The sequence below is a fragment of the Paenibacillus tundrae genome (genome assembly GCF_030812775.1).
GTDB lineage: Bacteria > Bacillota > Bacilli > Paenibacillales > Paenibacillaceae > Paenibacillus > Paenibacillus tundrae_A.
On sequence record NZ_JAUSTI010000009.1, the window covers coordinates 1 to 115,343 of the forward strand.

At 44.5% G+C, this 115,343-nt stretch carries 104 protein-coding genes, 15 tRNA genes, 1 rRNA gene, 1 riboswitch and 1 other annotated feature (1 of these 122 running past the window's edge); of the genes, 89 read left to right on the forward strand and 31 right to left on the reverse strand.

Going from position 1 to position 115,343, the window contains the following annotated elements; genetic code table 11:
* From J2T19_RS16660 to J2T19_RS16740, 17 genes are all read left to right on the forward strand, one after another.
* Positions 1–85: ribosomal RNA gene (locus tag J2T19_RS16660) — 23S ribosomal RNA — on the forward strand; the annotation flags it as partial.
* Positions 86–156: 71 nt separating this feature from the next.
* A tRNA-Asn gene (locus J2T19_RS16665) sits at positions 157–232 on the forward strand.
* A 3-nt stretch (positions 233–235) separates the two neighbouring features.
* Positions 236–327, forward strand: a tRNA-Ser gene (locus J2T19_RS16670).
* Positions 328–344: 17 nt separating this feature from the next.
* Positions 345–416 (forward strand) — tRNA-Glu (locus tag J2T19_RS16675).
* Between the two features lie 67 nt (positions 417–483).
* Positions 484–559 (forward strand) — tRNA-Val (locus J2T19_RS16680).
* A gap of 16 nt (positions 560–575) precedes the next feature.
* A tRNA-Met gene (locus J2T19_RS16685) sits at positions 576–649 on the forward strand.
* A gap of 25 nt (positions 650–674) precedes the next feature.
* Positions 675–752, forward strand: a tRNA-Asp gene (locus J2T19_RS16690).
* A 91-nt stretch (positions 753–843) separates the two neighbouring features.
* Positions 844–919 (forward strand) — tRNA-Phe (locus J2T19_RS16695).
* Positions 920–934: 15 nt separating this feature from the next.
* Positions 935–1,010 (forward strand) — tRNA-Thr (locus J2T19_RS16700).
* Positions 1,011–1,015: 5 nt separating this feature from the next.
* Positions 1,016–1,101: transfer RNA gene (locus tag J2T19_RS16705), tRNA-Tyr, on the forward strand.
* 6 nt (positions 1,102–1,107) lie between these two features.
* Positions 1,108–1,181, forward strand: a tRNA-Trp gene (locus tag J2T19_RS16710).
* Positions 1,182–1,208: 27 nt separating this feature from the next.
* A tRNA-His gene (locus J2T19_RS16715) sits at positions 1,209–1,281 on the forward strand.
* A gap of 15 nt (positions 1,282–1,296) precedes the next feature.
* Positions 1,297–1,371: transfer RNA gene (locus tag J2T19_RS16720), tRNA-Gln, on the forward strand.
* 4 nt (positions 1,372–1,375) lie between these two features.
* Positions 1,376–1,450: transfer RNA gene (locus J2T19_RS16725), tRNA-Gly, on the forward strand.
* Between the two features lie 9 nt (positions 1,451–1,459).
* Positions 1,460–1,533: transfer RNA gene (locus J2T19_RS16730), tRNA-Cys, on the forward strand.
* 32 nt (positions 1,534–1,565) lie between these two features.
* A tRNA-Leu gene (locus tag J2T19_RS16735) sits at positions 1,566–1,644 on the forward strand.
* Positions 1,645–2,077: 433 nt separating this feature from the next.
* Entirely contained in the window at positions 2,078–3,010 is a 933-nt protein-coding gene (locus J2T19_RS16740; protein WP_307217688.1) for a class I SAM-dependent methyltransferase, read from the forward strand.
* A gap of 251 nt (positions 3,011–3,261) precedes the next feature.
* On the opposite strand, the gene J2T19_RS16745 is transcribed toward J2T19_RS16740, so the two are convergent.
* Positions 3,262–5,670, reverse strand: coding sequence for a helix-turn-helix domain-containing protein (locus tag J2T19_RS16745; RefSeq protein WP_307217690.1), 2,409 nt, complete (start codon positions 5,668–5,670; stop codon positions 3,262–3,264).
* A 443-nt stretch (positions 5,671–6,113) separates the two neighbouring features.
* Here J2T19_RS16745 and J2T19_RS16750 point away from each other — a divergent pair, with 443 nt between their 5' ends.
* The 12 genes from J2T19_RS16750 to J2T19_RS16805 all read left to right on the forward strand — a co-directional run bounded on the left by J2T19_RS16750 (position 6,114) and on the right by J2T19_RS16805 (position 17,063).
* A complete protein-coding gene (locus tag J2T19_RS16750) occupies positions 6,114–6,422 on the forward strand; it encodes a LiaF transmembrane domain-containing protein (protein WP_056698194.1) in 309 nt (102 codons plus the stop codon).
* A 34-nt stretch (positions 6,423–6,456) separates the two neighbouring features.
* Positions 6,457–7,131: a PspA/IM30 family protein gene (locus J2T19_RS16755; RefSeq protein ID WP_307217693.1), complete on the forward strand. Its 675-nt coding sequence runs from the start codon at positions 6,457–6,459 to the stop codon at positions 7,129–7,131.
* 5 nt (positions 7,132–7,136) lie between these two features.
* Positions 7,137–7,361 (forward strand): PspC domain-containing protein, encoded by a 225-nt coding sequence (locus J2T19_RS16760; protein WP_056698202.1) that lies wholly within the window; start codon positions 7,137–7,139, stop codon positions 7,359–7,361.
* Between the two features lie 17 nt (positions 7,362–7,378).
* The gene (locus tag J2T19_RS16765) at positions 7,379–7,876 is read left to right on the forward strand and encodes a PspC domain-containing protein (protein ID WP_307217695.1); all 498 of its coding nucleotides are present in this window, start codon (positions 7,379–7,381) and stop codon (positions 7,874–7,876) included.
* 1 nt (position 7,877) lies between these two features.
* Positions 7,878–8,585, forward strand: coding sequence for a PspA/IM30 family protein (locus tag J2T19_RS16770; protein ID WP_145053471.1), 708 nt, complete (start codon positions 7,878–7,880; stop codon positions 8,583–8,585).
* Between the two features lie 150 nt (positions 8,586–8,735).
* Complete coding sequence (gene liaF / locus J2T19_RS16775) at positions 8,736–9,383, forward strand: cell wall-active antibiotics response protein LiaF (protein ID WP_307217698.1); 648 nt, start codon at positions 8,736–8,738, stop codon at positions 9,381–9,383.
* 31 nt (positions 9,384–9,414) lie between these two features.
* On the forward strand, positions 9,415–10,515 hold the full coding sequence (locus J2T19_RS16780; protein WP_307217700.1) for a sensor histidine kinase: 1,101 nt from the start codon (positions 9,415–9,417) through the stop codon (positions 10,513–10,515).
* Entirely contained in the window at positions 10,472–11,143 is a 672-nt protein-coding gene (locus J2T19_RS16785) for a response regulator transcription factor (RefSeq protein WP_128103528.1), read from the forward strand. The genes J2T19_RS16780 and J2T19_RS16785 overlap by 44 nt, the downstream gene beginning before the upstream one ends.
* A gap of 237 nt (positions 11,144–11,380) precedes the next feature.
* The gene (locus tag J2T19_RS16790) at positions 11,381–12,151 is read left to right on the forward strand and encodes a YwmB family TATA-box binding protein (RefSeq protein WP_307217703.1); all 771 of its coding nucleotides are present in this window, start codon (positions 11,381–11,383) and stop codon (positions 12,149–12,151) included.
* Positions 12,152–12,456: 305 nt separating this feature from the next.
* On the forward strand, positions 12,457–14,007 hold the full coding sequence (gene zwf / locus J2T19_RS16795) for a glucose-6-phosphate dehydrogenase (RefSeq protein WP_307217704.1): 1,551 nt from the start codon (positions 12,457–12,459) through the stop codon (positions 14,005–14,007).
* 725 nt (positions 14,008–14,732) lie between these two features.
* Complete coding sequence (locus J2T19_RS16800; RefSeq protein WP_053783291.1) at positions 14,733–15,131, forward strand: DoxX family protein; 399 nt, start codon at positions 14,733–14,735, stop codon at positions 15,129–15,131.
* Between the two features lie 348 nt (positions 15,132–15,479).
* A complete protein-coding gene (locus tag J2T19_RS16805; protein WP_307218067.1) occupies positions 15,480–17,063 on the forward strand; it encodes a peptide chain release factor 3 in 1,584 nt (527 codons plus the stop codon).
* A gap of 367 nt (positions 17,064–17,430) precedes the next feature.
* On the opposite strand, the gene sspI is transcribed toward J2T19_RS16805, so the two are convergent.
* Positions 17,431–17,664: a small acid-soluble spore protein SspI gene (gene sspI, locus J2T19_RS16810; protein WP_056698227.1), complete on the reverse strand. Its 234-nt coding sequence runs from the start codon at positions 17,662–17,664 to the stop codon at positions 17,431–17,433.
* A gap of 188 nt (positions 17,665–17,852) precedes the next feature.
* Here sspI and J2T19_RS16815 point away from each other — a divergent pair, with 188 nt between their 5' ends.
* Together J2T19_RS16815 and J2T19_RS16820 are read left to right on the forward strand one after the other, a co-directional pair.
* The gene (locus J2T19_RS16815; protein WP_056698232.1) at positions 17,853–18,515 is read left to right on the forward strand and encodes a potassium channel family protein; all 663 of its coding nucleotides are present in this window, start codon (positions 17,853–17,855) and stop codon (positions 18,513–18,515) included.
* Positions 18,516–18,536: 21 nt separating this feature from the next.
* The gene (locus tag J2T19_RS16820) at positions 18,537–19,325 is read left to right on the forward strand and encodes a TrmH family RNA methyltransferase (protein ID WP_307217710.1); all 789 of its coding nucleotides are present in this window, start codon (positions 18,537–18,539) and stop codon (positions 19,323–19,325) included.
* Positions 19,326–19,446: 121 nt separating this feature from the next.
* Here the strand turns inward: J2T19_RS16820 and J2T19_RS16825 are convergent, their stop codons facing one another.
* The gene (locus J2T19_RS16825; protein WP_307217712.1) at positions 19,447–20,925 is read right to left on the reverse strand and encodes an Lsa family ABC-F type ribosomal protection protein; all 1,479 of its coding nucleotides are present in this window, start codon (positions 20,923–20,925) and stop codon (positions 19,447–19,449) included.
* A gap of 655 nt (positions 20,926–21,580) precedes the next feature.
* On the opposite strand from J2T19_RS16825, the gene J2T19_RS16830 reads away from it, so the two are divergent.
* From J2T19_RS16830 to J2T19_RS16870, 9 genes are all read left to right on the forward strand, one after another.
* Positions 21,581–22,552: a hypothetical protein gene (locus tag J2T19_RS16830; RefSeq protein ID WP_307217714.1), complete on the forward strand. Its 972-nt coding sequence runs from the start codon at positions 21,581–21,583 to the stop codon at positions 22,550–22,552.
* 460 nt (positions 22,553–23,012) lie between these two features.
* Entirely contained in the window at positions 23,013–23,594 is a 582-nt protein-coding gene (locus J2T19_RS16835) for a sigma-70 family RNA polymerase sigma factor (protein ID WP_307217716.1), read from the forward strand.
* A complete protein-coding gene (locus tag J2T19_RS16840) occupies positions 23,591–24,334 on the forward strand; it encodes a DUF3600 domain-containing protein (protein ID WP_307217718.1) in 744 nt (247 codons plus the stop codon). Before J2T19_RS16835 ends, J2T19_RS16840 begins: the two co-directional genes overlap by 4 nt.
* A gap of 552 nt (positions 24,335–24,886) precedes the next feature.
* Positions 24,887–25,171, forward strand: coding sequence for a hypothetical protein (locus tag J2T19_RS16845; protein ID WP_307217719.1), 285 nt, complete (start codon positions 24,887–24,889; stop codon positions 25,169–25,171).
* A 55-nt stretch (positions 25,172–25,226) separates the two neighbouring features.
* Positions 25,227–25,508 (forward strand): DUF7660 family protein, encoded by a 282-nt coding sequence (locus J2T19_RS16850; RefSeq protein WP_307217720.1) that lies wholly within the window; start codon positions 25,227–25,229, stop codon positions 25,506–25,508.
* A 36-nt stretch (positions 25,509–25,544) separates the two neighbouring features.
* On the forward strand, positions 25,545–26,399 hold the full coding sequence (locus J2T19_RS16855) for an SMI1/KNR4 family protein (RefSeq protein ID WP_307217721.1): 855 nt from the start codon (positions 25,545–25,547) through the stop codon (positions 26,397–26,399).
* A gap of 37 nt (positions 26,400–26,436) precedes the next feature.
* Positions 26,437–26,832 carry a DUF6258 family protein gene (locus tag J2T19_RS16860; protein ID WP_307217722.1) on the forward strand — a complete coding sequence of 132 codons (396 nt, stop codon included), beginning with the start codon at positions 26,437–26,439 and terminating at the stop codon, positions 26,830–26,832.
* Between the two features lie 69 nt (positions 26,833–26,901).
* The gene (locus tag J2T19_RS16865; protein WP_307217723.1) at positions 26,902–27,390 is read left to right on the forward strand and encodes a hypothetical protein; all 489 of its coding nucleotides are present in this window, start codon (positions 26,902–26,904) and stop codon (positions 27,388–27,390) included.
* Positions 27,383–28,198 (forward strand): hypothetical protein, encoded by an 816-nt coding sequence (locus J2T19_RS16870; RefSeq protein WP_307217724.1) that lies wholly within the window; start codon positions 27,383–27,385, stop codon positions 28,196–28,198. The genes J2T19_RS16865 and J2T19_RS16870 overlap by 8 nt, the downstream gene beginning before the upstream one ends.
* An 88-nt stretch (positions 28,199–28,286) precedes the next feature.
* Here J2T19_RS16870 and J2T19_RS16875 read toward each other — a convergent pair whose 3' ends face one another.
* On the reverse strand, positions 28,287–28,607 hold the full coding sequence (locus tag J2T19_RS16875) for a winged helix-turn-helix transcriptional regulator (RefSeq protein ID WP_056702287.1): 321 nt from the start codon (positions 28,605–28,607) through the stop codon (positions 28,287–28,289).
* Positions 28,608–29,021: 414 nt separating this feature from the next.
* On the opposite strand from J2T19_RS16875, the gene zwf (J2T19_RS16880) reads away from it, so the two are divergent.
* The 3 genes from zwf (J2T19_RS16880) (at position 29,022) to yunB (ending at position 32,941) form a co-directional block, all read left to right on the forward strand.
* Positions 29,022–30,476, forward strand: a complete 1,455-nt coding sequence (gene zwf, locus J2T19_RS16880; RefSeq protein ID WP_307217726.1) for a glucose-6-phosphate dehydrogenase — start codon at positions 29,022–29,024, stop codon at positions 30,474–30,476.
* A gap of 464 nt (positions 30,477–30,940) precedes the next feature.
* Positions 30,941–31,834 (forward strand): phosphogluconate dehydrogenase (NAD(+)-dependent, decarboxylating), encoded by an 894-nt coding sequence (gene gnd / locus J2T19_RS16885; RefSeq protein WP_307217728.1) that lies wholly within the window; start codon positions 30,941–30,943, stop codon positions 31,832–31,834.
* Between the two features lie 216 nt (positions 31,835–32,050).
* On the forward strand, positions 32,051–32,941 hold the full coding sequence (gene yunB / locus J2T19_RS16890) for a sporulation protein YunB (RefSeq protein ID WP_370874894.1): 891 nt from the start codon (positions 32,051–32,053) through the stop codon (positions 32,939–32,941).
* Between the two features lie 82 nt (positions 32,942–33,023).
* Here the strand turns inward: yunB and J2T19_RS16895 are convergent, their stop codons facing one another.
* Positions 33,024–34,100: a M23 family metallopeptidase gene (locus J2T19_RS16895; protein ID WP_307217730.1), complete on the reverse strand. Its 1,077-nt coding sequence runs from the start codon at positions 34,098–34,100 to the stop codon at positions 33,024–33,026.
* Positions 34,101–34,315: 215 nt separating this feature from the next.
* On the opposite strand from J2T19_RS16895, the gene lipA reads away from it, so the two are divergent.
* Complete coding sequence (gene lipA / locus J2T19_RS16900) at positions 34,316–35,215, forward strand: lipoyl synthase (RefSeq protein WP_056702296.1); 900 nt, start codon at positions 34,316–34,318, stop codon at positions 35,213–35,215.
* Between the two features lie 13 nt (positions 35,216–35,228).
* The gene (locus J2T19_RS16905) at positions 35,229–35,648 is read left to right on the forward strand and encodes a YutD family protein (RefSeq protein ID WP_307217733.1); all 420 of its coding nucleotides are present in this window, start codon (positions 35,229–35,231) and stop codon (positions 35,646–35,648) included.
* 65 nt (positions 35,649–35,713) lie between these two features.
* Here the strand turns inward: J2T19_RS16905 and J2T19_RS16910 are convergent, their stop codons facing one another.
* Both J2T19_RS16910 and spoVV read right to left on the reverse strand, forming a co-directional pair.
* Positions 35,714–36,517, reverse strand: a complete 804-nt coding sequence (locus J2T19_RS16910) for an NAD kinase (protein ID WP_307217735.1) — start codon at positions 36,515–36,517, stop codon at positions 35,714–35,716.
* 104 nt (positions 36,518–36,621) lie between these two features.
* Positions 36,622–37,896 (reverse strand): dipicolinic acid transporter SpoVV, encoded by a 1,275-nt coding sequence (spoVV, locus tag J2T19_RS16915; RefSeq protein WP_307217737.1) that lies wholly within the window; start codon positions 37,894–37,896, stop codon positions 36,622–36,624.
* A gap of 583 nt (positions 37,897–38,479) precedes the next feature.
* On the opposite strand from spoVV, the gene J2T19_RS16920 reads away from it, so the two are divergent.
* The gene (locus J2T19_RS16920) at positions 38,480–38,857 is read left to right on the forward strand and encodes a globin domain-containing protein (RefSeq protein WP_128103471.1); all 378 of its coding nucleotides are present in this window, start codon (positions 38,480–38,482) and stop codon (positions 38,855–38,857) included.
* Between the two features lie 36 nt (positions 38,858–38,893).
* Complete coding sequence (locus tag J2T19_RS16925) at positions 38,894–39,625, forward strand: DUF2225 domain-containing protein (RefSeq protein ID WP_307217740.1); 732 nt, start codon at positions 38,894–38,896, stop codon at positions 39,623–39,625.
* Positions 39,626–39,649: 24 nt separating this feature from the next.
* Here the strand turns inward: J2T19_RS16925 and J2T19_RS16930 are convergent, their stop codons facing one another.
* Together J2T19_RS16930 and J2T19_RS16935 are read right to left on the reverse strand one after the other, a co-directional pair.
* Positions 39,650–39,883, reverse strand: coding sequence for a hypothetical protein (locus tag J2T19_RS16930; protein WP_307217742.1), 234 nt, complete (start codon positions 39,881–39,883; stop codon positions 39,650–39,652).
* The gene (locus tag J2T19_RS16935) at positions 39,880–40,062 is read right to left on the reverse strand and encodes a YycC family protein (RefSeq protein ID WP_307217744.1); all 183 of its coding nucleotides are present in this window, start codon (positions 40,060–40,062) and stop codon (positions 39,880–39,882) included. The genes J2T19_RS16930 and J2T19_RS16935 overlap by 4 nt, the downstream gene beginning before the upstream one ends.
* A gap of 179 nt (positions 40,063–40,241) precedes the next feature.
* Here J2T19_RS16935 and J2T19_RS16940 point away from each other — a divergent pair, with 179 nt between their 5' ends.
* Positions 40,242–42,038: a M3 family oligoendopeptidase gene (locus tag J2T19_RS16940; RefSeq protein ID WP_307217746.1), complete on the forward strand. Its 1,797-nt coding sequence runs from the start codon at positions 40,242–40,244 to the stop codon at positions 42,036–42,038.
* A 361-nt stretch (positions 42,039–42,399) separates the two neighbouring features.
* Positions 42,400–42,813 (forward strand): O-methyltransferase, encoded by a 414-nt coding sequence (locus J2T19_RS16945; protein WP_307217748.1) that lies wholly within the window; start codon positions 42,400–42,402, stop codon positions 42,811–42,813.
* Positions 42,814–42,889: 76 nt separating this feature from the next.
* Here the strand turns inward: J2T19_RS16945 and J2T19_RS16950 are convergent, their stop codons facing one another.
* Both J2T19_RS16950 and J2T19_RS16955 read right to left on the reverse strand, forming a co-directional pair.
* Positions 42,890–43,123 carry an alpha/beta-type small acid-soluble spore protein gene (locus J2T19_RS16950; protein WP_079348951.1) on the reverse strand — a complete coding sequence of 78 codons (234 nt, stop codon included), beginning with the start codon at positions 43,121–43,123 and terminating at the stop codon, positions 42,890–42,892.
* A 216-nt stretch (positions 43,124–43,339) separates the two neighbouring features.
* Positions 43,340–44,314 carry an aldose 1-epimerase gene (locus J2T19_RS16955; protein WP_307218071.1) on the reverse strand — a complete coding sequence of 325 codons (975 nt, stop codon included), beginning with the start codon at positions 44,312–44,314 and terminating at the stop codon, positions 43,340–43,342.
* Between the two features lie 291 nt (positions 44,315–44,605).
* Positions 44,606–44,883, forward strand: a binding site (T-box leader).
* An 89-nt stretch (positions 44,884–44,972) separates the two neighbouring features.
* Here J2T19_RS16955 and trpS point away from each other — a divergent pair.
* On the forward strand, positions 44,973–45,965 hold the full coding sequence (trpS, locus tag J2T19_RS16960) for a tryptophan--tRNA ligase (RefSeq protein ID WP_307217751.1): 993 nt from the start codon (positions 44,973–44,975) through the stop codon (positions 45,963–45,965).
* A gap of 119 nt (positions 45,966–46,084) precedes the next feature.
* On the opposite strand, the gene J2T19_RS16965 is transcribed toward trpS, so the two are convergent.
* Positions 46,085–46,282 (reverse strand): hypothetical protein, encoded by a 198-nt coding sequence (locus tag J2T19_RS16965; protein ID WP_307217753.1) that lies wholly within the window; start codon positions 46,280–46,282, stop codon positions 46,085–46,087.
* Between the two features lie 118 nt (positions 46,283–46,400).
* Between J2T19_RS16965 and J2T19_RS16970 the strand changes: the two genes are divergently transcribed.
* Positions 46,401–46,622 carry an alpha/beta-type small acid-soluble spore protein gene (locus J2T19_RS16970; RefSeq protein ID WP_056702318.1) on the forward strand — a complete coding sequence of 74 codons (222 nt, stop codon included), beginning with the start codon at positions 46,401–46,403 and terminating at the stop codon, positions 46,620–46,622.
* A 107-nt stretch (positions 46,623–46,729) separates the two neighbouring features.
* On the opposite strand, the gene J2T19_RS16975 is transcribed toward J2T19_RS16970, so the two are convergent.
* On the reverse strand, positions 46,730–47,710 hold the full coding sequence (locus J2T19_RS16975) for a metal-dependent hydrolase (protein ID WP_307217757.1): 981 nt from the start codon (positions 47,708–47,710) through the stop codon (positions 46,730–46,732).
* 679 nt (positions 47,711–48,389) lie between these two features.
* On the opposite strand from J2T19_RS16975, the gene J2T19_RS16980 reads away from it, so the two are divergent.
* Positions 48,390–49,004: an SCO family protein gene (locus J2T19_RS16980; RefSeq protein ID WP_307217759.1), complete on the forward strand. Its 615-nt coding sequence runs from the start codon at positions 48,390–48,392 to the stop codon at positions 49,002–49,004.
* A gap of 109 nt (positions 49,005–49,113) precedes the next feature.
* On the opposite strand, the gene J2T19_RS16985 is transcribed toward J2T19_RS16980, so the two are convergent.
* Both J2T19_RS16985 and J2T19_RS16990 read right to left on the reverse strand, forming a co-directional pair.
* Positions 49,114–49,461: a toprim domain-containing protein gene (locus J2T19_RS16985; RefSeq protein WP_056702325.1), complete on the reverse strand. Its 348-nt coding sequence runs from the start codon at positions 49,459–49,461 to the stop codon at positions 49,114–49,116.
* Between the two features lie 168 nt (positions 49,462–49,629).
* Positions 49,630–50,811, reverse strand: a complete 1,182-nt coding sequence (locus J2T19_RS16990; RefSeq protein ID WP_307217762.1) for an MFS transporter — start codon at positions 50,809–50,811, stop codon at positions 49,630–49,632.
* A gap of 214 nt (positions 50,812–51,025) precedes the next feature.
* Here J2T19_RS16990 and J2T19_RS16995 point away from each other — a divergent pair, with 214 nt between their 5' ends.
* The 8 genes from J2T19_RS16995 (at position 51,026) to J2T19_RS17030 (ending at position 60,757) form a co-directional block, all read left to right on the forward strand.
* Entirely contained in the window at positions 51,026–51,481 is a 456-nt protein-coding gene (locus J2T19_RS16995) for an ATPase (RefSeq protein WP_307217764.1), read from the forward strand.
* Positions 51,482–51,575: 94 nt separating this feature from the next.
* A complete protein-coding gene (locus J2T19_RS17000; protein ID WP_307217766.1) occupies positions 51,576–52,721 on the forward strand; it encodes a transglutaminase domain-containing protein in 1,146 nt (381 codons plus the stop codon).
* Between the two features lie 107 nt (positions 52,722–52,828).
* The gene (locus tag J2T19_RS17005; protein ID WP_307217768.1) at positions 52,829–54,853 is read left to right on the forward strand and encodes a peptidoglycan D,D-transpeptidase FtsI family protein; all 2,025 of its coding nucleotides are present in this window, start codon (positions 52,829–52,831) and stop codon (positions 54,851–54,853) included.
* A gap of 291 nt (positions 54,854–55,144) precedes the next feature.
* Positions 55,145–57,115, forward strand: coding sequence for a peptidoglycan D,D-transpeptidase FtsI family protein (locus J2T19_RS17010; RefSeq protein WP_307217770.1), 1,971 nt, complete (start codon positions 55,145–55,147; stop codon positions 57,113–57,115).
* A 224-nt stretch (positions 57,116–57,339) separates the two neighbouring features.
* Positions 57,340–57,513 (forward strand): hypothetical protein, encoded by a 174-nt coding sequence (locus J2T19_RS17015; protein ID WP_307217773.1) that lies wholly within the window; start codon positions 57,340–57,342, stop codon positions 57,511–57,513.
* Positions 57,514–57,820: 307 nt separating this feature from the next.
* The gene (locus J2T19_RS17020) at positions 57,821–58,570 is read left to right on the forward strand and encodes a Cof-type HAD-IIB family hydrolase (protein WP_307217775.1); all 750 of its coding nucleotides are present in this window, start codon (positions 57,821–57,823) and stop codon (positions 58,568–58,570) included.
* 3 nt (positions 58,571–58,573) lie between these two features.
* Entirely contained in the window at positions 58,574–59,065 is a 492-nt protein-coding gene (locus tag J2T19_RS17025) for a DUF456 domain-containing protein (protein ID WP_488262288.1), read from the forward strand.
* 63 nt (positions 59,066–59,128) lie between these two features.
* Positions 59,129–60,757, forward strand: a complete 1,629-nt coding sequence (locus J2T19_RS17030; RefSeq protein ID WP_307218073.1) for a putative polysaccharide biosynthesis protein — start codon at positions 59,129–59,131, stop codon at positions 60,755–60,757.
* A gap of 198 nt (positions 60,758–60,955) precedes the next feature.
* Here the strand turns inward: J2T19_RS17030 and J2T19_RS17035 are convergent, their stop codons facing one another.
* Positions 60,956–62,227: a DUF2515 family protein gene (locus J2T19_RS17035; RefSeq protein ID WP_307217777.1), complete on the reverse strand. Its 1,272-nt coding sequence runs from the start codon at positions 62,225–62,227 to the stop codon at positions 60,956–60,958.
* 127 nt (positions 62,228–62,354) lie between these two features.
* Between J2T19_RS17035 and J2T19_RS17040 the strand changes: the two genes are divergently transcribed.
* The 6 genes from J2T19_RS17040 to J2T19_RS17065 all read left to right on the forward strand — a co-directional run bounded on the left by J2T19_RS17040 (position 62,355) and on the right by J2T19_RS17065 (position 67,935).
* The gene (locus J2T19_RS17040; protein WP_145049633.1) at positions 62,355–62,699 is read left to right on the forward strand and encodes a thioredoxin family protein; all 345 of its coding nucleotides are present in this window, start codon (positions 62,355–62,357) and stop codon (positions 62,697–62,699) included.
* 363 nt (positions 62,700–63,062) lie between these two features.
* A complete protein-coding gene (locus J2T19_RS17045; protein ID WP_370874896.1) occupies positions 63,063–63,950 on the forward strand; it encodes a COX15/CtaA family protein in 888 nt (295 codons plus the stop codon).
* Between the two features lie 218 nt (positions 63,951–64,168).
* Positions 64,169–64,909 (forward strand): Cthe_2314 family HEPN domain-containing protein, encoded by a 741-nt coding sequence (locus tag J2T19_RS17050; protein ID WP_307217783.1) that lies wholly within the window; start codon positions 64,169–64,171, stop codon positions 64,907–64,909.
* Positions 64,910–65,049: 140 nt separating this feature from the next.
* Positions 65,050–65,192: riboswitch (SAM riboswitch) on the forward strand.
* 125 nt (positions 65,193–65,317) lie between these two features.
* The gene (locus J2T19_RS17055) at positions 65,318–66,355 is read left to right on the forward strand and encodes a methionine ABC transporter ATP-binding protein (RefSeq protein WP_307217785.1); all 1,038 of its coding nucleotides are present in this window, start codon (positions 65,318–65,320) and stop codon (positions 66,353–66,355) included.
* A 1-nt stretch (position 66,356) separates the two neighbouring features.
* Positions 66,357–67,016: a methionine ABC transporter permease gene (locus J2T19_RS17060; protein ID WP_307217787.1), complete on the forward strand. Its 660-nt coding sequence runs from the start codon at positions 66,357–66,359 to the stop codon at positions 67,014–67,016.
* Positions 67,017–67,098: 82 nt separating this feature from the next.
* Complete coding sequence (locus tag J2T19_RS17065; RefSeq protein WP_056702353.1) at positions 67,099–67,935, forward strand: MetQ/NlpA family ABC transporter substrate-binding protein; 837 nt, start codon at positions 67,099–67,101, stop codon at positions 67,933–67,935.
* Between the two features lie 157 nt (positions 67,936–68,092).
* Here the strand turns inward: J2T19_RS17065 and J2T19_RS17070 are convergent, their stop codons facing one another.
* A complete protein-coding gene (locus J2T19_RS17070) occupies positions 68,093–69,085 on the reverse strand; it encodes a DUF2167 domain-containing protein (RefSeq protein ID WP_307217790.1) in 993 nt (330 codons plus the stop codon).
* Between the two features lie 325 nt (positions 69,086–69,410).
* On the opposite strand from J2T19_RS17070, the gene J2T19_RS17075 reads away from it, so the two are divergent.
* The gene (locus J2T19_RS17075) at positions 69,411–70,175 is read left to right on the forward strand and encodes an SDR family oxidoreductase (protein WP_307217792.1); all 765 of its coding nucleotides are present in this window, start codon (positions 69,411–69,413) and stop codon (positions 70,173–70,175) included.
* Between the two features lie 130 nt (positions 70,176–70,305).
* Here J2T19_RS17075 and J2T19_RS17080 read toward each other — a convergent pair whose 3' ends face one another.
* The gene (locus J2T19_RS17080; RefSeq protein ID WP_053783253.1) at positions 70,306–70,551 is read right to left on the reverse strand and encodes a NifU family protein; all 246 of its coding nucleotides are present in this window, start codon (positions 70,549–70,551) and stop codon (positions 70,306–70,308) included.
* 80 nt (positions 70,552–70,631) lie between these two features.
* Here J2T19_RS17080 and J2T19_RS17085 point away from each other — a divergent pair, with 80 nt between their 5' ends.
* Positions 70,632–70,886, forward strand: a complete 255-nt coding sequence (locus J2T19_RS17085; protein ID WP_056702359.1) for a YuzB family protein — start codon at positions 70,632–70,634, stop codon at positions 70,884–70,886.
* Here the strand turns inward: J2T19_RS17085 and J2T19_RS17090 are convergent.
* Entirely contained in the window at positions 70,883–71,944 is a 1,062-nt protein-coding gene (locus tag J2T19_RS17090; protein WP_307217796.1) for an NAD(P)/FAD-dependent oxidoreductase, read from the reverse strand. The genes J2T19_RS17085 and J2T19_RS17090 overlap by 4 nt on opposite strands.
* Positions 71,945–72,242: 298 nt before the next feature.
* Entirely contained in the window at positions 72,243–73,349 is a 1,107-nt protein-coding gene (mqnE, locus tag J2T19_RS17095) for an aminofutalosine synthase MqnE (protein WP_056702363.1), read from the reverse strand.
* Positions 73,350–73,909: 560 nt separating this feature from the next.
* On the opposite strand from mqnE, the gene J2T19_RS17100 reads away from it, so the two are divergent.
* Positions 73,910–74,266 carry a HesB/IscA family protein gene (locus tag J2T19_RS17100; protein WP_056702365.1) on the forward strand — a complete coding sequence of 119 codons (357 nt, stop codon included), beginning with the start codon at positions 73,910–73,912 and terminating at the stop codon, positions 74,264–74,266.
* Positions 74,267–74,376: 110 nt separating this feature from the next.
* Here J2T19_RS17100 and J2T19_RS17105 read toward each other — a convergent pair whose 3' ends face one another.
* The gene (locus tag J2T19_RS17105; protein ID WP_307217799.1) at positions 74,377–74,694 is read right to left on the reverse strand and encodes a hypothetical protein; all 318 of its coding nucleotides are present in this window, start codon (positions 74,692–74,694) and stop codon (positions 74,377–74,379) included.
* A 255-nt stretch (positions 74,695–74,949) separates the two neighbouring features.
* Between J2T19_RS17105 and J2T19_RS17110 the strand changes: the two genes are divergently transcribed.
* Positions 74,950–75,591, forward strand: coding sequence for an NAD(P)-dependent oxidoreductase (locus tag J2T19_RS17110; protein WP_307217801.1), 642 nt, complete (start codon positions 74,950–74,952; stop codon positions 75,589–75,591).
* 61 nt (positions 75,592–75,652) lie between these two features.
* Here J2T19_RS17110 and J2T19_RS17115 read toward each other — a convergent pair whose 3' ends face one another.
* Complete coding sequence (locus tag J2T19_RS17115) at positions 75,653–76,297, reverse strand: hypothetical protein (RefSeq protein WP_307217804.1); 645 nt, start codon at positions 76,295–76,297, stop codon at positions 75,653–75,655.
* A gap of 97 nt (positions 76,298–76,394) precedes the next feature.
* Here J2T19_RS17115 and J2T19_RS17120 point away from each other — a divergent pair, with 97 nt between their 5' ends.
* Positions 76,395–76,658 (forward strand): hypothetical protein, encoded by a 264-nt coding sequence (locus tag J2T19_RS17120; RefSeq protein WP_307217806.1) that lies wholly within the window; start codon positions 76,395–76,397, stop codon positions 76,656–76,658.
* Here J2T19_RS17120 and J2T19_RS17125 read toward each other — a convergent pair.
* Both J2T19_RS17125 and J2T19_RS17130 read right to left on the reverse strand, forming a co-directional pair.
* Positions 76,648–77,628 carry a glycoside hydrolase family 53 protein gene (locus tag J2T19_RS17125; protein WP_307218075.1) on the reverse strand — a complete coding sequence of 327 codons (981 nt, stop codon included), beginning with the start codon at positions 77,626–77,628 and terminating at the stop codon, positions 76,648–76,650. The two genes, J2T19_RS17120 and J2T19_RS17125, sit on opposite strands and share 11 nt — an antisense overlap.
* A 500-nt stretch (positions 77,629–78,128) precedes the next feature.
* Positions 78,129–78,356: a hypothetical protein gene (locus J2T19_RS17130; RefSeq protein ID WP_145049648.1), complete on the reverse strand. Its 228-nt coding sequence runs from the start codon at positions 78,354–78,356 to the stop codon at positions 78,129–78,131.
* 248 nt (positions 78,357–78,604) lie between these two features.
* On the opposite strand from J2T19_RS17130, the gene ppk1 reads away from it, so the two are divergent.
* The gene (gene ppk1, locus J2T19_RS17135; protein WP_307217810.1) at positions 78,605–80,686 is read left to right on the forward strand and encodes a polyphosphate kinase 1; all 2,082 of its coding nucleotides are present in this window, start codon (positions 78,605–78,607) and stop codon (positions 80,684–80,686) included.
* On the opposite strand, the gene J2T19_RS17140 is transcribed toward ppk1, so the two are convergent.
* Positions 80,646–82,172 carry a Ppx/GppA phosphatase family protein gene (locus J2T19_RS17140; RefSeq protein WP_307217812.1) on the reverse strand — a complete coding sequence of 509 codons (1,527 nt, stop codon included), beginning with the start codon at positions 82,170–82,172 and terminating at the stop codon, positions 80,646–80,648. The genes ppk1 and J2T19_RS17140 overlap by 41 nt on opposite strands.
* A 77-nt stretch (positions 82,173–82,249) precedes the next feature.
* Positions 82,250–82,504, reverse strand: a complete 255-nt coding sequence (locus J2T19_RS17145) for a hypothetical protein (RefSeq protein WP_307217814.1) — start codon at positions 82,502–82,504, stop codon at positions 82,250–82,252.
* A 237-nt stretch (positions 82,505–82,741) separates the two neighbouring features.
* Here J2T19_RS17145 and J2T19_RS17150 point away from each other — a divergent pair, with 237 nt between their 5' ends.
* Positions 82,742–83,401: a YheC/YheD family protein gene (locus J2T19_RS17150; protein ID WP_307217816.1), complete on the forward strand. Its 660-nt coding sequence runs from the start codon at positions 82,742–82,744 to the stop codon at positions 83,399–83,401.
* A gap of 473 nt (positions 83,402–83,874) precedes the next feature.
* On the forward strand, positions 83,875–84,018 hold the full coding sequence (locus J2T19_RS17155) for a sporulation histidine kinase inhibitor Sda (protein ID WP_024632651.1): 144 nt from the start codon (positions 83,875–83,877) through the stop codon (positions 84,016–84,018).
* A 22-nt stretch (positions 84,019–84,040) separates the two neighbouring features.
* Here J2T19_RS17155 and J2T19_RS17160 read toward each other — a convergent pair whose 3' ends face one another.
* Together J2T19_RS17160 and J2T19_RS17165 are read right to left on the reverse strand one after the other, a co-directional pair.
* Entirely contained in the window at positions 84,041–84,292 is a 252-nt protein-coding gene (locus tag J2T19_RS17160) for a hypothetical protein (protein WP_307217819.1), read from the reverse strand.
* Between the two features lie 151 nt (positions 84,293–84,443).
* Positions 84,444–85,445, reverse strand: coding sequence for an NAD(P)/FAD-dependent oxidoreductase (locus J2T19_RS17165; RefSeq protein WP_307217821.1), 1,002 nt, complete (start codon positions 85,443–85,445; stop codon positions 84,444–84,446).
* A 565-nt stretch (positions 85,446–86,010) separates the two neighbouring features.
* On the opposite strand from J2T19_RS17165, the gene J2T19_RS17170 reads away from it, so the two are divergent.
* Both J2T19_RS17170 and J2T19_RS17175 read left to right on the forward strand, forming a co-directional pair.
* Positions 86,011–87,204 carry an NAD(P)/FAD-dependent oxidoreductase gene (locus tag J2T19_RS17170; RefSeq protein WP_307217823.1) on the forward strand — a complete coding sequence of 398 codons (1,194 nt, stop codon included), beginning with the start codon at positions 86,011–86,013 and terminating at the stop codon, positions 87,202–87,204.
* Entirely contained in the window at positions 87,201–87,449 is a 249-nt protein-coding gene (locus J2T19_RS17175) for a hypothetical protein (RefSeq protein ID WP_307217825.1), read from the forward strand. Before J2T19_RS17170 ends, J2T19_RS17175 begins: the two co-directional genes overlap by 4 nt.
* 88 nt (positions 87,450–87,537) lie before the next feature.
* Here J2T19_RS17175 and hemQ read toward each other — a convergent pair whose 3' ends face one another.
* The gene (hemQ, locus tag J2T19_RS17180; RefSeq protein WP_145049660.1) at positions 87,538–88,284 is read right to left on the reverse strand and encodes a hydrogen peroxide-dependent heme synthase; all 747 of its coding nucleotides are present in this window, start codon (positions 88,282–88,284) and stop codon (positions 87,538–87,540) included.
* A 266-nt stretch (positions 88,285–88,550) separates the two neighbouring features.
* On the opposite strand from hemQ, the gene J2T19_RS17185 reads away from it, so the two are divergent.
* Together J2T19_RS17185 and J2T19_RS17190 are read left to right on the forward strand one after the other, a co-directional pair.
* Positions 88,551–88,844 carry a YuiB family protein gene (locus tag J2T19_RS17185; RefSeq protein ID WP_128103429.1) on the forward strand — a complete coding sequence of 98 codons (294 nt, stop codon included), beginning with the start codon at positions 88,551–88,553 and terminating at the stop codon, positions 88,842–88,844.
* 413 nt (positions 88,845–89,257) lie between these two features.
* Positions 89,258–90,793: a replication initiation and membrane attachment family protein gene (locus J2T19_RS17190; protein WP_145049662.1), complete on the forward strand. Its 1,536-nt coding sequence runs from the start codon at positions 89,258–89,260 to the stop codon at positions 90,791–90,793.
* A 153-nt stretch (positions 90,794–90,946) separates the two neighbouring features.
* Here J2T19_RS17190 and J2T19_RS17195 read toward each other — a convergent pair whose 3' ends face one another.
* Positions 90,947–93,703, reverse strand: a complete 2,757-nt coding sequence (locus tag J2T19_RS17195) for an endo-beta-N-acetylglucosaminidase (RefSeq protein ID WP_307217831.1) — start codon at positions 93,701–93,703, stop codon at positions 90,947–90,949.
* Between the two features lie 212 nt (positions 93,704–93,915).
* On the opposite strand from J2T19_RS17195, the gene J2T19_RS17200 reads away from it, so the two are divergent.
* The 11 genes from J2T19_RS17200 to dnaI all read left to right on the forward strand — a co-directional run bounded on the left by J2T19_RS17200 (position 93,916) and on the right by dnaI (position 115,143).
* The gene (locus tag J2T19_RS17200; protein WP_370874895.1) at positions 93,916–95,745 is read left to right on the forward strand and encodes a sensor histidine kinase; all 1,830 of its coding nucleotides are present in this window, start codon (positions 93,916–93,918) and stop codon (positions 95,743–95,745) included.
* Between the two features lies 1 nt (position 95,746).
* Positions 95,747–97,276 (forward strand): response regulator transcription factor, encoded by a 1,530-nt coding sequence (locus J2T19_RS17205; protein ID WP_307217833.1) that lies wholly within the window; start codon positions 95,747–95,749, stop codon positions 97,274–97,276.
* Positions 97,277–97,554: 278 nt separating this feature from the next.
* A complete protein-coding gene (locus J2T19_RS17210) occupies positions 97,555–99,027 on the forward strand; it encodes an ABC transporter substrate-binding protein (protein WP_307217835.1) in 1,473 nt (490 codons plus the stop codon).
* 78 nt (positions 99,028–99,105) lie between these two features.
* The gene (locus J2T19_RS17215) at positions 99,106–100,035 is read left to right on the forward strand and encodes an ABC transporter permease (RefSeq protein ID WP_128103424.1); all 930 of its coding nucleotides are present in this window, start codon (positions 99,106–99,108) and stop codon (positions 100,033–100,035) included.
* 24 nt (positions 100,036–100,059) lie between these two features.
* Positions 100,060–100,980, forward strand: coding sequence for a carbohydrate ABC transporter permease (locus tag J2T19_RS17220; RefSeq protein WP_307217837.1), 921 nt, complete (start codon positions 100,060–100,062; stop codon positions 100,978–100,980).
* A 33-nt stretch (positions 100,981–101,013) separates the two neighbouring features.
* On the forward strand, positions 101,014–103,416 hold the full coding sequence (locus J2T19_RS17225) for a glycoside hydrolase family 3 N-terminal domain-containing protein (protein WP_307217839.1): 2,403 nt from the start codon (positions 101,014–101,016) through the stop codon (positions 103,414–103,416).
* Between the two features lie 3 nt (positions 103,417–103,419).
* Complete coding sequence (locus tag J2T19_RS17230) at positions 103,420–106,527, forward strand: alpha-mannosidase (protein WP_307217841.1); 3,108 nt, start codon at positions 103,420–103,422, stop codon at positions 106,525–106,527.
* Positions 106,528–106,609: 82 nt separating this feature from the next.
* Positions 106,610–107,929: a glycoside hydrolase family 125 protein gene (locus J2T19_RS17235; RefSeq protein ID WP_307217843.1), complete on the forward strand. Its 1,320-nt coding sequence runs from the start codon at positions 106,610–106,612 to the stop codon at positions 107,927–107,929.
* Positions 107,930–107,940: 11 nt separating this feature from the next.
* On the forward strand, positions 107,941–111,099 hold the full coding sequence (locus J2T19_RS17240) for a beta-galactosidase (RefSeq protein ID WP_307217845.1): 3,159 nt from the start codon (positions 107,941–107,943) through the stop codon (positions 111,097–111,099).
* A 4-nt stretch (positions 111,100–111,103) separates the two neighbouring features.
* A complete protein-coding gene (locus J2T19_RS17245; RefSeq protein WP_307217847.1) occupies positions 111,104–113,968 on the forward strand; it encodes an alpha-mannosidase in 2,865 nt (954 codons plus the stop codon).
* Between the two features lie 224 nt (positions 113,969–114,192).
* Positions 114,193–115,143 carry a primosomal protein DnaI gene (dnaI, locus tag J2T19_RS17250; protein WP_056702437.1) on the forward strand — a complete coding sequence of 317 codons (951 nt, stop codon included), beginning with the start codon at positions 114,193–114,195 and terminating at the stop codon, positions 115,141–115,143.
* A gap of 102 nt (positions 115,144–115,245) precedes the next feature.
* Here dnaI and J2T19_RS17255 read toward each other — a convergent pair whose 3' ends face one another.
* Positions 115,246–115,343: the 3' portion of a YqzM family protein gene (locus J2T19_RS17255; protein ID WP_095292061.1), read on the reverse strand. It continues 58 nt past the right edge of the window; the window shows 98 of its 156 coding nt (coding positions 59–156); its start codon lies off the right edge, out of view; it ends in the stop codon at positions 115,246–115,248.

Here is a 115,343-nt window from a genome sequence, read left to right on the forward strand (position 1 = left end):
GAAGACGACGAGGTAGATAGGCTGGGGGTGGAAGTGCAGTAATGCATGGAGCTGACCAGTACTAATCGGTCGAGGGCTTATCCAATTAGCAAGTTCTATCGCAGACTTTCGTTTCGAATCTAGTTTTCAGAGAACAACACTCTGAATGAATTATATTCCCTGATAGCTCAGTTGGTAGAGCACTCGACTGTTAATCGAGTTGTCACAGGTTCGAGCCCTGTTCGGGGAGCCATATGGAGAGGTGTCCGAGCTGGCCGAAGGAGCACGATTGGAAATCGTGTAGGCGTCACAAGCGTCTCGAGGGTTCGAATCCCTCTCTCTCCGCCAGATAATTTTTTTAGCAAGGCCCGTTGGTCAAGGGGTTAAGACACCTCCCTTTCACGGAGGTAACAGGGGTTCGAATCCCCTACGGGTCATTCCTTCTTCAAAAAAAGAAGTTGATTTTAATAGCGGTTATATGTTAAGATCATAAATGTGTTATTCGGAGGCTTAGCTCAGCTGGGAGAGCATCTGCCTTACAAGCAGAGGGTCGGGGGTTCGATCCCCTCAGCCTCCACCATATATCTTTATAACGACGCGGGGTGGAGCAGCCCGGTAGCTCGTCGGGCTCATAACCCGAAGGCCGCAGGTTCAAATCCTGCCCCCGCAATTAAACTTTCTGACGAAAGTGATCTGGAACCGTGGTGTAGTTGGCCTAACATGCCTGCCTGTCACGCAGGAGATCGCGGGTTCGAATCCCGTCGGTTCCGCCATATTTCCCACATGAGGAAACTGTTCACTAGATCTGATATAAGGCACCGACGCCCAAGGTAAAGTGTAACGTTTAAGTTTGAACTTTATTATGGCTCGGTAGCTCAGTCGGTAGAGCAGAGGACTGAAAATCCTCGTGTCGGCGGTTCGATTCCGTCCCGAGCCACCATTTATAACTTAATACGCCGGTGTAGCTCAACTGGTAGAGCAACTGACTTGTAATCAGTAGGTTGGGGGTTCAAGTCCTCTCGCCGGCACCACTTATGGAGGATTAGCGAAGTGGCCAAACGCATCAGACTGTAAATCTGCTCCCGTACGGGTTCGGTGGTTCGAATCCATCATCCTCCACCAGTTTTTAGGGGCATAGTTTAAAGGTAGAACAACGGTCTCCAAAACCGTTGGTGTGGGTTCAATTCCTGCTGCCCCTGCCAATTAATCTTTAAAGTATAGTATATATGGCGATCGTGGCGAAGTGGTTAACGCACCGGTTTGTGGATCCGGCATTCGGGGGTTCAATTCCCCTCGATCGCCCCTTTGTTTTGTCTATGGGGATTAGCCAAGCGGTAAGGCAACGGACTTTGACTCCGTCATGCATAGGTTCAAATCCTATATCCCCAGCCATTATGCGGAAGTGGCTCAGCGGTAGAGCATCGCCTTGCCAAGGCGAGGGTCGCGGGTTCGATTCCCGTCTTCCGCTCCAAATGAATATGGCGCCATAGCCAAGTGGTAAGGCACAGCTCTGCAAAAGCTTTATCCCCAGTTCGAATCTGGGTGGCGCCTCCAGTTATTTTCTCAATAAGCAAAAAAGAATATGTGCCGGCGTGGCGGAATGGCAGACGCGCTCGACTCAAAATCGAGTGGGAAACCGTGGAGGTTCGAGTCCTCTCGCCGGTATAACGTATAACCCTATGGATTGCACTTGCAATTCATAGGGTTATTTTTGTAAAGAGAGAATACTTAATGTTCAATAATGTGTAAGTTGAAACTATATCCGTTCAGTCAGTTCTGTTATCTGTATATTGACGTAATTTGTTATTGGATATATTATAGATATATTAAATCCTTAATTAACTTAGGCTCTACATAATTTAACTAATAATGATGTAGGTACAAAGGAGTTATCATTTATGTGCTGCTGCATCTAATTAAAGATATAATGACTCCTTTATATTTATTAAAAAAACATTTGAGCTATAAGTAGAGAAGATGAAGTGAATTCGTAAAGTTTAAATATCATCAAGTTTCTAAGTCGTAGAGTCTCTACGTGATGAATTAAAATCAATGAAGTGAATCCAATAATCTGAATGAAGAAATGGAGTGTGTAGAGATGACAGAAACAGAAGTAACACCAAGCAATGAAGTAGATATCGCTCAAGGATTATTCGATCTTTCTGTGTGGGAAGAGGCATGGAAGAATAGACCGAGGAGTCCCAAATATAAAAAGCAAAGTGCTCCTTTTGATTCAGCAGAAGCTTTTGAAAGATGGGCTAGAGAGTATCACCAGCAATCCTTTACAACAGAGGGGAAGGCGCGTTCTGGGCGCATTATGGGTTGGATTGAGAATCAAGGCGTGGACTTTGAAGGAATGTCCGTTTTAGATATCGGGGCTGCTTCTGGCATTTTCACGATTCCGTTCGCAGAGAAGGGCGCAACCGTAACAGCGGTCGAACCTTCTGAGCTACTCGTTTCCTTGATGAAGGAGAAAATTCCAGCAGCTTTGACATCTAAGATTGAAATCGTATGCGAGCGTTTTGAAGAAATATCTATTGAGCAGAAAGGTTGGAGGAAAAAGTACGATGTTGCCTTTGCCTCAATGTGTCCAGCAATGTCCGATTGGGAAACGATTGAGCAGGCCATTAGTTCTGCCCGTAAGTATGTGTACATCAGTACAATGGCTGGACAACGGGAACATACACTAATTGATGAGCTAAGAAAAGTACTTGAGGTGGAGCCAACATTTAAACCAAGTGATATGGGATTCATTCAACAGTTGCTCTATCTGAAGGGATACTCCTATACAACACTAATCACCAAGGAAGTGAATACCGTTGAACTGCCTGTGGAAGAAGTTGTAGAGAAGCTACCTGAATGGCTGAATACGTATGGTCTACCAACGGACGAACAATCACTTGGCCTAGCTGAGCAATACATTAGGAAGACATATGATAATGGAACAGTGACATTTTTAAGAGGAGGACGGTTTGGTAAAATCCTGATTCAGTTGGAACAGCCAAACATGAAGGTTCTCACAAACAAATAAAATAAAGATCTCATAACAACAATGGGTGTTATTAAAGAAGACCAATTAATTAATGTTAATGAGTGTTATATAAATAAAAAGGAGCAGATCATCTGCTCCTTTTTTGCATTCAATTTCCGACTCTCCCCGTCATTTCCGGTCTCCAATTACGAACAGAGCAGTATACAAGTTATTGTGATGAGATAGATCAGGAGATAGCCGCACCGCGTGTATCTCCTGAGGCGGTGTAATGAATCTGACACCTCGCCAAACTATTTCCCAAATGAACGACCTTCCTGTACATAACCAGCTCGACGTTTACGTTCTCGGTATTGTCCAGGTGTGATACCCTCCCACTTGCGAAAAGAACGGATAAAGTTCTGCGGGTTGTTGTACCGAAGCCTGGCTGCAATATCCTTAACTGTGAGATCGGTCTCTTCTAACCACTTCTTAGCTATCGTAAATCGATGTTTGGTTAGGTATTCACTGAAGGAACAGCCTGTTTCCTTGCGGAATACACCGCTTAGATAATTGGCATTGTAGTGGAGAAGGGCAGCGCACTCCTCTAATGTAAGATCTGTATCATAGCGCTGCTGGATAAGAGCAATTATTTTCTCAGAAATATGAGGGTATTGTGCATACTGCCTTTCCTTAAGAATAGTTACAATCGGCATGATAATACGTTGGGTAAACCAGTGTTCAACTTCAGCTGCAGACTGGAGAGTAAAGAGTTCTCTAAACATGCTGCTCTGTCCAATTGTAATCTGCCCTAGAGGTACGCCAACTTCCTGCATCATTAACAAAATACGTGTAAGCAATCGCATCAGCATCAACTGATACTCTTCTGGTGTTGATTCCATATTAAATACATACTCAAGTAGCTGATGGAGCATAGAAATAGCTTCAGTTTCATCCACGGATTGAATAGCCTGAATTAATTCGTACTCGAATGACTCCGGGTAAACCATCGACCCATGCGAAATGTGGGTCTTAACGGTCTTATATGGAATAATAACGCCTGTCCCTAATTTGAGACGATGCTGGAGAGCCTCAAGAGCCTCAGTATAGGCTTGGTGCACTTCGAATAGAGAAGGATAGGACTGACTGATTCCAATGCTTATCCGTAAACTGAGCAGATCCTGAACTCGTCGTTGCAGTTGCTCTGTTTGAGCATATAGCTGCATCGTAAACTCATCTGAATCTGATTCATAGGTTCCAATGACCGTTACAACGGTCTGCTCGATTACAATCGGAAGCAATTGCAACTCAGGCAAGATCGTTTCCTCTAACATATTTTGAATAGCGAACAGGAGCAATTCCCGGTCTTGTGAGCTATATTTTGCATGATTCACAAGATCTGCTTGTATCGTTATGACGGCGATATGTTGCCAATGTTTGAGCTTAGAGGCATATCCTTGTTCATTCAAGATATGTTGTAGCTTAGTGGGTGGATATTTTCCCAGAAATATATTCATTAAGAAATGGTTGCGTGTCTGCATCACATAATGATTCAACTTGTTCTCAAGCTGAGAACGGGATGCAGATAATTGAGAGACGCCAGCTCTAATTTGTTCGAACTCATCCATGGAAATCTCGGAATCCACTTGCAGTGAGCTTGTAGCTGTTGCTGCTACTTGCTCTTTAATGCCAACTTGGGATAGAAGTCTACGAATGGGAGTATGCATTCGTTTTGAACCTAGCCAGGAAAGCAGCAGGGAAAGAAGTAACATTCCAATGCTGATATACATCGTGTGTAATGCGACTTGAATGTACTCACGATTCAGGATATTCATCGGCGTAACCAGAATATAGCTCCATCCTTTTAGTGGGGATTGGGAGTACACCATGGAATAGTGCTGATCTGACGTACGCAGTTCACCGTAGGAAGAGGATGCCGGAAGCGAAGCAGGAGAGAGTTGCTCACTCAGGCTTACCCCAGTGTCACTATTGATTAAGCCGGTCGCAGCTAAGGGTTTACCCATATAGCTAGGATCTGGATGTGCAATGATACGTTGTTCACGGTTGACAATGATCAGTCCTGAAGCGGATGAATTCGTATCTTTTGCCTCAGAGGGAGTCTGTAGTGAACATGCAGGTATTCCAGCAATAAGAGCTGAGTTAGTTTCATTATTTATCGTTTGGATCGACCTTGCTAGTGCAATATGATAATTACAGCCAGAACTCTTCATCCGCTCTTGGTTGTTAAAGAGAGAGGACGGGACAAGTTGCCAACCTGATGTGAGCGTATTCGACAGTAAGTCTTTCATAGGGAGGGACAGTGGGAAATCCGTATTCAGATAAAGTCCTGCATGATCGATAAGCCAGTCCTGGGTTTGGTTAACCAGTGTAATGTCCATTAATGGTTCCCAGGATCTCATATGTTGGAACTCGGATTGCAGTTTGTTCGCAATAGCTTGCTTTGGGCTTAGATGAGGTGAAGACAGAGATTGTATAGTCACTGGAGAACGAGTCGCTTGATCCAACATATAACTGACTGTCGCAAGTTTGTGCTCTACGTTTGATTGCATTTGTGAAAGTAGCTGTTGATTCGCTTGAATACGATGTGACTCCATCTGATGGGAAGAGTAGAGAAAAGCCGCAATGCCGGTCAAAAGAATCGGTAACGTGCTCAGCAGAATGCCATACACTATCATTTTATGTAAATAAGTTAAGGATCGCACAGGTCATCTCCTGACATAAAGGTAGTCATATCCTCATTTTAGTAAACGCTTACAATTAAAACAATCTAAATTTAGATTATATGGATAAAAAAGTAATATACAACGAGAGTTGCGTTGGATACTTCTCTTCTAGGGCTATGATGTAGAAACGCGAACTCATCATAAACGTAACTTAGGGTAAGGATTGTATCTGCATCTGTATCTGTAGATGGAAGGTCATACGGGGCTCTAATGCGGGTAATAGGGGGATAAGGAGGCTTGTGCGAACCTTGTCAGATCAAGGTCTGATACAGAGATAGCCAAAGGTCGAATATGATCCCCGACCTGAGTCTAGGATGAAAAACCGTCCACGGTCTGTTTTGAAAAGTCGCAAATTCCCCTAGAATAAGGACATAAGGTTAAACAAGAAACAAACGCACACGGAAAGGGCGGTGGAAAACATAATGAGATGGAATAAAGGAAACGGCTGGGCGATTGTACTGATTGCGCTAGGCGCACTCATCCTCTTCGGAAAGTTAACACCTTTGCTAGGATACATGATGGGATATTTAATTCCGATTCTGATGATTGCACTTGGATACTACGGAGTGAAGCGAGGTAACACAACGCTAGGATGGATCGTACTGATCATCGGTATCATCGCATTGATCGGTAAATTATCTTGGTTGCTTGGACCAATTATCGCAATCGGGTTGATTATCTTAGGGGTATCGATGCTGGGGAATAAACGCAGTCGTCATCGCCGTTACTAAGCTTTCACGATTATGAGAAGGAGGACAGAATATAATGAGTGTATTTCGTCGAATGCGGGATATTACCGTAGCTACGTTGAATGAACATTTGGAGCAAAGTCAGGATCCAGTCAAACTGATTGACCAGTTTCTGATCTCGACCCGCCAAGACATCGGTGAAGCAGAGAAGCTTCGTCATCAATATGCAAGTCATACCAGACAGATGAAACAACAAGCTGATCAAGCAGCAGCGATGGTACACAAACGTGAAGAACAAGCTTCAATGGCTCTAAAAGCAGGTGAGGAGCATCTTGCTAAACTTGCTCTCCAAGAAAAAATTCTACATGAAGAAAAAATGGATCAGTACAACGAATTGTACGCCCAAAGTAATGCGGCATTACAGGAACTCGATGAACAGATCGATCAGCTCAAAGTAGAATATCAAAATGTCTACAGTAAGCGCCAATATTACTACGCACGGATGCAAACCATTCAGTTACAACAACGAATGAATCAGAGAAGTCACTATAACAACGGTCAGAATGTCCCACGTATGTTCAATCGACTGGATGATCAAGTCTCTGACCTTGAATACGAAGCACAAAGCTTACGGGATATACGCCGTATGGGTCAGGATGGTTCTGGATCAGCAGGAAGCATGTCTTCCGGAACGCTGGATAAAGAGCTGGAAAGGCTGAAACAGAAATTAAACAATGACAAAAAGGAGTAGTTAAAATGAGTAAATTATACCGCTCAACGCGTAATCGGATGCTGACAGGTTTGATCGGCGGCATCTCCGAGAATCTCGGACTCAGTTCTACGCTGCTACGTCTCATCTTCTTCATCAGTATTTTCGCTACGGGAGGTACATCACTGCTCATCTACTTCATCGCTGCATTGGTGGTGCCGAAGGAAACCTATTACGCTGATCCATACGATCACGTAAGAGGATACAAGTAAACGAAAGGAGTAAGTACATGAGCAAATTATACCGCTCAACGCGTGACCGAATGCTGACCGGTTTGTGTGGCGGGATATCCGAATCCATTGGTATGGATTCCACACTACTTCGGATCATCTTCGTCATCAGTATCTTCGTAACTGGCGGCACGTCGTTGTTAATTTATTTCATTGCAGCACTGGTAGTCCCCAAAGAACCTTATCCACCATATGATCCATACGGATACGGGGCAGGGCCTGGCAGAGGATACAACAACTATGATCATCAGCCACCAAGAGGCCCTTATCAAAATAACCCGAACCAATCAGGTCATGGAAGCTTCGGCCCTGGTCCAGGGTACAACGGAAGACCGCAATCTGATCCACGTTCATATGACAACAATGGCTACGGAGCTGGGGCACATCAAGAAAGTGATCTGGACTCCATGATGAAAGATATTGAGAAAAAAGCATTGAAAAAAGAAGTTGAAGAGCTTCGCCAAAAATTATCTCGTTACGAGAAGGGAGAAAAGTAAAATGGGAGTATTTAAACGGATTAAGGATATGACGAAAGCGTCGGTTAATGATATGTTGGATAAAGTGGAAGACCCAATTGTAATGTTGAATCAGTATCTGCGTGATATGGAGGCTGAGATTCACGAGGCAGAGGTTACTGTTGCTAAACAAATGGCAAACGAGCGCCGCATGAAACAACGTTTGGATGAAGCAGAGCGCACATCTGTACAACGTGAGTCTCAAGCTGAAGCTGCCTTGGCTAATGGTCAGGAAGAAGTAGCTCGCAAATTGCTGGAAGAGAAAATCTACTTTGATCAAAAAATTACGGAATACAGCGATCTTCATGCACAATCGGAAGCTCAAGCTAAAGACCTGTTGCAACAGCTTCATGACATGAAAGATGAGTTCTACAAAATGCGTAACAAACGCAATGAACTGGTATCTCGTGCTCAGATGGCTAAAGCGAAAAAACAAATGTCTCAAATCAACAGCTTGCACAGCATCGAGAGCGGAGGCGCATCACTTGGATTCCACCGCATGGAAGAAAAAATCATGCAAATGGAAGCTGAAGCTGACGTAATCCGTGCACCATATCGCAACACACAATCCACGTACACTAATCCTGTGGATGCCGAAAAACAGTTCAAAGTTGATCAACAACTGCAAGCTTTGAAAAATAAAATGGGCAATGGCTCCAAAAATGATGCAGGCAGCACTTCAAAAGAATAACTGTTCGCTATGCAAACAATATGATATTCTATAAATCGTGAATAGAGAACGGTTTGTAGAGCAAAGGTTAAGCCATACGGGACCTCAGTGCCTGGTATGGCTTTTCCATCGAATAGAGAAGATGACGTTTACAGAGGAGGTGCGGTGGAGATGAATAAAAAAAATCAATGGCTTGCAGTGTTAATCATTGTTGTTGGCGCCTTAATGTTATTGAATCAAAATATGAACTTTCTAACTCTTGCCGCACTGATCCTGCTAACGTATGGAATGATTCAAGTTCAAAAAGGTGTTACACGTAAAGGATATCGTTGTTTGGGAATTGGTGCAGCACTTTTGTTGCTCGATAATTTGATGATTGTATTTTTGATCGTACTTGCCTCACTCGCTTTTTTCTACTCCAAAACAAAGAAGATTCATCTGAATGAAAATGTCATGCGTAGACAAAATTTTATGGCGCGGTTTTATTGGGATCAACAGCCTTGGCGGTTACAAAGTATGAGTTTGTGGCATGCCATGGGGGAAGTAAACGCGGATTTATCGCTATCTATACCCGAAGAGAAACAAACTATTGTATTACTTCAAGGCGTTATGGGTAATGTACGCTTGACTTTGCCTGAAGACTATGGCGTTGAAATTGAAGCATTCGTACTGTTTGGCCGCGTTAATCTGAATGGCGAGCAGGACAGTGGGATGATGAATAAAATAATTTGGAGAACTCCTGGCTATGAGTCCAGTGAACATAAAGCAAAATTCGTAATTTCTTATATTGTTGGCGACCTAAGCATCAGTAATCCGTAGTAATTAAAAAGAGATAAAGGAGGAGACCTGTATGAACACAAAACGACATACCGACATGGTAACCCGAAGTATGCGTGAAGGAATCCTCCTTGTTTTCATTGTGCTCGCAGTTGTCTTGTATGTACTATATACATATGGTTATCTGGCTCCGTTTGCAGGCTGGAGACATCTGATCCAATCAGGTGTGGCATTGTTACTATTGTTAATTGGAATCGGTGCAGCATTTGGCTTTTATCAGAGCTATCGGGTGAAACGCAGACTAGAATTGTTGCGAGAAACGTTGCTGCAGTGGGAAAAAGGATCTCTTTCCCGCACGGTGCCTGATCTAGGCATGGACGACGTTGGGCGTCTAAGCGATCAGCTTGGGCGGATCGGTAAGAAGTGGGAGGATCAGGTCACTTCGCTACAGCGACTATCCACCAACAACGCTCAGCTTGCAGAGCAAGCAAGAGTTACGGCGATTGTGGAAGAACGGCAGCGTCTCGCAAGAGAATTGCATGATGCGGTATCTCAGCAGTTATTTGCAATTTCCATGACAGCAACAGCAGTTGGACGGAAAATGGAAAAGGATTTTGAACGTGCTCAGCGGCAGGTTGCTCTAATCGAAGAGATGGCTTCCGTGGCTCAATCGGAGATGCGTGCTTTATTATTGCATTTACGCCCGGTATATCTGGAAGGCAAACAGCTGGAACAGGGCTTGAAGGATCTGGTCATGGAACTGAAGACGAAAGTGCCTATGGACATTGTGCTGGAAATCGATGAGGATATTGACCTGGTTAAAGGCATCGAAAATCATCTGTTCCGTATTGTCCAAGAAGCGATGTCTAATACATTACGTCATGCGAAGGCAGAGAAAATGGAGATTAGGCTACAGCGCCGGCCAGATGCAGTTAGAGTGTTAATTCGAGATGATGGTCAAGGCTTCGATCTGGATGAACAGAAGCAGGCTTCTTATGGGCTAGCGAACATGCGTGAACGTGTTACAGAGATTGGCGGAGCTATTCAATTTGTAACAGCACCTGGTAAAGGAACACGGATCGAAATTACGATACCTTTGATGAGCGATGAAAGTGAGGAAGGACATGTCAATGGAGGAGACGGAAGTGGACACACAGTCAGAAACGTCAATTAAGGTGCTGCTCGTGGATGACCATGAAATGGTTCGGATTGGTCTCGCCGCAGTTCTTGATACGGAGGATGGCATTGAAGTTGTCGGTGAAGCAGGAAGCGGGGAAGAGGGCATTCGTTTGGCACAGGAATATAAGCCAGATGTTGTTCTGATGGATCTAGTCATGGAAGGTATGGATGGCATTGAAGCTACACGGCAATTGCTGAAAATGTATCCTGAATGTAAGGTTATCGTTCTGACGAGTTACTTGGATGATGAGAAAATGTACCCGGTTATTGAAGCTGGAGCCTTTAGTTACCTGCTCAAAACCTCCCGAGCTAACGAGGTGGCTGATGCCATTCGTGCTGCAGCACGTGGTCAATCCGTACTGGAGTCACAGGTAGCTTCCAAGATGATGAATCGTTTCCGTCAGCCTCAAGCTGCTGCGCCGGCTCATGAGGAACTGACGGATCGTGAAATGGATGTCCTTCGTTTGCTTGCCCAAGGGAAATCAAATCAAGATATTGCGGATGATCTGATTATTGGGATTAAGACGGTTAAATTTCATGTGACCAACCTGCTCGCGAAGTTAGGCGTAGATGACCGCACACAGGCAGCAATATATGCTTATAAAAATGGACTTGCAGAGTAAGGACGTTGAGAATGTGATGACCGACAAATGAGCAACTAGGTCGTTCTACTATATAAGCTATTAGATCTACACGATAAGCTTAGCAAAACATAGAAGCGATTTAAGTGTGAAAGTCCGATTAACCAAAGTAATTGGTTGATGGGGCTTTTTTTGTATGCAATAAAGCGTTTAGTACGAAGAGAAAGCGGGCATGCTGTTGATAGATTCATAGAATAGAGAACGAGCGGGGGAATCAGCATGTTAAAACGGTGGATGATGACAGCTGTACTAGCAGTAGCACTCATTATGTTAATCGGTATTACTCAAGTATACGCAGAGAAAAGTGTATCTGAAGGTGAGAAGTTAGAGCAAATGATGAACACGGCAGGTGCTGCTATAGAACAAGTAGATCGCTTAGTACTTAAATGGCAGGGGCAAGGTACGGGAGATGCACAGGAGATAGCGGGATTACTCGCTGACGGGCTACAGCTCCAGAAACCTGAGTTAGTTCGTCAGACAGGACATGATGTATACCGCAGTGAACTGAAGGCGTCAAACGAAGGCGTGGGTATTCTGGTCAACGTTGTCGTTACAGGCTCAGCAGAATATTATACGATCATCCAGTTATCCGGCAATGAAGAGACGGATAGGAGTGTGTATTTCGCTTTGCATGAACAGGTAGAGCGATTACTTAAAGGTGTCGGTATTAAAGCGACTTGGAACTTTTCAGTACAAGGTACAGGGGAAGAGGCTGCTGTAGGGATAGAAAATCACAACAACGCTCCGGTTCAGGCCGGTACAGCGGTACGACACATTGAAGGAGCATTATCAGATAAGCTGAAACTGAGTGCAGTGGAACGGTATGAAGATGACAGCACAACAAGTGTATCTTATGTTGTTCCTGAGTTATCACTGGCCGTGAACAGTGGTTCGCATCAATTAAATATGCAGCTGGCCGTTCATCAGGATGATGTGTTAGGAACGAACCGTGTTACTTTGGGCTTTCCTGTCATTACGATTGAGTACTAATTGTTGAGTATGATGTATTGAGTGTATTGAGTAGATCGTTTGAATCATGATGATCTTGGTTAAGGAGTATTCATACCATGGATGGAATATTTATCAATGAAGTTTTAATGATAAATTCTAGAAAAAAATTGGACAAAGACTGCCATAAATTAGTGCATCGCCCTAGTTGATATGCTAAAATGGCATCACATCCAAGAAGAAACATGCTGGTAATTGACGTTTGTATATTGTGCATATATAACACCATTACATAGCTCGGGGAGTTCTTTGGAGTGTGTGTTCTTCCCCGGAAGAAAGAGGAGCCTATGGTCGAAAAACTAATGCAAGATGAAGTGCAGACACCTGGCGCAGTATTTTTCATTTTTGGAGCAACGGGCGATTTGGCTCGCCGGAAGTTATTTCCGGCCATTTATAGTCTATACCGTGAAGGCAAGCTAGCCCATGACTTCGCGGTTATTGGCGTAGCACGGCGTCCGAGATCACCAGAACAATTCCGGGAAGACATTCATGAATCCATTCGAGAGTTCTGTCGTTATCCAGCGGGAGAGCCGGAGGAATGGAATGCTTTTGCCCAACATTTCGAATACAAATCACTTGATATTAATAACGTTGAAGGTTTCAAAGAGCTACGTGAGCAGACGGAGGCTTTGGAAGCGAAGTTTAACACGCCGGGTAATCGATTATTTTATCTAGCGCTTGCGCCAGAACTATTCGGTAACGTGTCATACAGTCTAAGAGATGGTGGGATGCTGGAAAGTAAGGGCTGGAATCGGCTTGTGATCGAGAAACCTTTTGGGTATGATCTGCAATCGGCAGAACAGCTGAATGAACAAATTCGGGAAGTGTTTCGTGAAGAGGAAATCTACAGAATCGATCATTATCTAGGTAAGGAAATGGTGCAAAATATTGAGGTCATTCGCTTCGGCAATGCTTTTTTTGAGCCACTTTGGAATAACAAACACATTGCGAATGTCCAGATTACACTTGGTGAGACGGTTGGTGTGGAAGAGCGCGGAGGATATTATGACCACTCTGGTGCGCTGCGTGATATGGGACAGAACCATATGCTGCAGATGTTAACGATGATTGCTATGGAGCCGCCAAGCCGACTATTCCCTGAGGACATTAGGGATGAGAAGGTTAAGGTACTGCGATCACTGCGTGCTTTTGCAACAGACGAAGAGGTAAGCAGTAATGTAGTGCGGGGACAATATACGAAGGGAGAGTATCGAGGGAAGCAGCTTCCAGGGTATCGGGAGGAGGACAAGGTTGATCCAGACTCCACGACGGAAACTTATTTTGCAGCACGCGTGTTTGTTGATAATTTCCGCTGGGCTGGTGTACCGTTCTATATTCGGACAGGTAAGCGTCTTCCAGTGAAAACGACCGAAATCGTGGTTGAATTCAAATCGATGCCAAACAACGTATATCTCGGCAAGAAATATAAGTTAGAACCAAATTTGCTGGTCATTCGTGTAAACCCGATGGAAGGCATATATATCAAAATTAATGCCAAGAAACCGGGCTCGGATTCGGAAATTCAACCGCTTGCAATGGACTTTTGCCAGAGCTGTATGATCGGCATCAACTCACCTGAAGCCTACGAACGACTGCTGCATGACGCGGCAGAAGGAGATTCGACGTATTTTACCCGTTGGGATGAGGTTGCAACAGCGTGGTCATTCGTGGATCGGATCGCAGCTGCATGGGCTGACAATCATGGGGAACTTCATACGTATCCAGCAGGCACCTGGGGGCCTGAAGCAACTGATAAGTTGCTTGAGCAGGATGGTTACCACTGGTGGCCAGTGAATGGTCAGGATGAAGACCGAGTGATTTGGCAAGTGAATAATTAATGAGCTGAAGCTTCATAAACGGAGATTCAGGATGTTCGCTACTGGGCGAATGTCTTGAGTCTTTTTTAGTGTGAAGAGCAAACATGTATGAAGCGGATATATAAGTTCAACTAAACTTTTTACACGAGAATGGAGCGGACAGAAATAACGTGAAGAAGCGAAGCGGTCGCCTAAAAGCTTTCTGCAAGAAAGCTACCTCGGAAGCATAGGCTATCCCCGATTTTCCCTTTGAAGAAAGGAATCCAAAAAATCTGGGGATAACAGCGATCGGAAGGTTATTCTGTCATCGGAATGGCAAGGGTAAACCATCTTTAGTTGAACCTGTATAGATTCTAAATGACGTTATAGTTTGTTAAGGGTAGATGCTTTACTGAGAGAGGTGTGGTATAGCCTAGAAAATAAGAGGCATATGTTGAATGGGGATATACGTATACTGGTGAGGAAGATAAGGGGAGAAAAGAACAAAAAACATCGATATTTAATTACTTAAAATAATATGTTGACAAAAAGTAAGTATATAACTTATACTCAATTCAACAGATAAAGAAATTACGCAAAACAAAAACAAAGATGCGGCTTAACGATTGACGCAAGTCAGATGAGGCGCTCATGAAACTGGAATGAAACGAGCTTAGGGGTTACACCCATTTCATGAATAAAAATTTTGGCATAATATCTTTAATCTAAGAATAACAATTTGTAAATATTGAATGGAGGAAAAAGAAATGTTGGATGTAGGATTGTTGTTAATTCGTTTGGTGATTGGTTTGTCGTTTATGGCGCACGGTGCTCAGAAATTGTTTGGCTGGTTCGGTGGATATGGGATTAAAGGTACTGGTGGTTGGTTTGAATCTATGGGTATGAAGCCTGGTGCGTTGGTTGCATTGCTGGCAGGTTTGGCGGAGTTCGGCGGTGGATTGCTGCTTGCACTTGGTCTGCTTACACCAGTTGGCGGTATTCTCATCGCATTAACAATGGTGATCGCGATTGTGAAGGTTCATGGGGCTAATGGATACTGGTCTACACAGAACGGATTCGAGTATAACCTCGCAATTCTAGTAGTCGGTGTAGCTCTGGCTCTGACAGGTGGCGGACAGTACGCCTTGGATGCTTTGATTTTCTAAATTGAATGAAGAACGAGCGGTAAGTACCTGGATGCTAAATTGGCTGAAGGGTACTTTTTTTGTTGTGTAAAAGTGTAAATCTACGGAACGTAATCGGTTATTTTCACTACAGATTATGGTACAATAGGAGAGTTGGGTTTAGAATCAGTATTACCGTATAAAAGGGAACACAGATCTGGAGAGGATGAACTCCATTGTAATGGTGTAAAATGAATCTAATGTGCCGACGACGTTGCGGCGGAAGTTAATGTACAATCAACCGGCTCTGCCGGATTTGAATAAAGATTGAATAATTGGACCGGCTCAGCCGGATTAAACGTGAATGAACGGATGAAAGGGATAGAAGCTATGAGCAAAGCTGCAGATAACATTCTTCAACAGGAAGTGGACAAACGCCGGACGTTTGCCATTATCTCTCACCCGGATGCGGGTAAAACGACTTTAACCGAGAAGCTACTATTATTCGGGGGCGCCATTCGTCTCGCGGGAACAGTTAAAGCGCGGAAAGCAAGTAAACATGCAACAAGTGACTGGATGGAAATTGAGAAACAACGGGGGATCTCGGTAACTTCTTCCGTGATGCAGTTCGATTATTTGGATCATCGGATTAATATTTTGGATACACCTGGTCACCAGGACTTCAGTGAAGATACGTATCGTACGCTGACGGCTGCGGACAGTGCAGTTATGTTGATTGACGTAGCGAAGGGTGTCGAGGCACAGACGATTAAGTTGTTCCAAGTATGTGCGAAGCGTGGCATTCCGATCTTCACATTCATCAACAAATTGGATCGTGAAGGACAAAGCCCGTTTGACTTAATGGAAGAGCTTGAGAATGTCCTTGGTATTCGCTCTGTACCGATGAACTGGCCAATTGGCACAGGTCGTGATCTATGTGGTGTATATGATCGCATGAAAAACCAAGTTGAATTGTTCCAGGGCGACGATCACTCAACGATCAAAGTGCAAAAAGTGGATGGATACAAAGATCCAATTATCCGCGAGATGGCAGGAGAGTACCTGCATGATCAACTGTGTCAGGAGCTTGAGCTTCTGGATGTAGCGGGTGACCCGTTTGATATGGAAAAGGTACAACGTGGCGAATTGACACCGATCTTCTTCGGTAGTGCGATCAACAATTTCGGCGTGCAGACGTTCCTGGAGAACTTCCTTGAGCTGGCACCGAAACCAGAACCTCGCCATAGTACAGCTGGTGATATTGAGCCGACCAATGAGAAGTTCAGTGGTTACGTGTTCAAAATTCAAGCCAATATGAACCCAGCACACCGCGACCGGATTGCGTTCCTACGGATCGTGTCTGGTAAGTTCCAACGTGGGATGAGCGTGAAGCACAACCGTGTAGGTAAAGAGATCAAATTGTCTCAACCACAGCAATTCCTTGCTCAAGATCGAGATATCGTTGAAGAGGCATATGCTGGAGATATTATTGGTCTGTTCGATCCAGGGATTTTCCGAATTGGCGACTCGCTTAGCCAAGGCAGTGAAGTTGTGTTCGACGAATTGCCAACATTCTCGCCAGAGATTTTCGCCAAAGTAACGGTCAAAAATGCGCTAAAACATAAACAGTATCAAAAAGGGATCGACCAATTGACGGAAGAAGGAACCATTCAGGTCTTCAATACCGTTAGCTTCGACGAGACATTGCTCGGCGTAGTAGGTCAGCTCCAATTTGAAGTATTTGAATACCGGATGAAGGGTGAATATGGGGTAGATGTGCAATTGCAGCGTATGCCGTATCAATTCGCACGTTGGATTGTGGACGAAAACCTTGATCCAAGCAAATTCCGTATTAACTCTACGCTGGTAAAAGATAAAAAAGGCAATTACGTTGTGCTCTTCGAGAATGAATATGCGATGAGAACAGCAATGGACAAAAATCCGACGGCTAAATTCTTGGAAACTGCGCCTTAAGTTAAGTCTTACTGTGTAAATTTACACAAACCACTCCGATGACAGAATAACCTTCCGATCGCTGTTATCCCCAGATTTTTGATCCCCCCTTTTTTAAAGGGAAAATCCGGGGATAAAGGCGAACGCTATGCTTCTTCATGTTATTTCTGTCCTCTCCGTTTTTTGTGTAAATTTGTTTTATATCATGTAGTATAAGCAAGCGCGGTGTGTTAGCGCTTGGCATAAAGATAAAGATCCCTCCGCCAGTTGGTGGAGGGATCTATTGCTATCCACTTACCTTAGGCAGGATGACCTCGCCGAATAAGGGAAAGCTTTCTTTTGCAGACAGAACAAACGTATTGATGGTTACCTTCCCTTATTGCCTCAATTATCGAAGCGGTTGTACGGGAATGGTGTGCAGATGCTCCTGCGCGATTTGAATCAGTTCTTCCTGCTTGGCAGGTTCTGTGTTCTTCCAGATCATTTCGAAAATGGCGCCAAGTCCAGGTAAAGCTGCCTCAGGCCCGTCAACGGAACCTTCAATCATCTCTCGGAGCTGATCATCACTTTTGTCATGAACCTTATGAACAATCGCGTCACGCAGGCTTAATGTAATTGGCATCGCAATTCCCTCCTCGTATATTCGGCTGCTGTTATACTGTTCCCTGGGAAGCGTGAGCGCATTCAAGTTTGTTAGGCTTTGTGGTATACTACGAAGGATTATTTAAGTAAGCGTGGCGTGTATTTTAACTCTTATGAAGGTTCAAAATAATGTGTAGTGCTGAAGTGCAGCGGGAGGGTAAGATCCTAATGGCAAAGAAACAGTATGCTGTGATTGGCATGGGACGATTTGGATCAAGTGTAGCCAATGCATTAAGTGGTATGGGATTCGATGTGCTGGCGATTGATGCAGATGAGCAACGGACGCAGGAAATGTCTAATGTGGTGACCCATGCTGTCTCGGCCGATTCTACAGACGAAGAAGCGCTACGTGCGCTGGGCATACGAAATTTCGATGTTGTCGTGGTGGCAATTGGTGAAGATATTCAGGCAAGTATTCTGACTACGCTCATTCTGAAGGATATGGGTGTGCCGGTTCTTATTGTAAAAGCTCAAAATGAGCTCCACGGTAAAGTATTACAAAAAATTGGTGCGGACAAAGTCATATATCCTGAACGGGATATGGGTCTGCGTGTAGCGCATCATCTAACCTCACCAAACATATTGGATTATATTGAGCTGTCTGAGGATTACAGTATCCTTGAGATGAGAGCCTCTGAGCAAATGATCGGAAAAAACTTGCTTGAGCTAAACATTCGGGCACGGTTCGGTTGTAACGTGATGGCGATTCGTAGTGGTAATTCAATGAACATCTCTCCATATGCCGATGATCGGATTGAGGATGGGGATGTATTGATCATTGTAGGGCATAAGGATCATCTGACGAAGATGGAACTGGCCTATCCGAAGTGATGAGATGGGAAGGATGGAAAGATGGATATTGTATCACCGCAAAATGCACGTGTGAAGGAATGGGCTCAGTTGCTGGAAAAAAAGCATCGTACCCGTCAACATAAATATATCATTGAAGGCATTCATCTGGTTCAGGAAGCGCTTCGGGCTGGCGCTGATCTAGAGTGCATCGTCTATGATGGAGAGCAAGGCGTACCGTACGAACTTGCCGGATTCGAGAACCCTCTTCAGAAGGTTGAATGGGTTAGTGTAACACCTGCAATTATCGCCAAATGTACAGATACGATGACCCCGCAGCCCGTATTTGCGATTATTCGGAAGTCCAAGGAACCGATGCAGAACCTGCTCTCTGAGAAGAGAAATTTGGTCGTTGTATTGGATAACGTACAAGATCCTGGCAATGTGGGAACAATTATTCGAAGCGCAGATGCTGCAGGTGCGGCTGGTGTTGTGCTGGGGACAGGCTGTGCTGACGTCTATAATCCCAAAACAATTCGTTCGACGATGGGATCATTATTCCATTTGCCGATTGTTGAGGGATCCTTGGAGGCGTTGTTGCCCGAAGCCAAAGCGGCTGGTGTGAAGCTTGTAAGTACGTCTTTGCAGGCAGAATACTCCTGTTATAGTTATGATTTTACGCAGGCAGTGTGGCTTGTCATCGGGAATGAAGGTAAAGGCATCTCGGAGTCCACCGCACGGTTAGTGGATGATGCCATTACGATTCCCATGCAAGGACAAGCGGAGTCGCTGAATGCAGCGATGGCTGCTACCGTTCTGTTGTTTGAGGCGATGAGGCAGAGGTTGGTTTAGGAAGTAGTTGTAGTGTGACATTTTATATGCACTTCATGTGTTTTGGATATTAAAGATCAAAAAGCCGCCCAAAGGCGGCTTTTCTTGTGTTTATTTTTCCGTTCAGTTTGCTATCTATAGATCATAGATCAATTACTTTCGTTGCAATATTCGTACAGAACTCACTGTCGTGCTCTACAAAGAGAAGTGTTGGCTCAAACTCCAACAGTAGATCTTCAATTTGCATACGCGATATAACATCCACGAAGTTGAGTGGTTCATCCCAGATGTGCAGGTGAGCTTGCTCACTTAAACTTTTGGCAATAAGCACTTTCTTTTTCTGACCGGCGCTAAAGCTCGAAATATCCTTCTCCAATTGTAGTCTGGAAAAATCGAGTTTTCTCAGAATGGATTTAAACAGGCTCTCATCAATTCCTTGATTAAACGCATACTCAGATAAATTACCGCTAAGATCGGACGTATCCTGCGATACATAAGAGATTTTAAGCTGAGGGTCTTTACGACAAAGACCTGTATACGAAATATTCTCACCACAGATTAATTTAAGCAGGCTTGATTTACCCGATCCATTCTTACCGTATAGAGCAATACGATCTCCTTTTTCAATCGTAAAGCTTACATCGGTACACACCGTAGTAGAGCCGTATGCGATCGTTACATTCTCTAATTCGACCAGTTCATTCTTGTGAAAATCGAGCTGATGAATCTGTAAACGTTCTGCATTCTCAATATTTTTGAGGAGTTTAGACTTCTCTTGAATAGCGGATTGTTGCCTCTGTTCCAGGTTTTTGGAACGTTTCATCATCTTGGCTGCCTTGTGTCCGATATATCCTTTATCTACTTTGGAACCGGAATTCCGGGTGCCATTCTTGCTCTTCTCCACTTCATGCGACCATCCACCTGTCCGTTTGGCTGAGTCGGATAAACGCTTGATATCCTTCATTAGTTTCTCATTACTGGCGAGTTCGAACTGATCTTGTCTTCTTTTGTTCTCCCACCAGGCGGAGAAATTCCCCTTTTGAATCTCGATGTTCGTCTTGTTGATGGACAGGATATGATCTGCACAGTGATCCAGGAAAGATCGATCGTGAGATACCAAGATAAACCCACTTTTATTGCGAAGATACTCACTCACGATTTTCCGCGCATGCAGATCCAGATGATTAGTAGGCTCATCAATGAGCAAGAACTGATTATCCTTCAGGAACAAGGCCGCAAGCATGACTTTGGTCTGTTCCCCCTGAGATAGGGAATCGAAAGGCCGATACAGAACATCTTCCGATACTTTCAAAAGGTTAAGTTCACGCGCGAGCTGCCAATATAGATACTCAGGATAAATGTCCTCGACGACATCGAGGGTCATCATGCTCTTATCCTTTAATTGGAAAGGGAAGTATTCAAAGCTAACATTCGCAGAGATGGTACCACTGTACTCGTATTTACCAAGCAACAATTGCAGAAAGGTTGTTTTGCCTCTCCCGTTCCTGCCGGTAAATCCTAATTTCCAATCGGTGTCTAGCTGAAAGCTTACATGTTCAAATATATTATCGTAACTGCCATCATAGGCGAAGGTTAGGTTGGTCACGTTAATTAACGACATAAAGATCATCCTTTTTATGTGAAATATAAAAGTTAGTCCGGCAGAGTAGCTACCATGACATGGATTGCTTCACTTTTACATTTGAACATAATCAGAATTTCAGATGGTCTCTGAAATGAATGACTTTATCTAAGACGTGTTTAGGTTAGTCAAAATTTCCGGATATCCTAGAGATAAAAACACAAAAAAGCCCCATTCTCCGGTGCCTTTTTAGCGTAACATCAGCCTAAATATACGTTGAGGATACATGACGACTAAAGTTTAGTGCCAAGGTCTCTCTATATATAGGAGGATAAAGTGCCGGATTCTGATTAGTAATGTTGTGAACCATGCCAGTGTTGATGTTCGTTGACAGGTTCACATAAACATCTACGATTTCTAATTCAGTCATCACCGGAACCCCCTTTAAAAGCTCAATAATTTAATACAGAAAACGTAACATGGAATATAACTACGGGTCAAGGTATGGCTGCCTAACCGACTTTCATCAAAAGTGTCAGAAGGTAAGTCTTTTGCGTTGGCTTTCTTTGTGGGATGGCGATCATTCTGGTGAAAAACTAGTTGTGGATTATAATGGATTTATTTTACACTTAAGTGGTTAGCTAGCTCGTCGAAGAAAATTAAGATTATATAATTTGAAAGGGGAAAATACGCGATGATATTGACAAACGATGATATTGAGAAACTCTTGCCTTGGTTTGGTTATGGGAAATTTCATGAGGCAGAAATCGTGTTTTTTGGAAATGAAGAAGGGCTTGGTGGATATCCAATTGAAGCAGTTCCAGCAAGATGCAAAGTGTATGGAAATGATAAAAACACATGGATAGATAAGGATTGGAGAAACGGTTATTGGGATGAAACAAGCCACGAAGGTTATTTAAAACTTGGGGAAAAAGTGAATGAATTATTAAAAGAGAAAGGATCACCTCCTGTTAATCCCAAACTCCAATCTCCCTTTTTAGATTTTCAAGCAAGAATGATACTATACTTTGAAAATAACAATCAGGATTGGTTTAACAACATGAGTAGCCTTAATCAAGAACAGCAAAGAAAGATTCGAAATTTGACGAAGCATCTATTCTCAGATCAAACGACTTTAAAGGCTGGACTTGTAGATTGGAGACCTCTCCCCCGATCTAACGAAAGTTGCTGGCCACATGTAGGAATTGAAGAGAAAAAGTATTTATCTGCATTCAAGTTAAATCAATTTTATTTAAAACAAGTTAATGAAGTTCGAAACGGCAAAATTCAGGTTCAAGACCTTGATCAATACGCAATGATGTTGTGGAAACGCACTGAATTAATTGAGAAGGTAGTTAGCAAGTTTCCTTTCTCAATACTAATTGGTGTAGGAGATATCCCTTCTAAAAAGAGAGTGTTAGAATACATATTTGCAACATATGACTTGAAGTTTATAAGAAAAACGTTGAGTAATGGAAAGCCTTATGAAATAGCAGAATTAATTCTTCCTGATAAAAAAGTAACCATGATCCTGACTCCCTTTTTTAATCATCGTTCTAATTGTTTGCAGTTAGAAGGTTTGAAGATATTATGTGAAGATATTTTATATCCAATGATTATGAATTCTAGGGGACTTAGAAATGAGCATAGAAGCATTCACGCGTGAGATGGATATGGAGGATCAGTTAAAGGTCGCGTATTATGAGCGTTGGCACGCGTAGTTCACTCGACATTGCCTTATGATTCATATCGCACCTATCATCCTAATTATTCGCTACATTATAAGGAGAAAACAATATTTACATCTATTGAAAAGGCGTTAAGTGAATTGATGAAGTGACGAATGAACCGAAATGATAAATGAATTAAATAGAACATGATATGAACCTCATGAGATAGGGATCATGATAAACGAAAACTGTAAAATGAAAAATCAAATTTGCAAAGAAAGAAATGCAAGCTTATCCAACACAAATGTTGGGGTAATCCATCTTTGCTGTTACAGGGTAGGCTTTTTCCTATGTCTCATTAGCTAACGAAGCAACATGAATATGAATTCTAAAATAAATCGAACGATATGAGCTCGTTATGCCAATATATAGTGAATAGAGGAAAGGAGCTGGCTGATGAGAGAGGAACACGAATACATAGAACTTGTAGCGTTAACACGGGCTGGTGATGATGAAGCCTATGGAGAGTTGTATGAAAGAACTGTAACAGATGTGTACCGGACTGTCCGGTTTCTAATTAATCATGTCTCTGATACGGAAGATTTGGTGCAGGATATTTATATTCAGGCGTATCGGTCATTGGATCGATATGATGCGGAGCGTGCTTTTCGTCCGTGGCTTATGGGCATAACGATGCGTCAGGTGAAAAATTATCGGCGGCGGAGGTTGACCCAATTTCGGTTTAATCAACGGATTGAGAAATCAGACACTGGCATGGAGATTGATTTCTCTGTTGATCTGATCAGTAAATTGGCACATCAACCTCTACTTGAACAAGTACGCCGGTTGCCGTACAAATTGCAGCAGGTGGTTACCCTGCACTATTTAAACGAATACACCCAAGAAGAAATTGCCTGGATTCTAGATATTCCGCTTGGTACGGTTAAATCTCGAATTCATGCTGCACTGACTAAGCTACGCCAGAAGAAGAGTATGATCTATTCATTTGAAAATAGGAAAGGTGGAGGATTGGCATGAAACTGGAGGATGAATTACGTTCGGCCTATCGCCAGGAGACAAGACATTGGTCTAACCCACCAGAAGGGAAAGAGAATATGCTCAAAGCTATCCGAAGTAAGTCCAAGGGAAACGGGCGTCCACGTAAGTGGATAGCCGCAGCCGTAATCGCAGCAGTTCTAATTATCCCTACAGGCGCATATGCAGGCTACACCTATCTTGCAGATGATATCTATGGTTCTGAACAAAACATAACCGTGTTGGGAGGTACAGCGGCCGATTATAATCGTTTGGAAGCCAAGCTGCAGGAAGCCAAGGCGTATTTTAGTGATGATGAGTTCACGCAGTATATGAGTCTACTAAAACAGTTGGGTCAGATGGCTCTAACACACGCTGATCCACAAGGAGACTTGCATCCGGAGCAATGGAGCACAGTGGATCAGGAGAAGTACAACCAACTGGCGGCAAGTTTGGAGCCATTCTTCGAGCGTTTAGAAGGTGCGAGTGAAGAGAAGGAATTAATGGATCGTGAACAATTCCGTATTGAAACATACAAGGCTGCCGAGGAGAGACTTTCGCAAGAAGAGTTCATTGAATTTCAAGCCTTGTTCGAGAGCATGGAGAAGTATGAAGCCATCGTTGTGGACGAGAATGGCAGCATTCATGAGGAGCGATTATCAGCAGAACAGAAGCAGGATTTAGATCAGGTTAGGAAGCAATTTTATTCGTATTTAGACCAGATCGGTTATAGTGTGCGATAGAAAGAGGCAGCGTGAGAAATAGGTTGAGAATCAATTTTATTAGGCTTATCCACTGGCTGGCGTCATGGTTGTTATTAAGTAATATGAGCGTAGAAGTATAGGAGTTATATACAGACTGACTGGAGCCGGGCTGGTTATGCCTTCTGCTCCAGTTTTTTAGGTTGAGGTTTCTATTTTACACTTTGCTTTTAATTAACAAATAAACCCTTTAGACTTCTTGCATCTTAAAGTGAGCGTGATTTACATATATGCAACCTTGAATTGTTGGCACTCGTATTACAGTGGAATGAGTTCTTTGAGGACGAACTCAGATGTTTCTGTGGCATGAATTGGGATGCATTTTGGGATGCGACAACGGGGCTTGGTGGAGATGCCTCATAATTAATTCTAGTAGGTTGGGAATATGTGGGACATTGTATCCCTCAAGATGTCGCAATCATGAGAGAGTTACTTCAGCAATTGAATGTTAAACACCCAACATGGGGGTGTGATGTGGAGTATGGATCATTTATAAAAGATGACATAGGCAATGGTTGAAAGGGTGTAATCGTAATGAGCAATGATCATGTAAATTGGAATAAACCATTCGAAACAGTAAATGATTTTGCGAGTTTTCTTAAAGTAATTGAGAACTGGTGCAAATTAGGTGATGATTGGGAGCAATATAATCCCTACGGTATGATCGCTATCTTATCTACTTGTCTAGAACATATCGGTCTTAACTTTCTAGATGATGAAATAGATGGTTTGCATGAGCATTTATGTGATGAGCAGATTCAATTACTGATCAGGATCGGTAGAAGCTTAGAAAAGGCTCAGTCAGAAACGGAAGCTTAAACCTAAGAAAGCGTCTAGATACAATACATAGCATCAGAAAGTAGTGGTGATCAGAATGAGTAGTCCAGAAGCAAATGATATGTCTAATATCTATGAGAATCTGAAGAAGATTGAAAATCGAGAAGAGTTAGTTCGATTTATTTCCTCTTTAGTAGATGATCTGAAGAACAATTCGGAGGATTGGGCGAACATTTCACTGGAGGATTATTTAAACGGAATGGCATCATGGATTGAGGATATGGAGGGGCTGTACCCAGAATCCGAGAGAGAACAATTGGAACACTTGGACTGGAAGCTAGTTGCTATGATCTTATATTCAGGAAGTCGGTATGAGTGAACATGATAGTAATATTGAAATGAGGAGGTAACTTGAATGGACAGTTCTAAACTGGTCGTTGAAAAAGAAACTGAACTGCTTGTCCTCCATAGAGCTATATTAGAAGCTAAATTTAACCTCAGTCCCTCTGATATCGATATACAGGCAAGTCCGTATACTGCGGAACTGGCTCAGCGTGTATTGAAAACGATTGTAGAGCTACAGTCTGCTTCAGATATGAATAAGATCGAACGTTGGTCAAACTGGTTAGAGCACAAGAAAGAGTGGATTTGGGAACGTTGCTTATCTTACATGTTAAAAATCCAACCATCTCATTGGATAAGGATGGATTATTCGAAGAAATGCAATTATGTCAAATGGTTGTTTAGTCCTTATGATCCTAATGAAGAAGATGTAGAACGATTTATAAGTGAAGTTGAGAAATATAGGCAAGCGATTGATAAAGGACATCTGATTTTTCTTAGAAGTTTCGGCTACACTACCGATGTGATATTAGATGAGCTGGAGCAAAAGCTAGGTAGGAAGCTACCTCCAGGCTACAGGACTTATCTAAGAAATCATAATGGAGGTAAAGTGCTTGTTCAGTACTGTACGTTTGCAGTAGAGGAATTAAATGAGGTTATTCCATTAGATGTTATATTTGGTGTTCATGTAGAGAAACGATATGATCTTGCGTATTGGAATACGTTTAAGGATGAATTTCCGACCGGGCACATTCTCATTGGAGAAGCTGCTGCAGGAGGCAAGATTTTGATGGATGATCTGGAGAGAATTTATTATTGGAAGGACATGGACTATGATGATCCTACCCGTAATCAGGGGCTATATAAAGTTGCAGATAACTTCGAAGCATTTCAACGAACTTGGAAAAGAATGATCAAAACAATTTGAGCAACTAAGCACATGAAAATGAGGGAAGTGTAGCTTTATGCATCCTAAAGCGTTTATTCAAACCATTTATCTTGGTGATCGCGGTTGTAAGCAAATCATTATGGATGGCTGGAACTCCGAAGTGAAAATACAAGTGACCACAATATCTAGAGTTAGAACGACTACATGGGATTATTATTCGGATGAAGACATTATAAATGGATACATTGTGTTCTATAATGTTGAATCCATCCGGATGGAGCCGAGTGGCTATATGCCTAACGATAGCATTACTGAGTTGAAGGTAGAAGAGCTGAACGATGGCATGTTTTTGTTCACTTTCTCAGCGTATTCAGCAAAGGGTCAAGATTCAATTGAAGTGATAACAAGTATAGTAGCTAGCGGAATTCATTTGGAAGACCCAATGAAACCAGGTGTGAAGATCTTAAAATGAGAATGAAACGAGTTACATTGTCGAGAATTCAAAGCAAATATTGAGATAAGTATGTTAGGAGACAACACCATGATCGCAGATTATCTATACATAGCATGTGAGAGTGAATATTATACCAAACCTGATTGGCAGGACTGGGCAGATCGACAGATTCTAGCGAAAAGTCAGGTGGAATACTGGATTTATGACGTGTCTTTAGCTAAGGATATCGTCGAACTTGGGACAGCTGTGTGTGAAAAAAGAATGGAAGAGCGTTATTACGCAGAAAATAACTTCTCACCTAGTGATACTACCGTTGGTTATTATTACCTTCAATTTATTGAAAATAGATTAAGTCTACGTGATATCATCAATAAATTAAGTTATGAAGATGACCCAGCGAACACATCTTCTATACATTATGGTGTGAGTTTCTATGACATATGGAAAGAAGTTTATGCAGACGAAAAACAGTTAGAGAATCCTACATTGATTCAAAAAATAACTAGACTGTGCGAACCTTATAAGCACATTGCATTGAAACAACTAGAACAATTGGAGCTGTATTCATATGAATGAAATACTTAAATATCTAACCAAAGATAAAGATTCGATAGAATATCTGACATTCTTTGTTTTACTGGAGAAAATAAAATACATCCCGCCGATTCTAGACTATTGTGGTGATGATTTTGTGGAATACATGATAGAACTTCTACCACGAATTGATGATAAATATGACCGAGCTTCATTAATTGAGACGATAGTTCAATCGTATTATTGGGATGAGAACAGTGTTAGATATTCTGATGAAATCTTCAATGAATACATCCGATGTATACGTGATCATGCTACTAATTTAGACGATATTATATCCTGCTTAAATGGATTTGTTCATGCTGGGGTGCGTAAACAAGAGATCGTAATTCAATTAATAAAACATGTGGATAAAGAAAAGACCATCACAATCCTTTCCCGATTTGAACTGGATGATGTGACCGGATCGCCAGGCAATGAATCAAAACTACTCACAGAGGCCAAAGAAATATCAAATATAAGATGGCGTTCTGGGATCATTGCACAATTTCTGTTATTGGTGCATCCACAAGTTCGAAAATATGCTGGCATCAGCCAAATTACGTTCTTGTATGATACTTACCATGGCGTTTACGCGGATTGCTGGCCTAGAGGATTGCTTCCTAATCAAAAAGACCTCTTGCTGAAATCAAAGGTGCTGTCAGCAAGAGAAATAAGCGTTCTGGAAACATTGGAAGAGTTGATTAACTCGCAAGAGAAGGATTTGGATTCACCTGAAGTGAAGCAATTGTACGATGCATTTTTTACAGGTAAAGATCCATTGGACGTTATATTTACGTTACCGAAGTGACTGGTATAGATGTATTCTTTCTGAAGAAGGAATAGGAGCGAAATGCCGAACAACGAATTGAACCTCGCTGATTCTGCCTTGCTCCTTCTTAAAGCCACTTATCAGCCCATCGTTCCACGGCACTTAATGCCCTCCCGAGCTCTGTCCCTTTGCGGGACAACATATATTCTGTCCGAACCGGACGTTCTGTAACCACATGACGAACCACTAGTCCTTCTTCCTCAAGTTCCTTCATTCGTTCATTCAACACACGTTTGCTCAAGTCTGGGATATAAGCGTGAATTTCACTGAAACGTTTGGGTTCTTCCATTAACGCATGAATAATGAGGGCTACCCATTTGCGGCCAATGATCTGATAAGATTGTTCCACTTTTTCGCACATTTGCTTGGCATTCTTATCCTCGCTCATAATTGTACTCCTTTAGTTTGGTTATGCTTATTATAGCATTAGTATACTTATTGTAACCTTGGTGTCTAGTTGCTTTATGTATAAAAGGTCACATGCCAATTGTTATTAATGTTACCACATAAAGCGTTATCATCAAAGAAAAACCCTGTAAACACTGGTGTTCACAGGTTCGACATGATTATTGACGAATTGTGACGACAGGTGTAATATGGGTAACGTTAATTCAAATGGTTACAATTTATAACCTACAAATGAGTTGTGGAGAGAAGGAATGTTCCATGTTAAATTCAGGCCGGATATGTAAACGGAGGCAAGGCGGGTAGCACGCCCACTTATTCCGTCTTTTGTCATGCTTGGATTTGAACATTTTGCAACATCATATACTATACTGCACAGAGCACAGGAGGCACTCCAATGGATGCAATGACATTTGTCCTGTTTGGGGCAACAGGCGATTTAGCAAAACGCAAGATTTACCCTGCATTATATAATTTGTATATGGATCAGAAGATGCCAAAATCCTTTTCCGTTATCGGTCTGGGTCGGCGTGAATTGTCAGATGCAGACTTTCAGGCGAATGTCGAAAAGTCATTGCATGAATTTTCACGTCAAACTCCGGAGGAAGCTTCCCAGGTACGTGATTTCATTGGGGCTTTCCGCTATTGTTCTCTAAACAATACGAAGCTTGAAGATTACACCAAACTGCTTGAATTGGTTCAGCAGCGTGAACAAGAGCTCAGCATTCCTGAGAATCGCATGTTCTACATGTCGGTAGCACCAGAATTCTTCGAGCCGATTGCACTGAACATCCAAGAAAGTGGACTCGGGAACACTAAAGGCTGGAAGAAACTGATTATCGAAAAACCATTTGGACATGACTTGCAATCCGCACGTGAACTAAATGAGAAGCTTAGCAATACTTTTGCAGAAGAAGAGATTTATCGGATTGACCACTTCCTCGGTAAACCGATGGTACAGAATATGGAGACATTAACTTACGCGAATCCAGTCATTCAGGCTTTGTGGTCTAACCGTTACATTGCCAATGTACAGATTACAGCAAGTGAAACCGTTGGTGTCGAAGAGCGCGCTGCCTATTATGACCAAAGTGGTGCACTTCGTGACATGTTCCAAAACCACATGCTTCAGTTGCTGATGATGATCGGCTTGCATTTGCCGAAGCGTTGTACACCGGAAGAAATTCAATTCAAGAAACGTAAAATTGCTGAGTCTCTTCGTCCACTAACGAAAGAGAATATCGCTACTGAGGTTGTCCGTGCTCAATATGCAGCAGGCGAACTGCAAGGTTCTTCTGTTGTTGGTTATCTGGACGAGCCTGGAATTCCTGCTGGTTCTCAGAATGAAACGTATGTGGCTGCAAGATTGTGGGTTGATGATCCATTCTGGAGTGAGGTTCCTTTCTATATCCGTACAGGTAAACGTATGAATGAGAAATCCACCCGAATCGTGGTTGAATTCAAAGCTCCACTGAAAACAGGGCATGAATCCGAGAATACGATGGAGCCGAACCTGCTAACCATTGAAATTGGACCAGGAGAAAGCATCTCTCTTCAATTAAATGCGAAGAATCCATTGAACCATGGTGAAGTGGAACCGATGAGTATGACGTTCAGCTCAGGCAAACGCAATGTGCCTGAAGCATATGAGAATTTGATCTTTGACGCTATGCGTGGAGACTCCACGTTCTTCGCACACTGGAATGAAGTTGAGCTTGCATGGAAATGGGTTCAACCCATTCAAGAAGCTTTTCAAGAAGATAGTGTGCCACTGGATACGTATGCAGCAGGTTCACATGGTCCTGAATCAGCAGACCGCCTGACAGCAGAGAATGGATTCCGTTGGTGGTAAGATAACTGACCTAGGCTCGGATCAATATAAGCTTTGCCAAATATAAAGCTATAAGAGCCTGTATAGGTTATGACTGAGCTTTATAACGCAATTTACATTTCAATTTCTATAGATGTAATGCCTTCAAAGTTCCAATTGTACCATTCCAATTTTGCGTAAGACCTTCCGCTTATCTTTACCTCGAAGGCTGTGAAAATTTTTGAATATAGATGGCGTTCGGTTTGAAAATGGGTTGGATGAGACGGGGAAAAGTAGTGGAGGAGTCGAGATCGATTCTGGAGAAGCGAAAGCGTGCGCCTTTATCCCTGGATTTTCTTCTTGTAAAAGGAGATTAAAAAAATCTGGGGATAAGAGCGATCGTAAGAACGATTCGACACCGGAACGCTACTTGGTCCGTGTTGGTACTTATTTTCTTATCTGAGCAAAAGAATTTAAACATAGTTCACATTACAGGAGGATTTATTATGAAACTTGGACTCGTTGGATTAGGTAAAATGGGATTGAACCTGGGAAGAAACTTGATTGATCACAAACATGAAGTCGTCGCTTTTGACTTGAATGCTGAAGCTGTGAAAGAAATGTCAGAATACGGCGCACAAGGCGTATCTTCATATGCAGAAATGGTTGCATCTCTTGAATCACCACGCGTATTGTGGATTATGGTTCCTCACAACGTCGTAGATGCGGTATTGGCTGAGATCAGCCCACTTCTCTCCAAAGGCGACATCATCATTGAAGCGGGTAACTCCCACTACAAAGAATCGATCCGTCGTTATGAAGAGTTGAAACCACAAGGCATCCATTACATGGACGCAGGTACTTCCGGTGGTATGGAAGGTGCGCGTAACGGTGCATGTTACATGATCGGTGGCGACCCAGAAGCATGGGCAGTGGTTGAACCAGCATTCAAGGATACTTCCGTTGAGAACGGCTACCTGTATGCAGGTAAAGCGGGCAGCGGCCACTTCCTCAAAATGGTTCACAACGGTATCGAGTACGGTATGATGGCTTCTATCGGTGAAGGCTTCGACGTATTGGAGAAAAGCGGTTTTGACTTCGACTTCGAGCAAGTTGCACGTGTATGGAACAACGGTTCCGTTATTCGTTCTTGGTTGATGGAATTGACAGAGCGTGCATTCTCCAAAGATGCAAACTTGGATGAAATCAAAGGTGTTATGCACTCTTCCGGTGAAGGACGTTGGACAGTTGAAACAGCGTTTGATCTTCAAACGGCTACACCGGTTATTGCGTTGTCCTTGTTGATGCGTTATCGCTCCCTTGAGACAGATACGTTCACAGGTAAAGTAGTAGCTGCACTGCGCAATGAGTTTGGCGGTCACGCTGTCGAGAAGAACTAATTCATATATTTTGACCATGGTAATAAGTGTACTCTTCCACAGATGTAGTGGGAGGGTACACTTTTTTTGTCGTTTATAAACGAGTGTGTTTGCCAACTTATCATATAAGAGGTGCTGTCCTTCTTTTTCGGGACAACAGTGCATAAGGATAACATATACCTAATCGGGTTAAACAACCTCGTATAGCTCATCCCGCAGGGGAGGGACACTAAATTGATGAGAAGAAGATGGCGAAGCCGGAGACGCCGTAAACCGCCAAGTGGCAAGCGTAAAATGTGGTTGATCATTTTATTAGTAACTGCTTTTTGTTTGATGCAGGGGTTTGCCTACGTGGATAAGAAAATGAAGCCCCCTATAATGCACCTAGCCAAAATTAGGGTGAAGCAGATTGCCACCGAGGCGATCAACAAAGCGATTACGGCACAGGTCGCAGAAGGTAAGACAACGGAAGGCTTAATCGATTGGAAGACGGATACTGCCGGGAAAGTGTCTGGTTTTATGCTGAACTACAATGAGCATATGCGAATCACAGCAAGCACGATGAACATCGTGCAGTCTACTTTACAGAATGTGCACATGTTAAAAGAGAAAATACCACTTGGGCAAGCGTTAGGCAGCCCTGTGATGGCATCATTCGGCCCCAATATCCCAGTTCGTATTGAACCTCAGGGAGCGGTAAAAGTAGACCTGAACACTCGTCAGCAAAATGCCGGTATCAATATGATCTTGGTCGAAGTTTACATTCACATCATTGCAGAGGTTGCTGTGGTGGTGCCGTTTGATATGGAGCCTGAGACGGTGGATACGGAGATCCCGATCTCGTACCTGCTCGTTGTTGGCGATGTACCGATGTACTACTATGATAATCAAGGCAAACCTGTAGGCAGCAATGGTAGCCAGGCTCCAGCTATCGCACTCCCATCAGGTCATTCAGGGGTATCAAGCGGGGGAGGGGTTACTTCTAATCCGGCAAGTCCATCGACGAGCCCACCAGCTCCTACGCAGCAGCAGACCCCACCGGGAAGCACAGAAGGAGGCGTGTTTGACCTAGAGCATGAGATGCCAGAGATCAATGGAACGCAGCCCAACACGAATAGAAATCATTAAGTAAAAAATAAAAGACAAAACCCAAAGGAGCCTTAGCATAAGGCTCTTTTGGGTTTGATGTTTGATGCTTAGGCACATACGTCTATTTGCTTTTGTTTTTCTTCTGTTTACGTTCTTCCCGCTCCCAATGAGATAACGATGGATAGGGATCGAACGACCATTCTGTCAGACCACTATCTCGATAAATACCATAATGAAGATGCGGAGGGAATTTGCCTTGAGTGCCTGGTTTCCCGTAACCAGAGCTACCTACCCAACCAACGACTTGACCTGGTGTTACAACTTCGCCGATATGGGCGTTTTTGTCAAAGCCAGATAGATGTGCGTAATAGTGATAGTGATTATTCAAGTCCCGAATACCAATCCGCCAACCACCGAATGGATTCCAGCCCTTGATTTCTACAACGCCATAACAAGTGCTGCGGACAGGAAGACCATGTGGTGCGAAGATATCCGTACCTTCATGAATTCTGTAGCCACCCCAGCTTCGCTTGGTTCCCCATGTGCTTCGATAGGAATAATTGCTACCTAACGGGACGGGGAACGCATGTCCAAATAGATCCAGATTGTCGAAGTGCTCATATAACTTAGCGAATTGTTGAATTCGTTGTACCGATCTGGAGTTATGATAATACTCCCATAGAGCAATGTTGAAGTCCTCCTGACGGTTTCCATACTTCTGAATGACACTAGCGATGCTGTAGAGTAGATCCAGATCATTGTTGGGATCTGCAATGCCGTCACCCGAACCATCTCGCCCATATCCGTTGAAAAATAGGATGGAGGCCGGATGCTGATCCGTCTCATCCGGGTTTAACCAGCCTCTCCATGCTGGAGGCGTCATATAGATGCCTGTCAGCCGTTCGGGATGCTTGCGATCCTTCGGGTGTGCACGTGTAATGGTTCGTTCATATTGATCAATCGCTGCTAATCTGTACCAGGGTATCCCGGTTATCTGCCCGATACTTTCATATAGATGACGGCGTGCAGCGAAAATTTCAGCAGGTTTTTGTTCTGCGCCCTGGTTCTGGACTTGTGATGTGGTTATAGAGGGTTTACCATGGACATCTACAGGCAAGAGTGGGAGAAGCAAGGTGCCTGCGAGAATCGTTTTAATCCAGAAAGTATAGGTAAACCGCGTTGTGAAGCGATCTTGCACAGGGAAGCAGCCCCTTTCCGTAGATGATAAACACGAGTGCCGAATGAATAAGCTATATCCTAGGTTCTTCAAAAGTCGTGATTTTATCCATGTAAGCATTTTGCATATAAGAGCTGTGATGCACAGAATGAGACAAATGGGAGTTTTTCCAACGCTTTCATGGTATAATATGTTCCGAGCAACAGCCTAACTTCAGTAGAAAGAAGGTTTACGCATTGGCTAAACGTGTTAAAGAACCGAAACCGGATTGGATTCGGATCAAGTTGACTACCGGCGATAATTATCAGGAAATGAAAGAGATGATGCGTTCCAAAACGCTGCATACAGTATGTGAGGAAGCACGCTGTCCCAACATTTATGAATGCTGGGCCAATCGAACGGCAACTTTTATGATTTTGGGCGATATTTGCACACGGGCATGCCGTTTTTGTGCGGTCAATACCGGCTTGCCAACGGAACTAGATTTGCAAGAACCAGAACGGGTAGCAGAGGCGGCAGAACAGATGAATCTGCAGCACTGTGTCATTACCAGCGTAGCTCGTGATGATTTGAAGGATGGCGGGGCAACGATTTTTGCGGAGACGGTGAAGGCTGTACGTAGACGGTTGCCACTCTGCAGTGTTGAAGTACTTATTCCAGACTTTTTGGGCGATCGTGAATCATTGCAGATTGTTATGGATGCCAAACCGGATATTTTGAACCACAACATTGAGACGGTTGAGCGGTTGTCAGATAAAGTGCGTGCGAAGGCGAAGTATAAACGATCCCTGGAACTGCTTGCTCGTGCCAAAGAAATGCAGCCGAACATCCCTACAAAATCAAGTATTATGTTGGGTGTCGGTGAGGAGTATAATGAAATTCTTTCAACGATGGATGATCTTCGGGCGGTAGATTGCGATATCATGACGATTGGTCAGTACTTGCAGCCTTCCGAGAAACATCTGTTTGTTGAAAAGTATTATCCGCCAGAGGAATTTGCTGCACTGAAACAGGAAGGTTTGAAACGTGGATTCAGTCACGTGGAATCCGGACCGATGGTGCGTAGTTCCTACCATGCGCATGAACAGGTGAAGTCAGCTACCAAACATGCGGAACAGGCGGCAACACACGCATGATGGAGGATACATGATGGACGATATAGAAGTGCAAGAAGGAAGTACAGAAGAGGTTCAAGAGTCGCTTCAGGACAATACTGAGGATCAGTCTCAAGACAAACCTCAGGACAAACCCCAAGAAAAAATCATCGTTCAAGTCGGTGGGAAAAATTACGAAATCGTACAGAACCACAAAGAAGGATGGAACGCGGAAGTTTTCCGTGACCGGTACAGCGAAGTACTGGAACGATACGATTATATTATCGGAGACTGGGGTTACAGTCAGTTACGTCTGAAGGGCTTCTACCGGGACAATCATCCCAAAGCAACGAAGGATTCAACGATCTCCAGTATGGTGGACTACATTAATGAATATTGCAACTTTGGTTGTGCGTACTTTGTTCTACAAAAGAGCAAAGATCAGCCACCTGCCAAAGCAAAAAGCGGCTCCTAGAGGAGCCGCTTTTTTTGTAGCTTGTTATCAGAAGATAACTCTCATTGGCACAGCAAGTCGTGCAGCTAGTCCAGAAAGGCAGTGCGCACTCGATTCCAGAACGGATACGGACGATACCGCGCAAAGCTCACTTTATGACTAGATACTTGGCAGCGTACAGAGATAAGATCCTCAACCATAACGTTAACGTGATCAATCGTCATCAACAGACGTTGATCCTTCCGCGAGAAGATGTCGCAGTGATGGTGCTTCGGCAAAATAACCGGTGAACCCAGCGTTCGATACACGCGATTGTTAATGGAAGCAATCTCAGCGATCTGAATCGCATCAATTGTAGGATGCACCATAGCTCCACCAAGTGCCTTGTTGTAGGCTGTACTGCCAGATGGCGTCGAGACACAGATGCCGTCCCCACGAAACATTTCGAAAGTGACGTCATTGATGTCAACCTGAGCAACAACGGTACCATCTACCCCTTTTAACGTAAATTCATTTAACGCAATATAAGAGGAATTGCCTGACTTCTTACGAATTTCCAGCTCCAGTAACGGATACTGCACAATACGGTGTTGAAGATGCTCCGAATCTCCTTTTCCGCTCATTAGTCTTACCAATTCTCTTAATTCTTCCTTCTTCCAGTCGGCATAAAATCCGAGATGCCCCGTGTGAACCCCAACAAAAGCAATGTCCGGGATCCGGTCGATGAAGTTATGAAACGCCTGCAGCATCGTACCATCGCCTCCGATAGAGACAACAATTTCGGGTGATTCTGCATCCAGCTTGAATCCTTCCTCTTTGGCCAGCGCATGAAATTGCTGACTGAGATCAATCGATAACTGGTCTCCGCGGTCTTGAACATAGTATCTCAAGATGAAAGCTCCTTTGTGGTCATTATACTACCGATGATAATCAATTCCGGAGAAGAACACAACGTTGGATTGATATTCCTGCGCTTAAAGATGGACAAAACGGATTATCTTTTAACATGTCTGTTTGAAAATAGAGAAATGATGAACGAGCAGATGAGCAGAAGGAACACCACAATCCCGAGAGTAACGAGACCCGTAACAACAATCGTTCCCCAATGCGGGGTGTATATAAAAGGGTTGAAATTAGGAATATTCGAGGCAAACGCAGGTGAATCCATCGTTCCCATAATGGGAACCCACAGCAACAACACCAGCATGGGTGCGATGAGTGCATGGATGACTCTAGCCAATAGGAAAGGCCCATATCGCATAGGGGTGTTGCTCAGTATGCTCATAATCTGTGCGTGAACAGAAAGTCCACCCCAAGACAATACAAATGCTGCGGCTGACGCCTTGTACATCAGGGGGATACTTGCTCCTGCGGCTCCGGCTTCTTTGGCTCCCAAAGTCACTTCAAATAACCCGCCTACAAGGCTCTGGGACAGAGACGGGGGTAGCCCAGCATGAACTAAACCTAATTCCGTCCATTGGTATAACGCACCCAGCCAGCCTGTTTGTACCAATAGTTCCATGATGACGGAGAAGAATACAACTAACCCGCCAACGATAATAATAAGTCGAAGGGACGAGGCAATGGCCTGGCGCAACAATTCGCCAAATGCACGACCATCCGCCATCCGAGCCTGATGCATCGCCTCGATCGCGAGCTTCAGTTTATTTTTACGTATATGATTTGGATGTGAAGGGTAAACTGTAGATTCGCTATTTGAGTGTTTATTGGAGTGATCTGTTCCTCTGCCATGGAAACGCATCAGTAGTCCGACGATAAATGCGGCAGCATAATGTGAAGCGACTAACACTGGCGCAATGGCAACATTATGGAAGAAGCCGACAGATACGGCACCGATCATGAAAATGGGATCAGATGAGGTAGTGAAAGCTACGAGGCGTTCTCCTTCCTCACGGGTAACCAATTTCTGTTCCCACAACTGCGCAGTTAACTTAGCTCCTGTAGGATAACCGGATGCGCAGCTGACAGCGAATACGAACCCACCGCTCCCAGGTACACGAAAAAGTGGACGCATAAGTGGATTAAGTAACGTACCGAGAAAATGAACAATCCCAAACCCGATGAGCAGCTCAGACAAAACTAAAAAGGGGAAAAGGGAGGGGAACAACACGTCCCACCAGATGGCAAGTCCACGCACTCCCGCTTGCCACGTTTCCGCCGGAAATAGAATCATGAGCATGCATAGGACCAGGAGAGCAAGTATAAACATGACGTGGGTTAGTTTTTGCAGCTTACCAAGAGCAGACATGATACCTCTCCTTTTCAGCAAAATGGCTTTCCGGCAGAATAAGGGCTTGTGCGATCAATATATGAGCTTAGGCGGACAAACAGTACAACGGAGTACCTATTCGTCATAGAAAGCGCTTGCAAAAATGGCTGTATTTTTAAACGATGTATGCTAAAATGAAAAAAACGCCTGAACGTCACCTCAATCTGCTACGGGTGAATTCAATTCGGATGGAGTGATGATTATGAGTCTTGTCACCGGAGTCCTAGTCTGTGCTTTTGTCTACGTTATACGTGCGTCGCTTATACGCTCTGAAGAAGAGGACTGGCGAAGCTATTAATGAATAAATGATGCGCTGAACCCTAGGTTTGGCGCTTTTTTTGTTGTTATTATCTAGTCGTAAGTAAGTCCATATCATGCTGTCATACGCAAAATTGTTAAATAATAATCCATATCTTGTGTGATGTTAGATAGGACTTTTGGTTTTTTTTTGATAGAATGAGGATGAGGGTGTATGTAACCTGGTCTTTAATTTTAGTTCACAATGAAGCATAGGAGTGTAATATATGCCAAAATTCGACACGACTAATGTGGGGGCAAATCAATGAAACCTACGCTAAGTATTTATGAAAATCTCGGCGGGGAACAAGGTGTACGAGCTCTGGTAGAAGCCTTTTACCCGATTGTTATGCAAAATGAACAGTTAGCACCATTGTTTCCTGAAGATATTCAGCCAGTGATGGATAAACAGTACATGTTTTTATCTCAATTTTTCGGTGGTCCTGCCTTGTTTTCTGAGGCATATGGTCATCCGATGATGCGTGCCCGCCATATGCATTTTGAAGTGACGGTTGAACGAGCTGAAGCATGGCTCTCATGTATGAATCAAGCGTTGACACAGATCGGTGTTGAAGAACCGTTGCATTCGTTTATCCTGCAGCGTTTATCGGGACCGGCTCATCACTTTGTGAATACGCCTTAGTTCCGATTACAAGCTTACGGGAGAGGGATGGAATGAGTGGAACTAGAACCGCTGTATAAGGTGAAAATTACGTGTCACTATTGTGAAAATGAGTTTGAAACTTCACGGGTAAGACCAAGTTTGAAGAGACCTTACCGAACCGATTCCGACTTCTGTGCTTATTACAAACTAGAGAACCCGGACTTTTACGTTGTGCGCATCTGTCCTGAATGTGGATTTGCTTCTACAGAGAATTCAACGGAACGTTTAAGTGATACACAACGGCAAAATTTCAAGAATCAGATCGGTAACCGTTGGGAGAAACGTGATTATAGCGGCGCACGGACGATCGATCAGGCACTTGCAACTTACAAGCTTGGACTGTTGTGTGCGCAAGTGATCCAGGAGAAGGATCGTGTCGTTGCAGGTTTACTCCATCATATTGCCTGGTTATACCGCTACCGTGAGGATCATGAGCAGGAACGTCGTTTCTTGGAGTTTAGTCTAGACTCGTATGTGAGGGTCTTCGAGCGGGAAGGCACAGGTGGAAATGAAGCCCGATTGCTTTATTTGCTAGGGGAATTAAATCGTAGGATAGGTCGCTTCCATGAGGCGGTCAAATGGTTTGGAAGAGTCATTCAGGACAAGCGGATTACAGATGCGGCCATGATTCGTGCTTCACGAGAGCAGTGGGCATTACTGCGGGAACAGATGATTTCTGGCAAAATGGAGCTACCTGAAGAGATGGTTGAAGCCGAAAAAGGGGCCACTAAGCGTAGCCCCATCTAAGAACTATTCGTCTAATGAATCCAATTAATTACGAATTGGACGGCTGGACAGCAGGTAGTCACTATCGTTATCAATCACCTTCATACTACCGTTACAACAAGGAAAGACCAGCAATTTCTTCTTGCCTTCACGGATGCGTACAAGCTCTTTCGGTTTCAGGGGCAGCAGCACATTGCTTGCATGGCAGAACGGGCATTGCTGTACATAGATGTCCCCCATCACAATGTCATACGGCCAACTGTTCTCAAAAGGAATCATTCCTGCTCGCCTTCCGAGGCTTCTTCCGATGCAGTTGGCTTAGACGCTTCAGCTTTGGCTAATTCGGCAATTTTCTGCAACAGGATATGCTGGGGCATATGCATCAGGTGTTCTAGTGGCACACCAAGGGATTCCGCTAATTTAACGGCTGTATCAGCCGATACTTGTAAAGGTTTCATCACATTTACCTCCTAAAGAATAGCTTAAACTATTCCTCTAGTATAGAGATACAGTCTTCATAAAACCAGTCTTTATTCAGGTAATTACATTTGTGTTGATTGAAAAAATGGAATCACAGCATGCAAAGGTTTCATCGGCTCATTGGTTATTCAATCTGTAGAGAGAGGTGCCTGATTAAATGAAAACACCATTACATCCCGTATGGGATCTGGAGTCCATCTTTCGTGGAGGTTCTTCCTCCGAATCATTTGCTGCATATTTAGTTGAGCTTGAGCAGGATGTTCGCAACCTTCAGCAACTACTGAAAGAAACACCAGTACCAAGCAATCTGGAGGAAACGAAAACATTTGATCCGATTCTGGAATTGTTGCAGAGCTGCTACATTCGGACTTCGGAAGGATCGGCCTTTGTATCTTGTCTCTCTTCACAGAATCAGAAGGACAAGAAGGCTACACAGCTTCAAGGTGCGATTAGTTCCCTTGCAGCTATGCTGAGCAGCAGTAAATCCCAGTTTGATAACAAACTCAGTGAAACGGAAGACCACGTATGGGAAGCGTGGATTGCTCGGGATGACATTCAGCCATTATCTTTCGTACTTAACGAAAGTCGTACACAAGCTCGTGAGAAGCTGTCACCTGAACTTGAGGGTCTTGCTCTTGATTTAGGGGTTGATGGTTACCATGGCTGGGGCAAATTCTATAATACAATTGTAGGGAAAATTAACATTCCGTTTGAGCAAAATGGAGAAACAGTCATGCTATCAGCAGGACAGGCTTCCAACAAGCTTAGTGACAGTGATCGCACTGTACGCGAAAAGGTTTTCGCGCAGTGGGAAGAAGCTTGGACTGACGTCGAGGATTTTTGTGCGGATACGCTGAATCATCTTGCTGGCTTCCGTCTTAAGTTATATGAGAAGCGTGGCTGGGATGATATCCTCAAAGAGCCTTTGGCGATTAACCGGATGTCGCGTCAGACACTGGATACGATGTGGGATGTGATTAACGGAGCCAAACCTTCATTAGTTCGTTACCTAGAGCGCAAAGCAAAGCTTCTTGGCGTAGACAAGCTGAGTTGGAGTGACGTCGATGCTCCTGTTGGAAAATCGGGTGGCAAAGTGACTTATGATGAAGCTGCGATTAATATTGTTGAACAGTTCGCAAAGTTCAGTCCCAAGCTTTCCAAATTTGCTGAGATGGCATTTGAGAAGCGTTGGATAGAAGCTGAAGACCGTCCTGGTAAACGTCCAGGTGGATTCTGTACATCTCTGCCACTGAGCAAAGCAACTCGAATCTTCATGACATTCTCTGGGACTCCATCAAATGTTTCGACACTCGCTCATGAGTTAGGACATGGATATCATCAACATATTATGGAAGAGCTGCCTGCGCTGAATCAGCGCTATGCGATGAATGTGGCGGAGACAGCATCGACCTTTGCTGAATTGATCGTTGCTGATGCACTTGTTCAAGCGGCGACAGACGAACAAGAGAAGTTGGCTTTATTGGAAGATAAAATTCAACGAAGTGTAGCCTTCTTTATGAATATCCACGCTCGCTTCTTATTTGAGAATCGTTTCTATGAGCAACGTAAAAAGGGACTCGTTAGTGCCGATGAACTATCCAAATTAATGGTGGATGCCCAACAAGAAGCATTCTGTGGTGTGTTAGCATCTGATCATCCGCATTTCTGGGCATCGAAGCTACATTTCTATCTGACAGGTGTACCATTCTATAACTTCCCGTACACGTTCGGTTATATGTTCAGTGCAGGAATCTATGCTAGAGCACAGCAAGAGGGAACAGCCTTTGCGGATAAATATGACGACTTGCTGAGAGATACGGGGCGAATGACTGTAGAGCAATTGGCACATAAACATCTGGGGACTGACCTAACTAAGCCTGAGTTCTGGCAAAATGCTGCCGATCTAGTTATAGCTGACATTGAAAAGTTCCTTGAGATGACAGAGGATCATTAATAAGCATATATAGAGGTTGTTCCAAAAGTAGGCTTTATTCAAGCGATTCCTGTAGACCCGCTTATAGTGACGTTTTGATATTTACCGAGCTACAAATGTCATTTGTATATCATACAAGACTGCCAGCCCGATGCACGTTATTTTGGTGGCAGTCTTTTTTGTTGACTACAACAGATGCGATTATTTTGTCGCAATAGAGAGAAAAAACTCAGTTTTAATCGCGCAAATGGCAATTAATTGTGCAAACCATAGTAATAAATACCCAAGTTTGTTTGTTATTGTTGAATGACTATATATATTGTCATATAATGAGTCGTAAGTCCTTGTTATGAAGGGATGAAGTGCATAAAGGAGGAGCAGTATGGTAAAAATTGACCAGCTTTCATTAGCACGACAGTTAGATCTGGTGTTCAAAGAGCTTGATAATGAGTTGGCAGGGTTAGATTCAGGTATTGTTTTTGTGCAAATACGCAATAACGTAATTGGAAAATTCGGAATTCGACATAATCCGATATCTGGGCGGAATGGACAATTAGAAGTGGAGAATGAGGGATTAAATGAAGCTCAGCGGTCTTCTTTCCGGGTTATGGCATTAGAGACGTTGAAATTCAAGAAGAATTGGACACATGGAGAAATTTCATATGACTTTACAGTAAGACAAGGCACGATATTGGTAGATGCAATGATGGAATCCAATTACAATATGGCTAACTTAATGATTCGTTATCCTAGGACAAATACATACAAGGATTCAGGAATGGAATCAACTTCCTAAGCGCCAGCATAACCAAAAGCGGCACTTCCGAAGAAGGCCGCTTTTAGCTTTACCACGTAAGCATGCTTTCGAGTTCTTAAGAACGACCCGATAATTGCTGCTCAGCGATTTGAACCAGACGTTTAGTAATGTATCCTCCCAGAGATCCTGTCTCACGGGAAGTGTAGTTACCGTAGTATCCATCTTGTGGAATGGTTACACCCAGCTCTTGCGCCGCTTCCATTTTCAATTGTTGCAAAGCTGCTGTTGCTTGGGGAACAACCAGATTGTTAGAGCTGTTTCTATTACCTTGGTTTTGGCCTCCGTACATGTGTGTCACCTCCTTATGGGTTGGTGATGTTAGTATGGTTAGAGTATGAAGAAATATACATCATATGGCGTAAGGGAAATTTTAGGGGTTATTGATGTGAAGGGTATAAGCAAAAAGCCGATCCTATAAGGATTGGCTTTTTGGCGTATAGGTAAAATGAAGAACGTACGTCTGTGAGCATGATGAGGTGCATGATAGAGTTGTTTCTTTATAACATTATTCTACTGGAGGAACAATCTCAATCCGTGTAACCAGCTCTACTGGCTGCTGTGGTTCCAGTCGAATCAATCCCGTTTGCTGATCGGATAAAGACAGATTCGGGGCATCGGAAAGCCACGTGTAAGGCTCAATGCACAGGAATTGATCGGATTCGCCTTTGGTATAGAGAACCCAATGTTTGAAATATCGTTCATCTGCTGAATAATTCAGCAGATAGCCATCCTGACGTCGCAGTTGAGCAATAGCCGGTTTATGCTCGTCAGCCTTGAGAAGTGTATCCCAATTTCGGCCTTGCATATTCACACCTTCGTTCAAGGCAGCCCATTCACCTAGCTCTGCAATTTCACCTGTAGGCAACTGTTCTTCATTCTGTGAATATAAACCTGAAACAGGCAGCTGAAGTGTCCATTCGGCAGGTGCGCCGTCAAGGAGGAACCATGTATGATATCCCATTCCAAATGGAGCAGGAGTTGAACTCAAATTCGTTACGCGCAACTGTTGGCTCAGGACAGCATTTTGCAGCCTAAACGTCATCTCTAGCTTGAGAGGGATCGGAAATTGCTCCATCCAGTGCTCTTCGTTCTCGGTAAGTAATTCCGTAGTGATGGCGCAACCATCTTCATCCTCTTCAATGTCACTAACACACCAGGATTGTGTGCGATGGAGACCATGGATGTGGTTGTCGTTGGCTGTGTTCTGATCGAACTGGTAATGGACGCCCTCATATTCGAATTGTCCACGATGAATTCGACCAGGTGGAATGAGAAGCGGAACACCGAAGTGATACGGTTTCTGCAGATAAAATGCAAGATCATCTTCTTCTGGACTGCGAACGACATCGCGTCCCTGCACGAGATCACGAATAGAAATGATATTGTTTCCAAGACGCGGTAGCAGGGTAATCTCCAATTCACGGCTATGTAGGATATACGTGTCGTAACCATTCCATTGGCCTTTGGTCACTTGTTTCATATCGATGCTCCTTTTCCCACTTGAAATCTGTCTGCCAGCGGCTTTTTTAATCTTCCGCTGCAGGCGTGTCATTGTGTACATGCCAGCAATCCCTTAAGCAATCCACGTGAATGCTTGGAATAGGGTTAAGCTATTCCATCATAACAGATTTCAGTGAGGTGGGTAAAAAAAGCTCATTCTTAATTTTTGACAATCCGTGTGGATGGCATTAAGATGATATTCAGATATAGTTTTATTTACGAGTTGAATAACTTGAAAATGCTTGTTTAAAAAGTGATTTTTAAACAACCTCTTAAAGCGATGATAGGGATAAGTAAGTGGAGGGCACTCTCTTCAGAAAGCCGGTGGGTGATGTGAACCGGTGTGAACTCTTTGCCGAATGGCCCCTTGAGTGCGGAGTTGAACCGGGTAGCTGATGTTGGCTCTATCCCGCAGTAGGTTCTGACGTATATTCCACGTTACGGAACAATGAAGGTGTTTCTTGTTGATGAATCGATGTGCGTAAGTACAGAGAATCTACTTATCAAGGGGCACGAATAAGGGTGGCACCACGGTCTCACGTCCCTTGCGGGCGTGGGATCTTTTTGCGTCCGCGGAGAATACATGATTGACCCAGAGTAACTGGATCAAAGCTAAATTCGAGGAGGCATTATTTTTTATGAAAACTGTACTATCTGGAATTCAGCCGAGTGGTAAACTTACGCTTGGCAACTACATTGGTGCGATCAAAAATTTTGTGAAGCTTCAGCATGATTATCAATGTCACTTCATGGTGGTGGATCTTCATGCCGTCACTGTAGCTCAGGAACCTGCTGCACTCCGTGAACAATCAGAGGCGGTAGCTGCACTGTTTATTGCAGCTGGCATCGATCCGACCAAGTCCAACGTATTTTTGCAGTCCCATGTGCCTCAGCACGCTGAGTTGGGATGGTTAATGACAACACTCACTTCTATGGGTGAGCTTGAGCGTATGACTCAGTTCAAAGATAAGTCTTCAGGAAAAGATTCCGTTGGTGCAGGGCTGTTTGTATATCCATCTCTGATGGCAGCTGACATTCTGTTATACAATGCTGATCTCGTTCCAGTAGGTGAGGATCAGAAGCAGCATTTGGAGCTCACGCGTGATCTCGCTGGTCGCTTCAACCACCGTTATGGGGAGTATTTCACAATTCCAGATCCGTACATTCCGCAAGTGGGTGCACGTGTGATGTCATTGGATGATGCTTCCTCCAAAATGAGTAAAAGTAATCCGAATGCAGGCAGCTATATTGCGTTGCTCGACACGCCGGCAGAGATTCGCAAGAAAATCAGTCGTGCCACAACGGATTCAGGACGTGAAGTCGTGTACGATCCGGCTAACAAACCGGAAGTGAGTAATCTCATGAGTATCTACGCGGAATGTGCAGGCATGACTCTTCAACAGGTTGCTGATCAGTATGAAGGCCAGATGTATGGTCCATTTAAAAAAGGATTGGCAGAGGCTGTCGTTTCCGTCATTGAGCCATTGCAACAACGGTATCATGAGATCCGTGAATCGGGCGAATTGGCTGATATTCTCGATGTTTCCGCTCGTCGTGCAGAAGAAGTGGCTTCCAAAACACTTAATGATGTTAAAGAACGTATGGGCTTTGTACCAAGACGTGCACGGTAGTGAGATATTTGAGTTTAACTGTGTAAAGCAATAAGTATTAGATATAGCGAAATGAGGAGCCAGAGGCTCCTCTTTTGTTGTTTGGTTCGCTTATAAAAGCGTCGCTTCAAAACACAGAATTAAGAAGCTGAGCCCGTTGACGCCTGAAGTTCACGACGTTCTTTTTTGGCGCGGATGACAAAGCCCCAACCGATGTTACCCATGGATAAAATAAATCCTAACGCAGCCAACCAGCCTGAGTACGACATCGATATTGCTGTAACCGTTAACAAAACAATGGAAGAGAATGCAAACCATAAGGATAGACCTTTGCTCATTGGGAAAAACCTCCATCATAAAATTTAATGAATCTCCGTATAACCTGAAGCGTGCGAGACATAATAATCTTGCAAGCTTGCATTACATTACAGACACAGATTGAAAGGAGATTTAAATATGGCACAAGGATCTCGTTCTTCTAACAACTTGGTGGTACCTCAAGCAACTGCAGCATTGCAACAATTGAAAATGGAAGCTGCACAGGAACTGGGTGTAACTATTCCACAAGACGGTTATTATGGTAACTACACTTCCCGTGAGACAGGATCTCTGGGTGGATATATTACCAAACGTCTGGTACAAATCGCTGAGCAGTCTCTGGCTGGGTCTGGCAAATAATTCATCATAACCAAACAGCAACAACACAGAAGGCCCGGAGCGGAATGCTCCGGGCTTTCGCGCGGTTTAGTTCCTATGTTGATTGTGCCCTTCTTGGCACACTTTCGTCAAGAGCGTGCCGACAAAAGTTTTTTATCCATTTTTTCGTCACTTAACCAGCCCACATAGGTGTCGATCGTTTCAAAATTTCGATCCATGACCACGACAGCGACAAATGGGTATTGTTTGCGGTGTCGATAACGGACATCCGCCCAGCGGACTTTGTAGCCAGCAGGTAATTCCTCAACCTCAGCGACGGCATATGACGTGAAGTACAGGAATGCTTGCACCTCAGGTGATTGACGGGAAGCAGCTACTGCTGCGTGAGTAGATGATGAAGCTTGTAAGTTCCAAGTCAGGTCGGAACCATCTAGTTTTCCAATCTCATAATGATCATCCGCATAACGCTTCACTACATGCCACCGATTCCAGGATATAGTGGGGATTACGACATAACGAGTCGCATCTGTACTATAATCCATTCGTTTTACCTTAGCGACAGCCTGAGCGTGTGCAATAATTCGCCAGATGTAATATAAGCCGATGATGATATACAGGGTGACGAACAATGGGGCGGGTGATACAACATCGAAAGCCCAGAGCAAGATTGCTACGACATGGGAACTGAACAGAAACGGATCAAAAATATGAATGATATTCCATGCAATCCACTTATCCGTAAATGGCCTTGCCGCTTGGGTGCCATACGTATTGAACAGATCCGTAAATACGTGTACACACACGGCAACAGCCGTCCATATGGCAACATGAGCAATCGCAACACCGGGGAAGATCAATGCGATTACACCTGTAATGAGCAATGTCCATAACAGGAGAAACGGCAAGGAATGGGACATCCCGCGATGATTTCGAATATACAGGGAGTTGCTTTTGAGACGCAGCGCAGTATCGATATCAGGGGCTTGTGAGCCAGCGATCGTACCGACCAATACCGCTGCTGCAAGCATAGGGCTTGAGGCTACAACAGGATCAACATAAGCGAGCCCGGCCAAACCAATGCCCATGACAAAATGTGTAGAAGTATCCATAAACGTCTCCTTTGTTGTGTAGATCGTTCTCATCATACTCATCATACGTGTTCAAAAAGGTCGGTTTTCAGTACCGAGAAGATGGGATGAAGATAGAAATGGAGTAGCGGAGCGTAGGCAAACCTACGTGAGCAACTACATGTTTCCGAAGGAAACAAGCTTCGTAAGCATCCCGCTTATTTCGACTGAATCCCATATTCAATGCTGAGATGCCGACAGGCATCCTTCGTAATCAAAAGCGGACTTTTTGAACAACCTCTAATCATTCTCTATCTAGGTGATACCCATCTATAGTGTATATTATCCGTCTGCCTAGAAGCAAAACAGGTCATTAGCAAAACAAGGCTCAAATCAACGACGTTTTTGTTCGATATTTGTACATGCATTGTCCCACTTTTTTGGAATTTTCTGTGATAAACTTTATATCGGATATAAAAGAGACTGGCTTTACCGTTTCGTGCGACATCCTCAAAAAAGTTTCGTAGGCATGTTGCTGTAGAACAGGTACAATAGAAGCGTGCTCTATAATAGTTGGATTTTCTCGATAATACATAATTAAGAAATAGGCCATTGGTTCAACATGATTACATGTGGAGGAGCAAGAACAAAGTATAAGCCGTTTGATTTCATCCTATGTATGCGTCTTCATCGTAACGACAAGGGAGAAAGGAAGAGGATTATGTTCAGAAAGTATATTTGGACATGGATATTGCTCGCATTAGCACTGGCTATGGCTGTGTATCTGATGTGGGGAAATCTATTTGCAAGCAAGGAGAAATTACCCGAAATCCGGGAGATCCAATCCTTTTCTATGGAAAATGTAGATGGGAATACCGTATCGCTTGAGGATACTCAAGGCAAAGTCCGTTTATTCTACTTTTATTTCACCAGTTGTCCAGATGTATGCCCGATAACGACATTCACGCTTTCTCAAGTTCAGGATCTGTTGAAAGAGGACGATACATTTGGCAATGATGCTTCGTTTGTTTCAATTTCGTTTGATCCAGAGGTGGACACAAAGGAGAAGATTAAGGAATTTGCCGATCGATTCCATGCCGATTACAATGGTTGGTATTTCCTTCGCGGGGATATGGAAGAGACGAAGAAATTCGCCAGGGAATCTTTCCAGATTTTGATTGAGGGTGAGACTAAGGATGATTTTGCACATATGAACTTGATTGGCTTGGTGGATCGGAACAATCAACTGCGCAAAATCTACAGTCCAGGCAATACACCGGAAAATGTTGATCCTGCTGTGATTGCAGAAGATATCCGCAATCTAATTAAGGAGTAAGAAATGAGATGATGGGGTACGGAGTGTATCTCACGTATGTATAACAATTAAAGGCACCGCCCAGATCAAACACAGATCTGAGCAGGTGCCTCTTTGTATTGGGCATATTTTAAAATGACGGCTGTTCCGGATATTGAATATATGCCTCTAAGCCTGCTTTTTCCAACTGAGCAATAATGTATTCATCTGGTGTTCCTTCTACTCCCGCATAACCACGTCTGGTGTACATCTGTTCCGCATCCGGAAAAGCATCCCGCAGAACGCCTCTGATCTTCTTGCCAGAGCTGTCATTATCCATAAACAGATAGACTTCATCATAACCAACCTGCTTTTTAAGCGTCTCAAGCTTTAGAGAATTCAGTGTTCCAAATGTACACAAAATGTTGATCTCAGGTCCAACCAGTCGTTTGAGTTTGCTACGATCATTCTTACCTTCCACGATGACATGAATAGGCATCATATTCACCTCTTGTTCGAGAGCTTGTGTCGACATTCCCCGGGAAATGTTGTTGCGGAAATCGACGGATCATATATAGTGTAGCTGTAAATAGGGGAATGATGCAAAGGACTAGCAAAAAAACAAACTCTTGCAGGGATTGAGGCTAAATGAACGTCTATTATCATATTAACCCAAAACACTCTTGGTGTCAGACGCTGACAATGAACCTTCTCGTCTGGAAGTGAAATAGGGAAGCAGAAGAATACCAACCATTAATAAGACGAATCCGATAAAATAAGGAGAGACTCCCACACGAATCTGTCCAGCTGCGATCGGCCCAATGAATGATCCGATGGATGTTGCGATGGATTGTAGAGAGAAAATTCGACCTAGCTTGTTGCCGCCGCTTAGCCTAATAAACAGGGTTGCCATTGCAGGAAACGTGATACCCTTGGACATCCCGAGTACAAACAGGACAGTAGGCAAAGGCAACTGAGGAATAGCTGCTAAGGCGAAGAAGCAAAGGGACATCAATAATACACCTGCGGTTACACGTAGTTTAGGTGAATATCGGTTAAGGAATAACATGCTCAATGTAAATAAGGCTCCGATACTAATGATGGAAAATAGAAGTCCTGTAGACATGATGGAGGAATGGCCTCCTCCTCGAAGAGGCAGTTCAAAGAACAGGATACCTTGGGCACAAGCTATGACAAGTGGCAACGCAAAATAACGCCAGGATACGGGCAGGAACACCTTTTTGCTCTCCGTTAAATGGCTTGGCTTAGCAGGCTCAGTTACCTTCTCATGCTGTGGCTCAATTAACCCTTTAGGCATGGAGAAGAAGGCGATAACACCAGTCAGAATGAGCAAATAACCAAGGCTAGCAAAGGTTGCCGAAAATCCCATACTACCTACGATGAGTGCTCCTGCTGCGGGAGATACAACGGATGCGAGTGTATGCACTACACCATGACCAGACATATACTTGCCCTGAGTAACGGGATCACGAGACAACTGAGCTAGCAGAGCTAGACAGGCAGGAGATAGAAAAGCGAGCACAAACCCGCTGATGGAGCGAAGTGCGAGCAGCTGCCAGGGGGTGTGAATCTGGGCTTGAATGAGCAGAATGATGCCCGCACCTAACAGACTGAACACAATGTAGCGACGGCTACCGTGTTTGTCGATTTGCGTACCAGCAATGAGATTACCAGGTAAATGAGTCAAGGAGTAGATGCCCATCATCCAACCAATGAATGTTGGAGCTGCCCCAAGCGAAATCGCAAATGGCGTCAGGATTGGATACTGGGCATGCAGATCAAAAACAGCAAGAAACAAAAATAAATAGAGCCATATGGCCGTTTTCACAAAAGCCCCTCCTTGTTAAACGATACATGTTCATCGGTGGTGTATCATGGTATTCGCGTTTATCACGCATAACCTCATGGTACTACTTGTACGCCCGGAGGGACGAACTTAGACCCTTTATTTTCACACCTATAGGCTTAGCTGACAGCAGGTTCGGAAATCATGTATAATATTCGGGAAGTGTGTACTTAACTCTAATTCGGAAGGTGTAGTCATGGACATAGAAGTAATTAAAGAGTTTGTGATGCAGAACTGGCTTGTGATCGTTGTTGCATTGATCATTTTGTTCTTTGTTCTGAATGTCGTCAAAACGGTATTGAAATGGGCGATTGCCATTATCATTATTGCGGCTCTACTGATATACAGTGGTATCTCCATTGACCAGATCAAACAGACGGTAACGGATGTTCAAAGCAGCACGATGGATACATTGAAGAAAGAAGCAACGAACCTTATGGTGAACGAAGCGTCTAAGGCGACCTATGCCAAAGGACAGAATGGAGAATTCACTATTACAAGTCCCAATGTCGAGATTAAAGGCGCTGCAGGCTCAGACAAAGTCAATGTTACGCTTCGCGGGATCTCGCTGGGTGAATGGAATTTGGATAACGAAACGATACGTACCTTTGTCGATAAGGCTAAAGGGAACGTAACAGCACCAGCTTCTTAGAGGTGTTCAAAAAGTCCGATGTTGATTACGAGGGATGCCTAGCGGCAACCGTCCTTTTTGAACTCCAGCTTCGTAGTAAAGGGGGAATGAATTCGTGCTGCAAAGTTGGCTGGACAGCTTGAAGGAATTCAACGGGATTACCATTGTGCTGTTGTTAATTGTGGCAGCTTCATTGCTGCAAGGGTGGTCTAGAGGAGCATCGCGTTCCGCAGGCAGACTATTTGGTTTCCTCATGGATGGTATTATGGTGGTCATCAGTATTCTGCTGTCTGTGGGTCTTACGCTATGGCTTGCGCCATATGTTCAGCAATGGCTGTCTACGTATGCCGGGACAATCCCTAACCGAGATTTGAATCGCTGGGAGCAAATGTATTATACATTAGTTACAGCCATTGCTGATTTTCCGTTGATGCGGTTCGCTGTGTTATTTGTCATTAGCTATGGATTTATCCGATTGATTCTCGGATTCCTATCGTCCTTTTTCTATAAAAGGAATGATTCGGCGGATCGGGAGAGCTGGCCTAAAGGGTTCTTTAGCCGTTTAACCGGTGCAATCATTGGTGCGATTATCGGCTCTGCGCGTGGAATGATTGTGATTGCCATTCTATTTATGATCGTGAGCCTTTATCCAGGCAGCATGTTCAGTCGTTACGTGGAGGCTTCGCCCATCTACATGCAAGGAGCCAAATCTGTGATTGAGCCGTTGTCGGGTAATCTGATCAAGGACAAGCTTCCTGTGTTTACGCAGGCTGTGCAGAAAGAACTGGGTGGTATTTTACAGCGCAAGTATGATGTGATAGATCATAATATCCCGGCCGATATCGAGTCTGCGGCACAAGAGATTGTGCAAGGCAAGTCTACGGAGGAAGAAAAGGCGCGGGCACTGTATGATTGGGTTGGCTCACGAATTGAGTATGATTACGGCAAAGTAGATGATTATGAACAAAAAGGCATTTGGCATGAGCAGACTCCGCAAAATACGTTTGATACACGTAAGGGCGTATGCATCGACTATGCCCGCTTGTACGCTGTGATGGCTCGATCACAAGGGCTTGAGGTTAAGGTTGTCACAGGTCTTGGCTACAATGGGCAGGGCGGTTATGGTCCTCATGCATGGAACGAGATTTATTTGAGTGATTCCCAGAGCTGGATTCCGCTTGACCCAACATGGGCAGTGAGTGGCGACTGGTTCAATCCTCCGAATTTTGCCGATACCCATCTGAAAGATCAGACAACATAACAATACACCGGGCAGGAGCCCTGAATATGAGGACGTTGACAAGTTATCATGCCGTGAGTGATTCCATATTACGCGGTATGCACCAAGTCATGAAAGAGGTAAGGTGAATGAACAATCATTCAAAAGAAAAGGACGAACTTACGGATAAACGGCGCTTCAGTTACCGTATCAACGTATTTTTCTTCGTTTCCTTTGTTATTTTTAGTGTTATTATTGTACGTTTGGCATTTTTACAATTTGTTGAGGGACCTGAACTAAGTCAGGAAGAGGCCAGCAACATTACGAAGGATGTTCCGCTTGCTCCGGTGAGGGGTACGATCTATGATTCCACGGGTGAAGTGAAGTTGGCCTACTCCAAACCCATTCAGTCACTCTATCTAACGCTGTATAAAAATTATGGCGACGTAGGGGGCGAACCAAGTCCTTATATGCCCGAAGTGGAAGATATGGCAACTCGGCTTCATGATGTGTTTGAGAAGTACAAAACAAAAGACTCTGAGTCACTTACCGTGGAAAATATCATCGAAGAGATGGACTTGAACTCACGTAAAGCCAATGGATTCATGCCACGTCTGATTAAGAGTGGTCTGTCCGAAGAGGAAGTTGCTTATTTCCTCCAGCATAAGGATGAGTTCAAGGGCATCCAGATTGTAGAGGAAAGTGTACGATACTATGACCCAGATACCGTGGCAGTTCAGACGATTGGTTACTTGAAGAAATTTAAAAGTTCCAAATCACTCGACAAATATGAAGCGATTGACGCGGCGAATAAAACACAGAAGGATCCAGGTCTCGTATACACAGAGAATGAGTTTGTCGGCTTCGATGGACTGGAGCTTCAGTATCAGGATGTTCTGCGTGGTAAGAGCGGATATAACTCGGTGGACGTGGACTTGCGGAATCTGCCAGAAGGTGTAGCGGGGACGACCCCTCCCGAGAAAGGCTATGATCTGATTGCCAGCATTAACAAAAACGTTCAAGTGAAGACAGAGCAGGCAATTATGGATCAGCTCAATTGGCTTCATCGGAATCCAGTCTCAGGTAAATTGCATCCTAATGCAAAGACAGGTTTTGCGGTTGCGATGGAAGTAGACACGGGTAAAGTTGTGGCTGCCGCCAGTATGCCGGATTACGATACCAACGTATGGAGAACCGGAAGTATTACGAACGAGCAGTACGATAGTATTAAGTATATCTATCTAAATGGTACGATTCGGGGATTCGCGCCTGATGACTCCAGAAAGCGTGCGGAATCAGTTGTATTGCTCGGTTCGACCATCAAACCACTTAGTGTGCTGATCGGTTTGAAAGAGGGCTTTATTACAACAAACACAGTCTACCCGGATAGAGGTTCAACGACGTTTGGTGGAGATAATCGTAGAGTGCAGAACTCAGGCGGTCACGTGTATGGTCTGTTGCGTCCTCGTGATGCCATTCGTCACTCCTCTAACACGTTTATGATTGATGAGATCGGTAAAAACTTATATAGCCGTTATGGTGCCAAAGGTATTGATGTGTGGAATGGGTACATGGAACAATTCGGATTAGGCGTAAAAACGGGCGTTGATCTACCGAGCGAATATGCTGGTCTTAAGGATTACAACAATGATGCCGAAAGTTCGCTTACTCGACTTGTATATGCTTCCTTTGGACAACAGGGTAAATATACAGCCATGCAGCTTGCACAGTATACAACGATGCTTGCCAACAAAGGAAAACGGATGGAGCCTCAATTGGTAAGGGAGATCCGGGACTCGGAAGGTAACGTTGTAGAGAAGATCAAGCCGAAAGTGCTGAGTACTGTAGAGTTCAATGATGCATATTGGAATGAAGTACAGCGCGGTATGGCGACAGAGGTCTCGGCCTTTAGCAGCTTCCCGTATGATTTTGCAAGAAAAACAGGGACATCTACACAGGTCGTCGGCGGCAAAAATGTCGATAACGGGGTATTTATTGCATACGCTCCACGCAATAATCCTAAGCTTGCAGTAGCTGTAGTCATCCCTGAAGGGGGCTTTGGTTCGAGCAGTGCAGCACCAGTTGCACGCGCAATCTTCGATGCGTATGACGAAGAGTTTGGCTTAGACGGAGTTCCGAAGAAGAAGGAAAATAATGAAACGGATACGCAGTAATAACGTATCAGTTAATATTAAGAGGTTCCCTCTAGGGAACCTCTTTTATTTTTGATATCGTCCATCGTCTAATTCTACAATAGTTACGGTGAAGTGGACTTAAAGACAAAGCACATGTAAGACTGTTTTGGAGATGGTTCATGTTGTTAGTTATTTGGTGTATTACCATTTATGATGAGCTAATCACCTGTGACGAAAGTGTAACCAATATTTGGAGGACATTGTGGGTTACCTTTGATAAACTCATAGAAGAACAACGAATATGAACGTAGGAACGGAGAGGCTTAATACATGTTTAACCGATGGAAAAAGAGCAAAATTGTGACGGAAGATCCACCTGTTAATAAGCTATCGAGTGCAAGACTTAATATGTTTTTTTTCACAGCATTTGTCATATTTAGTATATTGATTTTCCGGTTAGCCTTTGTGCAATTCGTTGAGGGGCCTGAACTCACCTACATGGAAACGAGTCGTAATACGAAGGATATTCCACTTGCACCTGTGCGTGGACCAATCTATGATGCGACTGGAGAAGTGGCATTGGCTTATTCCGTTCCTGTACAGTCTCTGTATGTAATGTTATACGAGGACTACAGTAGAGGAGCGAGGCAAGAAGAAGCGCGGGAGTTAGCTGATGATCTGGCAAGTGTGTTCCAGCAGTTTAACCCAGGAGATCCAGAGCAACCGGATGCAGAAGAGATTATTAAACGCTTGGATCTTGAATCTCAGAAAGCGCATGGATATACGCCTAGGCTTGTAAAGTCGGATCTGAATACGCAAGAAATTGCTTATTTTATGGAGAAAAAAGCAGAGTATCCAGGGGCGATGGTACTGGAGGAGAACGTACGAAGATATGATCCGGATGGCGTTGCTGTTCAAGCCATTGGGTATACGAGAGAGTTCAAGGGACAACAGCAAAACTCAGAAAAGTATAAAAAAATTGGTGAGGCTGAAGCGACGCAGCGTGACCCCGGACTACGCTATACTCAACAGGAGAATGTTGGGGTAGATGGACTGGAATTTCAATATCAGGAAGAGCTTCGCGGGCGTAGTGGCTACCAGTCAATCGACATCAATGCCCGTAATTTGCCAGAGGGTGCGATGGAGCAGACACCGCCGCAGAAGGGGTATAGTCTGATCTCCACAATTAATAAAGAAGTTCAGCTGGCAGCACAGGAGGCCATCACCGATGAATTACGCAGATTGCCTAAAGCGGTTACCGGTTATGCGGTAGCAATGGAAGTGGACACGGGGAATGTCGTAGCCATGGCGAGTATGCCAGATTATGATCCAAACGATTGGGATTATGACAAAATTAAGTTTGTGTATCGTAACGGAACAATGGCCTCTTTCCCACCGGACGATTCGAGAAAGAAAGCAGAATCCGTTGTACTACTTGGATCAGTAATTAAACCGCTCAGTGTACTGATCGGCTTGAAGGAAGGGCTGTTTACAGCTGGACAGACCTATCACGATCAGGGTTATGCTATCTTAGGTAAAGACGGCAGACAAGTGAAAAACTCACATTCCGCATACAATGGGCACATCACGGCAAGAAGAGCTATTGAGAAATCATCGAATGCCTTCATGATTGATATGGTGGGTAAACGATTACTGAATAAGTATGGCTCGGTAGAAGGTATTAATAAGTGGGATGAGTACATGAAGGATTTTGGCCTTGGCGTATCTACGGGTGTAGATCTACCTGGTGAGTTCTTGGGACGATTGGAATACAAGGAGGAACATGAATCTGGGCTGACGCGTTTAGCTTTTGCATCATTCGGCCAACAAGCGAAGTACACCACACTTCAGCTTGCCCAATATACGACGATGCTTGCCAATAAAGGTAAGCGGATGGAGCCACATTTGGTGAAGGAGATCCGTGATGCGGATGGTAATGTGGTCAAGAAGATCCAACCCAAAGTATTAAACGAGGTCGAATTTGCGGATGCGTATTGGAATGAGGTTCACCGCGGGATGGTGACAAAGGTAAGCTCATTTGATGGATTTGCCTATGATTTTGCGCGAAAAACAGGAACCTCGGAGCAAGGTACAGGACCGAATAAAAAGGAAAATGGCGTGTTTATCGCTTTTGCACCACGGGATAATCCGAAACTTGCGGTAGCAGTTGTTGTACCCGAGGGGGGATTTGGTTCGGTTAGTGCGGCTCCAGTTGCCCGCAAAATCTTTGATGCCTATGACGAAGTGTATGGTCTAAACGGCATTCCCAAAGGTAAGAAGGATGCAGAGCAACAACAATAAGGTTCCGGAATAATTCATTCTTTAAAATACATGCGAGAACATAAGTTGAAAGACGGCTCATGATGAATGTAGGACAGGCAAGGGGAATTTGCTCTTGCCTGTTTATTTTGCATCGGCTAAAATTTGCTCAAGGGAAACTTTATTAGCCTGGTTTAAATTTTAATGCCTTGTACAACAAAGCCAGACATAAACAAAGACTTCAGGGTAAGAAAGGGGATGTTTGGATGTTAGTTGTGAAAATGGGGGGTATTCATCGAGGGTTCATAACACTTGCGGCTTTGGCGTTAATTTTGGTGGTTACTGCTTGTTCGAGTAAGGCACAGACCGGAAGTGATGGTGAATTGCAAGTTACAGCAACGACTGGAATGATTGTAGATGCCGCATTTGAGATAGCCTGAGCCTACTGAAATTACCGAATGGCTTAATCAGGAATCAGGGTAGCCCTGCCTTCACCTCTTTCCACATGCACGGTGTGAATTTGCACCCGTAAAGTAAATTTGTTTATGATCAGGTTCAAAATAAAATAGAAAATTGATTTTTAACCGTCTGCTTCGTGCAGGCGTTTTTTTGTTGCATATGGATCATCTGTGGTAAAATGTCGTTAGCTGTGACGTCCGGGGCGTCCGCTTGTGCGGATACCGGGCGATCTTTGTGTGAAAGTATGTTGGATGGGAATAAAGAGAGACAACTGAGGAGGAATACAACATGAGCGAACTGAAATACAAATTGCTAGCACTCGATATGGATGGAACATTGCTAGATGATAATCATGAGATTACACAGGAAACGGCCAAATGGATCAAAATTGCGATGCGCCGCGGTGTACATGTATGTCTATCTACAGGAAGAGCGGTATTCCATGCTATGCCTTATGCGGTGCAGCTTGGTTTAGAGACTCCGATGATTACTGTGAATGGTAGTGAAGTGTGGAAAGCTCCGAATGATCTACATTTCCGTCATCTGATGGATCCGTCATTAATCCGCAAGCTGCAACAGATCGGGGAGAAATATAACAGCTGGTACTGGGCATACTCCGTCGAAGAGCTGTTCAACCGAGATCGGTGGACAGACAATATCGAAGGCTTGGAATGGCTGAAGTTCGGATATACCACTGAGATTGACGAAGTGCGTCACCAGATCATGCTGGAACTACAGGAACTTGGCGGTCTGCAAATGACGAATTCTTCACCTGTTAACATTGAGATTAACCCGGCAGGCATATCCAAAGCGAGCGGTGTAGCTGAAGTGTGTAAGTTGCTTGGCATTGAGATGTCTGAGGTAGTTGCGGTCGGCGACAGCTTGAACGATCTAGCGGTTATTGAAGCTGTAGGTTTAGGTGTAGCTATGGGCAATGCCCAGGAGCAAGTGAAAGAAGCGGCAGATCTCATTGTGGGGAGCAATAATGAAGATGGCATCGTTGAAGTTATCCGTGAACATATTTTAAAGGGGGAGTAACCTTTGCTCGCAACCGTTGGTTGGATTTTAATTGTACTTCTGTTTGCAGTAGGCATGGCGGGAACCGTCTATCCAATCTTACCGGGTGCTGTAGCGATATTCTTCGCATTTCTGGTCTATGGATGGTTCTTTAGTTTTGATCCGTTTGGTGTGTGGTTCTGGATTACTCAGATTTTGATCGTCGTTGTACTGTTCGTGGCTGACTATGTCGTTAGCGCCTGGGGCGTTAAGAAATTCGGCGGTTCCAAACTATCCACCACATTAAGTACGATCGGTGTAATCATTGGCCCATTTGTCATCCCGGCGTTCGGGCTTGTACTAGGCCCATTCCTCGGTGCCTTTATTGGGGAGCTTATCGGAGGATCATCACCTTCCAAAGCGACTAAGGTTGGTTTTGGTTCCGTAGTGGGACTGTTCACAAGTACGGTAATGAAAATCATTTTGCAAATCGTCATGATTGTGCTCTTTATTATCTGGGTGGTTCGATTCGCATAGACATTAGCGAGTGTGAGCGCCATCTGGCTGCACGTCCGTGTGGAGGAAAGAAGGGGAATTGGTTTGTCTAAGAAGGAAACATTTATTAAGGGGACGCTCATTCTAGCGGCAGCAGCGCTCATAGCAAGGGTGCTTGGTCTTGTGCAACGTGTGCCACTTGAGCATATCCTCGGGGATATCGGTAACGCATCGTTTACCATTTCCAATACGGTATATTTAATGCTGTTAACAGTTGCTACGGCAGGTATACCAAGTACGCTGAGTAAAATGGTATCCGAACGCTACGCACTAGGACGAGCAGGCGAAGCACAGCAGATCTACCGGGCAGCCCTGATCTTCGCTGCTGTGGCTGGTGTTGTTATGTCGACACTGCTGTGGTTTGCCGCACCGTTCTACGCGACCCATATCTCGAAGGTACCGGAATCCGTTAGTGCCATTCGGGCTCTAGCACCAGCGTTGCTGCTCTTCCCGGCGATTGCCATGATGCGTGGTTATTTCCAAGGTCGAGGCAACATGACGGCTGGTGGTATCTCGCAGATTGTAGAACAATTTGCCCGTGTAGGAACAGCCATTATTGTGGCCTACATTATGCTGCAATGGAATTATGATGATCAGACAATTGCTGCGGGTGCTTCCTTCGGTGGTGTATTCGGAAGTATTGGTGCGTTTGCTGTTATGCTGTACTTCACCTTGAAACTACGTCGCAAAGATCGTGAAGCCCAGTTTGAAATGGAACGAGCTCAACAATTGCCGATGCGCGGCATTTACGCAGATATCTTCAAGCTGTCTATTCCGATTGTTCTATCATCGCTGGCGGTTCCTGCAATTAACTTCATTGACTCATCCCTTGTTGTTCCATTGCTAAGTGGTCGTAATGGATTAGAAGAAGCGACAGCCGTACTTGCGATCTTGGGTGCGAAGGCGCAAAGTATTGCGGGTATACCGCCGATTCTTGCCATCGCTTTGAGTCAATCATTGGTGCCGGTTATCTCGGCAGCATTCGCTCGTAAGGATGAGACTCATTTGAAGAATCAGATTACGCTAGCATTACGTATTTCGATTCTGACAGGTATGCCTATTGTTATTGCGCTCTGTACTGCGGCGTATTCCGTGAACGGACTATTATTTACTTCATTAGATGGAACACCGATCATTGCGTTGTTAACCTTCGGTACCATTTTCCAGATTACGATGATGACAACAAACTCCATCTTGCTGGGTGTAGGTAAACCGCGGATTACGATGATCAGTGTAGCTATAGGTGTAGTCGTCAAATTGGTGGCGAGTCTGATCCTTGCACAGATCTTGGGCATTTATGGCATTATTATCGCTACAGCGCTATGTTTCTTAGTAATTACGTATCTGAATCTCCGGGTGCTGAGAAAAATAGTATCCTTCTCGATCATGGGTGATCGTTGGAAAGGGTTCCTGTTGACTGTATTGCTTGCTGCAGGTGCTGGCTTCGGCACAAACTGGTTAGGAAATATGGTCTTTGGCTCATTCTTGCCATCCCGTGTATCGTTCCTAATGACTTGTCTGGTTGTTGGTGCACTAGTTGTAGTTATCTATCTTGTACTCTTAATTGTGCTACGTGTGCTGCGTAAGGATGAACTGGGAAGTTACCCACGTATTTTGCAAAAGGTTTTACGTCCACTGATGCGTCTGCAACGTGGAGTAGAGCAACAAGGGTAACCGATGGTAACCGGTCATATGCCCCAACTTAAGGGCATGCCTTTACCTATATCTAAGCATTGCATATAAGCCTGTTCGCTGTAATTATTCAGTGGACAGGCTTTTTGGTATGTGTACCAGATATTATCGAAGGAAGGGAAAGAAATTCTGGATCAGGATTGCTTTGCTATGTTGTTTCTTAATGAGATGTGATGGTACTTAATGTAATAAAGTTTTGGCATCATGAGCGGCCGCAGTTTTGAGCAACCCATATCGGTGTTCGTGACTCATCTCGAATAGCCATGGTCGACGTGGTGCGGTTAGGTGGCCAAGGCAATCCCTACTCTGGAGCCAGTCTTGTCTTGTAATCGGCTCATAGGGTGTGTCCTGCCACACAGCGAGTAATTCAGGGCTGTACAGTCGCTGACCCTCTGGTAGCCATTCCAACTCCAATAATTCTTTGCTATAAAACTCATCTTTCCCAGCATGCTCCTCGTGGGCTGTGAACAAGCCTGGCCAATATTCAGCACGCGATCCAAGGTGGGGTACGGAACGGGCAAATTCTAGTACTTGCGCCAATACTTGCTGGGTACCGAACAGCATAGCATATAGGCTTTTTCCAAACATTATACGTTCATCCAGCTTGCCGAAATGTTCAATGACTCGACCAGCAAGTCCTCTTCCACGTCCGAGTGGAAATACGATATGATTTAGCCCAGCCAGGTTATGCAGATGAAAGGCAGGCTTGGACAGCACTTCTTTTTTGAAATAAGGATGCTGCACAACTCGGCTCTCAATATAGTTCTGCTCATTAATAATTAATGCCACACTAAGCAATGAGCTGCAGCGTTCCAGCCAAAATCGTTCCCAAAAGGGAGTCATAAAGACAGAGACATGGAAGTGGGGGAGTAGGTGGAAACAACTTCGTCCCAGTCTTCGGCTATTCATGTACAACAATAATTGAGGGTAGGCATCTTGGAAGATAAGCGCATTACAACGCTCCAACATGCGATACATATGTTCTCGATCGGTTTGACTTTGCAGGTTGTGCATTAGACCACTCTGTAGATCTGTCATGTGGTATCCACCGTTGCGTGAAACCATATGAGCCAGCAGCGCCCAATGAAGCTCAGGACACTGTTCATAACATTCCAGATAGGCCGCTGTGCGGGTAATATTACTTCGATTATGCTCTGTCGTCAGTCTTTGGATTTCTTCTAAAATAATGCAGTCCTCTTCACATACAATCATGCTCCGAGCATGTCTAGTGGCAGCCGATTCCACTCCAGGCAATAAACGTTCAACTTCTTCTTGCAAGGATTGGGCGACATCAGATTGCCAAGCCAAATCACGTAAAGGATGACGTAGTTGATTGGAGGCTTGCCAAGCTGCCTGTTTGCCACGCCAGACTTCCCTCGCCGCACCAGGAATGGAACGCACAATGTGAAAAAAGGACTCCAGTGGTGGCGAATCTGTTTTGTGAGTATGCATTGCTCGTCATCCTTTCTCATGATTGCTCTAACGTCAGTATGTAATCAGTATGTACTGAATATTTGACTTCCACTCGGCAATTTGCTTCACTTAGGTTAAGACAAGGAAAAGAAAGGAAGATGTGATCATGGAACAAATAACTTCCAAACCTGAATTCGATGTAGCGATTCAATCTCCGAGATTGACTGTAGCCGTATTTAAAGCCGATTGGTGTGGAGACTGTAAGTACATCGATCCATTTATGCCTGAGGTAGAGGACAAGTATGCTCGTGAGCTGACACTGGTTGAGGTTGATGTTGATCAAGTGGGGACGGTTAGCGAAGAACAAAACATCCTCGGCATACCGAGTTTTGTGGCGTATACAGATGGACGCGAGCTGGTTCGTTATGTGAATAAGCTTCGTAAATCTAGAGAAGAGATTGAGCAGTTTCTTGATCGAGCTGTCGAAGTGTATAAAACGATCCACAAATAAACACTATCCATTTTAAAGGTTACATATGTTAACAGCCATTTTTCCATTATCGGAGAAGTGGCTGTTGGTATGTTCGTTAAAGTTCAGGAGACACTATTAAGATGTGGGAATGAACGCTTGTGTCTAAAATTTGAATTAAAATGACCTTCTGGTCATTTTTTAAACAGACGTTAACATTTTGTCACAAAGCGCGGCGTCAATGACACTTTTATCCGGTATAATGAGTTTAGTTGTGAATTACGTGTCAAAGTACTGAATCAAGCGAGAAACGATGTTTTTCGCCATCTTAAACCAACAGCAGGTGAGAAAAAATTGAAGCATTTAACCTTGTTTAAGTGGTTAACCGTATTAACTTGTCTTGTAATGTTCCTGGCGACATTCGGTGGGGGCATTGTTACCAAGACGGAATCCGGATTAGGTTGTGGCACAGAGTGGCCTTTGTGTAACGGAAAGCTTGTTCCAGCACATACGGTGGCATCCCTAATTGAATATTCACATCGTGCCGTAAGCGCATTGGCAGGTCTGCTGTCGATTGCCTCTTTTGTAGCATTTTTGCGGTTTGGTAAGTCTCGTCGAGATCTACAATTGTTCTCATTACTAACGCTCATTTTTGTTATTGTCCAGGGAATCATGGGAGCCTTTGCCGTGGTGTTCTCCCAATCTTCCGCCGTTATGGCGCTGCACTTTGGATTCTCCATTATAGCCTTCGCAAGTTCTCTAATGATGGCGCTGGGAATAAGGCAGGAGGCGCGTCACGGAGGACTAGAAAGATTAAATAATTTCCCTCGGGTAACCAAAGGCTTCCGCAATCTGGTTTGGTTTTCCACGGTTTATACGTATCTCGTTGTGTACACAGGTGCGTTCGTGAGCCATACCGACTCAGCAGGAGGCTGCTCTGGCTTCCCATTATGTAATGGACAGGTTGTTCCAGAGTTGTCCGGAGGGGTAGCTGTAGCCTTTGCTCACCGTTTGGCTGCATTATCCCTTGTTATTGTCATCGCGATTTTGGGTCATTATGCATATCGTAAACACCCGGATAACACCGAACTTCGGAGATTAGGTGTTATCGCTGTAGTGCTTATCCTGCTCCAAGTTTTCATTGGATTCGTGATGATGCTTACGATCGGGCGCCCAGAAGTGTACATGTTCGTTGCGCTTGCGCATATGTTGGATATTGCCATATTGTTCGGCGTTCTAACGTACATGAGTTTCCTTGTTTACAAGCTGCATCGTCCAGTTAATCGTTTCTAAATCAAGTATACAGATTCAAGATACAGGACGTTATAATGCGACAACGTACAGAGTCTGCCTTTCCATGATGTAGATCATTGGAGAGGTGGACTTTGTTTGATGTTAGGCATGACAGGGCAACCTAAGCGAAGCAGCATTCATGCATTTACTCTGATCCCGATTTTGTTTAACATGATTAAGCATCCCATGATCAGCAGAATGCAAAGAGGAGGCTGTATATGCTGCGAACGTTGCTAGGCGAACCGCCGCGCCAAAATGAGGGTATTTTGGAGGAAGCTATTGATTCAATGGTGGAGACTTTGGAGTTACTGCAACGACAACTGGAGAAGAACCAAGATCCAACGCATGATTATCGCAAGTTATATGTATGGACGCAGGGGTTAATTTCTTCGTTGGATGAACTGGAGCAAAGTTGCTTTGCAGCATCTCATTTTCGGAAAAAGGTGAAAGCGGGTTCTATAGAAGACATGACCAGTGAAGAAAAGGCTGAATACGCCCGGTATGTTTATTTTTACAAGGATGGATTCATTCGTTGCTTTGCCATTTTGGACAAGACAGGAACGGTGCTGAATGAACTGTTTCAGCTCAATACAACCAAAGTAAAAACGCATTTCTCTTATTTTACCGTGTTGCGACAGTTTGGATATGCAAAGATGCATTCGGAGCTAGCTGTTAAGCTGATTGAGATCAAGGATGTATACCGAGAGCCCATGAGTAAATTACGCAAACGCAGAAACATGGAGATTCATTACATGAATTCTGAGATGCAAGATGATTTGTGGCAACTGCATCAGACGTTGCAGGGGAAAGTGAAGCTGGAGGATTTAGATCAGCATTTGAACGAATTGCGACAAGGCTTAGATATGGTGTGTACTACTTTGAAGGCGTCTTATGGATACATTAATAAAATGTGGGTTCAACAAGGTTTTAGAGAACGTACTAAAGGGCTAAAAGCATAATATTTACCTTTGACAAATCGGAATACTTGGACTATACTGAGTTCCTAATAGGACATTAAGTGTAATATGTTTCAACATGAATTATCTGAACAGTATAATTGCGGAATTACACGAACTTATACAATCTTACAATATCATATTTCTTATCGAGAGCGGCGGAGGGACAGGCCCGATGAAGCCCGGCAACCGATTTATAACGACAATGGCAAACGTGTCATTCTTTATAGATGTTAGGTGCTAATTCCTACAAAATGGCGTTAAGCGCGATTTTGGCAGATGAGAAGGTATATTCTTTCAAGCGAAGAACCCTTTCAGTTTCTGCAAAGGGTTCTTTTTTTATTGCATGAATGGGAGTTTTCCTCTCTTTCGGGTAAAGATAGGTGTAAGCAGTGGGAAGGAGAGTATTACTTGATTGAATTAAAGGGAATAACCAAAACATATGGTAGAGGCGCAAAGGCTACGACTGCGCTTGCGGATCTGAATCTGAATGTACGCAAAGGCGAGATCTTTGGAGTCATTGGGCATTCGGGTGCGGGTAAAAGTACATTGATTCGATGTATAAATCTACTGGAGCGACCTACTGAAGGTGAAGTGTGGGTTAATGGAGTGAACTTGACCAGTCTGAGCAAGTCTGAATTGCAACAGCAACGGGGTAAGATCGGCATGATCTTTCAGCATTTCAACCTTCTCTCATCTGCTACGGTCTACGACAATGTTGCTTTTCCACTGAAGTTGGTTAATACGCCCAAAGCGGAGATCGACCGTAAGGTAAAGGAAATGCTCACCTTGGTCGGACTTGAACAGCATAGTAACAAGTATCCTGCCCAATTGTCAGGAGGACAGAAGCAACGGGTCGGCATTGCACGTGCACTCGCCAGTGATCCAGATGTCCTGCTATGTGATGAAGCGACGTCTGCTCTTGATCCACAGACAACAAGTTCTATTCTGAAGCTTCTGCTGGATATTAACCAGAAGTATGAGTTAACGATTGTGCTAATTACCCATGAAATGCATGTAATCCAGAGTATCTGTGATCAGGTTGCAGTTATTCATCAGGGCGGCATCGTTGAACAGGGGCCAGTTACGAAAGTATTTCTCAAGCCGCAACATGCCATCACACGAGATTTCATGCAGCAAGGTCAGGCGACTGATTTGTTGTTGCTTGAAGAGGAAGGTCTGGGAAGCTCAGAGAACAGCCATAAGAATGGCGAACAATCTCAGTTGGTGAAGATCTCGTTCTTGGGGCAGAAGACGTATGAAGCTATTCTGTCACGAACCGTTCGCAAAACCGGCGTTGATTTCGCGATTCTGCAAGGAACGATCTCTACGATCAAACAAGTCCCTTATGGACAGCTTATCGTTCGTTTCGAGGGAGATTCTGCTGCGATTAGCTCAACTACCCGTGAATTAGTCGAGCAGGGACTTGATGTGGAGGTGCTTCGTTAACATGGATTTTTCAACTGTACACTGGGAAGAGGTCGGCAAAGCGTCTATTGAGACACTGCAGATTCTTCTTGTATCCGGTCTGTTTACTGTAATTATCGGCTTACCATTAGGTGTGCTACTCTTCATGACAGCAAGATCCCCATCGGCAAAATCAATTCTCGTTTACTCGATTCTGTCGGTTATTGTCAATATATTGCGATCTGTTCCATTCATCATTCTAATTGTTGCTCTACTTCCCGTCACTCGCGCCCTTGTTGGGACAGCTACTGGTGTACTGGGGACAATCCCACCGCTTGTCATTGCAGCAGCGCCCTACTTCGCGAGGATTGTGGAGACGACTTTGCGTGAGGTAGATCGTGGTGTTATCGAAGCTGCTCAAGCGATGGGAGCCTCTACAGGGCAGATTGTAAGACGTGTTCTGTTACCAGAGGCACTGCCTGGTTTGTTAGCAGGTATAACCATTACCATTGTTACATTGGTTTCTTATACGGCAATGGCGGGTATGGTTGGTGGCGGTGGTCTTGGAACACTGGCGATCAACTATGGTTACTATCGTTATCAGACAGAAGTCATGCTTGTCGCGGTAATATTGATTGTTATTTTAGTACAAGTACTTCAGATGTTTGGAGATCGTCTAGTTAAATTGTTCACCAGGAAATAACACATAGACAGCATGACTCGCTCTTATCAAATTGGATAAGGATGCTGCATGCATAAAAATTATTGGAGAAGGGGTTTTACACATGAAAAAATGGTCATTTGCTCTACTAAGTATTATGCTGATTGCGGTACTAGCAGCATGCGGAAACAACAAGGATGCAGATAGCGGTGCAGACAATTCTGCTGGCGCACCACGTACCGTTGAACTGAAAGTAGGAGCATCGCCTACACCTCATGCTGAAATTCTAGAAAGCATCAAGCCTGAACTCGAAGCAGCAGGCATTCGTTTGCAAGTTGTGACATTTAATGATTACGTTCAACCGAATCAACAACTGGCTGACAAACAATTGGACGCTAACTTCTTCCAACACCAACCGTATCTAGATGCAGAAAATGCAGCACGTGGCTTTAACCTCGTTACTGTAACTCCTGTACATGTTGAGCCTTTTGGTGGTTACTCCAAAAAGATCAAATCTCTGGATGAATTGAAAGACGGCGCAAAAGTTGCAATCCCGAATGACCCATCCAATGGTGGCCGTGCATTGTTATTGCTTGCAAAAGAAGGTCTGATTACGCTTAAAGACAACACAAACATCTCGTCAACACTGCAAGATATCACTGAAAATCCAAAAAACTTGGAGATCATTGAGTTGGATGCAGCGATGATGCCTCGTCAACTGGATGAAGCAGATCTGGTATTCATTAATGCCAACTATGCACTGGAAGCAAATCTGAATCCAGAAAAAGATGCTCTTCTAATCGAGGATCTGCAAGGTAACCCTTACGCTAACATTCTTGTAGCTCGTGAAGATAATAAAGACGCAGATGCTATTAAGAAACTGGCAGAAGCTCTGAATTCCGAAGCAGTAAAAACATTCATCAAAGAGCGTTACCAAGGTGCAGTTGAACCTGCATTTTAAGTAGTAACTTAGCGAAACATAGAGAGTCGAGCACGTATATCATTGATGTTTAATGATATTACCGAGTGCCGTATCGATAATAAAACATAAAAGCCCTACATCCTTGTTTATAAGGTGTAGGGCTTTTGTGTATGATTCATTAGTGTGGATGGAGCGATTAGTGCTTATTCGGGTCGTTCTCTGATTGATCGGCAGAATGGGTGTGTTCAATGGATTCTTGCCCAGCGGCATGCTGCTGATACGCCTGTTCAGCAGGAGAAAGAGAATTCGCATCCGTAGAATGCTCAGCATCATTTTTTTTGCGTCCAGTCAGCTTATTACGTAGCCATCCGAATGCACCAACGACTAGAGCGACGATCACAAACCATCCTTTTTTGAGCAACAATAACAATCCTACTTTTTTGGCAACAGCAACTCCTGCACCACCAAGGATCAGGCTGGTAAGACCGAGTTCTGATTTTTTGTCGATCGAAGCATCAAATTCCTCATACTTGTTCCCCGCAGTGACGGTAAGATTGGAGAGAACGCTATCCTCAAACTGTCTTCGGTTTTCCTCGAAATTAGCACTGTCGGTAACGAGAATAACTCCGATATAGCCTTCACGTGTCAGAACATTCACATTGTAATTAACGAGGGCTTCCTGTTGAGCATCCTTCAGACCAATGGAGTACAGCAGATGGTGTTTGGAGCTGTCATACGTCGGTTCAATGTCCCACCCAGTAATAAACAGTTGGTTATCAGGAGTAGTTCTTTCATTCTGTTCCTCTGTACCTCGTTTGTAACTGTCTAGGAGCTCTTCAGCATCGAGATTGTCCTTGTCACTGTCGTCAATATGTCCAGGGTCGTTGTACTCGAAGATCACGTACCAGTTCGAGTTCTCGCCAGCTCCATAGATACTACCGATCTCTGTCCCGTTCGGGAAGGATTCAGTGTCTTCCATGAAACGTTGCGTGTTGGCTGCATCTAAAAAGGTAAGTCCTTCAACCAGTTTTAAGGAGGCTTTGTTGTCGAGAACGACATCGCGTGGTCCGTCTAACCATTGATAATCTTCAATGGTGTTGTCACTTTCTGCTGAGGCTATGATGGAGAAGGGGCCTTGTAATGTAAATACAAGCAGTATTGCGATAAGGGATGCTACACATTTTTTCATCATTGCTATAAGTCCTTTCAGCGGGGCCATGTAATGATTATATTTACATGATCATATGTATTGTGTCATTACTTTCACAGAAAGAAACGACTTATCGACATTACCATAGACACCCCAACCAAACAAGGTATATATGGTTAATTAGGGGTTATTTTACTTCTTAAGACCTAATTAATATCAAAGTAATGGCTGGGAATATAAGTATTTGGTCTGAGGTTTACACTTTTTTGCAAAATAAGATGGGCAAGAGAAAATATGCAAGTTGTGAGGGGGTGATAAATCTTTTATACTAATGAATGACTGCTCTTTGAAGAGGGGGATGGACGTGAAGGGGAAGATTGCCCTCATAACGGGAAGTGCCAAAGGCCTTGGAAAAATGACAGCCCTCAGTCTGGCCGATCAGGGATGTCATATTGCCCTGAATTACGTGAATAGCCGACTCGAAGCAGAGGAGCTTCAGGCGCAGATTATAGCCAAAGGCGTTAATTGTATTGCAATCCAGGCTGACATTTCGAAGACCGAAGAGATTACATTTTTGGTTAAACAGGTGGAAGAACAGCTCGGCAGCATTGATATTCTTGTGAATAATGCAGGGCCATTTGTTCGTGAGCGCCGTTTGTTTGCTGAATATGCAGAAGCGGAAATACAAATGTTAGTACAGGGGAATTTGCTTGGACCCATGCTGCTTGATCAGTATGTGCTGCCAGAGATGCGGCGTAAGCAATGGGGACGCATAATCCATTTTGGATTCAGTCATGCCGGAGAAGCTAGATCATGGCCTCATCGAGCTGTATATGCAGCCGCGAAGGTGGGCTTGGTTTCTTTTACCAAAACATTAGCTGTGGAAGAAGCACCTTACGGAATAACCGTGAATATGGTGTGTCCTGGTGATATTCGCGGCGCCAATAAAGAGAAAACGATAGATGAGATTGCCGGGATTGCGGACGAGGAAACACCAAGAGGACGTCCTGGCAGCGGTGAAGATATTGCACGTGTCATTACGTACCTCTGCTTAGACCATTCGGATTTTATTACAGGTAACATAATGGATGTGTCTGGAGGACTTGATCCGATTCGTCCAACGATTTAGAGAAAATGAGATATGAAGCGGTAGAGCTAAGGTAATGTGAACTATGCGAAGTAAGAAATAGACACAAAAAAAGAGCCCTCCGCTTCAAGTGAAGCGAAAGGCTCTTGAGGTTTATTTCGTGAAGGATTGATTAGAATACTTGTACGACTTCTTGTACACCCTCAACTTCTTCAAGAAGGGCGCGTTCAATCCCGGCTTTTAAGGTAATGGTGGAGCTTGGGCAACTGCCGCAGGCACCGACCAGTTTCAGCTTAATGATGCCATCCTCCACGTCGACCAGTTCCACGTCACCGCCATCGCGTTGCAGGAACGGACGAAGTTTATCAAGCACATCAGATACCTCATCATACATGGTGCTTTGTGCGTTTTCGCTCATATTGTTCAACTCCTTTCCTCTATATATTATATTACAAATGACCATAAATTAAAATGGTCAAACAAAGCAGGTGAACTGAAATGAGACCAATTATTGAATTTTGTGCTAACAATATGCATTTTGGCACCGATGAAATCATGGATCAACTGGAGGAGAATCCAGATTATGATGTGATTGAATACGGCTGCCTTAGCAATTGTGGGCAATGTTACATGACTCCTTTTGCACTGGTGAATGGCGAATTAGTCATTACCGACAAAGTCGAAGATTTGTACAATGCCATCTTAGCCAAAATTGCTGAAGCCGATGCTTGGAGTGAGCTGGATCTCGATTAACCGAGATGACGCTTGGACATCCAGAGCACACCGCTTTTCAAAATACGAGGCACACGTCCCATCATGGACGTTTTGCCCATCAGCCCAAAACCAGCCTTCTTACCGAGCGCACCTAACGTGCCGCGAAGCTTAAGAGGGTGTGGATTGGGCTTTTCACCTTTCCAAAGGGCATGCTGAATATGAGCGATCTGTTCACCCTGTACTTCTGCTGCTTGACCACTTGGAGCGTAAGGTACGCTAGCGCAGTCACCAACAACATAGACATCTGTATATTCAGGAATTTGATAATATTCGTTAAGGACAACACGGCCTTGGGGATCTTTAGTGACATCCAGATCCTGTACAACTTTGACCGGCTGGATTCCTGCAGTCCATACTACGGCGTCCGTCAAAATTTCTTCATCCCGATTATAAATTCCATCTGCTTCAAGACGGGAAATGGCAATATGTCCACGGGTCTCGACCTGATGTTCACCGAACCATTCATGAACATATGCAGATAGACGTTGTGGGAAGGCGGACAATACACGTTCACCACGGTCGAGGATGCTGATATTCAGATCGGGTCTGCTCTCACGAAGCTCTGCGGCCATCTCTACACCACTTAGACCGCCACCAACGATGTGTACTTGTCCATAAGCTTTTACCTCGCTGAGACGAAGGTACGTTTCTCTTGTTTTGCTGAAGCTCTGAATGGTGCAGCTAAATTCCTCTGCTCCCGGTGTGTTATGGAAACGGTCGGTACAACCTAATCCAATCACCAGTTTGTCATATTCCAAAGGGTCTTGGCCTTCAAATTCAATCTGACGCTGTTCCAAATCAATCGCTGTTACTTCTCCATAACGATACGTAACTTTTTCGTGAACTGGAAATTGGATGCGCAGGTCGTAATCGGATACGGTGCCTGCTGCGAGTGCGTAATATTCGGTCTTTAGTCCTTGAAAAGGGCTGCGATCCACCAATACGATTTGTGTGTCTGCTGGAATTTTACCTTCAAGAAGTTCTTTGATAATCGTGAGGCCACCATAACCGCCTCCGAGAACGACGAAATTTTTCATGACTCGGCTTCCTTTCTGCATCAGTCCCGTTAAGTGGGGCTGCAACCTGTGGAGCAGCTATGCTTCCATAGCTGCTCCATTGTTTTTATTTTGATAATCAGAAAATATGCATTTCAAATTATAGATATCGTGCAGCACGATTGTACCGTGAGTACAACCCTTGGAGGTTACTTTAGGAATGAGATATAGTCGAAAATGCTGACCTAGACAACAAAATTGTTGGAAAGAAGCAGCCGAGCTATATCCTACCTGAATGCGATTCAATGCTTGGGTTTGGCTGAAAAAGTATAATGAGCTATTACTCGTATACTTGAATTTCGTTATAGAACGTATCACGCTCTACAGGGATGCGCCCAGCACCCTTGACTAACCAGATCAGCTCTTTACGAGTTAATCCTTCTGGCGTGAGTGCACCTGCAGCATGGCTGATCTTCTCGCGTACAATTGTACCGTGAACATCGGAAGCACCGAAGCTGAGAGCCACTTGTGTTAATTGTGGACCAATATTAATGAAGTACGCTTTAACATGGTCGATGTTATCGAGCATCAGGCGGCTGATCGCAATGGTTTTGAGATCTTCGTAAGCAGAGTTACGACGCATGATACTTGCGCTTTTGCTCTTAGGCTGCATGGAAAGCGGGATAAACACCATAAAACCATTTGTCTCATCTTGAAGCTCACGAATTTGAACCATGTGATTCACACGATCTTCGTAGGATTCAATGGATCCATACAACATGGTTGTATGCGTACGCATGCCTAGGTTATGAGCAGTGCGGTGTACTTCGAGATAGCGATCAACATTGGCTTTGTCTACGCGCATTTTTTTGCGGTACTCATCAGACAGAATTTCCGCGCCGCCACCAGTCAAAGATTTCAGACCTGCTTTTTGCAGCTCTTGCAGAACTTCCTTAATGCTCAGACCACTGATGCGAGTGAAGAAATCAATCTCTGCAGCTGTGTAAGCTTTTAACGTGACATCCGGATATTTTTCGTTTAAAGCACGCAAAGAGTCGACATAATATTGAAAAGGAACATGATTATTATGCCCGCCTACGATATGAAACTCACGTACGCCTGGATGAATATGTTCTTCCACATAATCAATCATTTCCTGACCGGACAACGTATAAGAGCCTTCTTCACCCTGGTCTTTACGGAAATTACAGAATGCGCAGCGAGCTTCGCATACGTTGGTGAAATAAAGGCTCATGTTCTCGATGAAATATACTTTCTTTCCGTTCTTCCGCAGGTTGGCTTCGTTAGCCAGTTGACCCAGCGTGAGCAAGTCATCTGTCTCATACAGATAGACACCGTCTTCCACGCTCAATCTTACGCCGTTTTGAACCTTCTCGACGATCTCGGCCATTCTTTTGTCTGTAAATGGTGTAACTAATGTAGACATTTGTTATTCCTCCTGTTCTTAACCGGATTAAGTAGTATAGACTGTTTGCAGGGCTACATCAGTATGGTGAAGCTTAAAAAACCGCTAACTGGATGGATGCAAAAGCTCACATAGAAAAAATGCGGTCAACAACCGCCTTCTATTGTTAAACTAACTCTTATTTACCCGGTGCAGCATATACTGCATTGTGCAATGGACTTATTGGTTCGAGAAAAAGGAGTCTAATGACTCTATATGCATTGGGGACTGCGTTGCAGTCTCGAAATGTGAAAAAAATTACAACTCCAATTATGACCATCATCTGAATAAGTCATGACAAAATATCGACATTTCAGAGCGACCACCTATCCATTATAAACCTCGTGTCCCGGGGGTTCAATACGCTGGGAAGAAAAAGGAGTTCAGGAGGAACGCGGAAACGGGCAAACTTCACTTGAGGCTCTTGACGGGGTGGAGTATAATTTAGGAAGAGTTAACGTAAAGTTGTTCAAAAAGTTCGCTTGATTACGAAGGATGTCTTTTTGAACATGATTATATATGAAAAAGGAGAGTGACCTGGCATGATTAACATCAGCGAAACGGCTGCTGACCGATTGAAAGAAATGCTTGCACAGCAAGAGACACCTGGCATGTTCCTGCGTCTTGGCGTAGCACCGGGGGGGTGTACCGGATTTTCGTACGCCATGGGCTTTGACGATAAAGAATCCGATGAGGATCTCTATATGGATATTCAGGATATGAAGGTTGTCGTGGAGAAAGAGAACCTGAAATATTTGAATGGTCTCGAAATTGATTTTGAAGAGTCCGGCATGACCGGCGGATTCACCATTCATAACCCGAATGCAGTAGCTACATGTGGCTGTGGATCTTCTTTCCGTACACGTGAAGAAGCGGGTGTACCGGACAAAGATTGTTAAGATTTAGTTTAATCATACCTCTATGGCGCAGTTCAACTGCGCTGTAGAGGTTTTTTTGTATGCAAAAAAACGATGCCCCTTTAAGACATCGGTATACGTACACGATTTTTTTACTCGCCAGAAACAGCATGCTCAAGCTCTTGTATAAAGAGTTCCTCGACAACCGCCTCAATATAATCTTCATTCTCTTCAGCCTCATCCAATATATCTGATGAAAATAGAACGAAGGAAAAGTCTCCAACTGTAATCTCCCAGGTGTGAGGCGAAGTTTCTTCCCTGCGGTCAACCGTTGCTTGAGTACCCGTCTGAATTAATCGCTCAATCAGATGATGGAGGGTGGTATCTATCTTTTGAATAAGTGCTTCAGTGGAAATAGCGGAACGATTCGCCTGTCTTAAGATCATGGCGACTTGATCTTCAAAGCTCATATACCTCAGCTCCTTCTCAACAAGTTACTGCTCGATGTAGGTTAAGTTAATTAGTAATTACAGACACGTATATTCGACATACTAAAGACAATCCCTTCTTCTATATATGGAAAGCAATGTTTCGGGGAAGTGAGAAAAGAACAATATTTTTTTGTTCAAATAATGAAATTTAGGGGATTGACAAGATTAGTTGTAACAACTATAGTTACATTATGAGTTTTTAGAAAACAAAACATAGCTGAAGGAGAGATTATCATGAAAATTGGAATTATCGGTGCAACGGGTAAAGCAGGAAGTGTAATTTTGAAAGAAGCAGTCGACAGAGGGCATGAAGTAACAGCAATCGTTCGTAATGCAGCGAAGGTGGAAGACAAGTCCCTTAACGTTTTGGAAAAAGAAGTTTTTGATCTTACTGCTGAGGATATCAAAGGATTTGACGTTATCGTTAACGCATTCGGTGCAGCTCCAGGACAGGAACATCGCCATGTTGAAGCAGGACAAGCGTTGATCAATATTTTGAAGGATGCGCCTAATACGCGTCTAATCGTTGTAGGTGGTGCAGGAAGTCTGTTCACAGACGAGTCCAAAACATTGCGCGTATTTGAATCACCAGGTTTCCCTGATGCATACAAAGCGACAGCTACAAACCAAGGCCAAAACCTGCTGGATCTGCAAGCATCCACTGGTATTCAATGGACTTTCCTGAGCCCGGCTGGATTCTTCAACCCAGAAGGCGTTCGTACAGGTAAGTATCAAGCAGGTAATGATGTAATTCTTGTTAACAGCGAAGGCAATAGCTATATTAGCTATGCAGACTATGCTATTGCATTGGTAGATGAGATTGAGAATCCGCAACACAAAAACGAACGCTTTACTGTAGTTGGCGAAGCGAAGTAATAGGTGATTTGACAAATAAACGGACGCCAGTCGTGTAAGAATTGGCGTCCGTTTTACTACGTTATGAACTTGGTGCTCTATAGTCCGGATTATGCTGAACATAACCTCTATCTGGCTGATCGATACTTGTGTCACCATCACCATCTCTAAAATAACTTTCTACATGGGTGCCGTCTGCCTTAGTGTACCCCTCGACCTGATGAGGCGTTACGTCGTGTGTATTCGGGTTCTCTATGAGTTCTACCGATTCGGCACTCTCCATACCATCAACACCATCAATCGCGTCGACCAATCCTATAGCTAATGTAGTCACGGCTGCAGCAGCAATCAGATTTTTGGCTCCAATCTTAGCTCTGTCCATGTCCTCGTCTTTTAAGCCTACGACGACATCCTTGCCACCTTTATACACATACTTCGCTGATATAACTACACCTTTTGCTGTATGAGTGACAGCATCTCCGAGATCCGAAAGTCCGGTATCTATGACCGTTTGATCTTTTCGAATGGCACCACTAGCAAGATCGTATGTACCACTGACTAATTGACCAACTGTTTTTCCAGTGTTTATTGTAGCTTTTTCTACACCGTTCCCGATTTCTTTGATATACGAACTACCCGCAATCTCGCCGACAACTCTCACGCTGCCGCCAAGCACTTTGCCAGTTACTTCTCCAGCAAACTGACCCAGTCCTTTTAAAAAACTCATCCATTTTCCCCATCTCTAAAATAAGGTTAACGCATACTTCATTTCTCTTTATTTTATTATACTCACTCTATGTAAATGTAAAAACTATTTTTAATCTGTGATCGACTCAACATGGATTGCAGAAGTAGCCATGAGCAGCAACGTAGTGGAGGGGACGGAATTGATTCTGGAGAAGCGGAGCGGTCGCTTAAAGCTTTCTGCAAGAAAGCTACATCGGAAGCATAAGCTGTCCCCGGATTTCCCCCTTACGAGGGGAATTCAAGAAATCCGGAGACAACCAGCGATCGGAAGAACGATCCGTCCCCGGAACGCCACCATGCAGCTCCAACTCCTACTTCTGCTCCCGTGGCTTAGTCGATAAACCCTTCCATGATTATGGTTGGCACACCATTAGCCTGCCAAGCGCCTTTGCCGTAGCCACTGTTATACCCTGGTGTGGCCTGAGGCTCCCAGTAGAACACACCTTTACCTTTGCCATTCGGCAAATTGCGAATTTGATTTTTCATTGATGCCACAAAACTCTTTCCAATTGCCGGTTGATTGTTATCCATACCGATTTCAGAGATCATGATCTCCTTACCATAACGAGTAATCAGATTTTTGGCATTGTTTATTGTATTGGTTACTGCCGTATTCCATCCGGATGGAGAAGGGTATAGGGACATAGCAATCATGTCAAAATTAGCACCGTTGCTGATCAGACCTCCAATATTCCATACATACAGATTATTGTCGTCCCCATTGGCGAGATGAACCACTGTTTTGGTGCCGTTACTAATGGATTTTACAGCGTTATGACCTGTATTCACAAGCCATGCGTAGTTTTTCATATTGTTGGAGGCTTTGCCATCCTCCCATAACATACCGTTATTCGTTTCATTTCCGATCTGTACCCAGTCAGGAGTCACACCCTTGCTTTGCATCGTAGTCATTACATCGCGTGTATGATTCCAGACAGCGTCCATCAGCTGTTGGAAGGTATAGTTTTTCCACGCAGCCGGTTTGGTCTGTTTGCCCGGGTCTGCCCAAGAATCACTGTAGTGTAACGTCAACATCACGCTCATACCAGCATTTTTGGCACGTTGTGCCAGAGAAGCAGCACGATCCTTATTCATGTAACCGTTACCATAATCGTTCGAAGGATTAACGAATACACGGATGCGGACCGAATTGATCTGATAATCTTTTTTCAAAATATCAATGATGTCTCGCTGAACACCGTTCTTATCTTTCCATTTGTAACCTTGGGCTTCCATACCAGGAACCCAGCTAATATCCGCGCCTTTGGCAAAACTAGGTGCCGCGCTAACTTGTTGACCAGCAGGCAGCATAATAGAGGTGAATAACAGCACAAAAGCCAAAGCGATGGATGTTTTGAAACCCCTTACAAATCTAAACATTACAAAATCCCTCCTTGTATTGGGTATCTAAGATACGTCCTAATTATAGTGGGGGTGGATTGTTAAACTATAGGGTTTATTTCCAATATTTTGGTTGTTTTCTCAACTTCTCTACGAAAAAAAGGCAAACAAAAAGCCGTCCGAAGACGGCTTTTCTACCCGTGGCGCTTTTTGAAACATTGATCCGTATCCCGCGCCTCCAACTAGGCTCTTTTATTTTGAGCTAGTGGATCGGGTAAGGGACACGTTCAACATGTGATTAGAAATGTTGACGCACCTCCTTTCCTTGTGGCAAGAGTATACAACACTTTGTTTCGGAAAGCTAGTCTTTTTATCATCTTTTTTTAGGAAATATTCCAAATATCTGCTATGTTTCACATAGTGTCTAATGACACCAATGGCAATCTAATGGTGACCCATTTAACGAAGTATTATTTCTCCGTTTGGAACATCGTAATATCGCGCGCATAATGACTCTTTGTACCATTATCATTGCGAATACGTACACTCTCTTCACTAATGCGTTCGACGATTCCCCGACCAACCTCACAGTATACACCTGCTGGATCCTCTTGCCATGCTGTTACGACACATTGGGAGAGGGCAGCAGTGAAAAATTCTATATTTTTTTGTAACGTTCTTGGTTTGTTCGATTTCATTATATACTCCTTTAAGATATGCTTATTTGTAAGAGGACAATTGCCGACCTATTTCACACTGTACATCACTTTACTCTGTCTGCTGATCTTTGTAAAGGGATGGAAAAAGTTCGGTTAATCAGGTATCATTTACATAAATTTTACACTGCATTTACATTGCGCTGACGCTTATATCCAATCACGGATAGTACAATTAGTGAAGAACATCTAACCAAGGATTGATATGCAACATATTCGGAGGGGCATTCATGCATAGAGATATCAAAACAGGCAACTATGTTAACCGTGATTTAAGTTGGGTCGAATTCAATCGACGTGTACTTCAAGAGGCTCAGGATCAGACAACTCCGTTATTGGAGCGTTTAAGATTTCTCGGTATTGTCGCTAGCAATCTGGACGAGTTCATGAGTGTAAGGGTAGCAGAGACCAAAGAAAAGATCAAAGCTGGATTTACGCAAAAAGATTTCTCGGGGTATACCCCTTCTGGTTTATATCGAAGATTGATTAAACGAACAGGAGCTATGGTTACTGAGCAGTATAAAACGTATCGGGAGCTCATTCGTCTCCTCGCCAAAAAAGGCGTCGTTTTACAAGAGTATATTGATCTGAATGCGACGCAGCAGCGTGCAATGGATCAGTATTATCACGAGATCATTTTTCCTGTATTAACCCCAATGGCGATTGACCAGAGTCGTCCGTTTCCATTGGTACACAATAAATCGGTATATCTGTCCGTGATGTTGCAGAAGGAAGGAGAACAAGAGGACGAACCGTTCTTGGCGATTGTTCAGGTGCCTTCTAATTTACCACGGGTAGTGCCTATTCCACTTCGAGCCAATAGTAAAAAGAAAACGTTCATTCTGATTGAAGATCTAATCAAGCATCATATTCATACGCTCTTCAGTGGATATGTACCGCTTGCTGTACAAGAGTTCCGAGTGACTCGTAATGCGGATTTATCCATTAATGAAGAAGAGGCTGAAGATTTACTTGAAGCGATTGAGAAAGAACTGCGTCGTAGACGCCGGGGAGCGCCAGTGCGACTGGAAGTCTGCAAGGATTTTAGACAAGATGCTCTCGACGAGCTGCAGGAAGAATTCGAGATCCAAGATCCGGTTTACGAGATTGATGGACCGCTAGACCTAAGTTTCCTGGCAGGATTTGTGGATAGTTTGGAAGGATTCACCCATCTGAAGTATAGCCCTGTCAAACCGGTGTATCCGCCAGAGTTTCTTCCGCGTGAAAGCCATTTTGAATTATTGCGCAGACGGGATGTGCTTGTTCATCATCCTTATGAATCGTTTGAGCCTGTTACCGATTTTATACTGGAGGCTTCAGAAGATCCCAAAGTAATGGCGATCAAAATGACGTTATATCGGGTTAACGGTGATTCGCGCTTAATACCAGCGCTAGCTTTAGCGGCAGAGAGTGGGAAGCAGGTTACGGTCGTGGTAGAGCTGAAGGCTCGCTTCGATGAAGAGCGTAACATTGCTTGGGCTCGTAAGCTGGAGAAAGCTGGATGCCATGTGGTCTATGGACTAGTTGGTTTGAAGACCCATGCCAAAATTATTCTTGTGGTGCGAAGGGAACAACATGGCGTGCGGCGTTATGTTCACGTTGGAACAGGTAACTATAACGAGAGTACCGCCAAAGTATATACAGACGTAGGGTTATTCACATCTAATCCGGTCATCGGTGAGGATGCGTCAGGACTATTTAATGAAATTACCGGATATTCTGGACCTAAAGCATTACAAGCATTTAGAGTGGCGCCAGACGGCATGAAGGATGAGCTCTTTGCGCTGATTCGCCGAGAAACAGAACATGCTCAGCAAGGGCGTAAGGCTCGGATTATTGCCAAAATCAACTCGCTTTCTCACCAGGATATGATTGATGAGTTGTATATCGCATCTCAAGCGGGTGTGCAGATTGACCTCATAGTGCGTGGCGTATGTTGTTTGCGTCCTGGAGTAGAGGGATTGAGTGAGAATATTCGCGTGATCAGTATTGTAGACCGTTTCCTGGAGCACTCAAGGTTGTTCTATTTTGAGAACGGCGGCAACCCGGATGTATTTCTCTCCAGTGCGGATTGGATGACACGGAATCTGCAACGTAGAATTGAATTGATGTGTCCGGTGTTTGATCCTGAATTGAAGCGAATGCTGGTCGACATTCTGAACTTATCTCTTAATGATAACGTTAAGGCAAGAGAGCTTATGCCTGGCGGCAACTACGTATTTGTAAAAAACGAAAAACCCCCGCTGAGAAGTCAGACGGAGGCAATGGGTATTATTCCTTGGAAGCCTGCTGAATGGAGTATACTGACGTAACTCCCCAAGCCTCTTCCAGATCTTTGAGGGCGTCTTCTAGACCGCTGAGTTCCATTAACGGCTCTGCTGCACAGATGAAATGCATCTGCAGCGAGCCGTTTTTCGTCGTGGCCGTAACAGCAGAGATACTCTCTGAGCGATTAATGGCTTCCGATACACGTAAAATCGAGCCAAGTCGATGGGCATGACGCTCATCTGAATCATTGAGAATGTCTTTATGCTTATTCAGCAATTGGGGTGTTCTTTTTTTGGGATGGTAATCAGCTGCAATTGCAGTCAGCACCGTCTCTCGGTGAGAAAGTCCGTAAATCCCTGCATTCATAATCCAGTAGGAGGAGTGCTGGGTATACCGGAAATAATTGATCTGCTTACCTGCGCCATGCAGCATGGCGGCCGTATATAGAATCCGTGCATCCGCTGGTTCAGGAGCTTCACCCTTTAAGGCACGGTATAGAACAACCGCATCCTGATGCACGCGTGTCAGATGCTTCTCAGGAACCGGTGGGCCAAAATGGATGAAGTTACGAACGCTGATTTCCAGTGCATTGGGTGCCTCTGGACATAGCGGTGACATCAAATCTCGAAGGATTCCATCACGCAAGCCTGCTCCACTAACCACATAATGATCCCCTTGGATCATATCGAAGACCGTACGTAGAATAAGAATGCCTGGAACGATGATATCTGCTCGATCCTTGGCTAGACCCGGTACTTTTTTGCGCTGTGCTGAAGTGAGATAAGGCAGAGATTTGCACATGTTATCCATAGAAGTTGCGCTAATTTCGTAGTGATGGCTTACAGGTAAGGAATACTGCGTTCGCTTTTGCTCAATTTTGGCCAAGGTACGCATGGTGCCACCAAGACCAATTAAGGGAAGTCCAGGATGCTGTCTTACCCAATCATGTTTGCTTAGTGCCTCAGTCACTTGATTACATAGTGCCTCAATATGATCGTTTGACCAAGTATCCTCGCCACCATAGCGTGCATAGGAGTTTACAGCACCGATGGGAAGGGAGATGCTATGTAGTCGTTTTCTGTCTCGAAATACCGTAATCTCTGTACTGCCGCCGCCAATATCCACGACATAACCATCTGCCAGATCAATGGACTGAATAACCCCAAGGAATCCATAATAAGCCTCTTGATCCCCGGATACACATTCAACTTCAAGTCCTGTTTCCTGTTCGATCCAACCGATAATCTCTTGAGCATTCGTAGCATTACGAATAGCTGCGGTAGCCGCGGCGCGGATACGTTTGGTTTGGAAAGCTTCACATTTGGCCTTGAATTGCTTCAAGACAGTAATAGCCTTGTCCAATGAAGGACGATGAATCTGTCCGTTTGCTTCAACTGCATTGCTCAGGCGAGCAGCATATTTATCTTCATGGATATTCCGGTATGCTCCATCTTGATCTAGTTCGTAGATGACGAGACGGATCGAGTTCGAGCCAATATCGATAATGCCAAGCGTTTCGTTTTCTTTCATATGCATCTCCTTCTATCAGTTTGTGTTCAAAAAGGTTGGTTTCTAGACTTTTTGAACAACCTCTATTTAGAGGTGATCTACCCGTAATGAAGCAGTGCAGCCAAAGCTTCCGGTGAGCCTGGAGGCGTGGCGGAGAAGGGCGTAGTTAGCATGACAACAATGATGAAGACGATAAAACAAGCAAATAGAATACAGCTTAGGGCAAAGCCGCGGTTACGTTTCTTCATAAACAGTCGAATGCCTGTTACAAACAGCAGTATAGTTACAGCTACCAGAACGATTGACATTGCAACATAGGCTACGCCATATAGTGATTTGAAAAATGACTCCATTTTCTTCTGAACGCTCCTTAGACCCTCATATTTAAGCCTTGCTAAACCATTCTTTAGTAGCATACGACAGATTGAAGCGTTTGAAAAGCAACCCGGGCGTCTGTTCGTTTCCTTGAACAAGCCTTTAGACTTTTTCACTACAAAAGGGGCCTTAGCCTTGGACAGACATCCAAGAAAACAGATCTCCTGTTGAGTATGTATAAAGAAGAACCATGGCACAGGAAAGGAGATCAGCAGATGTCGAGACAACTTGCGAGCAAGTGGCTAAAGACAGCAGCCCTATTGAAATACCCAGTAGCAGCCGTTCATATTCCACAGACGATGGCGTTCAATGCAAGAAATCTACAACTTATGCTTGGCCGTTATGGCATGGTATATATTAAACCGATTGTGGGTGGAGGAGGTTACGGTGTAATCAGAGTATCCACAAGCGGAGGAAGTTATCGTTATACCCATATGAAAGTAACAAGATCATTTACCAATTACGGTCAGATGTATCGTTCTCTAATGCGAGTAAAAGCCAAACGCAGATACTTGATTCAACAAGGAATCCACTTAGCTACGATTCAAGGTAGACCTGTAGATTACAGGGTGAAAGTAGTTAAGACCGAAAGAGGTTGGGTTTTCCGAGCAGTAGTGGGACGTTTGGCGCGTCCAGGGCTGTGCGTAACCAATCTAAGCAAGGGAGGAACCATGCTGTCTGGCAGAAGAGCACTACAGCTGTCACTTCCTCATATCTCGAGCAGACATAAACGTCGTGAAATGCGTGCTCTAACCCTCACCTGTACACGCATCATGGAAGTTCAATTTCCAGGGGTAGGACAGCTTGGGTTTGATTATGGTCTAGATCACAGCGGAAAGATATGGATTCTTGAAGTGAATACCAGACCCCAGTGAATTGTGAAAAAGACTAAATAAATCCAAATGTGAATCCGATAATATTTAATAGATGAATCAATTTCATAATACCTTTGGTTGCTTAAATCAAGGCCAGATATAGATCAAACGGTTTAATTTGTCTATATCTGGTTACATAAAACTCGTTTTAATGAGTTATGAAATTGATTCAGATGAAAATGCGAGAAAACGTTTGAAATGACATTACTTGGGGTAAAATACTCGCAAATACTCCTGAAACTATGAATTATTTCCAAAAAAAATCGATGTTAAACGTTCTGGTAGAAACGGACAAATCCTGTGCATAAATACTGTCCACATTATCCACGTTGTTTAATCAACATTTTTACCATTTATCAACAAACTATGCACAGGATTTCCACAAAACCTTGTGGATAACAGAACGCTTGTTCTCTATATGAATCTCTGATATGATAGTTTTGAGGAAAATAAAGGAAAGGTTGTGGCGGGAAATGGCTATGTTATCCGATGAGATGTTGTTGGATTCCTACCATAAGGCGATTGAACTAGATCTCGAGAGAGATTTCATCGCGCTGCTTTTGGCAGAAATTCATAAGCGCAAACTGGGTACTGACGTATCTGCCATTCTTCACTAGAGATCCTCATTGCAGGCAATGTTTACAGGTTTCCGGACATGTCCCACATTGCAACAGGCTGTAAAGTGCCTGTTTGACAGTGGTGACAGTACATGAGATGAATGCAACTGCTTCCTTCTTCATCTGAAGTGCTGGAAGTAATTGAAGTCGCATAAGGACTATATGGTCCGGTGTAGTCGTCCAATTTGCCGCATTCTGATAGTCCCTGAAGGCAGTGGGGACAAGCCTGCTCCGGTACAACCAGACCGTTACACAGCGGGCATATATAAGACAAGGGTATCCCTCCTGAATATGTAGTGTTCAGGAGTAAGATACCCTTTTTTGTAGCTTTTATGTTATTCAAAAAGTTTGCAATTACCCTTTTGCTTCTCAGTAAGGATAACGATCCTTTTCGAACTTGATCTATTTGGTCTGTCCGAACGGAATTAGCGTTTCATGTTACTGCTGTGTCCTGGGGACAATTTAGCATCTGGATCGAAGTATACCTTGGCGTTGTTGACTGCTGTTGGTGCTTCGCCAAATCCTACGGCAATCAGTTTAAGCTTACCAGGGTACGTTGTGATGTCGCCGGCTGCGAAGATACCTGGGATGGATGTTTCCATCCGTGAGTCAACAACGATGGAGTTGCTGTCAATCTCAATACCCCATTCTGCGATTGGACCGAGGGAAGATACAAATCCGAAATTAACGATAACATCGTCTACTTCGATTTCTTGAGTTTCCTTCGTTTTGACATGAGCAAGCGTAACTTTAGTGATCGTTTCATCCCCATGAAGCTCAGTGATCTCGGTAGGTGTTATCACATTAACCTTAGAGTTCATGAGGTTCTCTACACTGTGCTCGTGTGCACGGAATTTATCACGACGATGGATCAGAGTTACTTGCTCTGCAATAGGCTCAAGCATAAGTGCCCAGTCTACAGCGGAGTCTCCACCACCACTGATGAGTACTTTTTTGCCAGCAAAGGCGTTCAGATCGCTGATGAAGTAGTGCAGGTTCGTTTTTTCGAACTTCGCAGCACCTTCAAGCTCTAGACGACGTGGTTCAAATGCACCTACACCTGCTGTAATGATAACAGCTTTGGCATGATATTCATTCTCATCGGTCTTTACGATGAAATGCTGTTCTTCTTTTTTCTCCACGGATACCACTTTTTCTTCAAGGCGGATATTTGGATTGAAATGACTCATTTGCTCAATCAGGTTGTTTACGAGTTCTTGAGCAGTGACTTTTGGGAATCCAGCTACATCATAGATGTACTTTTCCGGATACAAAGCTGCAAGTTGTCCACCCAGCTGGGGCATACTTTCAACCAGAGTAACGGAAGCTTGACGCATTCCACCATAAAATGCGGCGAATAGTCCCGCAGGGCCGCCACCAATAATAAGTAAATCAGTCATTTCATGACCGTTAGTTTGTGCAGTCAACAATCAACAACACCTTTCGTATTTTAATAGGTAGTTAGCAGGAAGAAATATGCACGATACATATTGGAACCAGCGTAGGTACCGAACTGTCTTTCCTATTATAAACGGTGTATTCTGGGTTGCAAAGTTAGCTGCATCACTAATCTGAGAAGAAATGATGAAGATCACATGAGAATAGGGTGAAATTGGAAATGAAAGGTTATGAAAAATAACAAAAAAACCCTTGATCTTTACCAGAAATACAGATATCCTTGACCTGTACTATGTGTTTTTTTGTCTAATATAAATCTTCTTTTTTTGTGGGTTGAAGAATAAGTACAACATGTTGAATCTTGTGTATAATTTCACAATTTTGTGGACTTCATGAGTGGTTATTCCATTTAAAATACAATTTTCGCATGACAATATAAATGTTGTAGAATGCTGGAGTAAAAATTCAAATAAATTCGCGAAGTTAACATTTGTCGTCATAATGGATAAGACCTCATCCATATTTTTAATTAAATGCATGTTGTAATGATCCACACGAATGGCTGATGCGAGCGAAACCGGAAGGGGTAAAGACATGAGCAGTATTCCCAAAATCGTCATCCTTGGCGCGGGTTATGGCGGAATCCTGACAGCCCAAAGGCTTCAGAAAGAATTAAATTATAACGAGGCCGACGTCACATTAGTGAATCGGCATGATTATCACTATATAACTACACATCTACATATGCCGGCAGCCGGTACAGATACAATTGAACACGCAAGGGTTTCCATTTCGAAGCTGATCGATGAATTCAAAATTGATTTGGTCAAATCGAACGTGAAAGAAATTCGTTTGCAGGATCGCAAAATCATTTTAGAAGACGGTACATTATCCTATGATTACCTTATTATTGGTCTAGGCGGTGAACCGGAGACGTTTGGCATTCCAGGTATGCTGGATCATGCAATGACTATTCGCAGCATTAACTCGGTCAGATTGATCCGTGAGCATATTGAATATCAATTTGCCATGTACAAAAATGACAACAAACGTAATCGAATCAATTTCGTTGTAGGTGGGGCAGGCTTCAGTGGTGTCGAATTCGTAGCTGAGCTTGCGGATCGTATCCCTAAGTTGTGCAAAGAATTCGACGTGAATCCCAAGAATGTGCACATTTATAATGTGGAAGCAGCGCCTTCGGCTCTTCCGGGCTTCGACCCGGAACTTGTCGAACATGCAATGAACGTACTGAAGAAAAAAGGAGTTACCTTCAAGATCGGTGTTCCGATCAAACAGTGTCTACCTGACGGAGTTATTGTCGGCGAAGGGGAAAAGATCGATGCTGCTACCGTCGTTTGGACGGGTGGTATTCGAGGGAATGCATTGTTGGAGCAGGCAGGTCTTGAAGTTATGCGTGGACGGGTGAAGGTGGATGAATATCTGCGTGCACCGGGTCATGAGGATGTCTATGTGATAGGAGACAACTCGCTGGTATTCAACAAGGAAGGGCGTCCTTATCCTCCGACAGCTCAGATAGCAATGCAGCAGGGAGTGAACTGTGCGATTAATGTCGTTGCAGCCATTCGCAAAAAAGAGCGGCAGCCTTTTGTATTTACGAGCAAAGGTACGGTGGCATCGCTAGGAAAAGGTGAAGCAATCGCAGTTGTGGGCGGAAAGAAATATAAAGGCTGGAAGGCAGCACAGCTGAAGAAGCTGGTCGATCTCCGGTATTTGTTTATTATTGGTGGCATTCCCCTGGTTCTGAAGAAAGGGCGGTTCTTTGGATGAGACATTGCAGTGTTCAAGTTCGAGGGTTATTAACACGGGATGAGCTGGACCGGTATAACGCCTTAATGCAGGTTGGGGGTTATCTGGAGGATCAGAATCAGTATGATCTGGCCTATATCGTGCAAAAAGAAGTAGATATTCTTATATTGCCTGCAATCGAGCGCCTGAAGGAGAAAGGCCGTGATCGTGATCGTGCAACGGCTGAGTTTCTGGAGTCATTGAAAGCGGTTGATGAAGAGGATTGAATAGTATAGCCTACAACCGATACGAGTATGAAATAAAAGCACCGCGTTCCATTCTGATTACGGATGGCTGCGCGGTGCTTTGTGTTTTTTACAGTTTCAACATCTCTTCCAGTGAAGACTCATTCAGCAGACTACCAACATAGAAGGAGCCGAATTCACCATAACGCGCACTTACTTCATCAAAACGCATCTCGTATACGAGTTTCTTGAATTGCAATGCATCGTCGGCAAACAGGGTAACGCCCCATTCCCAATCGTCGAACCCTACGGAACCGGTAATAATTTGTTTCACTTTGCCCGCATAGCTGCGACCAATCATGCCATGACTGCGCATCATCGTACGGCGCTCATCCATGGACAGCATATACCAGTTATCATTCAACTCGCGTTTTTTGTTCATTGGATAGAAGCAGATATATTGGCGTTGTGGCAGGACAGGTTTCAGGCGAGCGATGATTTCTGGGTTCTGCATTGGATCTTCGCCTTCCTTGCCAAGGTAGTTACTAAGCTCAACTACGCTGACATAGGAATAAGATTTGGTCGTATATTGAGCGAACATCGTTTTGTTGAACGCATTCTCAACGGCTTTCAGGTCTTCCAACGTCTCACGCAGGTGCATCATAACCAGGTCAGCTTTTTGTCCAACAACGGTATACACGACGGTACTTCCTTTGGATGAATCTTCGACTTCTTTCCATTCTTTCCAGAACTCTTGAAGCTCGTCCAGTGCGACAGCGCGTTCCTCGTCGTCGGCTGCTTTCCAGGCGGCCCAATTAATAGATCTGAAATCATGCAGGGCATACCAGCCCTCTAGAGTTGATGCTGCTTCGTTCATAGGTATTGTTCCTCCTGCAAAATATATTTCCAAATCCCTATAAGAGGTTGCTCAAAAGTCTGCTTTGAACACGCATAATAAGGGATGGTTGAGTTCTTAATCGTTTACATTGTATCCCAACAGGAAGCAGAAGGGCAAATGAACAGAGCGTGAAGATAGGAAAATTTGTCCAGAAAGTTCGTTGCTTCGCCACATTTTTTACGGTAAACTAACTACGAGTTAGACAGTAACACGAGTCGGTCGAAAGATGAGGTGAACGTCACCCGATGCAGTTTATACCTGTGCTGGTATTAATGGTATTATTTTTCGTAATGATGTTCGGGATCGGTTTCATTCTGAATATGTTGATGAAGACAACCTGGTTTCCCTCATACTTGTTTGTGATCGTCATTCTGCCTGTGGTCGTGTATTCGTTATGGGATCAAACTGTGCCGCTTACGTCACATCTAGGATCATTTCAGATCGTAGATTATCTTACAGGTGTGGCTGGACTTGCTGGAGCAGTCATCAGCGGTTGGACCATACGTAAACTCCGTCTAGGCGGGTACAAAATGTTCTAAGAGATGTTGTTCTAAGAGAACGATCAGGAAGCGTTGAATACGGATGTAGATGAAAAGCTCTGACCTTTGTCGTAACCGCTTACGTGGTCGAAAGGTGGGGCTTTTTGACTTGGCTAAAAAATGGAATAGCGAATGGCCACTACTCCATATACATGGAAGAGCATGTTCTCAAGATGTTCACTTGTATTGTCACCATTTGATTTTTATATTATTCTAGCAACTCTACGAAAACGTGAATGATGTCGACGTAGGACGAAACGGAGCGAGAATGGGTTCGTTTTTTACCTGTTTTTGAACATTTGATCATTCTATATTTGTGATAGAATAGATAAACACACTTTTGGAGTTGTTCGAAAGATCCGCTTCTGAACACATATTTTTAACATGACTTTTGGGGAGAAGGAGATCAAGCCATGCGCATGAAGAATCTGCTGCATTATACTGAACATCATCGATACTGCGTATACAGGGAGTTTGGACTTAGTGCCCTGGATGACCGTATGCTTACCGGAGCGTACCAGCCTATGGTAGGTGCCTTTGCGGTTGGCTTGTATCGACTGTTATTTCAGCATCTTCCCGGTGAACAGGTTGGCTATTCCCCCCTTGAACAACAACGAAGATTGTTCATGACGCTCGGGCTTGAGCCCAGTGAGAAGGGGCGTAAATATTTGATCGAACAAGCTTCCAAATTGGAGGCAGTAGGTCTGCTTCAGACCTCGCGTTTATATATTCCGGAAAATGATGATTACATTTATGAATATGAGCTACAGCCACCACTATCGCCCTCGGAATTTTTCCGTACACAGCATTTGACACTGCTGCTTCGTGACAAAATTGGCAAGTTTGCCGTGCTTTCCCTACGTTCTGGATTCTCGGCAGTAGAGAATGGCGATGCGCCTTATCCGGCAGCAAATAAAGAAAATATTTCCGTACCTTTTTACGATATATTTGAACTCAATACTCATGTCATTGATTATGAGCTGGAGCAAGCCTTGTCCGAAGTATCTACTTCGGCTCAGCGTAGCGGGACAACCCTTGCTGCAGAAGAGAACAGCTTGAATTATGCCGACATTATTTTACGTTTCCCACGCGAATCTGTGAATCGACGTCATGTGGAGAAACTGAGATTCGATCATGAACAGCTGGGCATCGTGAATTATGTTGTGAACAAGTTTAATCTCAGTGTGCAGGATGTATGCCGTTTATTGGATGAAGATGATATCTTCAGTCCACAGGGACAACTACTTCTAGATGATCTTCAACATAAGGCGAGCTTGCAGTTTAGACAGACGAAGAAACGTCAGGAACAGCAGACCGTGCAGGCAGCGAAGGTCGTTGCACTTCGCCAGCATATGGATGAGCCAGAACAGCAGAATGATTCGGAGGAACCACCTGTAGAGCACGTGGTGCAGATGGAGTATTACGTTGAAGTCCCTCCACAATTCGCAACCAAATGTGATATTCACCAATATAATATGATGTTGCGCAACGAACCATATACTCGCCTGCTTCAGACGTTCTTTCCTGGAGCCGTGCCGGATAATCTAGTGGATATCTTCGAGAAAATTGATCTAAGCTACAAGTTGCCAGGAGAAGTCATTAATGTACTGATTCATTACTTGATGCAGCTGCTTGTCTCTGGTGGTGAGCAACGGATCAATCGTAATTTTGTTGAGGCCATCGCGTCCAACATGCTGCTGAAGCAAGTCAATTCGTACGAGAAGGCGGTTCAGTATATTCGCGATCAGTCGAAGGTGAAAGGCAAGCAGGCTGCTGGTGCAGCTGGAACCCGTACCCGTACATACGGCAAAGGAGCCAAAGCCAAGCCGGAAATCCCAATTGTGCAAGATATGACAGCCGACGGCGATGCCGTGTCTGAGGAAGAGTTTGAAGAGATGATGAGGTTCGCTCAGCAGATGCAGGCGAATAAACAAAAAGGCACTTCATAACAGGATAATATAAAGGCAGATTCCTCGTGAGAGGAACCGCCTAATATAAGAGCACAACATACAGCCCTTCAACTTCCTGATCGAAGTGAAGGGCTGTATGTTTTCTCTCGCTATAGGGTGCTCGAACGATGTCTCAGACAATCTCTTATCATGCTATCTCAGAATCGTTGTCGCCTGATTGCCTGCGTAATCTTCAATAACCAGCTTCAATGAGCTACTACTGGATGAAGGTGTGAAGGTCAGTTCACTGAGCTTCGTTCTGCCCCGAATGATATACGGGAACTTCTGTGTAACATAAGTGACTCCGAATTCACGTGCTACCCCATTATCATACACATAGATTTTGTACCAGTCCTCCAGATCAGGCAGGGCAAGTGTGTATTTGCCTTCTTTTACCGTAACCTTATCTTTGGGGTATGGGGTAACCTGGAGATCCGCCAGTTTACCAGTATAGGTTACCGGAGCATGATCGCCAACGGCGATATTTAATACGTAATGTTCCCCATTGGTTGGAAGTTCTGTCAGTTTGGCAGATGGTTTGCTATTTTTAACTTGGAGTGTCTTAGTAAAAGGTTCATTGGTATATTCCGTTTCCAGTGTAAGCTGGATGGAATCATTACCTTTAGATTTCTTAGGTTTCTTCCAGCTAACGATAGCATCACCGTTCGACTGGAACTTCACGTCAATATCTTGAACTGCAGTATTCAAATTATAAGGTAGAACGGCTGCTTCACTCTCGGTACCGTCTGCCCCTACAGCTCGTATGGATAGTTCACCAGACCGCTGTTTAAGTGATTTAATGTAAAACGTGGAATCATAAACACCACCGACAAAAGCACCATTTTCATATATATTGTATTGTTTGACCTCTGAATAATCCTTCATGTCCCATGCGACGACCAGTTCATCGGTATTGGTTAGCGCTTTGGTAATATGGAATCCAGTGGGAGCGTCGGGTACAATCGCTGAACCGTCAGTTATCCGGATCTGACCAATGTTCATCTGATAATTTTCAATGGTTGTATGGTTCGGATCAAAGGAAAGTCCAAAAGCAGCAATCGTCTTACCTTGGTATGCATTTAAATCCAGTGAAACAGTCTCCCAGCCTGCGGTACGTCTCCCCGAATTAGGGACATTAACGTAGACTACGTTCTCGGGTGCGTCTTGGAAGATGAGTCCTACGCGTAGAGAGGAAGCATCATCAGTAGACGGCTTGTTATATGTCAGATCCAGTTTTGATTGCGCGTTGACGGACAGATCAGTCTTATACAGACGAAGGAAGTTGTCTGCGCTGAGTGTACCGTTTACCACAAGAGAGCTGCCACCTTTGAATGCGCCAATGGCGTCATAGTGATATCGAGCGCCTTTTTCATAGGTTGGGCCATAGTCGAAATCTACACTGAGTTTGCTGCCCTGGCTTTCCATCCACCATTGCCAGGTGACAGGAATATCTTGAATGTTTATGTTGGACCATTCTTTATCATTGGATACGGCACCATTCAGATAATACTGTAGGCCGTGCCCAGTATTGAAGTTGGTTGCAAAGTTGGAGCCGTCGATGACGGAGCGCTCTGTAAGGTATGCAGCAATACCATCCCAGTTGGCACCAGATGCATATACATCGGATAGGTTAGCTGTAGCGTTGCGCCGTGCATTCGTAGGATCCAGATTCGGACCAGACCACCAAGCACGGTCACGAACAAAGGTCATCCATTGGTACTCATCCTCTGCCCGGTGATTGGTGCTACCGTCGCCCATCTCTTCATCTAGAGCATTATGGGTGAAGTCCGCACCTAAGGTTGCAATGCTGTTCATCGGTTGGCCGTTCTCATCCAAGTTGTTACGTAAATCATAGGATTGCTTCCAGCGTCCAAACTTGTCATGCCCACCTTCAACACCAGCGAATACCGTTTCTAGTGGATCAAGTCCTAGACTGATGGCATGATCTCGTGAATCACGAAGCATATTGTGGTTCCACACATAATTCAAAAAGATGGAATCAGAGACTCTACCTAGAATCGAATCTTGGACAAAGGGACTATTGAGTCCATTAAACTCGTTCTGATATTGAATTTTGCCGGTTGTATTAATAGTAGAATCATACCACTGCACATATAACCCTTGATCTCTTAGATACTTCATGAATTTTTTGTACGATGGGATATCCTCTGGAGCTACACCACGGGCAACCTCCTCCTGATTGAAGAAATATCCGTCATAGTTGTAGTATTCCGCCATCTCGGCTAACTTCTCAGCTACAGGGAAGTTACCGTTTTCGTCTTGGATCAGCATTTGTTTATAAGTCTGCGGGCCGCGGTCATTATCGGAGAAAAAGATGTTGGCAATGGACTTCACCCCATTCTTGTGAGCTGCGTTGGTATAAGCTGGGTTGGGAATGTTCAGAATGCCAAACTCAAAATACTTTTCCGTCCATTCCTTGCTTGGGTCGTACAACTCTTCAGGAACTCCAGCGGACGCCATGCCGTGCCAGTAGCTGTAGTAGTCCGTATATTGCCAATAATTAAAGAGGTATTGACTGAATTCGTTGGTATATGGCGTGCTATCAAAGAAGGCATTACCATAATCACCACTCATCGTGAATAGTTGGGTGTTTGGACTAAGATCGGGATAAGCTTGCGTGGCAGCAAATGCCTCATTACGCGGTTGCAAGGGAACATGGGCACGAAGTAGTTCTCCATAGATATCACTTTCGGGTGTCCAGTTCAGAATCTGAGCAGCGGTATACCCATGCTGATAGGGCTGATTAACCCCTTTGGCACTTTCGCCAGTATAAGGGAGCGTGTCTCCTGCATACACAGATGAGGCCAGAACCTGTCCTAGCAGAGCGGTTGTGAGCACCATGGACGTTACTTTGGGCATGAAGCCTTTCGGTTTGGTTTTACTTGTCATACTGTTCCTCCTTCAAGTGGGATGAATGTAAGGTTTTCTTTTACAGAAAGCTAAACTTATGGTTAACGATAGTGCATAAAAGCGTTTTCAAATAGGGCGAAATTAAAGAAACACATGTATAAATTAAAGAAAAGTTCAAGGTGTCCGGTCTATGTCAGGGGGCGAATGATATAATTCAATACAGAAAAACAGCATCGGAGGGAACTCGTGACTTGAAAATTGTTAGCGTTTACAATAATTTCTTCAAAAATAATATGTTTATGAAAATGCTATTCATCTTCTCGATGATTTCGATTGTGACGATCATAACGCTGTCTTATCTTATCTTTCTATCTGTATCTGATTCGACCATTCGCCGGGAGTTAGCTATCCAGAAAGCCGCGATGGAACATGTGGATCGAACCATTCATCAGCAATTTGAAGCGGTGCAGAACATGGTGAGGGACATGCATCAGAATGAGGCATTATCCACCAACATCACCTACCTTATGAACCACACATATGCGGAGTATGTTCAACATTTAACGAATGGCTATTACGCCAATCAAGATGATTATTCGGCAGATGTGCTTAAGCATTTTCAGAATATCATGGATCGCAATGCAGAGATTAATCATCTGATGTTATACAGTGCTGAGCAGCAGGATCTGTCTGTCTTTAATCAAAATAAGCAGTTTCGCAAGCTGAGCACCAATGCTGCTCACTCTTACATCCCTGACGTGATGGCGATGGAAACGCCTAATATCAGTGCCCCGAATCTATGGATTCGTAAAGAGATCAAGCAATGGGACCCTGCTCTGTATGCCATTCGTGTTCCGATTAATGACTCGCATACGCTTCGCAATCTCGGGCAGTTTCTCGTGTTCTTTGATTCAAAAGGAATCGGTAATGCGCTCGATAACTATGACAGCAATCTAAAGGGAGACATCGTGGTGCTATCTGCCAAAGGCACAGTGTTATTTGACTCCAACAATAATTATTACGGAAAGAAATACCCTTATGTGAATATGGCTGATTCACTGTTTGACCAGACAGATATGGACGAGATGAAAAAAGAGCAGAACATGTATGTTAATAAGTTTGTCTCGGCAGATCAGGGCTATGTTGTCATTGGCACGGTTCCTGTGGAAGAAATGGCTGAAGCCTATGCGGGTATTCGAAATACCATCGTCTCCATTAGTATCGTGTGTCTTTTGTTCGCTGTACTCGTTCCCGCATTTTTCATTATCAACTTTGCGAAGCGTACCCGGCGGATTATTCGCTTTACTCAAAAAGTAAAATACGGGAATTTGCAAGCACGTATTGATGATGCAAGGGATGATGAGCTGGGACAAATTTCGCATAGCTTCAACGATATGTTGGACGAACTCAACCTATATATTGAGCGAGTGTACAAAGCTGAGATCAAACAGAAGGAGACTGAGCTCGTCGCGCTACAGGCACGTATTAATCCGCATTTTCTCTATAATACGCTTGAAGTCATTCGGATGAGAGCCATATCTCAGGGGGCTAGAGATGTGGGTGAGATGATCTACAGTCTATCTGTGCTGTTCAAGAGCTTAGTACAACAGAAGAAAAATTACACGTTGAAAGATGAGATGGAGGCTTGCCGTTTATATCTGGAGCTATTTCGTATCCGCTACAAGGATATATTCATCTATACAATCCAGATGGATTCTATTTTTTATCAGCATCCCGTGGTCAAGCTTTCTCTACAGCCGATTATTGAAAATTACGTCGTTCATGGAATTCGCACAGAACGCTCTGACAATCGGTTATCCATTGTTGTGCAAGAGAAAGGCGATATCGTTCAGGTAGAGGTTAGGGATAACGGAAAGGGTATTGAGCCTTCACGCCTGACAGAGATCATGGAAGAGTTGGAGCGTCCCGAGGAGTCAGGTCAGATGTTTGGACTGCGAAGTGTCCATAGTCGATTGCGCTACTTATATGGACCAGAGTTCGGAATTACGATTGAGAGCACTTTCGGAGAAGGGACACGAATCACGGTGCGTTATCCACATACAGAAAGGGCAGGTGTGTAATATGTATAAAGTTTTTATTGTAGATGATGAGCCATTCATCATTGAAGGGCTATACGATATTGTGGACTGGTCTTCATTTGGGTTGGAGATCGTAAACCATGCGGGTAATGGACAAGCAGCGCTTGAAGCACTTTCTTCTCAATCTGTGGACATTCTCATTACAGATATATCGATGCCCATTATGAACGGTCTAGATCTGATTCGCGAAGCAAGACGACTGCAACCTGAGGTTAAAGTGATTATTCTAAGTGGCTTTAATGAATTCGAATATTTAAAAGAAGGCATGAAACTTGGCATTGAGAATTATCTGCTCAAACCCATTAATGTGGAAGAATTGGAATCGACGCTGACCAATACGGCTTCCAAGCTAGATCGCGCAGTTCCACCTAAACTAAATAATGACGCCTATGGTATCCAGATTCTGAAGGACAATATCCTTCACCGCTGGTTAACCGGACAGATTGCAGATACTGAATTTGAGGAACGTGCCCGGTTTATGAACATCTCGCTGGAAGCGTCATATGTTGCAGTCGCCATCCTGCGTAATAAGGATCAAGGACAAGGACAAAACTCAGACATGTTTGCACAAGTGGGGCGGCTGCTGGGCAATAAGCCTGATCTCAACGTGTTTCATGACATGGACGGAGATATCGTCATCATAGCTCATATGGATGGGCATGCAGATGAGGAAGAGAAGTTGATGGAAGGGCTAGAGAACTTATATGAAGCGATCTCGGTAACACATCCTTCCGTGCGGATCGGGATGGGACGATTGATGCAAGGGTTATATCATGCGCCGTCCAGTTATGCAGATGCCAAGACAGCACTTCAGTATGTCATGATCTATCCCGATCTGAAAATTATTGATTATGCCGTGTTGGACAAATGTGAAGATCATGCAGCTACATTCTTTATTGATTGGAGGGAATATGCCAAGCTTATTCTGTCCCGCAATGTTGAACAGCTCGCTAACCGCATTCGCACAGATTTTGAACAACACCGTGATGGACTTACGCCGGGAGAGCTTCAGAATACCGCATTGGAAGTAGTTATTCGTTTCAAAATGGAGCTAGAGGCCATTAAACATTCAGATGAAACGGCGATGTATCAGGAGGGGCTTCGTCTTGTATTAGATAGCAACACCTTTGACGAACTAGTGTTAGCTCTTCAGGAGGTGGGTCTAAAGACCATCCAATCCTTGCTACAGGATTTGAAAAATCCGATCGTGAATCAGGTGCTTCAGCATATCGACAAACATTACGCAGACGAGCTATCCTTGAAGCTGCTAGGAGCCCATTATCATTTGCATCCCGTATATCTGGGTCAACTGTTTCATAAGGAGACAGGAGAGACATTTGCTGAATACCTCAATAAATTCCGGATTGAACGTGCGAAGGAGCAGTTACGTAATTCCAATCTGAAAGTGCATGAGATCGCTCGGAATGTAGGGTATTGGGAGACCGGATATTTCTATAAACAATTCCGCAAGTATGTGGGTATTTCACCGACTGATTTTAAAGTGTTTGGATAATGTAGGATTAGAGAATTAAATTGCGAAGTGACAGAATAAAAAAGACATTCAGATAAACAGTGGCATGAAAACAATGAGGTGCCATATGTTACCTGGCATGTCTCTTTTGTGTAAGCGTTTTATTAAAATGATAAAAATTTGAATGATTAAACCTGTTTCTCTTTAATTTGTACCTCGAAACCTTAAGTTTATCTTCTTTTTGTAAATGCTTTCATTCGATAAGGTTAATGTAGTTAGTTTGTAACGCTGAAGGGAACACGAAAAGGGAGGGTCATAAAATGAGTAAATCAAAAAAACGTTTCTCACTCGTTCTTGCATTGTTAATGGCTGTTACGCTTGTTCTTAGTGCATGCGGGGGGAGCAAAGAAGCCTCTGAATCCGGAGGAGCGGGAGATGACTCGGTCGAGTTGATCTGGTACACCATTGGTACACCGCAAAAGGATGTTAATAAAGTGATGGAGGAAGTTAGCAAGTACACCAAAGAAAAGATTAATGCCACAGTGACCATGAAGATGGTTGACTGGGGTGATTATCCACAGAAGATGCAGGTGAACGTAGCGTCAGGTGAACCAATGGATATCTTGTTTACTGCTTCTGGTGGATTCGATTATGTCCTAAATGCGAGAAAAGGTGCATTCATGGAACTAGATGAGCTGCTTCCTGAATACGGCAAAGAGCTGAGGGATACAATCGATCCGGCATTCCTGAGTGGCTCCAAGGTAGACGGACACAATTACGGTATTCCAGCCAACAAAGAGTTGCCACAGCAAGAGGTATGGCGTTTCAACCAGACCTTACTAGATAAATATAAGCTGGATATCTCCGGCATTCGAACGTTAGACAGTTTAGAGCCATTGCTCAAAACGATCAAGGAAAATGAGCCAAGTGTTACGCCGTTTGCAATGGATAAGAACTACGTTCCATATGTGCCATACGATTATGTTATTCAGAACCTTCCAATGGCAATCAAACTGGACACAACAGACTACAAACTTGTGAACATCTTAGAAGCACCTGAGATGAAAGAAGCACTTACCACCATGAATAAATACTATAAGGCTGGTTATGTATCGGCAGAAGCTGCAACGACAGGCTCTACGAACGATCTCACCACATCCGGCAACTGGTTCCTTGATCGTGCACAGACACAACCGATGGCAGATAACCAATGGTCTGCAAGCTATGGATATCCGGTTGTTTCCACACCAGCAAGTGATGCAATTATTACGAATACATCGGTACAAGGATCGATTATGGCAATCTCAGCGAACTCGGAATACCCAGAGAAAGCGATGGAATTCTTGAACCTGCTGAATACAGATCCGGTTCTCCGCAATATGGTTGACTCCGGGATCGAGGGCACGCATTACAAAAAAGTAGATGACACCCACATGGAGAACTTGCCTGAATCGAAAAACTACGATATGCCTTCATACTCCCTCGGGAATAACATGCTGCTGTATCTGAACAGCAATGACCCGGACAACAAATGGGATGAGTTCAAAAAGTTTAATGCTGAAGGTGTGAATTCTCCAATCCTCAGCTTCAACTTTGATGCAAGCAATGTATCTGCTGAACTTACGGCAGTACAGAACGTGAAAGAGCAATATTGGGCAGCTTTGATGACAGGTACACTAGACCCGGCAACCAATCTGGAGCAAGTGATTGAGAAATTCAATCAAGCCGGACTGGAGAAAGTAATGGCTGAAGCCCAAAGCCAACTGGACGCCTGGAGAGCGGAAAACAAGTAAACGTAATTTGTCAGGATCGGGCGGCTGCTTATCGCGTCCGATCTTTTTTTATTCAGAGCTTGAAGGAGGATATCCACAATGACTACATTTTTGAAAAATCTGATTAAAAACCGAGTCATGCTGTTCATGGTACTGCCTGGTGCCATCTGGTTTTTCTTCTTCTCTTATCTTCCACTCGTGGGCACGGTGGCTGCTTTCAAGGAATATCGAGTCAGTCGCGAAGGCTTCTGGGCAAGTCTGATGAAGAGTGAATGGGTAGGCTGGGACAATTTCAAATTTCTATTCAGCACCAATGATGCATGGCTGATTACGCGAAATACCCTTTTTTATAATATCGCCATTATTTTTCTGGGGCTGGTCTTTGCGGTAGGGCTAGCGATTCTGCTCTCGGAGCTTATTAATAAACGCCTAGCGAAGTTATATCAGACAGGGATGTTTCTTCCCTACTTTTTGTCCTGGGTTATCGTTGGTTACTTCGTCTTCAGCTTCCTAAGCATGGATCGAGGGATGTTGAACCAGATTATTGGCTGGTTTGGTATGGAGCCGATTCAGTGGTATTCCGAGGCGAAGTATTGGCCGTATATTCTGGTTTTTGTCGCATTGTGGAAAACGATTGGTTACAACAGCATCGTGTACCTGGCATCTATTCTGGGCATTGATCGTTCGCTGTATGAAGCGGCCATGATCGATGGAGCGAACAAATGGCAACAGATTCGCAACATTACGATCCCATTGCTGTCACCGATCATTACCATTATGACCTTGCTGGCCGTAGGTCGCATCTTCTATGCCGACTTTGGACTGTTCTATCAAGTGCCAAGGGACTCGGGTACGCTCTTCTCGGTTACGAACGTTATTGATACGTATGTCTATCGTGGCTTGAAAACAAGCGGAGAGATTGGAATGAGTACAGCAGCAGGATTGTATCAATCCGTTGTGGGCTTTGTGCTTGTAATCATCTCCAACTATGTCGTTCGCAAAATCGATAAAGATAGCAGTCTATTCTAGGATCAGAGAAAGGAGTGAACCATTATGGCTCAAGCTCAACTTGTTAAAAAACGCGACTTCCATCATGTACCCAGCGGCTGGAACGTGATGATGAATATGATTGCCGGGCTATTCGCTCTAATCTGTGTATTTCCGTTTATTTTTGTCGTTATTATCTCGTTTACAGATGAGAAGGTGCTGGCTCGTGATGGGTACCGACTGATTCCTGCAGAATGGAGTCTTGCGGCCTATCAGTTTGTTTGGCAGAGTGGCGACACATTGCTACGTGCTTATGGTGTGACTATTTTGGTGACCGTGCTTGGTACGATCATCAGTCTAATTCTCATGTCACTGTATGCCTATGCGATCTCACGCAAGAGCTTCCGTTATCGGAGATTCTTCTCTATTTTTGCCATCCTGACCATGTTGTTTAACGGCGGGATGATCCCGACCTATATGGTTGTATCCCAATTGCTTGGACTAAAGGATACCGTATGGGCACTTATATTGCCACTTGCGATGAACGCCTTCTACATTATGATTCTGCGTACATTCTACTCTACGAGTGTGCCGGATGCCGTCATTGAGTCAGCGAGAATTGATGGTGCAGGCGAATTTTATACATTTATGAAAATTGTAATTCCGTTGTCCTTGCCAGGTCTGGCGACCATTGGACTGTTTAGTACACTGGGCTACTGGAACGATTGGTTTAATGCGCTCTTGTACATTGATAACCCTAATCTGGTTCCTCTGCAATCGATGCTGATGCGGATTGAATCAAGCATCCAGTTTATCCAGCAAAACTCGGCCAATAGTTCAATGAGTCTAGCGGCGATGCAGTCCATTCCACAGGATACGTCCCGGATGGCGATGGTTGTGCTCGCAACGTTGCCGATTATATTCGCTTATCCATTCTTCCAGCGTTATTTTGTGCAAGGATTGACAGTGGGAGCAGTCAAAGAATAACCGAATCACTCGATAGGATTGGAGAGATGCAGGATGATGATATATAAGGACGCCAGTAAATCGGTGGCTGAACGAGTGGAGAACTTACTGAGTCTAATGACGATTGAGGAAAAGATCGGGCAGCTAGTTCAACCCTTTGGTTGGCAGACCTATACGAATAACGAGGGTAACATCACGCTGAGTGATTCCTTCAAGCAGCAAGTAGAACAGGGCGGCATCGGCTCCCTCTATGGTGCACTTCGGGCAGACCCATGGACTGGCGTTACGCTAGAGAACGGGTTATCTGCGAGAGAAGGGGCAGAAGCGGTTAATCTCATCCAACGTTATGCTATAGAACATTCTAGACTGGGTATTCCCATCCTCATCGGTGAAGAATGCTCGCATGGGCACATGGCGATTGATGGAACCGTCTTTCCAGTTCCTCTTCTGCTGGGGAGCACCTGGAACGTAGATCTGTATCGAGAGATGTGCCGGGCAGTGGCACGAGAGACTCGTGCCCAAGGTGGTGCAGTCACGTACTCACCAGTACTGGATGTCGTGCGTGATCCACGCTGGGGACGTACTGAAGAATGTTTCGGTGAAGATCCCTACCTCATCGGGGAATTAGCCGTTGCTTCGGTGCAGGGGCTTCAGGGTGAGAGCCTTGACCAAGAAGATACAGTGGCTGCGACATTGAAGCATTTTGTTGGTTATGGCAGTTCAGAAGGCGGGCGTAATGCAGGCCCTGTGCATATGGGCTGGCGTGAGCTGCTGGAAGTTGATCTATATCCTTTTCGCAAAGCGGTAGAGGCTGGTGCGGCCTCTATTATGCCGGCTTACAACGAAATTGATGGTATACCTTGTACGGTAAATAACGAATTACTCGATGGCATATTGCGTAAAGATTGGGGCTTCGAGGGCCTGGTCATTACAGATTGCGGTGCAATTAACATGCTAGCCAGTGGGCATGACGTTGCATCCGACGGATTGCATGCATCGGTTCAAGCGATCCAGGCAGGTATTGATATGGAAATGTCTGGGGAGATGTTTGGACAATATCTGGAGCAGGCTGTGGCAGAGGAGAAGCTTGAAGTACAAGTTCTGGATCAGGCTGTCCGTCGTGTACTGGCATTGAAGTTCAGATTAGGACTGTTTGAGCAGCCTTATGTGGATGCGGATCAAGCGGCTGAAGTGATTGGAAGTGAGGAGCATATCAGGCTATCTCATCAATTGGCAGCGGAAGGAGTTGTGTTGCTCAAAAATGAAGCTGCTACACTTCCGTTATCTACAGCAACGGTGGGACGGATTGCGGTTATTGGGCCCAATGCGGATACAGCTTACAATCAGCTTGGCGATTATACATCACCCCAGCCGAGGTCTAAAGTGGCGACGGTGTTGGATGGTATTCGAAGCAAGCTGAGTGGCAGAGCGAACGACTCCGGCGAAACAGACGTCAAGGGAGATATGCATACTCAACAGAAGCTAGCGCAACATGCCGTGCGCTCGAACGCTTTGCAAGATACGGATACAGAGCAAGTGCTCTATGCACCAGGTTGCCGTATTCGAGGGGATTCAAGAGAAGGTTTTGAGCGGGCTATAGAGGTTGCAAGCATAGCAGATACGGTGATTATGGTTGTGGGTGGTTCCAGCGCCCGTGATTTTGGAGAGGGCACAATTGATCTGAAGACGGGAGCTTCGAAGGTGTCCGATAACACATGGAATGATATGGAGTGCGGCGAAGGGATTGATCGCATGACCTTAGGACTTGCCGGTGTACAACTGGAACTCATTCAGGAGATTCATAAGCTTGGTAAAACACTGATTGTGGTCTACATCAATGGTCGTCCGATCACAGAGCCGTGGGTTGATGAGCATGCCGATGCCATTCTGGAGGCATGGTATCCGGGTCAAGAGGGAGGACATGCGATTGCTGACATTCTGTTTGGTGACGTGAATCCTTCAGGCCGTTTGACCATCTCTATCCCCAAGCAGGTAGGTCAGCTTCCGGTCTATTATAACGGTAAACGGTCTCGTGGCAAGCGTTATCTAGAAGAGGATCTGCAGCCGCGTTACTCCTTCGGATATGGCCTCAGCTACACGACCTTTGAATACAGCGAGCCGAAGCTTAGTGCGAATTTCATGACTACGGATGAATCCGTCACTGTATCGGTGCATGTGACCAACACAGGCAACTGTGCAGGAGCCGAGGTAGTCCAACTGTACATTTCCGACGTTATAAGTTCCATCACGCGGCCAGCGAAGGAACTTAAGGGGTTTGTCAAAGTGAATTTAGAGCCGGGTGAGACACGGAATATTGAATTTTCTATCGGGGCAGAGCAGCTTCAATATATTGGACGCGAGCTGAAGCCTGTTGTTGAAGCGGGACAATTCCACATTCATATCGGTCGCAACGTAAACGATACCCAGATGGTCGAGCTGACCGTAGAGGAGGCGTAAATCTTGGAACGTATCAGACGATTTATTCGCGAGTTATCCGAGCAGCAGTGGCTGGAGCAATTGCAGCTGCGCAGCTGGGACATTCACCGCGCTTATTATAATGTACCAGGGGACTACAAGGATCAGGGTGTGTATCTGGAAGGGCGGGATTTCGAGCGGTTTCCGAGTAAGCAGGGAACAACCTATTTCTTCAGAACACGTTTAGAGATTCCTGACTCTTGGCGGGAAGCACCTTACGGACTGGTCTTTGATACTGGGGGAGAAGGTTTGCTACGGGTAAATGGACGTTCCTATCAAGGGCTGGATCGCAATCATACCTACGTTACGCTTGATCCGTCCCAAGTGGGAATCTCACCTGAACTGGAGATTGAGATGTTCGATCCAGTACCTGAACCTGTAGATCCCTTGAATCAACAGGCAGTTATTCAACCACCGATAACTTCGATTACCAGCTTGCTGGTGAGACCGAATGAAGCGGTTCGTAGTCTGATGTACACGGTCACTATTGTACGTGATTCGGCTACATTGCTGCCGGAGAGTGACTTTCGACGGGTAAGGTTGCTGGAAGCATTGTATCAGTCCATGGATCAATTCGTTGGTTTGACGGATGAAGAGATTAGACAGGGAGAACACATTCGTCAGATCGAGAAGAGCTTGAGACATCAAGTTCATCAGATCGGCGGTAACGCGGAAGGGCTGGAGCATATGGTGGGACAGTCGCACATTGATATCGCTTGGCTGTGGCCTGTACGCGAGACGGTGCGCAAAACAAGTCGGACCTTCTCCACCGTGGATGCACTAATGAATGAATACCCTGGATATGTCTATTCCCAGAGTCAGCCTTTGTTGTATGCCTTCCTGAAAGAGCATGATCCCGAGCTATATGAACGGGTGAAGCAGCGGATTGCGGAGGGTCGGTGGGAGTTAGTTGGTGGCATGTGGGTTGAGCCGGATTTGAACATCCCAAGCGGTGAATCCTTAATTCGCCAGATGTTATATGGTCAACGTTTCTACATGGAGGAGTTTGGCAAGACATCGAATATCGAGTGGCTGCCTGATACTTTCGGGTATTGTGCTTCTCTTCCCCAGATTCTGAAGCATGGGAATGTCGATTATTTCATGACCACGAAGCTGGGCTGGAACGATACGAATGTATTCCCCTATGATCTCTTTCACTGGGTTGGTATAGACGGTACAGCGATATTGTCCTACCTCAATCATGGCGTCAATGAACATACCTTGCCGAAGGATATCCACGATCACTGGCAGTCATACCGAGAGAAGGCAGCACATCCCGAGCAAATGCTCTTATATGGACATGGTGATGGTGGTGGCGGGGTAACACGCGAGATGTTGGAGTACGTGGATCGTGCGAGTCTTATGGTAGGCCAACCTGCAAGTCGATATAGCACAGCCGGAGCCTTTTTTGCTGGAATTGAACAGGAACAGCCCGTTCTTCCAAAGTGGCATGGCGATCTGTATTTGGAGCTGCACCGCGGAACCTATACCACCCATGCACGCAACAAACGCAATAACCGCAAAGCCGAAGTGCTGTATCGTGAAGCGGAGTTATGGAACACTCTCGCTTTTCCGGATATGAGCGCAGACACGGAAGCTGAGATGCGTTCAACACTACATGATGGCTGGAAGCTGATTTTGCTGAATCAATTCCACGATATTATTCCAGGCTCGGCCATTACAGAATCTTATGTCACCTCAGATGAGGAATACAGGCAAGTATTTGAACTGGGTACGACTGCTCTGCATCAAGGCATCACAGCTTTGATGAAGAGAATGGACACACAAGGGCCAGCTGGATCGGTAGCCTATGTTGTGTTTAACAGTCTCGGATGGAAACGTAATGCACTCGTTCGTCTTCCGTTCCATGATGGCTTTGATCGATATGCCATAGATGGAGAAGGTCAGCGTTTGCAAGTAGATCTAGAAGAGGACAGCATGTCCATTCTCGTTACAGATATCCCGGCGTTTGGATACAAGACCATTTGGCTGGTACCGGAAAATACCAGGGATACCCATGTACGAGAATCGGCAATCCTCGCGGGGCAACAGAGCTTTGACGATACATGGGAAACGACGTTTTACCATGTACATTTTAATGAACGAGGCGAGATCACTCGTTTATGGGATAAGCGCGCAGAGCGAGAAATACTGAAACCAGGTGAACGAGGCAACCAATTTCATTTTTTCCATGACCGTCCGACACTCTGGGATGCTTGGGATATTGATAACCGTTATGAAGATCAGATCGCTGGTGAAGTGCAGCTGTTGGAGAAAAAGCTCGTGCTGGCGGGAACGACGAAGGATGTACTGCGCTTTCAATGGAAGCTTCACCAATCGGTGATTACGCAGGATGTTGTCTTTTACCACGACTCACCTCGGATCGACTTTGAGACCCATGTCGACTGGAATGAAGAACATAAGCTACTGAAAGTCAGCTTCCCAATTGATGTAGTAACGTCCAAGGCTACGTTCGAAATACCGTTTGGCGCATTGGAACGGCCAACCCACCGTAACACAAGCTGGGAGCAAGCCCAGTATGAAGTCTGTGGACATCGCTTCGCAGATGTATCGGAATACGGATATGGCGTGAGCCTGCTTAATGACTGCAAATACGGCTATGACGTGCAGGGTAGCACGATGCGTTTATCTCTGCTGCGTGCTCCTAAATGGCCTGACCGAACAGCTGACCTTGGAGAGCATACATTCACATATTCACTGTACCCGCATGAAGGAGATTGGCAGCAAGCACACATCGTCCGTCAAGCAGCCGAACTGAATCATGAACTAACTGTCCAGCACACAGAACAGAGTGAAGGTGATCTTCCGGCAAGAGGAAGCTGGATCCAATTGGATAGTCATCATGTCGTGCTGGATACCGTTAAACCGGCAGAGGACGGCTACGGACAGGTGCTTCGTTTCTATGAATCTTCAGGTACCCGGGAACGTGTAACTCTGCAATGGTCGCATGGGTTGGAGCAAGCCTGTCTCTCCAATGCTTTGGAGGAGGTTGGGGAGTCATTGGATATCACCAATGGTCAGATCACACTGACCTTTGAGCCTTACGAGATTAAAACGGTGCTACTGCGCTAAACGTTTTTGAACTTTCTATACGAGAACGATTTTTCTCTTTTCATATACATCATTCAAATTATTTATAGGAGTGCATTCATCTATGGAACAATTCAGATTACCGAAAATACCGATGCCACCTGTTGCTGTGCCACAATCCATTCAGGCGGTACTGGAAGAGGCGGAACAGAAGCTGGCTCACCGACCGAAGCTGCTTCAGTTATTCAAGAACTGTTTTCCCAATACGATCGAGACCACAACGAAGTTAATGGAGGATGGTACAACGTTTGTGATCACTGGAGATATTCCAGCTTCCTGGCTGCGTGATTCCGTTGAACAGGTAATCCACTACATTCCCTTTGCGAAGGAAGACGAGGATCTGCAACGCATTATTGGCGGGCTGATTAAGCGTCACATCCAATATGTACACATTGATCCGTATGCGAATGCCTTCAACGAAACCGCTAATGACTGGCACTGGAACACAACGGACGAGACGGACATGTCGCCATGGGTATGGGAACGCAAATTCGAGATCGACTCCTTATGCTTCGTTGTGAGATTGGCGTATCTATATTGGAAAGAAACCGAACTGACGGATATTTTCGATACCAGTTTCAAGGCAGCGATGCGTAAAATGATTGATCTGTTCAAAGTCGAACAGCACCATATGGAGCAATCCCCTTATCGTTTCACACGTAATAACGGCATCCCAACAGACTCTCTCCGTAATCATGGTAAAGGTATGCCTGTGAATTATACGGGAATGATCTGGTCAGGCTTCCGTTCCAGTGACGATGCGTGTGATTTCCACTACAACATCCCGGGGAATATGTTTGCGGTTGTTGCTTTGCGTCAAATGCAGGAGTTTGCGGAATGGGTGTTCAGAGATATGTCATTGTTGCAGGAGCTTAAGGATCTGGAACAGGACGTGGATCATGGTATTCAATTGTACGGTATTTATCGACATCCTGAATTTGGACCCATCTATGCGTACGAAACGGATGGCTACGGGAACTACTGTCTGATGGACGATGCGGGTACACCTGGACTCATGTCTATTCCATATCTCGGTTACGTCACAGCGGATGATCCAATTTATCAAAATACTCGCCGGTTTGCTCTAAGTAAAGAGAATCCTTTCTATTATGAAGGCAAAGTTGCCAAAGGAATCGGCAGCCCGCACACACCACCGAATTACATCTGGCATATGGGCTTGTCGATGCAAGGATTGACTGCACAATCAGACGAGGAAAAGCTGGAGATCATTCGTATGCTTGAAGCGACGGATGCGGATACAGGTTATATGCATGAAGGCTTTCATGCGGATGATCCAACCATTTTTACACGAAAATGGTTTGCATGGTCGAACAGCCTATTCTCCCAGTTAATTTATAAATCGATGAAGGCTGGTCTGCTATGAGCAATGCACAGATGAATAAATCCCAATTGATCATTTTTGCTGACCCGAATTTTCCGGTAGAAAATGCTCTACCTTCTAAGCAGGCTGTGGATACATGGCAAGCGAGAGAAGAAATTGTTGTTGCAGATGCACATCAACTAGCTGAGCTGTTAAATTCCACCGCAGGTGAAGGCTGTCTAGTGAATCTGCACGCGCCTTATTTTCCCAAATCAGCCTGGACAGCAATTATCGCCTATCTACGGCAGGGAGGGAACCTGATTAGTGTCGGTGGGGCGCCTTTCAAGCGACCTGTGCGAGAAGAAGCTGGAGCATGGATCGTGGAATCGGAGCAAACAGCATACCATCAAGAACTATACATTCATGAGGCTTTAAGTGTATCTTCAGCCAAAGTTCAAACGATCACTGCTACAGAACAAATTCCACTTCTTGCTGGCAAAGAGGGACTGTTTCAGATCGCTGATACGTGGAATTTAGTTCCGCACACGACAAAAAACAGTGATTTACCTCACCAGATGGGTTCGGCTGGAACCATGAGTACACAGATCTACCCGCTGCTGTGCGGATGGAGTAAGGACGAACGTAAAATCTCAGCTCCTGTTGTGTTATGGGAAAATTCACGCAGTACGTTTAGTGGTTCACGCTGGATGTTTGTCCATGTGCCACTTACGACCTCCTTTTGGGAGCAGGATGGTGCGACGGAAATGTTGAGATGGGCACAGTTCTGTGCCAAAGGCGTAACCGAGCTGTCCTTGAAACCAAATTATGCTACTTACGAGCCTGGTGAACGGCCAGTTTTGACCCTCCAAGGCCAGATTTTAAATCGTACAGGAGTCAGATGTATTTCGCCAGAATTGTGGACATTTGATGTAACGATTGAACGGGAGGATCGTGCAAAAGGCACATCCGAAAACGTATGGAGTCACCAGATCGAGATGGCGCTTTCCGGTGAACAGCAGTTCATTCGCCTGCCCCTTCCAATTACTGTGCAGCCTGGACTATACCGCATCGTATGTCATGCGCAGGCAGCGGACGGGGAAGTGCGAATTCTGCGCCAAGGCTTCTGGGGACAGGATGCTCCATTGCTTGAAGAGGGAGAAGTCATCACCCGCAGTAGAGATTATTTTGTAAAAGACGGCCGGCCATTGCCTGTGGTAGGTATGACCTATATGACCTCTGATGTGGCGCGCAAATTCCTGTTCCTGCCGAATGCGGACGTGTGGGATCGGGATATGGAACAGATGGCGAAAGCGGGCATTAACTGGATTCGAACAGGAATCTGGACAGCCTATCGCAATATGATGCAGGTTGATGGTCATATGGCAGAGGATGTGCTTCGTGCGATTGATGCCTTCCTGTTAACAGCTAAGCGCCACGGCTTGCAGGTCACTTTCACGTTCTTCTCCTTTACACCCGAGACATGGGAAGGCACGAATCCGTATTTGGATCCACAAAGTGTTGAGGCGCAGAAGCGTTTTATCCGCAGTATCGTCAGTCGACATAAACATACGACCCATGTGGATTGGGATCTAATTAACGAGCCATCCATGTTCGATCCAGTACGTATTTTCTCGGATGGTCCACGCTCGGCTAGGGATTCCCATGAACAGCAGGCTTTTGTGGAGTGGCTGCAACAGCGGCATGAATCGATTGAAGTACTTCAGGAGGCATGGAACATGTCACCTCATCAGCTTCCTGATTTTGCGGCCGCAATCATTCCAGAGCCGGAAGACATTAATTTTGACGTACAGGATATGCACAAGGCGAAGAAAGGAACGCGCTGGCTTGATTATTGTCTCTTTTCTATGGAGATGCACAATGCATGGGTTCAAGAACTTGTTCATGCAATTAAGGATCTGGTACCCCACCATTTGGTCACCGTTGGACAGGATGAAGCCCTTGGCGCACAGCGTCCTTCTCCATTCTTTTATGAGTGTGAGGTGGACTACACAACGGTACATTCCTGGTGGCTGAACGATGATCTGATCTGGGATGGCATTTTTACCAAAACGCCACATAAGCCCAATCTCATCCAGGAGACGGGCGTCATGTATGTGGAAACACCGGACGGAAGAGCCAAACGTACAGAGGAGGAACTCCATAACATCCTTGAACGCAAATACGCTTATGCATTTGCTACAGGGGGTGCAGGAGCGGTGCAATGGATCTGGAATACCAACTTCTATATGGATAATGCGAATGAGTCCCATATCGGAGCACTTCGCGCAGATGGTACGGAGAAACCGGAGGCGGATGTATCGTACGCGTATGGACGATTTATCCACGAGGTTCGTGATCTCTTCGAGGATCGGGAGCTTGAGGAGATTGCGGTAGTGTTCCCCTATTCTAACGACTTTTCGAACCGTTCCCTGGCTTATGATGCTACAACCAAGCTCACTCGTGTGATGTCTTATGATCTCAAACTACCATTCCGCGCCGTATCGGAGTATCACCTCGAAGCGTTGGAGCAGCAACCACCGAAGCTAGTGATTGTGCCGAGTCCACACAATATGGATCGTGATGCATTGCGTCAATTGTTTGCGTTTACTGAGCAAAAAGGATTAAGTCTGCTTATCACTGGGCCGCTGGGGCTGGACGCTTACTGGAAGCCAAATGACTTCGCAGATCATATCGTTGGTAAACGAACATTGGGTAACGTACAGCGTGAAGAACGATTATATATAAATGGAATGAACCACAGGTTAACTTATGGACGACGTCGTATTGCTGAGGTCGCGAAGGAGACATTAGCTGGTCGGGATTATGGCAACCCGGATGAGGTAACCGTTAAGACCTGGGGAAAAGGTAAATTGATCTGGACGCCGCTACCGCTGGAGTTAAACGGACGGGATGAGCCACTGGCAGCGTTGTATCGTTATGCGACTGGTATTGCCGGTGTGCATGAGGAACTGGAATGGGGATCTGGCGGAGACATTGCGGGAATCTACGGCCGGAAGCTGAGTTTTCCAAAAGGGAATGTATTTGTGTTTGTATCAGAGTCTTCAATGAATCATCAAGTACAAGTAAGAGACAAACGTTCAGGCGTTTCATATACGTTCCAACTGGAGAAAGACCGTTCCGTGCTGTTTGCCACAGACTCAGATGGCAAGTTGCTTGCAGTATATCGTCCTGATGAGGTTGAGATTATACAACAAGACGGAGAGGTAGGATAACACGATGACCCAACACCATACAGAACCAGCCACACAAGCAGACCAAGATTTAACTACTGGATCAGTAAGCAGACCTCGAAAATCAAAGAGAGCACATATTATCTCCCATACGCACTGGGATCGTGAGTGGTACCTGCCGTATGAGAAGCATCATATGCGATTGGTACAACTGGTAGATTCGCTGTTGGATCAATTGGATGAGGGACTGGATTACAAAAGCTTTTACTTGGATGGGCAGACGATTATTATTGAGGATTACCTCCAGGTTCGTCCAGAGCAGAAGGAACGACTGGAGAAGCATATCCGTAATGGAAGAATTGTCATTGGTCCTTGGTACATTTTGCAGGATGCATTCTTGACGAGCGGGGAAGCCAATGTGCGCAATATGCAGGTTGGGCATCAGGATGCCAAGCGTTATGGCACACCCTCGAAGATCGGTTATTTTCCTGATACGTTTGGTCTGGTTGGGCAGACCCCGCAGCTCATGCTGCAATCGGGGATTGATAATGTCTTCTTTGGTCGTGGCGTTAAACCTACAGGTTTTAACAATACGGTATCAGATGAAGGATATGAGTCCAGCTTCTCCGAGCTGATGTGGGAAGGGCCGGATGGATCAAAAGTGCTTGGGGTTTTGTTTGCTAACTGGTACTCGAATGGGAATGAGGTTCCGGTGGATGAGGCGTCAGCTCAGAAGTTTTGGGAAACCAAGCTTGCAGACGCAGAAAAATATGCTTCGACCAATGAGTTGTTGTACATGAACGGTTGTGATCATCAGCCGATCCAGCGGGACCTGCCAGAAGCCATTCGGATAGCGGAACAGTTATACCCGGATATCGAGTTTGTTCACTCCAATTTTCCAGATTATCTAGAAGCACTGAGAGGAAATGCTGAACATGAGCTATCCACGGTAAAAGGGGAACTACGTAGTCAGCGTACGGATGGCTGGGGAACCCTTGTGAATACGGCCTCCGCTCGTGTGTATCTCAAGCAAATGAATCAATTGGGGCAAGCGATGCTGGAAAAAGTGGCTGAGCCACTGGCGTCCTATGCGTATTTGCTTGGACACACCTATCCGCATGATCAATTGACGTATGCTTGGAAAACGTTAATGCAAAACCATCCACATGATAGTATCTGTGGGTGCAGTGTGGACGAGGTACATCGCGAAATGGTCACCCGATTCGACAAGAGTCGTCATGTAGCTGAAGCTTTGGCTGAGCAGAGCAGCAGCGAGATCGCTAGCATGGTGGATACATCCATCTTTAGCAGCTATGGCGAGGATGCACGACCACTCATTACCTTCAATACAACAGGTTGGGAACGTAGCGGTGTTGTGCAGATGGAACTGGATGCTGTTTGTCGATACTTCCGAGATGGCTATTCTTTGGAAGAGATGGCTCTTCAGATGAATAAAGTTGACCTATCCAATCGCATTCTGGTTGATCAACATGGTGCATCTATCCCATGCACAGTAGAGGATCTTGGTCTGCAATTCGGCTATGATCTACCAGATGATCGCTTTCGCCAGCCATACAGTTGCAGACGGGTCAGAATCACTTTTGAAGCGGAGAAGGTGCCTGCACTTGGCTTGAAAACATATGCCTGGGTTCGTAGTGAAGGGGGAGCTAATAAAAAGGTTCATGAAGGAGACCTCACCAATGGAGCCATATTAAGACATATAGAGCGTGGTATGGAAAATGAACATCTATCGGTTGTGATTGCAGACAACGGTTCGTTTTCACTCACAGATAAACATACAGGTCGTACATATCACGATCTTGGTATGTACGAGGATGTTGGCGATATCGGGAACGAGTACATGTTCAAACAGCCAGAAAACGAAGTGGCTAGAACCACACAAGATCTTGTGGCAGAGGTACGAGTCATTGAGAATACACCCTACCGTATCTCCTACGAGATTGTTCATCATTGGGAAGTTCCTGAATCAGCAGATGAATTACTGGATCGTGAGCAACGGGAACTGATCTATTATCCTTACCGCAAAGCGCAACGTTCTGCGAGAATGATCCCGTTTAAGATTCGTACAGTTGTATCGCTCAGTCGAAGTGGAAAAGGAATTCACATGGAAACGACCTTTAACAATCAAGCGAAGGATCATCGGGTGCGGGCTCTTTTCCCAACAGATCTGAAGACTACTGTTCACCATGCGGATTCCATGTTCGAGATCGCTACAAGGGATAATATGCCTGCACCAGAGTGGCAAAATCCTAGCAATACGCAGCATCAGCAGAGCTTTGTAGATGTGAGTGAAGACCAGGCCGGATTAGTCGTTGCCAACCTAGGTCTGAACGAGTATGAAGTCCTTCAGGATGGACGCAATACGATTGCCATTACCTTACTGCGAGCTGTCGGTGAACTCGGAGACTGGGGATTGTTCCCGACACCAGAAGCCCAATGTTTGGGAGAGCATTCGTTTCAACTGGAGATCATCCCGCATCATGGACGTGCTGCAGCCGCAGATGCATACATCCAGGCTTATCAATTCCAAGTGCCTTGGACATGGGTACAAACTGAAGTACACCGGGGTGATCTCACACCTAGTCATTCCCTACTTGCATGGCAAGGGGAAGGGTTGGCATTTTCATCACTCAAGGTCAATGCGGATTCAGGTGATCTGATGCTTCGCTGGTACAACATGACAACAGAAGCGACTACACTGAGACTGGCTGTAACTCCGACAAGCTCACTTCCATGGGAAGCCATGTATAAGAGTAATGTGCTGGAGGAAGAGGGGGAGACGTATGAGTCTAGCCAGATTGAAGAGACTTCATCTGTATCCTTTGCAAGCAAGGAATGGATCATGCAGACGGGAGCATGTGAAATTGTAACCGTGGGTCTTCGGCGTTAATAAGTGCAAGCTTCTAGTTTATAGGATCTGACAACTGTATCGTTATAGAGGGATTGTGCTATTTTCCAGAGGTATCCGCTCAGTTTCAGTTGAGTTATTGGTTGCTTTTCTATAGAATGAACAGTAGAATTACAAAGCGATTGAAGGTTACTGTGTCATCGTAATGGTATAAGTAACGCTTCATTGTTCATTCTATACAGACACCATTAAGGGGGCTTGAAGCCATGGAATCCTTGGGAGGACTGCTTCAGCAGCTTAACCCTTCCTTTCGTGAGCAGTCTCGGCGAATTGCGGCAGAATTGATGGATGATCCATACGTACGCGAGTTCCGTGCGAGTCATCCTGAACTGAAAGATACACAGATGATGACTGATCTGAGCAAGCTGTTTCAGTATGCCAAAGATTCTAAGAACTGCGCGAATTGTCCGGGACTGGACAACTGTCCTAACGATTTTCAGGGTCATTTTTGCAAGCTGGAAGTAGAACATTTTAACGGCAAACCCGAAATTATAGATAAAAAAGCACCTTGCTCCAAACATATTGCTCGGCAGAATGAACATCTGATTAAACAAAGAATACGTAGTTTCTATGTGGATGAGCGTGCCCTAAATGCGGGTTATGATGATGTGGAAATTATGGGCAAGGATCGGATGCGTGCACCGGCGGTAAATCGTGTTCTGCGTTATATTAATGAGACCAAGGAGAACGGGTTGTCTCCTCAAGGGCTGTTCCTAGAAGGATCATTTGGAACAGGCAAGACGTTTCTCATGTGTTATTTGTTACACGAGCTGGCGGTTGCCGGTCATACAGGTGTTATCATTTATATGCCTGATTTTGTAGAGGATCTTAAATCGATGATTACGGATGGACAGAAGGTTAAGGAAACGACAGATATTCTGAAGAGCTGCGACCTGCTGATCTTTGATGATATTGGAGCTGAGAATCTGAATCCATGGGTTCGTGACCATGTGATGGGTTCCATATTGAACTACCGTATGAATCGCAAGCCTACGTTCTACACGTCGAATTATAACTTGGAGGGGCTAGAGAAACATCTGAGCTTCACAAGTAAGGACGGCGAGGAAATGAACAAGGGTCAACGTTTGATGGATCGAATTCGTCCATTTGTAGACGTTGTATCCGTTCGTGGGGAGAATCAGCGGGGTAAACGTTGATTCGGATCTGCTTGAACGAAGAATAAGAGTGTTCAGCAAAAAGCCCGGTTTTCGCAATGCGAAAGCCAGGCTTTTTTGGATCTTGCGTGTGACTGTAGTGTTCTATTCGGTTAGGAATTTGAAGATAACCATACCGAAGAAGATCACTGTCATTAGGCCACCCATGCCAGCTACACCCGCAATCAGATCAAATAGATCGT

Excerpts from the sequence above, each read along its gene's own strand:
- J2T19_RS16825 (WP_307217712.1), bottom strand. The coding sequence starts at position 20,925 with ATGTCGTTAATTAACGTGACCAACCTAACCTTCGCCTATGATGGCAGT.
- J2T19_RS16955 (WP_307218071.1), bottom strand. The coding sequence starts at position 44,314 with ATGAAACAAGTGACCAAAGGCCAATGGAATGGTTACGACACGTATATC.
- spoVV (WP_307217737.1), bottom strand. The coding sequence starts at position 37,896 with ATGTCTGCTCTTGGTAAGCTGCAAAAACTAACCCACGTCATGTTTATA.
- J2T19_RS16780 (WP_307217700.1), top strand. The coding sequence starts at position 9,415 with ATGAACACAAAACGACATACCGACATGGTAACCCGAAGTATGCGTGAA.
- J2T19_RS17045 (WP_370874896.1), top strand. The coding sequence starts at position 63,063 with ATGTTCCTGGCGACATTCGGTGGGGGCATTGTTACCAAGACGGAATCC.
- J2T19_RS17050 (WP_307217783.1), top strand. The coding sequence starts at position 64,169 with ATGCTGCGAACGTTGCTAGGCGAACCGCCGCGCCAAAATGAGGGTATT.
- J2T19_RS17130 (WP_145049648.1), bottom strand. The coding sequence starts at position 78,356 with ATGAAATCGAACAAACCAAGAACGTTACAAAAAAATATAGAATTTTTC.
- J2T19_RS17125 (WP_307218075.1), bottom strand. The coding sequence starts at position 77,628 with ATGCTGCCTGCTGGTCAACAAGTTAGCGCGGCACCTAGTTTTGCCAAA.
- J2T19_RS17115 (WP_307217804.1), bottom strand. The coding sequence starts at position 76,297 with ATGAGTTTTTTAAAAGGACTGGGTCAGTTTGCTGGAGAAGTAACTGGC.
- liaF (WP_307217698.1), top strand. The coding sequence starts at position 8,736 with ATGAATAAAAAAAATCAATGGCTTGCAGTGTTAATCATTGTTGTTGGC.
- J2T19_RS17235 (WP_307217843.1), top strand. The coding sequence starts at position 106,610 with ATGGAACAATTCAGATTACCGAAAATACCGATGCCACCTGTTGCTGTG.
- J2T19_RS16845 (WP_307217719.1), top strand. The coding sequence starts at position 24,887 with ATGAGCAATGATCATGTAAATTGGAATAAACCATTCGAAACAGTAAAT.
- sspI (WP_056698227.1), bottom strand. The coding sequence starts at position 17,664 with ATGCCAATTACATTAAGCCTGCGTGACGCGATTGTTCATAAGGTTCAT.
- J2T19_RS16985 (WP_056702325.1), bottom strand. The coding sequence starts at position 49,461 with ATGCCTATTCATGTCATCGTGGAAGGTAAGAATGATCGTAGCAAACTC.
- J2T19_RS17215 (WP_128103424.1), top strand. The coding sequence starts at position 99,106 with ATGACTACATTTTTGAAAAATCTGATTAAAAACCGAGTCATGCTGTTC.
- J2T19_RS16765 (WP_307217695.1), top strand. The coding sequence starts at position 7,379 with ATGAGCAAATTATACCGCTCAACGCGTGACCGAATGCTGACCGGTTTG.
- J2T19_RS17175 (WP_307217825.1), top strand. The coding sequence starts at position 87,201 with ATGAGACATTGCAGTGTTCAAGTTCGAGGGTTATTAACACGGGATGAG.
- J2T19_RS17190 (WP_145049662.1), top strand. The coding sequence starts at position 89,258 with ATGCGCATGAAGAATCTGCTGCATTATACTGAACATCATCGATACTGC.
- J2T19_RS17155 (WP_024632651.1), top strand. The coding sequence starts at position 83,875 with ATGGCTATGTTATCCGATGAGATGTTGTTGGATTCCTACCATAAGGCG.
- J2T19_RS17085 (WP_056702359.1), top strand. The coding sequence starts at position 70,632 with ATGAGACCAATTATTGAATTTTGTGCTAACAATATGCATTTTGGCACC.
- J2T19_RS16855 (WP_307217721.1), top strand. The coding sequence starts at position 25,545 with ATGGACAGTTCTAAACTGGTCGTTGAAAAAGAAACTGAACTGCTTGTC.
- J2T19_RS17040 (WP_145049633.1), top strand. The coding sequence starts at position 62,355 with ATGGAACAAATAACTTCCAAACCTGAATTCGATGTAGCGATTCAATCT.
- J2T19_RS17080 (WP_053783253.1), bottom strand. The coding sequence starts at position 70,551 with ATGAGCGAAAACGCACAAAGCACCATGTATGATGAGGTATCTGATGTG.
- J2T19_RS16835 (WP_307217716.1), top strand. The coding sequence starts at position 23,013 with ATGAGAGAGGAACACGAATACATAGAACTTGTAGCGTTAACACGGGCT.
- J2T19_RS16800 (WP_053783291.1), top strand. The coding sequence starts at position 14,733 with ATGTTGGATGTAGGATTGTTGTTAATTCGTTTGGTGATTGGTTTGTCG.
- gnd (WP_307217728.1), top strand. The coding sequence starts at position 30,941 with ATGAAACTTGGACTCGTTGGATTAGGTAAAATGGGATTGAACCTGGGA.
- J2T19_RS16760 (WP_056698202.1), top strand. The coding sequence starts at position 7,137 with ATGAGTAAATTATACCGCTCAACGCGTAATCGGATGCTGACAGGTTTG.
- J2T19_RS16815 (WP_056698232.1), top strand. The coding sequence starts at position 17,853 with ATGGCAAAGAAACAGTATGCTGTGATTGGCATGGGACGATTTGGATCA.
- J2T19_RS16905 (WP_307217733.1), top strand. The coding sequence starts at position 35,229 with ATGGACGATATAGAAGTGCAAGAAGGAAGTACAGAAGAGGTTCAAGAG.
- J2T19_RS17210 (WP_307217835.1), top strand. The coding sequence starts at position 97,555 with ATGAGTAAATCAAAAAAACGTTTCTCACTCGTTCTTGCATTGTTAATG.
- J2T19_RS16740 (WP_307217688.1), top strand. The coding sequence starts at position 2,078 with ATGACAGAAACAGAAGTAACACCAAGCAATGAAGTAGATATCGCTCAA.
- J2T19_RS16750 (WP_056698194.1), top strand. The coding sequence starts at position 6,114 with ATGAGATGGAATAAAGGAAACGGCTGGGCGATTGTACTGATTGCGCTA.
- J2T19_RS17015 (WP_307217773.1), top strand. The coding sequence starts at position 57,340 with ATGTTAGTTGTGAAAATGGGGGGTATTCATCGAGGGTTCATAACACTT.
- J2T19_RS16805 (WP_307218067.1), top strand. The coding sequence starts at position 15,480 with ATGAGCAAAGCTGCAGATAACATTCTTCAACAGGAAGTGGACAAACGC.
- J2T19_RS17010 (WP_307217770.1), top strand. The coding sequence starts at position 55,145 with ATGTTTAACCGATGGAAAAAGAGCAAAATTGTGACGGAAGATCCACCT.
- zwf (WP_307217726.1), top strand. The coding sequence starts at position 29,022 with ATGGATGCAATGACATTTGTCCTGTTTGGGGCAACAGGCGATTTAGCA.
- J2T19_RS16930 (WP_307217742.1), bottom strand. The coding sequence starts at position 39,883 with ATGATTCCTTTTGAGAACAGTTGGCCGTATGACATTGTGATGGGGGAC.
- J2T19_RS16980 (WP_307217759.1), top strand. The coding sequence starts at position 48,390 with ATGTTCAGAAAGTATATTTGGACATGGATATTGCTCGCATTAGCACTG.
- J2T19_RS16770 (WP_145053471.1), top strand. The coding sequence starts at position 7,878 with ATGGGAGTATTTAAACGGATTAAGGATATGACGAAAGCGTCGGTTAAT.
- J2T19_RS16755 (WP_307217693.1), top strand. The coding sequence starts at position 6,457 with ATGAGTGTATTTCGTCGAATGCGGGATATTACCGTAGCTACGTTGAAT.
- J2T19_RS16840 (WP_307217718.1), top strand. The coding sequence starts at position 23,591 with ATGAAACTGGAGGATGAATTACGTTCGGCCTATCGCCAGGAGACAAGA.
- hemQ (WP_145049660.1), bottom strand. The coding sequence starts at position 88,284 with ATGAACGAAGCAGCATCAACTCTAGAGGGCTGGTATGCCCTGCATGAT.
- J2T19_RS16830 (WP_307217714.1), top strand. The coding sequence starts at position 21,581 with ATGATATTGACAAACGATGATATTGAGAAACTCTTGCCTTGGTTTGGT.
- J2T19_RS17020 (WP_307217775.1), top strand. The coding sequence starts at position 57,821 with ATGAGCGAACTGAAATACAAATTGCTAGCACTCGATATGGATGGAACA.
- J2T19_RS16975 (WP_307217757.1), bottom strand. The coding sequence starts at position 47,710 with ATGGATACTTCTACACATTTTGTCATGGGCATTGGTTTGGCCGGGCTC.
- J2T19_RS16970 (WP_056702318.1), top strand. The coding sequence starts at position 46,401 with ATGGCACAAGGATCTCGTTCTTCTAACAACTTGGTGGTACCTCAAGCA.
- J2T19_RS16820 (WP_307217710.1), top strand. The coding sequence starts at position 18,537 with ATGGATATTGTATCACCGCAAAATGCACGTGTGAAGGAATGGGCTCAG.
- J2T19_RS16945 (WP_307217748.1), top strand. The coding sequence starts at position 42,400 with ATGGTAAAAATTGACCAGCTTTCATTAGCACGACAGTTAGATCTGGTG.
- J2T19_RS17065 (WP_056702353.1), top strand. The coding sequence starts at position 67,099 with ATGAAAAAATGGTCATTTGCTCTACTAAGTATTATGCTGATTGCGGTA.
- J2T19_RS17170 (WP_307217823.1), top strand. The coding sequence starts at position 86,011 with ATGAGCAGTATTCCCAAAATCGTCATCCTTGGCGCGGGTTATGGCGGA.
- zwf (WP_307217704.1), top strand. The coding sequence starts at position 12,457 with ATGGTCGAAAAACTAATGCAAGATGAAGTGCAGACACCTGGCGCAGTA.
- yunB (WP_370874894.1), top strand. The coding sequence starts at position 32,051 with ATGAGAAGAAGATGGCGAAGCCGGAGACGCCGTAAACCGCCAAGTGGC.
- J2T19_RS17220 (WP_307217837.1), top strand. The coding sequence starts at position 100,060 with ATGGCTCAAGCTCAACTTGTTAAAAAACGCGACTTCCATCATGTACCC.
- J2T19_RS17060 (WP_307217787.1), top strand. The coding sequence starts at position 66,357 with ATGGATTTTTCAACTGTACACTGGGAAGAGGTCGGCAAAGCGTCTATT.
- J2T19_RS17070 (WP_307217790.1), bottom strand. The coding sequence starts at position 69,085 with ATGAAAAAATGTGTAGCATCCCTTATCGCAATACTGCTTGTATTTACA.
- mqnE (WP_056702363.1), bottom strand. The coding sequence starts at position 73,349 with ATGTCTACATTAGTTACACCATTTACAGACAAAAGAATGGCCGAGATC.
- J2T19_RS17145 (WP_307217814.1), bottom strand. The coding sequence starts at position 82,504 with ATGGAGTCATTTTTCAAATCACTATATGGCGTAGCCTATGTTGCAATG.
- J2T19_RS16950 (WP_079348951.1), bottom strand. The coding sequence starts at position 43,123 with ATGTACGGAGGCCAAAACCAAGGTAATAGAAACAGCTCTAACAATCTG.
- J2T19_RS16870 (WP_307217724.1), top strand. The coding sequence starts at position 27,383 with ATGAATGAAATACTTAAATATCTAACCAAAGATAAAGATTCGATAGAA.
- J2T19_RS17150 (WP_307217816.1), top strand. The coding sequence starts at position 82,742 with ATGTCGAGACAACTTGCGAGCAAGTGGCTAAAGACAGCAGCCCTATTG.
- J2T19_RS17140 (WP_307217812.1), bottom strand. The coding sequence starts at position 82,172 with ATGAAAGAAAACGAAACGCTTGGCATTATCGATATTGGCTCGAACTCG.
- dnaI (WP_056702437.1), top strand. The coding sequence starts at position 114,193 with ATGGAATCCTTGGGAGGACTGCTTCAGCAGCTTAACCCTTCCTTTCGT.
- J2T19_RS16860 (WP_307217722.1), top strand. The coding sequence starts at position 26,437 with ATGCATCCTAAAGCGTTTATTCAAACCATTTATCTTGGTGATCGCGGT.
- J2T19_RS16935 (WP_307217744.1), bottom strand. The coding sequence starts at position 40,062 with ATGAAACCTTTACAAGTATCGGCTGATACAGCCGTTAAATTAGCGGAA.
- ppk1 (WP_307217810.1), top strand. The coding sequence starts at position 78,605 with ATGCATAGAGATATCAAAACAGGCAACTATGTTAACCGTGATTTAAGT.
- J2T19_RS17100 (WP_056702365.1), top strand. The coding sequence starts at position 73,910 with ATGATTAACATCAGCGAAACGGCTGCTGACCGATTGAAAGAAATGCTT.
- J2T19_RS16940 (WP_307217746.1), top strand. The coding sequence starts at position 40,242 with ATGAAAACACCATTACATCCCGTATGGGATCTGGAGTCCATCTTTCGT.
- J2T19_RS17105 (WP_307217799.1), bottom strand. The coding sequence starts at position 74,694 with ATGAGCTTTGAAGATCAAGTCGCCATGATCTTAAGACAGGCGAATCGT.
- J2T19_RS16785 (WP_128103528.1), top strand. The coding sequence starts at position 10,472 with ATGGAGGAGACGGAAGTGGACACACAGTCAGAAACGTCAATTAAGGTG.
- J2T19_RS16850 (WP_307217720.1), top strand. The coding sequence starts at position 25,227 with ATGAGTAGTCCAGAAGCAAATGATATGTCTAATATCTATGAGAATCTG.
- J2T19_RS17005 (WP_307217768.1), top strand. The coding sequence starts at position 52,829 with ATGAACAATCATTCAAAAGAAAAGGACGAACTTACGGATAAACGGCGC.
- J2T19_RS16965 (WP_307217753.1), bottom strand. The coding sequence starts at position 46,282 with ATGAGCAAAGGTCTATCCTTATGGTTTGCATTCTCTTCCATTGTTTTG.
- J2T19_RS17245 (WP_307217847.1), top strand. The coding sequence starts at position 111,104 with ATGACCCAACACCATACAGAACCAGCCACACAAGCAGACCAAGATTTA.
- J2T19_RS17195 (WP_307217831.1), bottom strand. The coding sequence starts at position 93,703 with ATGACAAGTAAAACCAAACCGAAAGGCTTCATGCCCAAAGTAACGTCC.
- J2T19_RS16995 (WP_307217764.1), top strand. The coding sequence starts at position 51,026 with ATGGACATAGAAGTAATTAAAGAGTTTGTGATGCAGAACTGGCTTGTG.
- J2T19_RS17225 (WP_307217839.1), top strand. The coding sequence starts at position 101,014 with ATGATGATATATAAGGACGCCAGTAAATCGGTGGCTGAACGAGTGGAG.
- J2T19_RS16920 (WP_128103471.1), top strand. The coding sequence starts at position 38,480 with ATGAAACCTACGCTAAGTATTTATGAAAATCTCGGCGGGGAACAAGGT.
- J2T19_RS17205 (WP_307217833.1), top strand. The coding sequence starts at position 95,747 with ATGTATAAAGTTTTTATTGTAGATGATGAGCCATTCATCATTGAAGGG.
- J2T19_RS17110 (WP_307217801.1), top strand. The coding sequence starts at position 74,950 with ATGAAAATTGGAATTATCGGTGCAACGGGTAAAGCAGGAAGTGTAATT.
- J2T19_RS17035 (WP_307217777.1), bottom strand. The coding sequence starts at position 62,227 with ATGCATACTCACAAAACAGATTCGCCACCACTGGAGTCCTTTTTTCAC.
- J2T19_RS17185 (WP_128103429.1), top strand. The coding sequence starts at position 88,551 with ATGCAGTTTATACCTGTGCTGGTATTAATGGTATTATTTTTCGTAATG.
- J2T19_RS16865 (WP_307217723.1), top strand. The coding sequence starts at position 26,902 with ATGATCGCAGATTATCTATACATAGCATGTGAGAGTGAATATTATACC.
- J2T19_RS17090 (WP_307217796.1), bottom strand. The coding sequence starts at position 71,944 with ATGAAAAATTTCGTCGTTCTCGGAGGCGGTTATGGTGGCCTCACGATT.
- trpS (WP_307217751.1), top strand. The coding sequence starts at position 44,973 with ATGAAAACTGTACTATCTGGAATTCAGCCGAGTGGTAAACTTACGCTT.
- J2T19_RS16875 (WP_056702287.1), bottom strand. The coding sequence starts at position 28,607 with ATGAGCGAGGATAAGAATGCCAAGCAAATGTGCGAAAAAGTGGAACAA.
- J2T19_RS16790 (WP_307217703.1), top strand. The coding sequence starts at position 11,381 with ATGTTAAAACGGTGGATGATGACAGCTGTACTAGCAGTAGCACTCATT.
- J2T19_RS17240 (WP_307217845.1), top strand. The coding sequence starts at position 107,941 with ATGAATAAATCCCAATTGATCATTTTTGCTGACCCGAATTTTCCGGTA.